The sequence below is a fragment of the Campylobacter sp. 1569 genome (genome assembly GCF_024723675.1).
Taxonomy (GTDB): domain Bacteria; phylum Campylobacterota; class Campylobacteria; order Campylobacterales; family Campylobacteraceae; genus Campylobacter_D; species Campylobacter_D jejuni_C.
The window spans coordinates 1-115,343 of the sequence record NZ_JANQDB010000001.1 but is presented as its reverse complement, the minus strand read 5'-3'; the positions used below and the strand labels follow the sequence as shown (position 1 = coordinate 115,343).

Genomic DNA, 115,343 nt, shown 5'->3' with positions numbered 1-115,343 from the left:
AAGATATTATTGCCGAGCTTAGTAAGCTAAGTGGAAAAGCTTTAAATGATAAATTTGCTCAACTTGCAAAAGAAAAATCAATTGATAAAGGCTCTTCAGCTCAAGGTGGTGATCTTGGTTGGTTTGCTGAATCAACTATGGTAAAACCATTTGCTGATGCAGCTTTTTCTATGAAAAAAGGTACTATTTCTAAAACACCAGTAAAAAGTGATTTTGGATATCATATTATCCTAAAAGAAGATGCTAGAGCAAAAAGTACTATGAGCTATAATGAAGTAAAAGCAGGTATTGAAAGCAATATCAAAATGGAAGAATTTAAAGAACTTATGAATAAAAAAGCTCAAGAACTTCTTCAAAAAGCAAAAGTGGAATACAAATAATGGGTGTATTAGATCTTGTTAAGCCAGGTGTTTTAAGTGGTGATGATCTAAATATCGTATATAATCATGCAAAAAAAGAAGGATTTGCCATCCCTGCGGTAAATGTCGTGGGGACAAATTCTATCAATGCGGTTTTAGAAAGTGCTAAAAAAGTTAATTCACCTGTGATTATTCAATTTTCAAATGGTGGAGCTAAATTTGTAGCAGGAAAAACTTGTCCAAAAGCTGATGTGCTTGGTGCTATAAGTGGTGCAAGACATGTGCATTTAATGGCAAAAGCTTATGGAGTTCCGGTAATTTTACACACAGATCATGCTGCCAGAAAACTACTTCCTTGGATTGATGCTTTGATTGAAGCAAATATTGAGTTTAAAAAAGAAACAGGCAAACCTTTGTTTAGCTCTCATATGATTGATTTAAGTGAAGAGGATTTAGAAAGCAATCTAAGTACTTGTGAAAATTATTTAAAACAAATGTCTGAACTTGGAATTTCTTTAGAGCTTGAGTTAGGATGTACGGGTGGTGAAGAAGATGGAGTAGATAATACTAATATCGATAATGCAAAATTATACACTCAGCCTGAGGATGTAGCACTAGCTTATGAGAGACTTTCTAAAATTAGTGATAGATTTTCAATCGCAGCTAGCTTTGGTAATGTACATGGAGTATATAAACCAGGAAATGTAATTTTAAGACCTGAAATTCTTAAAAACTCTCAAAATTATGTAAAAGAAAAATTCAATCTTGGCGAAGAAAAACCAATCAATTTTGTTTTCCATGGTGGTAGTGGTAGTGATATAGAAGATATCAAAGCAGCACTTAGCTATGGTGTGATAAAAATGAATATTGATACAGATACACAATGGGCTTTTTGGGATGGTGTTAGAGAGTATGAACTTAAAAATAAAGCTTATTTGCAAGGACAAATTGGTAATCCAGATGGAGAAGATAAGCCAAATAAAAAATATTATGATCCAAGAGTATGGCTTAGAGCGGGCGAAGAGAGTATGATCAAACGCTTAGAGTGCGCTTTTAGCGATTTAAATTGTATCGATAGAAACTAAGAGTTTTATAACTCTTAGTTGATTTTCCTGTGAAGATTTTAAATTTTTAGAGTAAAATTAACAAAGGTTTATAAAATGGAAGTTAAAACAACTGATGATTTTTCTGATCTTGTATTACCTGAGGGAAAAGGTAGTACAGGGATTGTTGCTTATTTAAAGATTATTTTTATCCCTGCTATATTGTATATTTTAGTGCTTTTAGGATATTTTGGAAAAATTGATTTTAAAGTAGAATTACATAGTGTTGTAATGATAGGGATTATCTTTTTGGTGGCTTTGATCTTTGCTAGACACAGTGCTGATTATGCTTCAAGTATTTTTGAGCAACAAAAAGATGAATTTAAGCTTATATTAAAACGCTATATTATGAAGCATTTTTTAGTTATAGGTAAAGAAACAAAGTCAAATGCTAGTTTTGATGATTTTGCTTATACTTATGTAAAAGATTTGAGAAATGAAAATTTTGCTTCTGTGGGTGCAGCTATTTTTCCTATGCTTGGTATTTTAGGAACTTTTATAAGTATAGCCATGTCTATGCCAAATTTTAATTCAAGCGACACAGCAGGTTTAGAACAAGAAATTTCAGTTTTATTAAATGGAGTAGGAACAGCTTTTTATGTATCAATTTATGGAATTTTCTTAGCGCTTTGGTGGATATTTTTTGAAAAATACGGCAGTAGTAAGTTCCAAAAACTTCTAAATCGTCAAAAAAATGCAACAAGCGATTTTTTCTGGTCTAAAGAAGAAATTGATAGAAAATATCTTCAAGAAAGTTTGCAACATTTTGAAAAAATAGGCACGATTTTTGAGCATGTGAGTAATGAGGAATTTTTTAAAGAATTAGATAATACAATAGATAGAAAATTCAAAGTTTTTCAAGAGCTTGTAAATGCTGAGGAAAAAGCTGTAAGATTAAGCAGTGAGCATGTAAAACAAACTATGAGCGATTTATCTAAAACCCAAAGAGAGCAAAAAGATATAGTTAAAACTTACAGTGAGATTGCAAATGCGGTAAATATGCTAAATTCAAACATAAAAGATTTAACTTTAAGAATTTCAGAGCAATATAACAGACTTTTGGATGTGAGTTCGGATAAAATTATGCATTTAGATAAAAGTGTGAGTGCTTTAGATGAAAAGGTGAATAATTTTTCAAATAATATTGAAAAATATCAAAATCTTATGCTTGATAATCAAACTAAACTTTTTGAAGGCTTTAGGGCAAGTATTATAGAGGGTATGCATACTTTTAAAGAAGCTTATGAAGATGAAAAAAATATCGATGAAAAAATTTCACTAATGCAAGAATTTAAAGAAGAAAGCAAAGAATTAGATGAGCAAACCACACAAGTTATTGCAAAGCTTGAAAATCAAAAAGAAGATGAAAAAATAGATGATAAAAAATAATTCTAACAATGAAGAAAATAACTTTTGGATAGCTTATGCAGATTTAATGGCAGGTTTGCTTTTTATATTTATTTTGCTTATTGGAGCTATAGTTGTTAAGTATGTTTTAACTCAAAGTGATTTGCAAATCATAAAAGAAAATCTACAAAAGCAAGAAGAGCGTTTAAGAGAAAACAAAGAGGAATTAAACCAAAAAGAAGATATTTTAAAAAATCTTAGTCAAAAATTAAACAATACTTCAAGTACGCTTGATGATGTTAATAAGCAAAAACAGGCTTTAGAGGCTAATATTACTAAACTTAATCAAGATTTAAATTCTAGTTTAGATGAAAAAGATCAGCAAATTTTTGCTTTGCTTGAGAGATTAAACAAAAAAGATGAAGAAATCAAAGAATTAGAGCGTAATTTTGATGAGGCAAAAAGTAAAATCAAAGAACTAGGTTTAATCAAAGAAAATACCATTAAAAATCTTCAAGCTAAATTTGACACTAATATTACTTTAGATTCTAATACAGGGGCGATAGTTTTACCTTCTGAAGTGCTTTTTGATACAAATTCTTTTACGCTAAAAGCACATGCAAAAGAAAATTTGAAAGCGATTTTAACGCAGTATTTTGACAATATTTTAAAAGATGAAAATATCTTAAATAGCATAGAAAATATAGTTATAGAAGGCCATACAGATAGTGCAGGTTCTTATATATATAATCTTGATTTATCACAAAAAAGAGCTTATGCTGTGATGAGTTTTATACATTCATTTTACAAAGATCCAAGATTGCAAAAACTTTTAATGGCAAGTGGTAGGTCTTATTCTGATGTGATTATGAAAGATGGTAAAGAAGATAAAGAAGCAAGCCGTAGAATAGAGATTAAGTTTAATATCAATACAAATAATGCTTTAGAAAAGGTTGAAAAATACCTTGAAAGCAAGTAGAATTGATGTTTTAAAATACAAAGATTTTGAATTTTTACTCAAAAGAGATGATTTATTAGGTTATATCAATGGAAATAAGGCTAGAAAACTAGCCTTTTTTGAAAAAAACAAACATTTATTTAAAAAAGGACAAAGATTTATTTCTTTTGGTTCTTCTCAAAGTAATGCTTTAGTTGCTTTAGCTAAGTTTTGTTACGAAAATGATTTTTCACTTATTTTTGTTTGTGAAAAAATGAGTTCTTTTTTAAAAGAAAATCCCCATGGAAATTTAGATTTTGCATTAAAACATAATGTGGAGTTGATAGAAAATACAAATTATCCTACAAGAAGATTACAAGCTTTAGCCTTAAAAAAAGATGATGATGTTTTTATAGAAGAGGGTGTGGCTATAAAAGAAGCTGAATTTGGATACCAACAACTAGCCTTAGAGCTTAGTGGGCAGTTGAATGAAAATGTAAGTATTTTTTTACCCTCAGGTACAGGAACTTCTGCGGCTTTTTTGGCTAAATATAGTAAATTTAAAGTTTTTACATGTGCTTGTGTAGGTGATAGTGCGTATTTAAAAGAGCAAATTTTAAGCTTAGAGTCAAATTATGATTTTGATAATTTAACCATATTAAACCCACCTAAAAAATATCATTTTGCTAAGCCTTATTTGGAATTTTATGAGCTTTATCAAGATTTAAAAAAAGAATGTGGGGTGGAGTTTGATCTGCTTTATGATATGGTGGGTTTTAAAACTTTATTAGCTCATAAAGAGCAACTTGGTGGAAAAATCTTATATATCCATCAAGGAGGCCTTGAAGGAAATATAAGCATGTTAAAGCGTTATGAATATAAACTAAAAAATACCAAAATAAAAAATCACTAAGATAATCAAAGGTATAATAAATTTAACATAATAATACCATAGTTTAAAAATACTTCCTTTTAGTGTATTTTGATTAGAAAGTTCATAAATAGCATCTTTTTTAAGCACCCAACCTACATATAGACAACAAAAGAATGCGGTTAAAACAAAGAATATATTTCCACTAATAAAATCAAAGCTATCAAAAATATTTTTTTCTTTGATGATAGTAATATCTTTTAAAGGACCATAAGTAAGTATACATGGTAAATTTCCCAAGACAAAAATACTTCCAAGTGTTAGATTGATAGCGGTATTTTTAGCTAGTTTAAATTTTTCTTCTAAAACACTGATGATTACTTGATAAATTGGTAAGCTTGTGGTAAGTGCAGCGATGATTAAAAGTAAAAAGAAAAACACGCAAATTATACTTCCAAAAGGTATATGTGAAAATGCAACAGGTAAGGTTTTAAAAACCAAAGATGGCCCACTATCAGGGGTTAATCCTACGCTAAATAAAGCCGGGAAAATCATAAAACCAGCAAGTACTGCTATGAGGGTATTTAAAATTCCTGTATAAACAGAAGTTTTGATTAAATTCTCATTTTTTTTAAGGTGAGATGATAAGGTTATCATTACCCCAAAGCCTAAAGATAGGGCAAAAAATACTTGTCCTAAAACATCTATAAACAATTTGGGAGTGATTTTAGAAAGATCAGGAGTAAGGTAAAATTTCACACCCTCGCTTGCTCCTTCAAGAGTTAAATTGCGTGCAACAACAACCAAAAGGCAGATAAACAAAAATGGCATAAGGTATTTTACTGATTTTTCTATGCCATCAATCACACCTTTTTTTAAGATAATCCAATTAATTATCACAAATATAGTAGTAAAAATTCCTATTAATAAAGGATTATTTTCTATAGTAGAGCTATAAAATTCGCTTGTATATTGAGCGTTAATGGGACTTGAAAGATTAAAATCGCCTATGATAATTTTAAAAATATAAGCTAAAACCCATCCGCCTATTACCATATAATAAGCCATGATTCCAAAACTTCCCAAAAGTCCCATATAGCCAACACCTTGCCAAGAATTAGATATTTTAACTCCATCACTTGTTTTTCCGCCAAAAGCATCAACTGAATTTAGCATTCTACGTCTTCCTATGACATTTTCGACCAAAATCACAGGAATTCCTATAAAAATCATAGCTATACAAAAGGCCAAAACATAAGCACCGCCTCCATTTTCACCTACTAAATATGGAAAACGCCAAGTGGCTCCAAAACCAATAGTCGCTCCTGCTACTGTAAGGATATAAGTTAGCGTATTGCTCCAAGTTTGTCTTTGCATGCTTTTTCCTTGCTAAATTTAAATAAAAAATATTTTAAGATAAAAAATAATACCATTATGCCAAATTTTTATTTATTTTTTTATCAAATTAAAGGAAAATCCATGCAAAAAAAGAAAATTTTGTTTTTAGGTGCAGGATATGCTACTTTATCGGCTATAAAAGCCTTACCTGATGAGTTTTTTGAAAAAGCACAAGTGAGTTTGATTAATAACAATTCTTATCATTATCATACTATTTTACTACACAAAGTAGCTTCCAATGAAGATATTTATAGTTCAAAATATGATCTTTTGCCTTTATTAAATCCAAAAATCAACTTTATCCAAGATGAAGTTTTAAAAATTTCTAAAGACAAAGTTTTTACTAAAAATAATGAATTTGACTTTGATATTTTAGTATGTGGGCTTGGTTTTGCTAAAGAAACTTTTGGCATTAAAGGTATGCAAGAATATGCTTTGAGTATAGACAATTATGAAAATGCTTTAAAAATTAATGAAATAATATATGAGAAAATAAAAAATTATAAAACCACCCAAAATGAAGATGATTTAAAAATCACAGTTTGTGGCGGGGGCTTAAGCGGGGTTGAATTTGTAGCTTCTTTAGCTAAAGAGCTTAAATTCTTTTGCCAAAAAGAGCAAATTGCTTATGAGAAATTAGAACTTTCTATTATTGAGGCTATGGATCAAATTTTACCTATGTTTGATAAAAGTTTGGCTTTAAAAGCAAAGCAAAGACTAGAAGCGCTTGGTGTGAAAGTATATGAAAAATCTAAAATCATAGAATGTGAAAAAAATGGTATAAGACTTGATGGGGGAGAATTTGTTAAAGCTAATACTATCATTTGGACTGCAGGGGTTAGAGGTAATAGCGTTATAGAAAATAGCTCTGATTTTCCAAGTGCAAGATCGCGTATAGAAGTAGATGCTTTCATGCATCCTTTAAATGTTGAAAATCCATCAAAATACTTTTTTATAGGTGATAATAGTTTATTTAAAAATCCTAAAACCAACACTCCTTATCCTCCAACAGCCCAGCTTGCATTAAGAGAAGGAGCTTATGTAGCCAAAGCTTTAATGGCTATGATTGATGAGAAAGAATTTAAGCAAGAATTTTCTTTTATAAGTGGAAATACCGTTTGTTCAATCGGAAAGGATTATGCAGTTGGAACGGTTTTACATAAACCAATTAGTGGTCTTTTGGCAATAAAACTTAAAATTTTTATAGAAAAACTATGGCAATATCAGCTTATAGGGATAAAAGGATTTTTTAAATAAACATATAAGAATCATCATAAGTATGATTTAATCTAGCCTGAATACTCTCTTTCCATCCTTTTGCTAGGGTGGAAATTTTTTCTAATTTTTCTAAAGAATTTGAATTTTTAAAAGGATTAAAAAATAATTGATTTAACTCCATAATGCTTAAATTAGTTTCATCTTTTTGTAAGATTTTGATTTTGTCATTTTTGTTCATTACACCTTCTTTTAAGACTCTATAATACCATCCAGTTCTTCCACTTTTGAAAATTTCTTGAGTGAAATTTAAGTGATTGTGTATGCTAGAAATTTTAAAACAAGGCTTGCGCGGTTGACTTACTTGCAAAATACAAGTACCTATCTCATGCATATCTCCACAACAAACATTATATTCGTTTAAACCATCAATACTTAAATTCTCTCCCATTTCTCCAAAATTTAAGTATTTATTTAAATAATTATTCCATAAAGTATAGTTTTGCACACTATTTGCAAAAACAACTTTTTCTAAATTTCCATGATGAATTTTATCAGCTATTTCATTATCAAGAATATAATCTGTATAAATTTGCAAAGAATTTAAATAAATATCCTTGATAAATGCTGAGTGAAATTTATTATAGTTTTTGATTTTGCCAATTTGTAAAGATTTAATAGAGCTCATTAAGGAACTTTACTTAAAAACTCATTTGCATCTACATAGCCTATAATGCGTCCTTTTTCCTCGCCTTTGTTAAAAAATATCATCACAGGAGGCCCAAAAACTCCAAATTCTTTCATAAGAGCTAAATCTTCTTGGCTATTGTGTGTTACATCTGCTTTTAAAAGTGTGTAATTAGCAAGCAAATTTTGTACTTTTGTATCTGTAAAAGTATATTCTTCTAAAAGTTTGCAGTTTTCACACCAAGTAGCTGTAAATTCAAGCATGACTGGTTTGGTAGAATTTTGTAATTCTTGCTCAAGCTCTTTTAAATTTTTAATGGTTTTAAAACTTAAACTAGAGCTATTTTCTTTTGAAGCAAGGTTAAACTCAAGAGGTTTTAGCAAGCTTTTTGAGCCCATTGAGCCACCTAAAATTAGACTTAAGCTATAAGCTAAAATTAAAATCATACTTGCTTTTTTAAATTTATCAAAATTAGTTTTTGCTTCATCAAATAACCCCATAAAGCTAGCAAAAAATACCCCTATAACCCCATAAAGCATTAAAATGATGTTTGCACTAAGTATTCTTTCTAGCATCCAAACTGCCATGATGAGCATGATAAAGCCAAAGAAAATCTTTATCTTAAGCATCCAAGCTCCACTTTTTAAAAAACTTCCTCCAAGTCCTATTAAAAGTAAAGGCATACCCATACCAAAACTCATCACAAATAAAGAAAGTCCTCCTAAAAATACATCGCCACTATTAGTAATATAAAGCAAAGCCCCTGCTAAAGGTGCAGCCACGCAAGGTCCTACAATAAGAGCCGATAAAAAGCCCATAATAGCTATACCAAAAACTCCGTTTTTGCCTTCTATTTTTTTATTGATAAAATTTTGAAATTTAAGTGGCAGTTGTAATTCATAAAGACCAAACATAGAAAGTGAGAGCAATACAAAAATACTTGCAAAAGTAATGATAATCCAAGGTTGTTGTAATAAACCTTGCACATTAGCTCCTGCAAGGCCTACTAAAGCACCTGCTATAGCATAAGCTAAAGACATAAAAAAGACATAGATAAAAGATAAATAAAAGCTATGTTTTTTAGATGGTTTGTCTTTGAGTTTCATTGCGATTAATGAAGAAAGAATAGGTATCATTGGTAAAATACAAGGAGTAAGTGCTAATAATAAGCCATAACCAAAAAAAGTTAAAAGTGTGATAAATATATTTTGCGTGCTTAAATCATTAGCAATTTGCTCATCTTCATTTTGCTTTTTAAATTGATCTTTGGTTGATTTTATAGTATAAATTCCATTTTGTTTATTAAGTTCATAATTTACATATACAGGACGATAACATAAACCATCTTCTGAGCAACCCTGATAAGCTAGGGAAAGTTTTGCTTTGTTGTTTTTAATAAAATCATCTAATAATAATTGAGGTATGAAAAGTTCAAGTTGGCTAAAAATTACTTCTTTGTTTTCTCTAGTTTGAGTTTGTGGGAAATTTAATAAAGAAGTAATGTCGTTAGAGTCTAATTCTACTTTGATTTGATCTTTGTAAAGATAAATTCTATCTGCGAGATTGATTTTTAAAAAAATTCCTTGATTGTTGCTGTGAGTATTGAGTTTAAAAGCTTCATTGAGTGATAATACTCCATTATTAGCAAAAGCTAAATTCAAAAAAATAAAAAATACCGCTAAAAAACGCATTTTTCTCCTTGAAACTAAAAATTAAATTTATTTTATTTTACTTATTTGTGGTAAATTTAAGTTAATAATTATCCTAAATTAAGGAGCCTGTTATGGACAAGGACAAATTTACTCTCATTAAGGTAAAAAAATCAACACTTGAATATGAAAGCGAGCTTAAAAGGCTACAAATTGAGCTTTTGAAATTTCAAAATCATGTTAAAGATAAGGGTTTAAAGGTTTTGATTTTAATCGAAGGACGCGATGCGGCGGGAAAGGGTGGTGCTATTAAAAGATTAATTGAGCATTTAAACCCTAGAGGTTGTCGTGTGGTAGCGCTTGAAAAACCAAGTGATGTAGAGAAAACTCAGTGGTATTTTCAACGTTATGTAACACATTTACCTGCAGCAGGAGAGATAGTGATTTTTGATCGATCATGGTATAATAGAGCAGGTGTTGAACCTGTGATGGGCTTTTGTACTCCAAATGAGCATAAAAAATTCTTGCGCGAGGTGGCTTCTTTTGAAGAGATGTTGCTTGATAGTGGAATTTTATTTTTTAAATTTTATTTTTCAGTTTCCAAACAAGAACAAAAAAGACGTTTTGAACAAAGAAGAACAGATCCGCTAAAACAATATAAATTATCTCCAGTCGATGAAAAATCCCAAGAATTGTGGGATAAATACACTCTAGCAAAATATTCTATGCTTTTAGCTTCTAATACACCAAAATGTCCTTGGGTGATTATTAATTCAGATAGTAAAAAGAAAGCAAGGATTAATTTATTTAAGTATTTACTTAGTGTTTTGGAATATCCAAATAAAATTAAAAATAAGTATTTTAAATACGATAAAAAATTAGTGCGTAGTGGTGAAGAAGAAATTCGCAAAATGGAGCTTAGCTTAAATGATGAAAAACTTAAAAAATTTGATAAAAAATAAGGGATAGAATTGAGTCATCTTTTTATAGTACGTAGTAAATTTAATGAACATAAAAAAATTAATCTAAAAGTATTTTTATTCAATGCTTTTTTGTTGGTTTTTTTATTGTTTTTATTTTTTTATTTGTCTTTTTTAAGCGCTAGTTATAATTTTGATTTTGGGGCAATTTATGAATATAAAGATAAAATGATACAAGGCTTTTTTACGAGTTTTTTTATTAGTGTTTTATCTTTGATTGTAGGTATGATTTTTGCTTTGATTTTATGCTATATGAGTCTTTGTAAAATCGTGCTTTTTAATATGTTTGCAAGAGTTTTTATAGAACTTGTTAGAGGCACGCCTTTGTTAGTGCAAATTTTATTGATTTATTATATTTTTGCAGATAATTTGGGGCTTGATAATCGCTATGTTTGTGGAGTTTTGATTTTAGCTTTATTTGCTAGTGCTTATATTTGTGAAATATTTAGAGCAGGGATTTTAAGTGTTGATAAAATGCAATACGAAAGTGCTAAGGCTTTGGGTTTGAATGAGTTTGAAATTTATAAAAGCGTAATTTTTCCTCAAGCTTTAAAAAATATCTTAGCGCCACTAAGTGGACAACTTAGTAATTTGATCAAAGATAGCTCTCTTTTAAGTGTTATAGCTATTTCAGAATTAACACAAAATGCTCAAGAAATCAATGCTTTTACTTTTTCAACTTTAGAAATTTATATTCCCTTAGCGCTTTGCTATTTGGTTTTAACTTTGCCTATTTCTATGTTTTCAAGAAAGCTTGAAAAGAGTTTTTCTTAAAAGAAAAACTCAAGCTTTTGTTCTTTGAAAACTTCTTGCATATCTTTGAGATATTTTTGACTTAGTTTATCAAAAAAACCATTTTCTTTAGATTTTAAAATAAACTCATTGAGTTCTTCTTTTAATTTGGTATTGTTTTTATTTAAAGCTATGGCCCATTGCTCAGGTGTTTTTTCAAAAGGGGTAAAAATAGCTTTTGTTTGCTCAGGATGTTTTTTCCATGCTTTATAAATGCTCATTTGATCATAAATAAAAGCATCAGCTTTTGCTTGAATGACTTCTAAAATAGCTGCATTTTCTTTATCAAATACTAAGATTTTTGCGTTTTTAAGATTTTTTTGAGCATATAAATGCGCACTTGAACCTCTTTTTAAAGCAAGGATTTTTCCTTTTTGATTTAAATCTTCTATGGAATTAATATTTGATTTTTTAGCGCTTAATATCGCTAAATTTGCCTTAGCATAAGGCAAGGTGAAATCTATTACTTTTTTTCTTTGCTCACTTATACTCATAGAAGACATGATGAGATCTATTTTTTGAGTTCTTAAAGCAGGTATGAGTCCATCCCAAGCTATGTTTTGAATTTTTAAATCATAGTTTTTTTCCTTAGCAAAGGCTTGTAAAAACTCTACACTAATGCCACTTGGATTGCCTTTAGTATCACTCATTTCAAAAGGAGGATAAGCTAATTCCATACCTACAATTAATTCTTTTGCATTGAGTGTAAAAAACAATGCAAGTAGTAAAATAATTTTTTTCATTTTTTTCCTTAATTTAGTTTTTTTATAAAACAAATAATTTTATTAACTTCTTTGAAGCCACATTGCATATGGAAATTAAAACTATCAATATTTTGTAATTCGCAATCACTAGCAAATTCACTAATTTTTTGATTTAAAATCCATTGTTCGCAATATGTTAGTAGTTTTTTCGCATAATATTTTTTTCTGAAATTTTCTCTAATGTAAATTCCTTCTAGATATCCTATTGGAGCACTAGAACTACCTTCTACATAATCATACCTTATACTAACATATGCTAAGCCTATACACAATTGCTGTATTTTAAGTAAAAATACAGCATATTTTTGATCTTTTAATATATTTTCAAATTCATGCTTTAATTTTACAATGGGTTTGTTAAACAATAAACTTGCTAATATTAATACATCTTCTAAATCATGAATGTTTGCTTGGTAAATTTTAAAATGATCCAAATTTAGCTAAAGCCCTTTCATAATCTTCTTTTGTATCTATACCTATGCTTTGGCTTTGTATTTTTAACATTTTGATTTTTTTACCATTTTCTAAGGCTCTTAATTGTTCTAATTTTTCACATTCTTCTAAAGCTGAGTTTTTCAAAGTGCAAAATTCTTGTAAATTTTTAACCCTATATGCATAAATTCCAAGGTGGGCTTTAAAATTTTGTTTATAGTTTGCCCTTTCATAAGGAATTTTAGATCTTGAAAAATATAAAGCATAATCATTACTATCAGTAACTACTTTAACCAAATTTGGATCATCGCAAGCTTTTGCATCTATTTCTTTATAACAACTACTCATAAAACAAAGCTCATCTTCAAAAGCTTTTTGACTAAATTCCTTAAAATTTTTAATATTTTGTGTTTCTATAAAAGGCTCATCAGCTTGGACATTAATGATTAACTCATTTTCATTTAGTTTTAAAATTTGACAAGCTTCGTTGATCCTATCAGTGCCACTTTCGTGATTTTTACTTGTTAAAACTGCTTTTACATTATGTTTTTGTGCTATTTTTAAAACCTCTTCATCATCAAGTGCCACGCATACTTCATCAACTTCTTGCATTTTTTTAGCTGTATAAATAAACATAGGTAAATTATCAATTTTACATAAAATTTTATTTTCAAAACGACTTGATTTTAATCTTGCTGGTATGATTATCATTGTTTTATCCATTCTATAATAGTTTGTTTTAGATTTTCAAGTTTGCAAACTTGATTTTGCTTTTGTGTGCTTGTAAATAAGCTTGCAATATTTGGATGAATTTTTTGCTTAAATTCTTTTGCAAGTTCTTGCATGCAAGCTTGTTCATCTTGACATTCTTTGTTATAAATTGCTTGATACATACTTGGGGTAAATTTACTCCATTGTGCTGTAGAAGTGATAAGCGTAGTAGTGTTAGAATCAAGCATTTTAAAGCAAGTGCAAGTGTGAGGGTCTAAAAGTCCTAAGTGGCTGTATTGTTTGATATATTGCATACACTCATCATCATTGCAAAAATCAGCTTCAAAGTCTTCTTGCAAAAGCTCTAGCTCTTTTTGGCTAAGCTCATAATATTTTTCATTTTTTAAAGCTTGCATAAGTTCTTTGGTGCGCTCATCTTTAAATTTATCAAAAAGCAAGCGTTCTATATTTGATGATATAAGTATATCCATAGCAGGAGAAATAGTCTTTTGCAAGCTTTTATTTTTTAAATCATATTTGCCTGTATTAAAAAACTCACTTAAGATATTGTTTGAATTGGAAGCAATTTTAATTTTACCTATATTTGCTCCCATTTTTTTAGCATAATAAGCTCCCAAAGCATCGCCAAAATTTCCACTTGGAATAATAATGTCTATTGTTTTATCAATTTTTAAGCTAGCATAATAATGATAGATGATTTGAAAAAGTATTCTTCCAAAATTAACTGAATTTGCAGCACTTAGACTTAATTTTTCTTCTTTTAAAGTATTTTTAAAATCCTCATCATTTAAAAGTGTTTTTAGAGTATTTTGCGCATCATCAAAATTACCTTCAATGGCTATGGATTTTAAATTGCTTGCATTTGAGTGTGTCATTTGTAAAGCTTGAGTTTTACTTGTGCCTTCATTTGGGTAAATACAAACTACTTTTATACCTTTTTTATTTTCAAAGCTTTTTAGTGTAGCAGGTCCTGTATCACCACTTGTAGCGCACATGATTAAAAAATCATCATCTTTTTTTAAGTATTCTAAAAGCACGCCAAAAGGTTGCAAAGCCATATCTTTAAAAGCTCTTGTTGGCCCATGGAATAATTCATTAATATAAAGCTTATCATTAATTTTTCTTAAATTAATAGGGCAGGTTTTATCATCAAAACTCTCGTAAGTTTTCAAAGCTTTTTCAAAAACTTCAGGCTCTAAATCAAATTCAAATGCAGCAATAATTTTTAAAGCTAATTCTTTGTAGTTTAAATTTTTTAATGCTTTATTATCAAGCTTTGGTAGATTAAGTGGCGCATACAAAGCATTATTAGGTGCACTAGGGCTAAGTAAGGCTTTTGAAAAGCTTACTTGATGGTTTTTATCTTGGGTTGAGTGTAGTAGCATTTTCTTCCTTTTTGTTAAATTGATGAATATAATCTTGTAAAACTTGTTTAAAGCTATCTTTTAAAATAATATCAAGATGAATTAATTCTGTTTTAAAGCCAAAATCTTTTACCTTGACATAGTCTTTAAAGGTTAGCATTAAGGTATCACAATTGTGTTTTTTTAAAAGTTTTTCTAATTCTTCTTTTTTGAAAGTATAATGATCGGCAAAAAAATAACAAGCTCTAGCTTTGATAAAATGTTCATATAACCTAAAAGGCTTTGCAATGGAGCTTATTAAAATGGCTTTTTGATTTTCTTTTACATGAGAATAACGCACAAAGTCTTCATTTTCTTTAGCTATAAAATCAGCCCTTTTAGCAAAAGATTTTGGCAAGCGATAAGCCCCACTAGGTAGGGTAAAATCAAAAAAAGGCTCATCTTTACTTTGCAGTAAAATATTAAGCTTTTTAATGTGAAATTTAGAAAAAGCATCGTCTAAAAGTATGATCTTTGCTCCAAGCTCGATAGCTTTTTGTATGCCTTTAACCCTATCTTCACTTACTATTACTCCACTAATGTGCTTTGTAAGTGCATATTCCATAGCTTCATCGCCACTTTCTTTAATATTGCATAAAATTTCATCTTTATGCTTAACGATGATTAAACCTTTACTTTGTCTTTTATAGCCTCTTAAGATGATAAAACAATTTTCAAACTCAGCTGCTATGGCTTTACAAATGGGAGTTTTTCCATTGCCTCCTAGGGTTAGATTACCTATGCTTATAATGGGTAAATTAAAATCAAGTTCTTTTTTAAATTTAGTATTTAAAATTGCTATAATCATATATAAAAAGCTAAAAGGCAAAAGCAAAAAGGCTAGAGTTTTTTGCAAAAAATTAGGTTTAAAAAAATACCGATCAAGCCAAGTCATATGTATTCTTTAATGTTGTTGGAAGTTTTCTTTTAAAAGCATTATTTTGCACACGCTCTAAGACTAAATTTTTTAAATTTTCATCAAATTTTTCCAAGCTTTGATTATTTTCTAAAGCTTTTAAAACTTCATCTAAAACTTCATATTTATAGCCAAGATCTTTTTCGTCGCTTTGATTTGGCCAAAGATCAGCACTTGGAGCTTTTTGTATGAAATTTTCATGCACACCCATAAATTTAGCAAGCTCAAAAACTTCACTTTTATAAAGTGTAGCCAAAGGATTAAAAGCACAAGCTAAATCCCCATAAATAGTTCCATAACCAAGCATAAGTTCGCTTTTATTAGAAGTACCTACCACTAAAGCATTATGTAAGGCTGAATAATCATAAAGCAAACTCATACGCACTCTTGCAGCTAAATTTCCAAAGCGTAAATGGTTTAAGTCTTGACAAATTTTTTCATAAGCACAAAGTACTTCATCAATATAAATGATCTTATGATGAATTTGCAAATCTTTACAAAGCATTAATGCATCATCTAAATTTTCTTTTTTAGAATGTTTTGTAGGCATTAAGAGCACAAAAAGTTTTTCACCCACTGCTTTTTTGCAAAGATGAGCTACTAAAGCTGAATCTATCCCACCGCTTAAACCTAAGATGAGATTTTTATCTCTTGCTTGTTCTTTTATAAAATTGATCAATAATTCTTGTAATTTTGTATAATTCATAAAAAATCTTTAAATATTAATTTTTTAAAATTATATTTGATTTAGTTAAAAGGAAGTTTATATGCGTATTTTAAAACAACCATGCGGAATGTATGAAACAAATTGTTATATTATAGACCATAATAATAAGCAAATTATTATCGATCCAGGAGAAAATGCTTATAAGTTTATCAAAGAAAACACAAGCAAACCTTTAGCTATTTTAAATACTCATGGTCATTATGATCATGTTTATGATAATGCTAAAGTTAAAATGGCTTATGAAATTCCACTTTTTATCCATAAAGATGATGCTTTTATGTTAAAAGATCCTTTTAATTATGGTTTTGAGCATTCAAATGCTGATGTGTTAATAGAAAATGAAAATGAATTTAGTATAGATGAGTTTAAGTTTAAATTTCATCATTTCCCAGGGCATACTCCAGGGTGTTGTATGATAGAACTTGTGGGTGAAGATGTGCTTTTTAGTGGAGATTTTTTATTTTACCGTAGTATTGGTAGATGGGACTTTCCTTACTCAGATGCAACTAAGATGAAAGAGAGTTTATTGAAAGTTTTAGCTTATGAAAAAGATTTTAGATTGCTTCCAGGGCATGGAGAAGAAAGCACTTTAAAAGAAGAGCAAAGTGCAATTCCTGCTTGGTTAAGGTATTTTCACTAATGGATAAGGTTTTATATTTTTTAAGTTTTTTGCTGATTTTAAGTGCGGTTTTGAGTTTTTTTAAACCCAAAGAAGCAAAAAAGAAATTTTTTCACAAATGCCCATGTTTTAGAGCGGTGGAAAATGGTTTAATGAGTAGAATTTGCATTTATGCAGGAAGTTTTGGTTTTATGTATTCTGTGCTTTATATAGGATTTGGAGTGTATGATAAAAAGCTTTTTATGATTTTGCTTTTATCTTTTGCGATATGGTATTTTGCTTGGGTTTTAAAAAAAGAGTAAAAAACTATCATTAAAAATGTTAAAATACTTTTTTAATTATCAAAAAGGGTATCAAAATGAGAAAAAGCATAGCAGAATGGCAAAAACAAGAGCTACTTTTACTTTCCTTGCCTCATGAAAATAGCGATTGGAAGCCTTATTTAGAAGAGATTTTGCAAAGCTATGAAGAATTTGTTAAAGCTGTGGCAAATTTTCAAAAAGTTTTACTTATAGCACCAAGTGAAAAAGACTTTCAAAGATTTAAGCATATAAAAAACGTTGATTTTTTTAAGTGTGATACTAATGATACTTGGATTAGAGATTTTGGTGCAATTGATGTGCGTGAAGATGAAAAAATTATAGGGCTTGATTTTACTTTTAATGCTTGGGGAGATAAATTTCAAAGTACTTTAGATAATGCGGTAAATTCAAAACTTTTTGCACAAAAATTATCTGGAAAATTAGAAAAAATTGATCTTATCTTAGAAGGTGGGAGTATTGATTTTAATGGGCAAGGAGTAATGCTTACAACGAGTGCTTGTTTGTTAAATGAAAATAGAAATTCACATTTAAATAAAGAGCAAATTGAAGCTAAGTTAAAAGAAATTTTTGGCTTAAATCAAATTATATGGTTAAATCATGGTTATATAAAAGGCGATGATACTGACCATCACATAGATACTCTAGCAAGATTTATCAATGAAAACACCATTGCTTATTGTGTGTGTAAAGATGAAAATGATGAGCATTATAAACCCTTAAAAGCTATGGAAGAGGAGCTTAAAAAAACAGGATTTGATTTATTAGAGCTTCCTTTACCTAAGCCTTTGTATTTTGAAGGTAAAAGACTTGGTGCCACTTATGCAAATTTTGTTTTTGTTAATGGTGGATTGATAGTGCCAACTTATAATGATGAAAACGATGCTTTGGTATTAGAAAATTTACAAAAAGCATGTAAAGATAGAAAAGTAGTAGGGGTTGATGCAAGAGTGTTTTTAAGACAAAATGGTTCTTTGCATTGTTCTTGTCAAAACCGCTATGAAGGTCAAAGATGAATTTGCAAAAAAGCGCAACCATCATCGCAAGTGTATGTGCTGTTTTTTTAGCTATTGTTAAATTTATAGTAGGTTTAGCTTCGGGTTCTGTTGCGGTGCTTTCTAGTGCGATTGATTCTTTACTTGATTGTGTGATTTCGGGTTTAAATTTTTTAGCTTTGAAAAAAAGCTCTCAAGGATCTAGTAAAGAATATAATTTTGGCCTTAGTAAAATTGAAGCCTTAATGGGGCTTTTTGAAGGTCTTGTGATTAGCGGGATTGGGGTTTATATTTTTTATGAGAGTGTTTTAAAAATTCACAATCAAGAAAGTGTAGAAAAACTTGATCTTGGAATTTATGTCATGGCTTTTGCTATGGCTGTGACTTTGTGTTTGGTAGTTTTTTTAAATTATGTTGCCAAAAAAACAAAAAGCTTGATTATAAAAGCTGATAGCTTACACTATAAAATAGACTTTTTAACTAATGCTCTAACGCTTTTAGCACTTGTGATTATAGCTTTTACAAATTATCATTTTATTGATGGTTTGTTTGGTATAGCTATAAGTTTATATACGATTTTTTCAGCTTTTAAAATTATAAAAGAAAGTTCTAAAATTTTATTAGATGTGGCAATTGATAAAGAGCAAGTTGAAGTGATTAAGCAAATTATAAGTGCAAATAAAGAGGTCAAAAGCTTTCATCATTTAAAAACTAGAAAAAGCCCTGATATACTTTATGTTAGTGTGCATTTAGTTTTTGAACCTACAATATCACTTTTAAAAGCTCATAAAATCGGTGATGAGATTGAAGATAGTATAAGGGAGTATTTTAAAGATGATTTTTGGAATATCCATATACACTTAGACCCTTATGATGATTCAGAAGAAGAAAGGAGTAAAAATGAAATTAGCACTCATACAGCAAGAATTTAAACAAAATAAAGAAAAAACTATAGAAAAAACATGCGAACTTATCAAACAAGCAGCAAAGGAAAAGGCTGAGCTTGTATGCTTGCAAGAACTTCATCAAACGCAGTATTTTTGTCAAAGTGAAAATACAAACTTTTTTGATTTGGCAAATGATTATGAAGAAGATGTTAAATTTTGGTCTAATGTGGCTAGGGAAAATAAAGTTGTTTTGGTAACTTCTTTATTTGAAAAAAGAAGTGCAGGACTTTATCATAATACTAGTGTGGTATTTGAAAAAGATGGTTCCATAGCAGGTAAATACCGTAAAATGCACATTCCTGATGATCCTTGTTTTTATGAAAAATTCTATTTTACTCCAGGTGATTTGGGTTTTGAACCTATACAAACAAGTGTTGGAAAACTTGGGGTTTTAATATGTTGGGATCAATGGTATCCTGAAGCTGCTAGGTTAATGGCTTTAAAAGGGGCTCAAATTTTGATTTATCCTACTGCTATAGGTTGGTTTGATAAGGATGAAAAAGAAGAAAAACAAAGACAGCTTGAAGCTTGGATAGGTGTGCAAAGAGGCCATGCTATAGCTAATGGCTTACCTGTAGTAGCTATTAATAGAGTGGGTTTTGAAAAAGATGAAAGCGGTGTGGAAGAAGGCATAAGATTTTGGGGGAATTCTTTTGTTTTTGGGGCTCAAGGTGAAGAGCTTTTTAGAGCTGATGATAAACAAGAGCTTTGTAAAATCGTTGAAATTGATATGCAAAAATGTGAAAATGTGCGTAGATGGTGGCCATTTTTACGCGATAGACGCATAGAGTATTTTCATGAATTAAATAAAAGATTTATCGATTAAAAGGAGGAAAAATGAAAAAAGTTTTAGTGCCTTTGGCAAAAGGTTTTGAAGAAGCTGAATTTATAGGTATAGCTGATGTTTTAAAAAGAGCAGGGGAGGCTAGTGGAAATTTAGAAGTAATTATTGCTTCGCTAGATGATGAGCTTTTAGTGCAAGGAGCTAATGGAATTTGTATAAGGGCTGATGTGAGTTTATCTAGTGTTGATCAAGAAAATTTAGACGCAATTGCTTTGGCAGGTGGCTTTGAAGGTATGATGAATCTAAAAAACAATTCAATTATCATAAAAATCATACAAGATTTACATGCTAAGAAAAAAATCGTAGCAGCTATTTGTGCTTCACCTATGGTATTGGCAAAAGCAGGGGTGATCAATGGAGAGTTTTCTTGCTATCCTGGTTGTGAAGTGGGTATTGAAGGAACTAGAGCAAATAAAGCAGTTGTGGTAAATGAAAATGTCATCACAGCAGCTGGGCCTGCTACGGCTATTTTGTTTGGTTTAGAGCTTGCTAAACATTTATGCTCAGAAGAAATTTATCAAAAACTTTATGAAGGTATGCTTGTTCCTTTAACAAAATAAACCCTCGCTAGTGAGGGTTTAGCTTACATTTGTTTCATAAGCTTGGTGATTTCACCCTCATGAGGAAATCTGTCTACTTCGCAGTTAAACAAGTCTTTTTTAGAGTAAATGATTTTACCATCTACTTCTACTATAAAATGACCACCACCTTTTTCTATGGTAGAAATTTGTGCATCTTTGAATTCATTTTGTATTTCTTCTGCAACCCTTGCAGCTTGTGGTTTGTAATTTCAAAGATTACAATAATAAATTTTTACTTCCATTTTTTACTCCTTTTTTGAAAGTAAGCTATTATACATTTTTTATGCTTGTAAGTTTTAAATTTAAGGTTTTTTTTTATAATAATAAAAAAATACAAGGGAAAATATGAGCCAATTTACACATTTACATTTACACACAGAATATTCTTTACTTGATGGAGCAAATAAACTCAAAGAGCTTGCTAAAACGCTAAAAGCTCAAGGTGCAACAAGTGTTGCTATGACTGATCATGGAAATATGTTTGGGGCTATTGATTTTTATAAAACAATGAGAGCTGAGGGGATTAAACCTATCATAGGGCTTGAAGCGTATTTGCATAATCACGATGATTTAAGTGATAAAAGCTCAAGACAACGCTTTCATATTTGTTTATTTGCTAAAAACGAAATTGGCTATAAAAATTTGATGTATTTGAGCTCGCAAAGCTATATACATGGTTTGTATTATTACCCAAGGATTAACAAAAAGCTTTTAGAAGCACATAGCGAGGGTTTGATTTGCTCGTCTGCGTGTTTGCAAGGTGAGGTTAATTGGCATTTAAATACCAAAAATGAAAGAAATTTAAAATTTGGTGCAAAAGGTTATGAAGGTGCAAAAGAAGCTGCGCTTTGGTATAAAAAGGTTTTTGGAGATGATTTTTACCTTGAGATTATGCGTCATGGTATTGATGATCAAAAATTCATCGATGATTCTATCATTAAACTTGCTAAAGAGCTTGATATAAAAATCATCGCAACGAATGATACGCACTATACTTTTAAAGAAAGAGCGGCTGCACATGAAGTGTTTATGTGTATAGCTATGGGGGTTAAGCTTGATGATCCAGGGCGTTTAAGACATGAAGTGCATGAGTTTTATGTAAAAACACCAGAGCAAATGAGTGAACTTTTTGCTGATATTCCTGAAGCCATTGAAAACACTCAAGAAATAGCTAATAAATGTAATTTAGAATTAAAACTAGGCGATCCTACCCCACCAAATTTTAAATTTACCCGTGAATATGCGAAAAAATATGGCTTAAGTTTAAGTCAAGAAGATCAAGAATTTAGCTTTGATAATGATGATATAGTTTTTGAGTATCTTTGTAAAAAGGGTTTGGAAGAAAGACTTCAATTTATCGATGAGAGCAAACATCAAGAGTATAAAGATAGGCTTGATTTGGAAATTAGTATTATTAAAAATATGAAATTTTCAGGTTATATGCTAATCGTTCATGATTTTATCGCCGCAGCCAAGGAAAAAGATATACCAGTTGGCCCAGGGCGTGGGAGTGCTGCGGGGAGTTTGGTTTCGTATTGTTTGAAAATTACAGATTTAGATCCTATACCTTATAATCTTCTTTTTGAGAGATTTTTAAATCCTGAGCGTGTATCAATGCCCGATATTGACGTGGATTTTTGTCAAGATAGAAGAGGGGAAGTGATTGATTATGTTATTGATAAATACGGAGCTGAAAAGGTTGCGCAAGTTATTACCTTTGGTAAGCTTTTAGCAAAGGGAGTAATCCGTGATGTAGCTAGGGTTTGTGATATGAGCATACCTGATGCGGATGCTTTGGCAAAATTAGTTCCTGAAGAGCTAAAAATCACTTTAGAAAAAGCTTACGAGCAAGAACCAAAAATCGCTGAATTTGTAAATTCTCATCCAAAAGGGCGTCAAGTTTGGGATTTTGCTAAGGCATTAGAGGGTTTAAATAGAAATGCAGGTATGCACGCAGCTGGAGTTGTGATATCTAATGAAGCTTTGTGGAATAAAGCTCCACTGTTTAGACAAAGCAAAAATGATGAGCGTCATTTGGTAACGCAGTATTCTAAAGAATATCTTGAAGATGTAGATTTAATCAAATTTGACTTTTTGGGTTTAAAAACTCTTACGGTGATTGATAATGCGATTAAGCTAGTGAAAAAGCGTTATGGTAAAGATGTAATTTGGGAAAAGATTGATATGAATGATCCTAAGGTTTATAAAACCATACAAAGTGGCAATACTTTAGGAATTTTCCAAATAGAATCAGGCGGTATGCAAAGTTTAAATGCTAGGTTAAAGCCTGAAAGATTTGAAGATTTAATCGCGGTTTTAGCTTTATATAGACCAGGCCCACTTGATAGTGGGATGGTGGATGATTTTATCGATATTAAGCATGGTAGAAAGGCTGCTACTTATGCATTTGAAGATTTAAAACCTATACTTGAAAACACTTATGGGGTTATAGTTTATCAAGAACAAGTTATGCAAATAGTGCAAAAAATCGGTGGTTTTTCTTTGGGCGGGGCTGATAATGTGCGCCGTGCTATGGGTAAGAAAAAAAGAGAAATTTTGGATAATCTTAAAGCAGAGTATTTAGAAGGAGCTAAAAAGCAAGGTTATGATGAGAAAAAAGCTGATGATTTGTTTGAACTTATTTTGAAATTTGCTGAATATGGTTTTAATAAATCTCACTCAGCTGCTTATGCACTTATAACCTTTCAAACAGCGTATTTAAAGACTTATTATCCTAGTGAGTTTATGGCTGCACTTTTAACAAGTGAAGAAAGTAATGTAGACAAGGTTGCAAAATACATTGAAGAGATGAAAAGAATGAATATTAAGCTTTTGCCGCCAAATATCAATAAAGCTCAAAGAGAATTTAGTGCAACTAAGCTTGAAGATGGTTCTGAGGCTATTATTTATGGACTTGGAGCGATTAAGAGTGTGGGAATTCCTGCAATAGAAAATATCATGGCAATTCGTAAGGAAGAAGGTTTTAGTGATTTTGATGATTTTATAAGTTCGATTGATCCTACTAAGATTAATAAAAAAACTATAGAAAATTTAGCTAAATCAGGTGCTTTTGATGAGTTTGGTTACACTAGAAAATGCTTGGTGGATAATCTTGAGCTTATTTCAGAAACAAGTAGAAAAATCGCTGAAGTTAAAAGAAACTCTACTGCTTCGCTTTTTGGAGAAGAAGAAATAGCTGCAGATATCAAAGTAGGACTTCATGATAGTAAAATAGAATTTGAACTAATGGAAAAACTAGGCTATGAAAAAGAAATCTTAGGAATTTATGTATCAGGTCATCCTTTAGATAAATTTGCAAGTCAAATAGAAGGTATAGAGTATTTTAAAAGCATGGACTTTGAAACACTCAAAGGAGAGGGAGAGCTTTTGGTTGTAGGAAAGATTGAAGATTTTAAATCAATGATGAGTAAAAGTGGTAAAAGATATGCTAAGGCTGTGGTTTTAGACTTTTATTCTACTTTTGATATGATTATCTTTGAAGCTCAAGTAGAAAAAGTTGAAGCGCTTTTTAAAGAAAGCAAGGATGAAGCCTTTGCCTTTTTGCTAAGATATAAAAACAACGACAATGACTTAAGTTTTAGTTTAAATGAAATTTATACCCTAGAAGAAGCAAAGGAAAATGAGCTAAAATCTTTTAGTAAGAAAAAAAGCTTTGCAAAAAAAGAAAACAAAGAAGAATTTACCCAAGATCCTATGAAATTTGAAGAAAATATCATAGAACTTGACATTAATAAGCTTAGTAAAGATATGGTGTATGAAATTTATGATCTAGCTAATACAAGACATAATCCAAAAGATGCTAATAACAAAAAACTTGTGCTAAAAGTACTTGATATGGGCAGTTGCTTGCTTTATCACACAAATTTTGTGCTCTCGCAAGAAGCTATGGATGTGATAGCTCAAAAATGTAAAACTTAAGTATTTGAATAAAAATAGGTTTGAATTTTTTTATATATGCAAATTTAAATTGATAAAATTCAATGCCATTTTAAAAAATCACAAGGTTGTCCTATAAAATGTCTCAAAAAAGGTTTTTATATATTTTTTAGTTAAAAATTTAATTATTTTTTAGCAAGACAGAATTTTTAAGATAACTAAAATATATATATATAAACCATTTTTGTTTGTCAAATATAATATATTTATTTTTAAAAATTTTCAATATTTCTTGTTTATATTCGCTTAATTTTAAAATTTCATAAAAATCTTTATCATAAAAAGCTCCAAGCTTTTGTACATCTACATTATGATTTGCAAATTCTATTAAAATGTCTTTTATTGGATATTCTTTACCATCAAGGTCCAATCTATCCTTAAAATTATCTAAAAAAAATAAGCAACGCAGGGGCTTTTACTCCAGTATAATATTCTATAATAGAATCTGCACGCAATAAATTATGTTTTAAAAGATGTAAAAATCTTGATATTCTTCCCTTTACTTCATAAGCAAGCATTTTCTGAATCGGTACTAAGTAATACCTTCCTACTATATTTAGATCATATGGTATATTTTTTAAATCTATTTTTAATCCATGTTTAAAAAGTAAATAAATAAGATCACTATGCACAAACATAACTAGTAGTTTTTCATCAAGCATCTCTTTAGGGTAACGCTTTATTAATTCTTGAAAGAAAAAATCAAGTGTTTCATCATCTGCATCGCAAAATCTTCTATTAGGCGTTTGATTAAGTCCAATATTTTCAAAAAATGTAGTATTAATTTTACTATCAAGATTATCCAAGATAAACTCTAAAATATTTTTGTTTTCTGTGCTAAATTTTTTTTAATGCAACGAATAAACCAAAATTATTTTCTTTGGTAATTACTACTTTATAGCCTAATGTTCTAAGAAATTTAGCATATTCTAGTTTATCAAAACGCAAACAAGTATGCATCACTTTATCATTAATTAGGAATATGAAAGCCTTGAGATTTTGCATTTTTTACAATAGTACTAAAAAAATCCTCACTTGGCATTACATTGCTTACTGTCCCTTTTGGTACATAAAAACAAAGCTGAGTGATATGTTCGTATTGTTCATTTTGCAAAAGAATTATTTTTTCTAAAATAATCTTAGCTTGCTTATAATCACGCGCCTTAACAAGCTTACATAATAATTCATAGCTTGGATTATCTATATCAAATACTGCTTTATATCATGAAGGTGGATTATTTTGCAAAGAGCAGTTGCTAAATATATTGTTTGATTGTTCTACTAATAATTATTGATAATTAGTGATAACTAAAATCTTTCCAAAGTGCTTATTTATCGGATTTATTTTGATAATTTGTGATAATTTATGAGAGTTTATGATAAAAGTAATGGTGCCCGAGGTCGGACTCGAACCGACACAAGGTTGCCCTTACCAGATTTTGAGTCTGGCGCGTCTACCAGTTTCACCACCCGGGCTTTTTAAGATTTTAAATTAAAAATATAGAATGTGAAATTATACTAAAAAAAAATTAAAACAATATAAAAATATTTATATAGAAAATTAAAATATCTTTAAAGTTGGAACTTTTTTTGCTTGTAAATAATTAAAAAATTTTATTTGTGGAGCAAAATAATGAGAATTAGCAATCAGTATAATTACTACACTTCTATACAAAATTACACGGATGGACAGTCTTTACTTAATAAATATAATTTGCAATTGCAAACAGGTCAGCTTATTCAACACTCTTGGGAAAATGCAAATATTTATATTAATGGCTCACGATTAGAATATGAAATGGCAAATATAGGTCAGATTATTCAAGGAACGCAAGCAGCACAAGAAATGGCAAAAAATACAGATACAGCTTTAAAAAACATTACCGAGCTTTTGGAAAAATTTAAAACACTTTTAGTAAAAGCTTCTAGTGATGGAAATTCTCAAACTTCAAGAGAGGCTATTGCAAAAGAGCTTGAGCTTATAAGAGATTCTATTGTAAATATTGCAAATACTAGTATTAACGGTCAATATTTATTTGCAGGATCTAATACAGCTACAAAACCTTTTGATAAATATGGAAATTATACTGGTAACAAAGATAATATTTTCGTAGTAAGTGGTGCTGGAACTCAAATTCCTTATAACATACCTGGTTGGGATTTATTTTTTAAACCTGATTCAAATATTAGCAAGATTATCTCTACAAATGTATCTATGATAGATGGTAGATATGATGTTAATTCTAATCCTGAGCAAAAAAAATATTTAGATGAAGAATCTAAATTTTCTTATCTTATAGGTCAAAATTATGTGAAAAATGGTGGACTTGACCCTGATAAAGATTTTGATTATGCAGATAGTAAACTACCTTTTCCAAGCTCATCAATGTATATTCAAGGTGTTAGACCTGATGGAACAAGCTTTAAGGCAACTATTAATATAGGACCTGAAGATAAAATAGGTGATGTTTTAGAAAATATTGGTAAATTGTATGGCAACACGGATGCAAACAAAGTTGTTGAAGTGACTATGAATGATAGTGGTCAAATAGAAATTAAAAATTTACAAGAGGGTAATAGCTCTTTAGATTTTCATGCAGTTGCTATGACACCGCAGCTTGAGGATGCAGATCAAATAAAAGCTTTAAGTGAAGCTGCTGCCGCTGAGGGCATCAGTATGGATGAAGTGACTAATCGTATTATGGAAGCTTCTCATAATGGAGATTTAAATAATGCTAAGAGTCCAGTTACTATTGAGGTAAATGGCGAGCAATTTACTGTAGATATACATAAAACAGATTTTATTAAAAGTAATATTAATGGTAATAAAACCAATGGGGCTGATTTTGATGTGCCTTTTGAAAAAGATGGCAATACTGTTTTTGGTAATGTTTCTCAAGTGATTAAAGGTACTAGTGAATATGCTACTGATAGCACCAAATTAAGTGAAGTTTTAGCGAATGCTAACGGTGATATGAGAGGTCAGCAACTTCAAATGGAAATCACTTCTAAAAGTGGTCAAAAATACAATGTAACTATTGATTTAGAAAATTCAACGGTAAGTTATCCTGATCCAAATGATCCTACTCAAACTATAAGTTTCCCTATTACTCATTCTCAATATAACGAAGCAACTGGTACTTCAGTAGGTATGCAAACAAAACCTGAAGATATTACTTATGGTCAGTTAAATGATATTATAAGCATGTTTGCAAGTGATAATGTACCAACTACCACAATTAATGCAAATCCAAATGGAACGATCAATAATGGCGATTTTCAAACTATTCAACAAAATATAAATAATTCTAAAGATTTTGTAGAAGTTAGTATGGATTATAAGGGTCGTATAAGTATTACTGATAAATTTTCAACTAATACAAATATAGGTCTTACTTTAAAAGATTCAAATTCAAACAGTGGTTTTCCGCCAGCAGGAGAAGTAAGTAATGGTTCTGGATTTGTGTTTAGTGCAAATAATTCTTTAACAATCGATGATCCAAATATTGATTTGATTAAAGACTTAGACGAGATGATAGATGCTGTTTTAAATGGCAATATGAGAGCTGATTCAGAAGGAAGTGATCCTAGAAATACAGGTTTGCAAGGTGCCTTAGAAAGAATTGATCATTTACAAGATCATGTTAGAAAAATGCAAACAACTATAGGAGCTTACACTAATAATATAGAAGAGACAAATAAAAGAATGACTTTTTTAAATATCAATGTGGCTTCTATTAAAAGCGGTGTAACTGATGCTGATTATGGGCAAACTTATATGCAGTTTATGCAAACTATGGTATCTTATCAAGCTATGCTTTCTGCTACTTCTAAAATTTCTCAAATGAGTTTATTAAACTACTTATAATTTTTTGATATAATAGCTTTTTTCTTTATAAAGGATATATTATAAAAAAAGAAGCTATTTTTGTTATTTCTAGTATTTTTATTTTTTATTTTTGTTTAAGTGCTTTGATACCCGATCAAGCTTTAGTAAGTATTATAGGGTATTCTTTAGCAAAACTTAGTTATTTTTTATTTGGATCATTGACTAAATTTTACCCTTTTGTTTTTTTTTGGTTTAATTATCTTTTATATAAAAATGATTATAACTTTGAACTTATTGAGCGTAGATTTAGCGTGGCTATTTTTGCTTGTATTTTTGCTTCACTTATTTTTGCCTCAGCATTTTTACAAGATAAAGGTTATATAGCTTCTGCTATGTTTGTGATTTTAGATGGACTTTTTGGAAAAATAGGAAGTTTAATCTTAGTGATTTTGCTTTTAGCTTTTGCTTTTAGTATTTCTTTTCCACAAATTATCAAAGAAGTATTTAAAATAGAGCTTAATTTTGATTTTTATTTAAAACTTGAAACTTTGATTAAAAATAAAATTTTTGGATTTTTTGGTGGCGATAAATATGAAAATGAAACCAAAGAAGAACAAGAAAAGCTTAAACAAGAACTTTTAATTAAAGATGAAAAAGAAGAACTTGTTGAAGAAGAATTACCAAAACAAGAAATTCAAGAAAGTAAAAAATTCAATCTTGAAGATTTAAAAAACCAAGAATTAGAAGATGTTGTGATTAGCGAAGAGGATAAAAAGTTAGGTTCAAGTTATATTCATGAACTTTCAGAACCTATTGCAAGTTTTGCTCAAAAAGCTAGTCAAATAAATATAAAGGAAGATGAAATGACCCCTGAAGAGTATTTATCAAAATACAAAAATAAAAGCGAAGATATATATACTCAAACTTTAAAAAGTAAAAATTTAGATGAGCCAAGCTATAAAAGACGCAATATGGATTTAAACGAAAACAAAGAAGAGGTGATAGAGGAAAATTCTTTGTTTGCCAAAGAGCTTAAAGAGCGTGAGCAAATGCTACAAAAAGCTAAATTGCTAGAAGAGTATAAAGCTTTACAAAAAGAAAAAATCTTAGAAGAGCTTAATGAGGATTTTAAAAAAATTGAAGAATTAAACGCTATAGAAGCACAAAAAGAAGCTGAATTTAAAAAAATTCAAAATAAAACTAGCTTTTTAGGGGTAAAAGAATTTAAAGATGAGGATTTTATTCCACAAAATGAAGTAAAAGAACTTGATTTTAGTGAAGATGATTTTACTAAGCCTATTAGTATAGAAGAGCTAAGAAGTAAAAGAAACTATGAAAGTCCTTTTGTAGTAGAAGAAGCACAAAATGAAGTCAAAGAAGAAAAATTTCCATCTGGGATTACCCAAGAGCCTATAATAGAAGTAATAGAAAATAAAACACACCATTCTATTGCTAATGAAGTGAGTGAAAATAAAGCTTTATTAAAAGATCTTGACTTTGGAAATTTTGAAAAACCAAAAGATTTTTCTTTACCACCTTTAGATTTTTTAACTATGCCAAAAGAAGGTAAAAGTGAAATCAATGAAGAAGAAATCGATAGAAAAATTTATGATTTACTTGAAAAATTAAGACGCTTTAAAATAGGTGGAGATGTAGTTAGAACTTACACAGGTCCTGTTGTAACTACTTTTGAATTTCGTCCAGCAGCAGATGTTAAAGTGAGTAAAATTTTATCTTTACAAGATGATTTGGCTATGGCTTTAAAAGCTCAAACTATAAGAATTCAAGCTCCAATCCCAGGTAAAGATGTAGTAGGGATTGAAGTTCCAAATGAAAAAATCGATACGATTTACTTAAGAGAAATTTTAGAAAGTGAGGTATTTAAAAATTCTAGCTCACCTTTAACCATAGCTTTGGGTAAAGATATAGTAGGCGATCCTTTCATCACAGATCTTAAAAAACTTCCTCATCTTTTAATAGCAGGAACTACAGGAAGTGGTAAAAGTGTGGGAATTAACTCTATGCTTTTATCTTTGCTTTATAGAAATTCACCAAAAACCTTAAGACTTATGATGATAGATCCTAAAATGCTTGAATTTAGTATTTATAATGATATACCACATTTACTTACACCGGTAATTACTGATCCTAAAAAGGCGGTAAATGCTTTATCAAATATGGTAGCTGAAATGGAACGCAGGTATCGTTTGATGGCTGAAGCAAAAACTAAAAATATAGAAAATTACAATGAAAAAATCAAAGAGCAAGGTGGCAAAATCTTACCATTTATCGTAGTGATTATTGATGAGTTGGCTGATTTAATGATGACAGCAGGTAAGGATGTAGAGTTTTATATAGGTCGTTTAGCGCAAATGGCAAGAGCAAGTGGAATTCACTTAATCGTAGCTACGCAACGCCCTTCAGTAGATGTTGTTACCGGGGTTGTAAAAGCAAATTTACCAAGTAGAATTTCTTATAAAGTAGGGCAAAAGATAGATTCTAAGGTTATTTTAGATTCTATGGGGGCTGAAAGCTTACTAGGGCGTGGGGATTGTTTATTTACTCCTCCTGGTATGAGTGGTTTAGTGCGTTTGCACGCACCTTTTGCGAGCGAAAATGAAATTGAAAATATAGTAGAGTTTTTAAAAGCTCAACAAGTAGTAGAATATGATGAGAGTTTTTTAAAAGATGATAGTCAAGATGGGGTTTATAAAAGAAGTGAATTTGATGATGGGGATTTAGATGAACTTTATGAAGAAGCAAAGGCTGTGATCTTAGAGGATAGAAAAACTAGTATTTCATATTTACAAAGACGCTTAAAAATAGGCTACAACCGCGCAGCAAATATCATAGAACAGCTTTCGCAAACAGGTGTTTTAAGTGAACCTGATGCAAAAGGGCAAAGAGAAATTTTATAATTAATTTCTTATTGCCTTATTATGATCTTTTAAAGTAGAGGTAAAAATATGCTTATTGGTTTTTTTATCTCTTACAAAATATAAATATTCTGTTTTAGCAGGAAAAATAGCTGCCTTAATAGCTTCAAATGAAACATTACACACAGCTTCTTTTGGTATGCCATTAAATTTATAAGTATTATAAGAACTATTATCTGATCTTATTCTTTGCGGGGTGATTTTTTCATGAGAGTATTTTCCATAATTTAATGTTCCATCCATTTGAAGCTTCATACCTTTTCTTAAGCGATTTTTAATCACAGATGAAACTATAGGCATTTCTTCATTACTCGCTGCTTCTTTTTGTATAATGGACGCTATAATGATATATTCATGCCATTTTTTTTCATTATATTCTCTAAAAATTTTATAAGAAAGTTTTTTAAATTCATTTGTAGAATAAGCCAAAAGATATTTTACTAAAAGCTCTTCTGTGATACCTTTTGGAATTTTATAAGTTTCAGGAAAAAGCATACCTTCTTTAAAAGGACTTTGTTTGTAAAATTCTTGCATTAAGGTTTTAGCTTTTAAATTTAATTTTGGTGCTAATTCTTCAAAGAAAATTTCAGTCGTTTCTCCGGGAATTAAAGTAATGGTTTCAAGCGCTGCCTTAGCGACGGTAAGCTTATGTAAAAATTCAACTCTATTTAACTCTTTTGTACCTACATTTATCCAGCCAGATTGCGGATGGCCCAAAAAATATAAAGTATATTTATCAATGCTGCTCATTTTATAGTTATTTTTATCTAATTGCGTTATAATCTTGCTAACAGAACCTTGTGGTATAAAAACTACAGAGTTTGTTTTTATGGGTAAAAGTAGATAGTAAAAAATGGATAAAAGAAAAATTAAAATCAAATCACAACATATTAAAAAAATTCTTAAATTTTTAGCATTACCTATGATACTTTTCATTGCTTTGTTTATTTACCTCAAAAATGGAATTTATATAGAAAAATTAGAATTTTCTTCTATTAATTTGGAGAAATTATATATTAAATTAGATAAAAAACTCATTTTAAATGCTAAAAAAGTCGTAGTAAATTCTCAAAGTCAAAACACTCAAAATGAAACTAGCGCAAGTAAAGCTGTGCAGCTTATTAAAGATGTAAAATATATTTATTGGTTTTTTCAAGAAATCAATATTGATGAAATGCTTGTTAATAACTATCCTGTGGAGTTAATTTATAAAAATAATCTATTTTTTGTAAATAGCAAAAATCTTTTGGTAAAAGTAAATTTAAAAATTAGTGATAAAAATATACAAGCTAATATTGATAATTTTCTTTTAAAAGATCATAATCTTAGCGTAATTGGTTCCTTGCTTATCAATCCTAAGACAAAATTTTATACTTTTAAAGGTAAAATTGATAGTGATTTTTTAAAAAGTGATGTTAAATTCTCACTCAAAAGAGAAGAGGTCGCTTATGAATTAGAAAATATCAGCTCAAATAATATTTCGCAAATTTTTGATATTTTAGTAGAAAATGGAGTGCATTTGCCTTCTAATCTTGCTCTTTGGGTGGGTGGTAAGGTAAAGGCTGATTTTTATTTTATAGAAAAATTAACTGGTTTTGCAGACTTTGGAAAACATAGATATTATTTGAATGATATTAGTGCTAAAGGTTATGTAAATAATTTAAAAGTAGTTTTAGATAAAGGCATAGATCCTATTGTAAGTCCTTTTGTAAGACTTGAATTTGCTAAACAAAGACTTGATTTTATTTATGATGAATTGCGTTTTAATAGTTATGATTTAACTCAAAGTCAAATTTATATAGACAATATGTTAAATGAGAAAGCAGGAATTTATATACGTATTAAAAGTGATAATGCTAGAGCTGATTATAGGGTTAATAAAATTTTACTTTTATATGATATAAAATTACCATTTTTGCAAAATAATGGTGTTGCAAAGACTGATTTAGTATTAAAAATTCCTTTTGAGTATCCTGAGAAAATTACTTATAATGGTAGTTTTAATATTATTAACTCAAATATAAATATAAGTGATTTTAAGATAGCTCAAGCAAATGTTACATTGAAAAAAGATAAGCTAGGTATACAAAATGCAAGTGTGCAAAGTAGCATGATTAATGGTGATTTTAATGCAAGTGTTGATTTGAAGCAGAAAAAAGGTGATTTTAAAACCTTTATAACAAACTTAGAGTTACCGCAAGAGAGCTTAAAAATGGAAAATAAATTTCTTGATTTAAACCTTGATTTTGATAAAAATATTAGTTTATACAATAAAGAACTTACCACAACTTTAAATTTTGATCAAGGCATGTCTGTTTATGTTGAAAAACTTGCAAAATATAAAAATTATTCTAAATTAATGCAAAAGAATAATGTGCATGATGGAGAATTGCTATTAAATACTTTGGATTTTAAAGATTTTGATGTAGATATAAACAATACTACTTTTGAATCATTTTTACTTTCTAAAGATAATAATCCTTATGAGTATGATAGTTTTAGTATAAAAATAAAAGGAGATGATTTTAATTTAACTAGTGTAAGTGGTAGTGTTTTTGCGCAAAAAGAGAATGATGATATTAATATTACTTTAAACAATGTTAATTTATTGATTTCACAAAAAGACACAGAAAATACTCTAGATACTCTTGAAAATATAACTTATAACATTGGTGGTAAAAATATAGATTTAATTTTAAATGATTTTAATAAAACTTTAGACTTTGATCAATTTAATGCTAAAATCAAAAAAAACTATATAAAAGCTTGGGCAAATAGGGATGAATCTAAATTTGATTTTTTACTCAAAGAAAATCAAATGCAAGTTAGAGCTTTAAAAATGGATGATGATTTTTTAAATACTTTTATGCATCAAAATATTTTTGAAAAAGGTGAATTTAATCTTTATATAGATGGCAATAGCACTGATTTTTTCAAAGGTAAGTTTTTATTTAAAAATACATATTTAAAAGATTTAAAATTTCATCAGCAACTTTTAAGTTTCATCGATACCATACCTAGTTTAATTTTGTTTAAAGCCCCAACTTTTAATGAAAAAGGTTTTAGTGTAGAAAATGCTGGTATAAGTTTTAACCGTAAAAAAGATCTTTTTGAGATAGATGCACTTAATTTTAATGGCGATAGTGCAGATGTGCTAGGTCAAGTTAAAATCAACTTAAGAAATAATCAAGTGGATGGTTTATTAGAGCTTAGAACGCTAAAATCAGCCAGTTCAGTCATTTCAAAAGTTCCTATTATCAATCAAATCATACTAGGCAAAGATAGGCAAATTAGCACGCAAATTAAATTAAGCGGAACAGTGGAAAATCCTGAGTTTAAAACTCAACTTATTGCACAAAGCTTACAACTTCCTTATCATTTAATTAAAAATATTTTTGAATTACCAGCTAATTTAGTGAAATAAACACAAAAAGGAGTAAAAATGAAAATTACTATCATAGGTGCAGGAAATGTTGGTGTAAGTACTGCTTATGCTTTGATTTTAAGGGAGTTAGTTGATGAGCTTGTATTGATTGATATTAATAAAGACTTGCTTTTTGCTAGAGAATTAGAACTAAGTCAAAGCATAGTTGCTTTTAATTTTGATATTAAAATAACTTGCACAGATGATTATGCGCACTCAAAAAATTCTCAAGTGGTTATTTTTAGTGCGGGAGTAGCTAGAAAAGAAGGTCAAAGCAGAGATGAGCTTTTTGCTATTAATTCTAAAATAATGCTTGAGTGCGCAAAAAATATTAAAAAATTTAACAATGATCCTTTGTTTATCATAGTAAGTAATCCTGTAGATTTTTTACTCAATGCTCTTTATGAAAGTAAAATATTTTCATCAAAAAAAATCATTGCTATGGCGGGTGTTTTAGATAATGCTAGATTTAAATATGAAGTGAGTAAAAAACTAAACATAAAAACTTCTTGTATAGATACTAAACTTATAGGTTTTCACAATGATAGTATGGTTTTAGTAAAATCTCAAAGCAAAGTTCAAAACAAAGCCTTAAGTGAAGTCTTAAATAAGCAAGATATTATTCAAATAGAACAAGAGGTTAAAACAGGTGGTGCTAAAATTATAAAATATTTAAAAACTTCAGCCTATCTAGCTCCTGCTAGTTCTTGTGTGAGGATGATAGAGGCTTTAAGAAGTGGAGAATTTTTACCAATATGTGTGATTTTAGATGGAGAATATGGTATAAAAGAAAAAGCTTTTGGCGTTATGGCAAGGATTAGTCTTGATGGAGTGCTTGAAACTTTAGAGTTAAAATTAGACAATCAAGAACAAATTGCATTAGAAAATTCTCTCATTCAGTATAATTATAAATAATTTTTAGGAGTTTTTTACTCCTAATGTTACTTTGCGTTATATATACCTATTTGTTTTACTTTATATATTAAATAATATTAATTCATGCTATAAATTCGCTATAATAAAAAGTTTGTTTTAAAAATAATTTTTGATAAAAAATCATTAAAAATAATAAATTTTGAAAGGAATATTAATGATAACCCCAGAAAATACACCAGTTTGGGTTGATGAAGCAAGATGTAAAGCTTGTAATATTTGTGTTAGTTATTGCCCGGCTGGAGTTTTAGCAATGAGAGATGAAATCAGTGCAGTTTTAGGGCAGATGATAGAAGTGGTTCATTCTGATTCTTGTATAGGCTGTAGTGAATGTGAAAGTCATTGTCCTGATTTTGCAATTTTTGTTGCTAAAAGAGATGAATTTAAATTTGCAAAGCTTACTCCTGAAGCTAAAGAAAGAGCACAAGCTATTAAAGAAAATAAATATAAAAAATTAAACGCATAGGAAAAACAATGAGAGAAGTGATATCAACAGGTAATGTTTTAGTAGCAAAAGCTGCGATTGATTGTGGCTGTAAATTTTTTGGTGGTTATCCAATTACCCCAAGTTCTGAAATAGCGCATGAACTAAGCCATATGCTACCAAAAAATGATGGTACTTTTATACAGATGGAGGATGAAATTTCAGGTATTAGCGTGGCTTTGGGTGCTTCTATGAGTGGAGTAAAATCTATGACAGCAAGTAGTGGGCCCGGAATTTCTTTAAAAGCTGAGCAAATTGGTTTGGGTTTTATAGCTGAAATTCCACTAGTAATTGTAAATGTTATGAGAGGTGGTCCTTCAACTGGCCTTCCGACAAGGGTTGCACAGGGTGATTTATTTCAAGCAAAAGCTCCAACACACGGAGATTATGCAAGTATAGCTTTAGCTCCTGCTTCATTAGAAGAAGCTTACACTGAAACTATTAGAGCTTTTAATCTAGCTGAAAAATATATGACTCCAGTATTTTTACTTTTAGATGAAACCATAGGACATATGAATGGTAAGGCAAAATTACCTGATTTAGAAGAATTAAAAATCATCAACCGCAAAAAATTCACAGGCGATAAAAAAGATTATAAACCTTATGCAGCAGGTGAAAATGAAGCTGCTACGCTAAATCCTTTCTTTGAAGGTTATCGTTATCATATCACAGGACTTCATCATGGAGATATAGGTTTTCCAACTGAAGATGGAGCGATAGTAGATAAAAATATGAAAAGATTATTTGGTAAAATCAAAAATAATACCGATGAAATTTGTACTTATGAAGAGTTTATGTGTGATGATGCACAGTTTTTAATCATTGCTTATGGTAGTGTTGCAAGATCTGCTAAAGAAGCTATCTTAAGACTTAGAGAAGAGGGTTTAAAAGTAGGGCTTTTTAGACCTATTACCCTTTATCCGGTAGCTGAGAAAAAAATAGCTCAAGTGGTATCTAAATTTGAAAAAGTTATGGTAAGTGAGCTTAATATGGGGCAATATTTAGAAGAAATTCAAAGAGTAAGTAAAAGAGATGATTTTATTAGCTTACACCGTGCAAATGGTCGCCCTATAACCCCAAGTGAAATTATTGCTAAAGTAAAGGAGAATATTTAAAATGGCTTTTAATTACGATGAATATTTAAGAGTAGATAAACTTCCAACACAATGGTGCTGGGGTTGTGGGGATGGTGTTGTTTTAAAAGCTATTATTAGAGCTATTCAAAAACTTGGCTGGAATATGGATGATGTTTGCTTGGTTTCTGGTATAGGTTGTAGTGGTAGAATGAGTTCTTATGTAAATTGCAATACAGTGCATACTACCCATGGTAGAGCTATTGCTTATGCAACAGGGATTAAACTAGCAAACCCTAAAAAACATGTAATCGTAGTAAGCGGGGATGGCGATACTTTAGCAATTGGTGGAAATCATACCATCCATGGATGTAGAAGAAATATAGATTTAACTCATATTTTAATCAATAATTTTATTTATGGTCTTACAAATTCACAAACTTCACCAACTACCCCACAAGGATTTTACACTGTTACAGCTCAAGCGGGTAATATAGACCCAAATTTTGACGCTTGTGAACTTACTAAAGCTGCTGGGGCTTCTTTTGTAGCAAGAACAAATGTTATAGAGGCAAATAAGCTTGAAAATATCATTTTTAAAGCTTTATCTCACAAAGGTTATAGTTTTGTAGATGTATTTTCAAACTGCCATATTAATCTTGGTAGAAAAAACAAAATGGGTGAAGCTGTAAGCATGCTTGATTGGATTAAAAATCGTTGCGTTGAAAAGTCTAAATTTGAACAATTAGATTATGAGCAAAGAGCAGATAAATTCCCTACAGGAATTTTGCATCAAGATGAAAACAAGGCAGAATATTGCGAAGCTTATGAGGAAGTTAGAAGAGCCTTGAAAGAAAAAAGAATGGTTGATTTAGGAGCATTAAAATGAAATATCAATTAAGATTTTGCGGTGAAGGTGGACAAGGGGTTATCACTGCAGGTGAAATTTTAGCTAAAGCTGCCATTAAAGAAGGACGCAATGCTTTTAAAGCTTCTACTTATACTTCTCAAGTTAGAGGTGGGCCAACTAAGGTTGATATTATCATTGATGAAAATGAAATCTTTTTTCCTTATGCAGTAGAAGGTGAAGTTAGTTTTATGCTTTCAACTGCTGATAAAGGTTATCATAGTTTCAAAGATGGTGTTTGTGATGGTGGTGTTATAGTTATAGAACCAAATTTAGTTCATCCAAGTAAAGAAGATTATGCTAGATGGAAAATTTTTGAAATTCCTATCATTACTATAGCTAAAGAAGAAGTAGGGAATGTAGCTACTCAATCAGTTGTTGCTCTAGCTATAGCTGCTTATATGAGCAAATGCATTGATATTGATGCATTAAAACAAACTATGCTTGATATGGTACCTGCAAAAACTAAAGAAGCAAATGCCAAAGCTTTTGATTTAGGTATAGAATACGCTAAAAAAGCACAAGCAGTTTCTTGATTTTTCAAGAAACTCTTCTTATAAAATAATATTTATTAAATTATCGTTATAATATTTTCCATTTTAAGCAAAAAGGTAAAATAATGAAAGAGCTAAATGGCTCGCAAATGATTTGTGAAGCATTAAAAGAAGAAAATGTTAAAGTAGTTTTTGGTTACCCTGGTGGTGCGGCTTTAAATATTTATGATGAAATTTATAGACAAACTCATTTTAAACACATCCTAGTTAGACATGAACAAGCAGCCTTGCATAGTGCTGATGCTTATGCTAGAATGAGTGGTGAGGTTGGTGTGGCAGTAGTTACAAGTGGACCTGGTTTTACTAATACAGTTACAGGTTTAGCCACTGCTTATAGTGATTCTATACCTTTAGTTTTAATTTCAGCTCAAGTTGCAAATTCTTTAATAGGAACAGATGCTTTTCAAGAAATCGATGCTATAGGTATTTCAAGACCTTGTGTAAAGCATAATTATTTAGTAAAAAATATCGAAGAATTACCTAAAATTTTAAAAGAAGCTTTTTATATTGCTACAACAGGTAGAAAAGGGCCTGTGCATATTGATATACCTAAAGATGTTACTGCTGCTATAGGTAAATGGTATTATCCTAAAGAAATTTCTATGAAAACTTACAAACCAACCTATAAAGGAAATATCAAGCAAATTAAAAAATTAGTAAGTTTGATTAAAAATGCTCAAAAACCTTTATTTTACCTAGGTGGAGGTTGTATAGCTTCTAATGCTAGTGATGAATTAAGAGAATTGATTCATTTTTGTCAAATTCCTGCAGTTGAAACTTTGATGGCTTTAGGGACTTTAAGAAGTGATGATGAGCTTAATTTAAAAATGGCAGGTATGCATGGGAGTTATTGTGCAAATATTGCTTTAAGTGAGTGTGATTTGCTCATTGCTGTGGGTGCTAGATTTGATGATAGGATTACTGGTAAAACAAGTGAGTTTGCTAAGGGTGCAAAAATCGTTCATATTGATATAGATCCAAGTTCTATTTCTAAAATTATCGAAGCGCATTTTCCTATAGTTGGAGATATTAAAAGTGTTATTTTAGATACCTTAGAAGAATTAAAAAAAGAAAGTTTTGACAATACAAAATACCAAGAATGGTTTAAAACTTTACAAAGATACCAGCAATTATATCCTTTAATCTATGAAGATAGTGATGAAGTTTTAAAACCTCAATGGGTTATAGAAGAATGTGCTAGATTGGCTCCGGATGCAAGGATAATTACTGATGTAGGACAACATCAAATGTGGGTAGCGCAATTTTATCCTTTTAATTATGCAAGACAACTTGCAACAAGCGGTGGACAAGGAACTATGGGGTATTCTTTACCGGCTGCACTTGGAGCTAAATTAGCTGTGGGTGAAGAAGTGGTAATAAATTTTGTAGGCGATGGTTCTTTTTTAATGAATATCCAAGAACTAATGACAGCAAGTGCCTATGGAATCAAAGTGATTAATATCATTTTAAATAATTCTTTTTTAGGTATGGTAAGACAATGGCAAAGTATGTTTTATAAAGAAAGATTTTCTAATACAGATTTAACAAGTCAACCTGATTTTGTTACTATTGCTAAAGGTTTTCATTGTGAGGGTTATAATGTCTTTAATAAAGAAGAATTTCAAAAAGCTTTTAAAGCAGCCTTAGAATCTAAAAAAACTTGTGTTTTAAATGTAGCTATAGATCGTTATGAAGATGTATTACCTATGGTGCCTGCAGGTGGGGCAATCTATAATATGATTTTACCTAGCTATAAAAACAAGGATAAAAAATGAAAAGAAGAGTAATTTCTGTCATTGTATTAAATGAGCATGGGGTATTATCACGCGTTGTTGGGCTTTTTTCAGGACGTGGTTATAATATAGAATCTCTTACAGTTGCACCACTTGATGATAAAGAATTCTCAAGGATCAATATCGTTACTCTAGGCGATGAAAAAGTTTTTGAGCAAATTATTAAACAACTACATAAACTCATACCTACTTATAAGGTGATTGATTCTAGTGATTTTATAGAAAAAGAAACAGCTTTGGTAAAGATTGCTTTAAATGAAAATTTTGCGGGCTTAGATGCTATATTAAAAGCTTATAATGGCAGTGTAACTTATAGTGATGATGAGTTTATTATAGTAATGGCAAGTGATAATGCAAAAAATATCGATAACTTTTTAAAAACCATGAAAAAGTATAATCCTATTAGTGTAGTTAGAAGTGGTTCTATTTTAATGGAGGTAAAATGAAAATTAGTGAAATTGCTAAATTTTTAGGCATAGAATATTGTGGAGATGATATAGAAATTACAGCTTTAAATTCATTAAATAATGCAAGTTTTACTGAACTTAGTTATTGTGATGGAGAAAAAAACTCTAAAAAAATTGCAAGTAGTGGAGCTGGGGCTATATTAGTCTCAAAAGAATTTGAAAATTTAGTTTCAAAAGATTGCATTAAGCTAGTCGTTGATAATCCACATTTATCTTTTGCGCTTTTAAGTAAACTTTTTGCCAAACCTTTAATCTCTAGTGAAAAGAAAAATTCTAAAATTGCTAAAAGTGCCAAGATTATGCCAAATGTTTATATAGGCGAAAATGTCCAAATAGCTGATCATGTGGTGATAATGGCAGGTGCTTATATAGGTGATAATGTAAGTATAGGTGAATATACTATAATCCATCCAAATGTTGTGATTTATAATGATACTAAAATAGGTAAAAAATGTCATTTACTGGCAAATTGTGTTATAGGTAGTGATGGTTTTGGTTATGCGCATACAAAAAATGGCGAGCATTATAAGATTTATCATAATGGGAATGTTATTTTAGAAGATTTTGTGGAAGTTGGAGCTTGCACGACTATCGATAGAGCGGTTTTTGAAAGCACTATCATAAAGCAAGGTACAAAGATTGACAATCTCGTTCAAGTAGGGCATAATTGTGAAGTAGGGGAGAATTGTCTTATAGTGGCTCAAAGTGGAATTTCAGGCTCAAGTATTTTAGGTAAAAATGTTACTATGGGTGGACAAAGTGCTACAAGCGGGCATTTAGAAATAGGAGATTTTGCTACCATAGCCGCAAGAGGTGGGGTCACTAAAAATTTAGAAGGTGCTAGGGTTTATGGTGGTTTTCCTATTATGCTTCAAAAAGATTGGTTGAAATTTCAAGCAAAAATTATCACAGCTTTTAGGGATAAACATGAGTAAAAAAATATTTAAAACTATAGAATTACATGGCAGTAAAAGCGGAGAAATAAGTCTTTGTAATCTTTCTAATCCTTATGGTATAGGAAGTAATGATATCTTAAGTATAGGTGTGGCTTTAAAAAAAGAAAATGGAATAGATTGGAAAATTCATGTTCCTTATGAAAATTTAAAAGATCTTATTCTAGCACTTCAAGAAATAGAAAAAAGTAAAGCCTAGTTTAAAAACTAGGCGTATTTAAATCCCGTTTTCTTCCTGCACTTATAATTAAAACAAAATTAAGTACAATCAAAATATACACAAAAGTCGGTATAGGAAAAGCATCACCATTTGCATAAGAATGAAGTCCAGAAAGGTAAAAATTTACTCCAAAATAAGTCATTAATATGGTATAAAAGGCTAAAACACTAGCACTTGCAAAAACAAAAATAAAATAAGTTTTAAAAATAAATCTTAAGTGCAATACCATAGTATAAACTACAATGGAAATCAAAGCCCAAGTTTCTTTTGGATCCCAACCCCAATATCTTCCCCAACTTTCATTAGCCCAAACTCCACCTAAAAAATTTCCTATCGTAAGCATTGCAAGTCCTATTATCATAGACATTTCATTAACGCAGTGTAGTTTGGTGATGTTTAAATCTATATTTTTATTTTTACCTCTTAAGGTAAAAAGAATTAAACTTAAAATCCCTATAATAAAACAAAGTGCTAAAAATCCATAGCTTGCTGTTATAATTGAAACATGAATGTTAAGCCAATATGATTTTAAAACAGGTACTAAATTCCCAATTTGAGGATCCATAAAGCCAAGATGAGCTACAAAAAGCGAAATGCCTGCTAAAAAACTCGCACCACATAAAGCCAAGAGTGATTTTCTAAAAAATATCACAGCACTTATCGCACAAGCAAAAGCTATGTAAATCATGCTTTCATAAGCATTGCTCCAAGGAGCATGCCCACCTACATACCAACGAATGATTAAAGCTAGTGCATGTATGATTACACATATGCTTAAAATGATGTAAAAAAATCTATATACAAAGGCAGATAAAGCAATATTTTTTAATATAGTATAAAAACTTAAAAAGAAAAACACTAACGCAAAGCTAATATAAACAAAAGTTAGATTATCAAAGATATTATAATGATTAAGTAGTATTTCAAGATTTAATCTTTCTTTTGGTGGTAAAACATTGCTTCCATAATGATTTTGAAAGTCTTTTAAAGATTGTAAAATTTCATTTGCATCTTGCCATTGATTATTTTCAATACCATTGCGAACTTGTAAAAAATAGCTAACTAAAAGCATTTGCAAACGCTCAACATCTTCTTTTGCAAAAGGTAAAATTTGCACTGGAGAATACCACTTTAAACTTTGCTCATTAATATCAGGAAAAATAGTTAAAGCTTGACCACTATAAATATAATATGCATGATTTATTTTTTCATCTAAAGCTAGCAAATCTTTATCAAAGCTAGTTCTTAATGAAGGCTTTTTGCGGTTAGCTTCTTCAATATAATTGCTAAGCTTATATACTCCATTATCAAACACATCATCAAATGCTATGTATTTTTCATTTATATCTGCGCCTATTAATTCTCTTAGTTTACTTGTTTTTGTAGCTATCATTTTGATTTTTCTAAATTCTTTAGGATAAATCATCATTGCTAGAAAAATTTGATCATAGTGAAGATTTAAAAATTTTTCTTTTTGAGTGATTTTATAAACAAATTCCATTGCTAAAGTATCTAAAGGTTTGATTCTACCATTATGATCTTGCACAAGTAATTTTGCAAAATTTAAAGAATGCTCATAAGAATTCTTTTGTAAATTTGAGAGTAAATTTAAAATTTCATTTTTATTTTCTTGTGCAAAAAGCGGAGTTTGTAAATTTGCAAAAAGCAAAATAAGCAATATAAAACTTTGGCCTTTTTTTAAATAAACACTTAAACGATGAAATCTTGAGTTTTTATCAAATAAAACCCATAAAAATCCTAAAATCAACAAAGTATAACCTATATAAGTAGGGATTTTACCAGGATCTTTATTAACTGAAAGTATAGTGCCTTGCTCATCTTGATCATAAGAGCTTTGAAAAAATCTATATCCACCATAATCAAGAACATTATTCATAAAAATATCATAATCTAAGTTAATATTATTTTGCTCATCTATGATTTGAATTTTTGAAGTGTAAGAAGATGGACTCATAGAGCCTAAATAACGCTCTAGTATAAAATCTTTTAAGTGTAATGCAAAAGGAAGCTTAATTTCTCTTGGCCCCCAATTGATAGTAAAATCTTTTCCCTGTAAGTTAAAATGCACTGCTTGTTTGTTTGTAAAATTTGGATTTAAGGTTATTTGCGTATTTGCTTTTTGATAATTAATATTTAATTTTAAGCTAGCAGGTGTGATAGAATCTTTTTGTGGAATATATTTGATAGAACTTATGATTAATTTTTCACCATTTAAGTCTATAGTTTTTTCAAAATGCTTTTGAGTTAGCGCGGTAAAGCTAATAGGAAATTCAAAACTAGCATTAGTATCAAAATCAGTAATTTTTATAAATTCTTCTCTAGTAACTATGGTGCTAGAGCTTTGATTTTCTCTTATATGCATTCCACCTTCTAAGCCAAAATATCTAGTAAGTCCAGCACCGATTAAAATCACTATAAAAGATAAGTGTAAAAGCAAGATAGAGTATTTTTTCTTTTGAAAAAGCTTATTATAAAATATCACTCCGATTAAATTTAAACCTAGTAATAAATGCAACATATCAAACCAAGCATTATTATAAATTAAAGCTTTAGCTGTGCTAATACCAAAATCATTTTCTATGAAAGTTGCTACAGCACAGGCTATAGCATATATACTCATTAGTAAAAAACTCATTGCAAAAGAAAAAAAATACTGCATTTTTAACCTTTAAATATTATTTTCTTTATAAAAATGTATAAGTTTTTGTGCTATGGTTGCTTCGTCTAAATTTTGATTTTCTTTTTGGTTTAAAAACTCCATTGTAGCGCTTAATCTTTTTGCGCTAATAAAACCAGGATAATTTAGCAAAGTTTGGCTGTTTTTGTTTAAAATTACAATAGTAGGGGTGGCTACTATATCATAAATACTAGAAAGTTCGGCTGTACTTAAGTCGCTTTTGTGGTTTTTATAAAATGTATGAATTTTTTTATAGCTTATATTTATATAATAAGAGCTGTATTTTTCTTTTATAAGTTCTTGTATTTTTTTATCGTTTTTAATTTCTTCTTTTAATTTATCACAATAAAGGCAATGATTTGCGCTGAAAATGATTAAAATGTTTTTATCATCACTTTTTATATTTGCATTATCTTTAAATAAATGAGCTATTTCTTCATAAGATTTTTTATCTAAATCATTTGCTTTTTGCAAATTTTCTTTAGAAAATTGTGTGCCACTTGAGATTAAATTAGAATCAAGTTTTTCTTCATTAGAGCAAGCTATAAAAAAAATACTTAAAAAACTAAGTGTGAGTATTGTTTTAAACATTTAAAATCCTTGAAAAAGTTAGGAAAAGTCCTTATTCGCTATTATAGCGAATAAGGTTATAAGATAGTGTTAAAGAAAGTATAAAGCATTAAAAATAAAAATACCAAACCAGTGATTAGCATTGCAAATCCTGCAAGTTTAGCTAGCCATTGATATGCTTTGAAGTTACTTTTATTTTCATATAAAGTGCTTAATTTTCCACTTTCTTTTAAGCGTTTATACCATACGCTTCTTTCTTGTTTAATCTCTTCTTCACTAATACTTCCTGAGAAAATCACCATATCCATAGGGAAGCGATCTGCTCTAAAATGTGTATTAAAGAAGTGAATTGCAAAAATAAATCCTGTAGCAAGTAAAGCTTCATCAGAGTGAAGTAGGGTTGCTAAGTTGATTGCTTCACCTGGTAAAAATTTACCAAAGAAAGCAGGAAACCATAAAATAAGCCCTGAAATACCAATGATAAACATACCCCAAAATACTGCTAAATAATCAAATTTTTCCCAATAAGTCCAGCGGTCAAATTGCGGTCTTGGTCCAAAACCAAAAAACCATTTAAAATGATCTTTCATATCTTTAAAATCTTGCCAATTTGGCATTAAAGAATCAGGACCAAAAGTAGCTTTTAAAACTTTCATAAAGCTTATTTTACCAGTGATTGGATCTCTTGCTACATCACGGCGTTTCCAATTTACAATGATGATTTCTCCAATGTGAGAGAAAAATACTGCAAACATTACTATAGCTGAAATATGATGTATGGTTGCTGCATTAATGATATCTCCACCCATTAAATCAATCATAGGTTTAGCCCACGCTGAATCATAGAATTTTTGTGGTAAGCCTGAGAAAGCAAGACCCAAAAAGCTAGCTGCCATAAAGAAATGTTGAATTCTATGGAAAGTACTAAATCTTCTTACTCTTACTTTATCTTCATGTGCTGCTTTTCTTGCTTCTTTCCATTCTTTAGGATATTTTATACGCATAGCAATTAAACGCAAGCACCAAAGTATAGTATGGGCTCCAAAGAAAACAAATACAGAAATCACCAAAATAGTCATGAATATATAAGCACCATGTAACCCAGGATATTTTTCACCATCACTATGATCAGCATGTGCCATCCAATTTACGAAATTTTCATTTGCATTTGGATGGCATGATTTACAAGTTTGAACACGGTTTATTGGCGAGAGGGTTGAGTTTCTTTCGCTTGATTTTAATATATTGTGTTTACCATGACAATCAGAACAAGTAGCAACACTTGGAGTTTCACCTGGTGTGCTTAATACCATACCTTTACCATGGAAAGTCATATGAAAAGTTGTGCTTTTTTGTTTATGGCATTGTGCGCACTTTTGATCGACTAATTGTTTTTGTGAATAAATTCCTGAATGTTTTGGGGTAACATGAATAGAGTGACAAGTCGCACAAGATGGTTTTTCTTTTTTCTTTTGTGCATCTTGAGCAGGTAAGAACTCTTGTACCCCATGAGCACTTTTTGCTAAAGCATTACTTGCTTTTTCATGACAAGTTGCACATTTTTGATTGATTAAGTTTTTACTTGCTGCAATATCAGCTCTAATGCCTTTACCTTTTTGAGCATGACAATCACGACAAGATGGGGTATTGCTAAATTTAAATCTTGAGTGGATAGTATCTTTAAACTCGATAACTTCCTTAGCTTTTTCCCATTTAACTGTGTCTATTTTTTCAACTTTTCTACCTGAGGTTACCCATGATTCAATGCCATCAAGCATTACAACAGAGTTCTTATAACCAAGTTCTATAGCAACTGCAGCAGCTTGAGAAGCTTCAAATCTAAAACGATTTAAACCATAAAACACTAAATTTGCATTTTTATCATTAGGTAATAAATTTTGCCAATTTTCCACATAGGTTGATATGGAATTAGGTATATAGCCATTAGTTTGTCTATCTTGCTCTGAATTGACATCAAAAAAATAAGTATTATTTTGATCTAGCATTTCTTGGGCTTGTGCTAAACTAATGCTTTTTATACCTTCTATTGATCCTATTTCTCCATTAGCTTCAGCAAAAATAAATCCTGATGGCGTAAAAAGAGTAAAAAGGACAATAAAAAGTCGAGTGATTAAATTTTTCAAGACTAGCTCCTTATTTTAAGGAAGAATTCTTCATTCTTCCTTTGTTTTATTTACCATTTAGGATATTTTGTGCTTCTTGGATATAAATTAAAGCTTCTTCTATGATTTTCTTAGAATAAGCAGGTCCATGAACACCCCAAGAACCATCTTTTTCTAGTCTATCAGCTATGGCTTGAGCTTGATTAGTTAGGCTTAGTACTTTTGATTTTTGCTCTACTGAAAGTTTTGTTTTTTCAGCAAAAGTTTTATCAATATTTGCTATACCTTTTCTAATTTTCTCATAACCTTCTTTAACAGGATTTTGCCACTCCATTACTTTATCATAAATCATTTCTTGATTGCTAAAGTGAAGTTTTTCAGGCAAGGTTGATTGCACAGGACTATGACAACCACTTGCACCAGGACCCATTAGATTAATATCACTAAAACTAGTTCTACCGCAACTCCACATTAAATCAAGGAAAAATCTACCTTCATCATCTCTGGCTATAGTCCAACCACCAACTTTAGGCGATCTTTCTTTGCCTTCTGGTGGATTAAGTGTTTTTGCTGTTTTATCTACTTTGATATTCCAAATATGCGAAGCTCTAACATTATCAAATCCACCTTTATCAGGGTTTTGAACCGCTCCAAAGTTTTCACAACTCATCATATTTGGCATGTGACAAGCTGTACAACTATCTTTTGCATGAATTCCACCTTTTTTGAAAAAGCTTGCTTGGGTTTCATGGCAATCTTTACAAGTTTTTTTAAGTTTTGTTTTAGTATAACCACTTTTCCAATCATTAAAAGTTACTTCATGCGGATCATGACAAGTATTACATCTCATACCTTTATCATAGTGTGCTGAAGAATACATTTGAGCACCTTCTGTTCCACACGCAGGACAACTTGATTTAAAATATGCGTTGAAAGGTTTTCTAGGATTGATTTTAGCATCGGTTTCATTGTATGAAAATCTTTGATGACATCTTTCACAATTTGATGGCATACCCGCACCTCTTGCTCCATAAAGATGCGCTCCAGCCCCATGGCATTCCTCACAAGTAATACCTTTTGAGATGGTATGTTTTTGAAGTTCTTTTGGGTTACCTAGTGCTTTATAAAATTCTTCTTTGCTTTTAAAATCAAATTTAAAAGTATGACAGGTTTCACAATATGCAGTAGCAGGTTGGAAAACCGCTTTTTCTTTATAAGTTGCAGCATAAGAGTTTGTTCCCCATACCTGAGAGCCATTTCCTCCAAAATCTTCCATTTTAGTAGGAAAACCAGGTGCAAAAGTAGCTATTTTTTGTGCCATTTCAGGGGTTAAAAATTCACTCCAAAGTCTTGAGAATTGATTACCTCCAGCAGTTAATTTACCACTTAAATCACTCAAATTTCCATCTTCAACATGGTAAGTTCCACGCACAAGCCATCTATCTATAAAACCATATTTTGTTCTTGGTGTTCCAATGAGAGCATAAACATCATTTGGATAAATTCCATCAGGTAAAATAGTAGCTTGAGAATTATACATAGGTTTTTTCAAACCTTCAGCTCCACCAACTTCTTCCATTTCATGCGGAAAACGCACGGTTTTTGCATGGCGAGAGCGTTCCCAAGAAGCATATTGAGCAGGGTGACATTCGCCACATTTTTTTGGACCTACAAATTTATTTGGAAAATCCAAGAAAGATTCATAAGGCAAACGATAGGTAATAGAGGCTTGTTTTAAATCGTGCTCAGCAGCAAATTTAGCTCCATTTTGATTTAAAACCCAGTTTTCCGTTCTATCACTATGGGTAAATTTACCTACCAAACGCCCTTCTTTTTCGTATTTAAAAATAGGGTGGTGTTTGTAAAGATAGTCAAAAAATGCATCTTCTTGAGCTACATATCCATCAAGGGTTCTAGGCTCTGAAGAAGCAAAAGCTTGTGAACTCAAACTTATGCCTAAAGCTAGGCAGGCATAGGTGACAACCTTAGCTAATTTGTGTTTCATAACTTCCCTTTCATGTAGTTTGTTAAAAGATAAAAAAACTCTTATTTATTATCTATTAACTATTAAAGTATAATTGTGACTATTTTTTAATAAAAAATAACTTAAATTTGTATTTAAATTAATATTTTATTAATATAAAGAATAAAAATTATTAACTACAAAAAAGAAGTATTTAGTATATTAAATTCTGCTAATAGTTCCCACCACCTTACCCACGATTAAAAAATCGCCATTTTGATAATGTACGTCTGCATAGCTTAAATTAAAAGAATGCAGATAAACTCCACCTTTATTGCTTTTAAAAATTTGTTTGATAAACAAACCATCTCGAGTATTTACCGCAAAAACTCCACCTTCTTTAAAGCTTTTGCTTTTATCTACTAAGCATAAAGAATCATCTTTAATTTCAGGCTCCATGCTATCGCCTATACATGGGATGATATCACAATCTTTTGAGCCAAAAAAATCACTTAGTTTTTCATCTATAATCACTTCTGAAAAACTTACATTATCATTTAAAGCCCCACCTCCCATAGAAGCGTTAACATCGTAATATTTTAAAACATTATAGTTTAAATCAAGTGTTAAAGTATTACTCTCAAAAGAGTCTTCGTAAAAAAATGCATTGATGTTGATATTTCTTTCATTTAAAAAATGAAGTATTTGTTTATAAGGTATGGAATTTCTAAATTTCATACTATAAAAGGTGTCAGGATTAATATTTAACATCTTAGCTACGTCAGAATCTTTGGCGTTTTTTATACCTTCTTTTTGGAGTATAAATTTAAGTTTATCAGTAATTTCGTTCATTTGCATGAAAATCCTTTTAAATAAAAAGTATTTTAGCAAATTTACTTTTATTTTGCAAGAATTCTTTTAAATTAAAAGATATTTAGCTTCCATAAATTTGGAAGCTAAAAAATTATTTACTAATTAAGCTTTTAATGTATTGATCTACCATGTATAAGCCATTTCCATTATCGCTTATGAGTTTGATTTTATCTACTATACCTCTAAAAAGTGCTTCTTCTTCGTGTTGTTCGCTTACATACCATTGCAAGAAATTAAAAGTAGAATAATCTTTACTTGAAAGCATAAAATCCACAAGATTATTAATAGAAGCAGTAATGCTTTGCTCATGCTCGAAAGTTTTTTCAAATACATCAAGCAATGATTTAAAATCACTATCAGGTTTTTTAACTTCTTTTAATTCTACTTTAGAATCAGTTTCATTTAAATAAGTGATGAGTTTTCTTGCATGATCACTTTCTTCTCTTGCATGTTCAAACAAAAATGCCCCCGCGCCATCAAAACTATGCTCATAACACCATGAACTCATGCTCAAATACAAATTTGCTGCATACATTTCTTTATTGATTTGCTCATTTAATAAAGCCACTACTTCTTTTGAAAGCATTGTTTCTCCTTATGAATTATTTTTGTTATATTAGTTAGAACTACATTAAAAATACATTAATAAGTATATTCATAAAAATTATAAATTAATATCAAAAGAAAAAACACTACCTTTTTGTGGGCTAGATTGAATTTTTAAAGAACTTTTGTGTAAAGTGAGTATTTTTTTAACTAAAAACAATCCTAATCCAAAAGAGTTGTTGTGTGTTGAGTTTGCTTTGTAGAATTTTTTTGTTATAAATTTAAGATGCTTTTCTTCTATGCCTATACCTTGATCTATGATAGTAAAATTTTGATTTTTGATGATGATTAACACCTCTTTTTTGCTGTATTTTAAGGCATTGTCTATTAGATTAATGATAACTTGTTCTATGAGAAATTTATCCGCTTTAATAAAGCTTGTTTGGCCTTGAATTTTCAACCTATCATCTCTAAAACTTTCTAATAAATTTTTACTTAAAACATATAGGTCAAATTTTTCTAAATTTAAAGAATCAAAATTAAGATTAAAAACAAAATTGAGTTTGTGTGTTAGTTGGTTGATTTTTACGCTTTGTTTGTGAATTTTTTCAAGTAAAAATAATTTCATATTTTCATCATTAGTTTCTTTTAAAGATTGTAAGCTCAAATCTATAACGCTTATAGGGTTTTTAAGTTCATGCGATATAGCGCTGATTACATTACTAAGTTGAGTATTTTTGGTTTGAATTTTCTTAGCTTGCTTTTTGTTTTTTAATTCTTGTTTGATGAGTAATTTTTTAATTTTCAATAAGCGTAAATTTAAATTTTTTAATTCATAAACGAAATTATATTTTAAAATGAAATTAGTATTTGATTTGATACTTTTAACAAACAATAATAATTCTTGAAAATAATTTTTGAAAAAATTAAACACAACAAAATAAAACACAACAAGTACAAGTAAAAAGAAAGAAAAAATAATAATATTTTTAATCCAAAAATTTTGTACCAAAGAGTGTATTTTAGGGTATACAATGATGATATATTGATAGTTTTTGCAAGTATAAGCTTTAAAATAAATTTCTTTTTGCTTATAAAAATCATGGGTAAAATTAGACTCAAAATGATTTAAAAAATAAGAATAATCTTTTAATGATGAAAAAATAACTTCATCTTGTTTGATGATAAAATCTGCCCTGGTATTTTGAGCAAATTGCTTGATATTATTGGAATTTAATATATCTAATAACTGAAATTGTAAAACATCATTAAGTGTTTTTAGTTTTTGCTCGTAAGTGCTTTTTACCGTAGTGTTAATATAACTTTCATTGAAAAAATAAAACAATATAAAAAAAGCAATACAAAAAAATCCAAGTGTAAAAAGGAAAAATGTTTTTATTTTTAGCACAATTTATAACCCACCGAACGCACTGAAATGATATTTTCCTTAATTTGTGGAATTTTTTGTTTTAATCTTAAAATAGCTGTATTGATTGTCTTATCACTTGTTGTGTCATTTTTCCATACTTGCTCACTTAAAAATTGACGGCTTAGAAGTTGATTTTTGTGATTAAAAAAACACTTGAGTAATTCTACATCTAGGGTTGATAAATTTTCAAATGTATTTGTTTTATAGGTTAATTTTCTCTCTTCTATGTATAAAGTAAAATCTTGATAAGAAATTTGTTCTTTTGGAGTTTTATTTCTTTTAGTTACGGCTTTGATTCTAAATAAAAGCTCATTAAAATCAAAAGGTTTACATATATAATCATCACAGCCTTGCTCAAAACCTTCTAAAATATCTTTTTGTAAAGTCTTTGCACTAAGAAAAATCACAGGCTCCATATAACCTTTTTTTCTTAATTGTTTTATCATCTCTACACTATCACCACTTGGTAAATTTCTATCCATGATGATTAAGTCTATTTCATTTGTATCTAGAAAATTTTCTAAGTCAAAAAAATCAAAATAGCTATAAATTTTTATATTTTCTTGACTAAGTCTTAGTGTGATTAATTCGTTTAAGTCTTTATCATCTTCTATCAAAATAACATTTAACATATAAAAATTATATCAAAAAATACATGTATCCAAAATGTTTCCAAGTTTTTTTAAATTTTCATTACTTTTTAACTAAGGAGAAAAAATGAAAAAACTTTTGGCTTTAAGTGTAGCTACTTTTGTTAGTCTAAACGCAGCAGAATTAAAAATAGCGGGTTCATCTACTGTCTATCCTTTTACTTCTTTTGTTGCTGAAGAGTATGCTGTTATAAAAAATACAAAAACACCTATAGTTGAAAGTCTTGGCACAGGTGGTGGTTTTAAAGTGTTTTGTGAAGGAATTACTGATATTTCTAATGCTTCAAGAGCAATCAAGCCAAGTGAATTTGAAACTTGTAAAAAATCAGGCGTGAGTGATATAGTCGGGATTATGATAGGTTATGATGGCATAGTTTTAGCTCAGAATAAAATCAATGCTCCATTAAATATAAGCTTACATGAGTTATTTTTAGCTTTGGCCAAAGAAATTCCACAAGATGGAAAATTAATCCCAAATCCTTACACAAATTGGCAACAAATCAATAAAAATCTACCAAATAGAAAAATTACAATCTATGGTCCTCCATCAAGTTCAGGAACAAGAGATAGTATAGAAGAACTTGTAATGGTAGATATTTCTAAAAAAATTCCTGAATATAAAGGTACATATAAAACTATACGCCAAGATGGAGCATTTATACCAAGCGGCGAAAACGATAATTTAATTGTTTCAAAACTTTCTGTTGATAAAGAAGCTTTTGGACTTTTTGGATACGGATTTTTAGCTAGTAATGATGATAAGATTAATGCTGCTTACATTGATGGTGTAAAAGCTGATGAGAAAAATATATCTGAGGGAAAATATAAATTAGCGCGTTCTTTGTTTATATATATGAATGCTAAGAAAAATCCGGAAGTATTTGAATTTGCAAAAATTTATATGAGTGATGATTTAGCTAAAAGCGGAGCAGAATTAGAAAAAATAGGATTAGTTCCTATGGATGAAAAAACTTTAAAACAAACCCAAAAACATATAGAAGAAAAAGGTTTATTAACTGATGAGCTTGTTAAAGCAGGGAAAGTTTTTTGATTTTTAGGATGAAAAATTGATAAAAGAAAAAATAATAAAATTAACGCTTTTTCTTTGTGCTTTTGTTAGCGTAGTAGTAAGCTTTGCTATTATGCTAACTATTTTAATTGAAGCATTAAAATTTTTTCAAAAAGAAAGTGTATTTACTTTTTTATTTTCAAGCCAGTGGGCAGCAGATGCTGCATTTGTAAGTGCTGATGGAAGTAGTAAACATGGAGTTTTTGGTGCTTTGAGTTTATTTTGGGGAACTTTTTATATTTCATTAATAGCAATGCTAACAGCCCTGCCTTTAGGTATAATGTGTGCCATTTATCTTGGAGTATTTGCGGGTAAAAAATCTAAAAACTATTTAAAGCCTATTTTAGAAATCATAGCAGGAATTCCTACCGTGGTTTTTGGATTTTTTGCAGCTATAGTTGTAGCTCCATTTATAGTATGGTTTTTCTCTCTCTTTGGCATAGAAGCTAGTTTTCAAAGTGCTTTAGGTGCAGGTTTTATCATGGGTATTATGATAGTCCCTATAGTAGCTTCACTCTCACAAGATTGCATTGAAGCTGTAAGTTTAAAAAGAATCAATGGAGCTTATGCTTTAGGTATGACTAAAAAAGAAGTCGTTTTTGCAGTAATTTTACCAGAAGCAATGCCAGGTATAGTTGCAGCTTGTCTTTTAGGGCTTTCAAGGGCTTTAGGTGAAACGATGATTGTTGTTATGGCTGCTTCACTGCGTCCAAATTTAACAATGAATTTTTTAGAAGATATGACAACAGTTACTGTAAAAATAGTAGAAGCATTAAGTGGTGATCAAGCTTTTGATAGTTCTTTGGCTTTAAGTGCATTTTCTTTAGGACTTGTGCTTTTTATTATTACATTAATCATTAATATATTTAGCGTTTATCTGATAAATCGCTTCCATAAAAGGAAAAATTTATGAAAAAACTTTTCAAACAAAGAAAAAAAGCTTCAAAAAATTTTAAAATATTTTGTAAAATGGGGCTTTATATAAACCTTATTTTTCTTTGTATTTTTTTATCAAGTGTAGGGTATCTTGGAGTAGGAGCTTTTAAGCAAACTTATATTTATGTAGAATCTGATAGAAATAATCCTTCTTATGAACTTTTATCACGTGCTGAACAAAGAAAAATAAGAACAGGTCAAATCAAAGAAAAATCTTGGCTTTTAGCAAATTCTGAAGTTGATCAATATATGAAAAAAAACTACAATAAATTAAGTGATGAACAAAAGGCTTTAGTTGATGAATTAGTTCAAAAACAAGAAATTAAGCTAAGTTTTAATACGAATTTTTTCCTTAATGGAGACTCTAAATCACCTGAAAATTCAGGAATATTTGCCTCTGTGGTTGGAACTTTGCTTGTGATGTTAGTATGCATGGTTGTAAGCATTCCAATAGGAGTTGGAGCGGCTATTTATTTAGAAGAATTTGCTCCGCAAAATGTATTTACGCATTTTATAGAAGTATGTATAAATAATTTAGCTAGTATTCCTAGTATTTTATTTGGACTTTTAGGACTTGGAGTATTTATTAATCTTTTTGGGATGCCGCGTTCGAGTGCTTTAGTTGGGGGATTAACTTTAGCTATTATGAGTTTACCTATTATTATTGTATCAACTAAAGCTGCCTTAAAAAGTGTGGATATTAATATGAAAAATGCAGCATATGCTTTAGGTATGACTAAAATTCAAATGATAAAAGGTATTATGTTACCTTTGGCAATGCCTATGATTTTAACAGGTTCTATTTTAACTTTAGCAGGGGCTATTGGCGAAACTGCACCTTTGATGATTATAGGTATGATAGCTTTTATACCTGATGTAGCAAACTCAATTTTTGCGCCAACCAGTGTTTTACCTGCTCAAATTTTTTCATGGTCGGCTATGCCAGAGCGTGCATTTTTAGAAAGAACAGCAGCAGGGATTATAGTGCTTTTATCTCTTTTGGTGATTTTAAATTTAGCAGCAATACTTTTAAGAAGATATTTTCAAGGAAAATTAAAATGATAGCAAAAACAACAAATTTAAATTTATTTTATGGCAAAAAACAAGCTTTGTTTGATATTAGTATGGAAATTCAAAAAAATAAAATCACAGCTTTAATAGGTGCTTCAGGCTGTGGAAAATCCACATTTTTGCGTTGCTTTAACAGAATGAATGATAAAATAGCAAAAATCGATGGTCTTGTTGAGATTGATGGAAAAGATGTTAAAAATCAAGATTTAGTTGTGCTTAGAAAAAAAGTTGGAATGGTATTTCAACAGCCTAATGTTTTTGTAAAAAGCATTTATGATAATATTTCTTATGCTCCAAAACTCCATGGGATGATCAAAAACAAAGATGAAGAAGATGCTTTGGTGGAAGATTGTCTTAAAAAAGTAGGGCTTTTTGAGGAGGTAAAGGATAAGCTAAAGCAAAATGCTCTAGCGCTTTCAGGTGGTCAGCAACAACGCCTTTGTATAGCAAGAGCTTTAGCTATAAAGCCAAAATTATTACTTTTAGATGAACCAACTTCTGCACTTGATCCTATATCTTCAAGTATTATAGAAGAGCTTATTAAAGAATTAAGTCATAATCTTTCCATGATCATGGTAACACATAATATGCAACAAGCTAAGCGCGTGGCTGATTATACTGCGTTTTTTCATTTAGGAGAACTTGTAGAATTTGGAGAGAGTAAGGAATTTTTTGAAAATCCAAAAGAAGAAAAAACAAAAGCTTATTTAAACGGAGCTTTTGGGTAATTTTTATTTATTTAGAAATTTTGATGATGTAATTAATCAAAATTTCTAAAATACATTTGTTTATTCTTAAAATCAGTATAATTAAAAATATATTTATCTTTAAAAAAGCAATTTTTAAGTAAAATTACTTTTACTTTCAAAAATTATTATCAAAAAGAGTATTTATGGCCAGCAAACAACTTTCACTCAAGCATCTTAGTATGCCTATACTACTTGAAATGTTTTTAAGATATTTTTCATTGATTATCAACACCGTTATGGTTTCGCAGTATTCTAATTTTTTAGTTGGGGCTATGGGTGCGGGTAATCAAGTAGCAGATTTATTTATTATTATTTTTAGCTTTTTAAGTGTGGGTTGTAGTGTGGTAATTGCTCAAGCTTTAGGAGCTAAAAATTATACTTTAGCTAGAAAAGTAATCCATCAAAGTTTATTTTTAAATGGCTTAATCGGACTTGTATGTGGAAGTTTGATTTTATGGCATGGAGAGTTTTTACTTTATCTTTTACAAATTCCAAATGAACTTTTAAAAGACAGTGAAATTTACTTACATATGCTTGGAATTTGTTTATTTTTTGATGCCATGGGTATAGTTTTGGCTGCTATTATTAGGGTGTATAATATGGCTTATTGGGTTATGTTTACAACCTTATTGATGAATGTTGTGATATTTATAGGAAATTTTTATGTATTACATTTTACCAAATTAGAGCTTTTTGGAGTAGGGCTTAGCAATATATTAGGACGTTTAGTAGCTTTTGGTATGCTAGTGGTAATACTTAGTTTTAAACTTAAAATTTATCTTAAAATTAAAGAGATGATAAGCCTTGAAAAAGCTGTACTTAAAAAGATTTTAAATATCGGTGGATTTGCTGCTGGTGAAAATTTAATATGGTTTATACAATACACCATAGCTTTTGCTTTTGTAGCAAGTTTGGGTAAAGAAAATTTAAGCGTTCAAACGATTTATTTTCAAATTTCTTTGCTTATCATGCTAGTAGGACAAGCTATAAGCGTGGCAAATGAAATTATCATAGGTAAGTTAGTCGGTGCAAAATACTTAAATGTAGCCTATAAACATACTTGGATAGCTTTGTATTTTAGCGTGGTTGCAAGTGCTTTTGTAGCTTTGCTTAATTTTGTTTTGCAAGATTTTACCATGGGTGTAGTAAAGCTTGAAGAAAGCTTAAAAGAACTTATGATACCACTTTTTACTCTTTCTATTTTCTTAGAAATCTCAAGAACTTTCAATATAGTCATGGTAAATTCACTAAGAGCAAGTGGTGATGCGAGATTTCCGTTTTTAAGTGGAGTGGTGTTTATGCTTGGGGTTTCTTTACCAGTTGGCTATGTGCTTTGTTTTTATGCTGGACTTGGAATTTTAGGAGTTTGGATAGGTTTTTGTGCAGATGAGTTTTTGCGTGGCATAGTAAATTCATATAGATGGAAAAGTAAAAAATGGCAAGGCAAAGCACTAGTATAAAAGGAATTTTAGATTTTAAAGAATTTCGTTTTGCTTTTGAAAAGAAAAGACTTAAATACTTAAGACTTAGGATAGATAGGGATTTAAATTTCAAGCTTAGCATACCGCTATATTATGAGCAAAGAGATGTTTTAAGATTTTTAGAAAAAAATGAAAGTTGGATTAGAGCCAAAGAAAAAGAACTTTCTTTAAAAAGAGTAGTTTTAGCAAGTGATGAGTTGTATTTTTTAGGTAAAAAATACAAGCTAGTTTTTAACGAAAATCATAAAAAAGTTCTCATAAAAAAAGATAAAATTTTTGCAAAAAATGAAAAAGATTTAGATCTTTTCTTAAGACGTAGTGCTAGAGTGATTTTTGAGTATTTTATAAAAAAATGGCAATTTGCCTGCAGGAGAAAAGTGCAAAGAATTTGTATTAAAGAAATGATCTCAAGATGGGGTTCTTGCAATCATCAAAAAGCATATATAAACTTAAATTTAAAACTCATACAAAAACCTATAAAAGCTATAGAATATGTGATTTTACATGAACTTACACATTTAATCTACCCACATCATCAAAAAGAATTTTATGATTTTTTATATAAATTAATGCCTGATTACAAGGCAAGAGAAGTTTTTCTAAAAAGTCTTATTTTTTAACAAAAATTTATTTTAATTTAAAAAATTATTTATTAAAATAAATAGTTTTTAAATATCTTTTAAAGGAAAAATAATGAAAAGAAGAAATTTGTTAAAAGTAGGTGCTCTTGGTTTAGCTGCTATGCTTTTTAGTGGAGTGGCTTTAAATGCTAATGATGTGGTTAATTTTCCAAAAGATAAGCAAAAAGCTTTATTGCTCTCAAGTTCAGGTTATAAAGACACTGGATATTTAAACCATGCTTTACCTTGGCTTAAAGAATTTGTTGAAAAAAATAACTTAAAAGGCAAAAAAGTAGCATTCATACCTTATGCGGGTGTTAGAAAAACTTATGAGCAATATGAAGCACAAGTTGCTAAAGCCTTAGAAAGCTTAGGACTTCAAATAATTAGTGTGCATAGAGGCAATGCTGTTGATATTGTTAAAAGTGCTGATGCGATTTTTGTAGGGGGTGGAAATACTTTTGAACTTGTAAATCAACTTTATAATAATAACCTAGTAGAACTCATTGCAAAAAGAGTAAGCGAGGGTGTGCCTTATGTTGGTTGGTCAGCAGGCTCAAATGTAGCGGGTGCAACTATGATGACAACTAATGATATGCCTATAGTTGAACCAAAATCATTCAATACTTTCAATATTTTCCCTCATCAAATCAACCCGCATTTTATCTCAGGCAAGCCAGTAGGACATAATGGTGAAAGCCGTGAAGAAAGACTTGAAGAGTTTTTGATTGTTAATCCTAAAGTAGTTGTTTATGCTTTACCAGAAGGTGTTGCATTATTACTTGATGGCAAAAAAGCAAAAGTTTTAGGTGTAGATAAAAATGCGCCACTTTTAAAACTTGAAAATAAAAAAGAAATTCAAAAAATCGCTATCGGTTCTGAATTTAACTACTAAAATAACAAGCTATCTAAATTTTAGATAGCTTGTTTAAGCTTTCCTTAGAATTAAAATTGTTATATTTATACTTTACAAATTTTAATTTTAAGGTTTTAAACTTGCTTTTAGAAATTACTTTTTATTATAAATCTAAAAATGATATTTTTGAGTATTTGTTAGCTTATTATGCTAAAGATTATGCGTATGATTATGAGCAAAAAGATGAAAAAATCATCATTAAAGTTAAGGGTGAAAAAGATGAGATTCAAGCCTTTTGTTCTAATTTAGAAAATATCAGCCACAGTGTTTTTTTAAACAAATTTGACTTAAAAGTTATAGAAGAAGATTTTACACCTATAAAAAAAGAAAAAACTTTCACTAAAAGAAATTTTTTAACAAGACTCAATGCAAATACTTATACTCAAGGTAAACTTTTAGAAAATGAATGGGGTGTTTTTGTAGAAGAAGAGTTTAAGATAGAAGAAGATTTTATAAAAATCACTAAAGAAAATTTCTGCGATAATTTAAAAAAAGCCTTAGAAAAATTAAAAAATAAAGAAAAAATGTATTTTAAAAGTCCAAAAGGAGTATATGCTTTTGAAATTTTTAATGAAGCATTGGATGATTTTTTAATACCTTGTGACCCAAAGCATATCAATGCATTTTTTTCCTGTAATAACGAGCAATTTAAAATCTTAGCAGGGGTTGAAAAGCCTCTAGTGAAGCTTAAATTTAATGCTATTTTTAGACAAAATCATCAATTAAATCATGAGTATTTTAAAATAAAAATATATGATAATCTTTTCTTGTTTGCCTTGTGTTTTGAGCTTGAAAAAGAAGGAATTAAGTTTTTAAATTTTAAAAAGTTAGAACATTTTGAAGATGATTTTGAAGTGGCTTTAATAGAAAATGAACTAGTAGTTTGTAGGGGTTATGATTATATTTTACCTGAGTTTAAAAATTTGATTTTTCAAAAAGAAGATAAAAATTTTGCAAGAATTTCTTGCATATTGTCTGATTTTAAAGACAAAAAGCCTTTGCTTTTAGAACTTAGTAAAAAATATGATGATATTATCTTACTTGATAAAGAGCTAAATCTTTTAAAACTTTGCTTACCAAAAAGCTTTGATGAGTTTTATGAAACTATAAGTCAAGATGATGTTGCTAAGAGATTATTAGCTAATTATGAAAAAGAATTTACCCTAGTGCGAAAAGAACTTAATATGGCTAATAATTTTTTTAATCTTTTTGGCATGATAGGGATGATTTTAGAACTTGATGAAGATATACAAAGTGCTGCATTAGCGCTTTTGGCCTTAGCAGATGAGAGTAAAATGGCAAAAGGCGTTAGGATAGATTTTAAGCTTAATGAGCAAAAAGAATTTGATTATACTAAGACCTTAAGAAGCGTGATGAGTTTTAAGCTTGCTGGAGTAGAAAATCAAATCATAGCCTTAGGTGTTGTTGAGAGCTTGGCGTATTTTTTAAGAGATTTATTTGATGATTTAAAAGCTAAAGAACAAGTTGATTGTGCCGTGCTTAGTGGGAGCTTGTTTGAACACAAAAGCCTTAGTAAAAATGTATTTAAACACATACCATTTTTTAAGTTAAGTGATGTCCCACTTTGGATATGAAATTCATATTAAAGGGCTAGTGCAAGGCGTTGGCTTTCGTCCTTTTGTTTTTAATATAGCTAAAGAGCTTAATTTAAAAGGTGAAGTTTATAATAATAGCTTAGGAGTTGTTATAATCCTTGAGTGTAGTAATGATGAATTAGAAATTTTTAAAGAAAAACTTTTTGCTAATTTACCGCCTTTAGCTAGGATAGATGATTTTAATTTTTCTTATAAAAAACTTCAAAAAACTTATAATGATTTTAGCATAAGTACTTCACAAGATAGTGAAAAATTTAGCCCGATTTTGAGTGATTTTGCTCTTTGTGAGGATTGCTATAATGAATTTTATGATGAGAAAAATCCGCGTTTTAAATACCCTTTCATCACTTGCACAAATTGCGGGCCAAGATTTTCTATTATAAAAAAACTTCCATATGATAGAGTTAATACCACTATGGATGAGTTTAAAATGTGTTCTTTTTGTCAAAGCGAGTATGAAGATCCTACCAATCGTCGCTTTCATGCCCAACCACTCTCATGTCCAAAATGTAAAATTACTATCTTTTTAAAGGATAAAAATCAAAATATTTTAGCCAAAGATGAAAAAGCTTTTATCTTGCTTGCAAAGCTTTTAGAAGAAGGTCAAATCATAGCTTTTAAAGGTATGGGTGGGTTTCATTTAATTTGTGATAGCACAAATGAAAATGCTATAAATGAACTTAGAATACGTAAAAATCGCCCTAAAAAGCCTTTTGCTATTATGGTAAAAGATCTTAAAATGGCTCAAGAATTAGCTTTTATTAATGAAGCTGAGGCAAAACTTTTAACTTCAAATTTAAAACCCATAGTTATTTTAAATAGCAAAAATATCCATAAAAGCTTAGCACCAGATACTAATAAAATAGGCATTATGTTAGCTTATATGGGAACACATTTAATGCTTTTTGAACATTTTAAAAAGCCAATTATTGCAACTAGTGCTAATTTAAGTTCACTAAGCATTATTTATGAAGAAACAAAACTTTTAGAGCAACTTAGTGATGTGTTTGATTTTTATCTTGATTATGATAGAGCAATACATAATTCAAGTGATGATAGCATTGCTCAAGTTATTGGTAAAGAGGTAATGTTTTTAAGGACTTCAAGGGGGCTTAACCCACTTTATATTAACACAGTAGATATTTTTAATGTAAAAGAAAATATTCTCGCTCTAGGAAGTGAGTTAAAAAATGAATTTGCATGTTTTTTTAAAAATCAAATTTTTATTTCTCCTTATATAGGTGATATGAAAAGTTTAGACATACAAGAGAGATTTTTTAAAATTTTAACTTTCTTTCAAAACTCTTATAGGTTAAATTTTGATCATATTTTAAGCGATAAACACCCACAATTTAACTATGTAAAAGAATTTAGAGATTATAAAAATTTTCGCGTGCAACATCACTATGCGCATTTGTGCGCTTGTTTATTTGAACACAAAATTTACAAAAATGATGTTTTAGCCTTTATTTTTGATGGAACAGGTTATGGAGATGATGGAAAAATTTGGGGTGGGGAGATTTTTAGAGCGAATTTAAAAAGCTATGAAAGGCTAAATCATTTTAAAAATTTCAAACTCATTAATGCAGATATTAAAAATATCGCAAATTTAGCTTTGGCTTTGATTTTTGATTTTAATTTAGAAAGTAAAGCTAGCGAGTTTTTAGCTAAATTTTCTCAAGTAAAATTAAATAATCTTAAAAAAATTCATACTCAAAGCTCTTTATATACAAGTTCTCTTGGTAGGATTATCGATGCTTTTGGCGCTTTTGCTTTTGATATACAAAAGCTTGATTATGAAGCACAAATTGGACTTTTGATGGAAAAATATTATGATAAAAATCTTGATTATAGTTACAAATTTGACATCAAAGAAAAAGAAATTTGCTTTAAAAATGCTTTTTTGCAAGCCTTAGAAGATAAAGATAAAGTTAAAATTAGCACAGGTTTGCTTAATGGCATTACAGATTTAATTATAGAATATTCAAAAGATTTTAAAGAAGAAGTGCTTTTATGTGGCGGAGTATTTCAAAATAAAACCTTACTTGAAATTTTAGATCAAAAAAATTTTGCTTATAAAACTTCTTTGCAATTTCCTTGTAATGATAGTTCTATTGCACTTGGACAACTTGTGCATTATTTATCTTTAAAAACTTAATAAAACTCATATTTTTTTAATACTTTTTTATATACAATAAAATAAAAAGATAAAGGAAAGATTATGTGTAAAGATTGCGGCTGTTCTATTAATGGACATGAACATCATCATGATCACCATCATGAAAATCCGGCTTTAAAAGATGAAAAAACTATTAATGTTATTAGTAAAATTTTATCAAAAAATGATCATCAAGCAGCTCATAATAGAGAGCATTTTAATGAGTATAATACTCTTTGTATTAATCTAATGAGTTCCCCAGGAAGTGGTAAAACAACGCTTTTGGAAGAAACTATAAAAACTTTAAAAGATGATTTAAAAATAGCCGTGGTTGAAGGAGATTTAGAAACTAACAATGATGCAAATCGCATTATCAAAGCAGGAGGCTTAGCTCATCAAATCACCACAGGACAAACTTGCCATTTAGATGCTTTTATGGTGCATGAAGCTTTACATCATTTTAAACTTAGCGAACTTGATATAGTTTTTGTTGAAAATGTGGGAAATTTAGTATGTCCTGCAAGTTATGATTTGGGCGAGCATTTAAATGTAGTTTTACTTTCAGTAACAGAAGGTAGTGATAAGGTAGAAAAATATCCAGTGATGTTTAGAAAGGCTGATTTATTAGTCATTACTAAAGCTGATTTAGCTCAGCATTTTGACTTTGATTTTAAAGCGGCTTCTATGGCTGCTAAAAGGCTGAATCCTAAAATAGATATTATGATTTTAGATAGCAAAACAAAAACAGGATTTGATCTTTGGATAAATTATCTAAAAATGAAAAAGGAGCTTAACTAATGTGTCTTTCTATACCTTCTAAAATTTTAGAAATTGATGAGCTAAATTCAGCCATAGTAGAAACTTTAGGGGTTAAAAGAAGAGTGAGTTTAGATTTAATAAGCGAGCCTTTAAAAGTAGGCGATTATGTGCTTATACATGTAGGTTTTGCTATGGAAAAAATCGACACTCAAGCTGCACAAGAGAGTTTAAAAATTTATACAGATATAGCAGAGAAAATGCAAAATGGACAAATTGATGAAAATGAAGGTGATATGGGGCTAAAAAATGGATTTAATTAATGATTTTAGAGATAAAGAAAGAATTTTAGCCCTAAAAGAACTTATTGCTTCTAAAATTACTAAGCCTATTAATATCATGGAAATTTGTGGTGGACATACGCATAGTATTATGAAATTTGGTTTGCCTGATTTATTACCCAAAGAAATTAATTTTGTGCATGGTCCAGGTTGTCCTGTATGTGTTATGCCTAGAGAGCGTATTGATACAGCTTTAAAGCTTGCAAGTATGCCAAATACTATCTTTTGTGTATTAGGTGATATGCTTAAAGTGCCAGGAAGTTATGAAAGCTTAATTGATCTTAGAGCTAAAGGAGCTGATATTAAAGCACTTTATACACCTTTGGATGTGATAGATATAGCTTTAAAAAACCCTGAAAAAAATATAATCTTTTTTGCTATAGGTTTTGAGACAACTACACCTATGAGTGGGGTGATTATAGAAAAAAGCATGGCCTTAAATTTAAAAAATTTATTTTTTCATATCAATCATGTATTAGTTCCACCTGCAGTAGAAGCTATCATGCAAGATAAAAATGTAAAAATTGACGCCTTTTTAGCACCTTCTCACGTAAGCGTTATCACAGGATCAAACATTTATCAACCTATTGCAAAAAAATATAAAACCCCTATAGCAGTGAGTGGTTTTGAGCCAGTTGATATAATGCTTAGTGTGTTAAATATAGTAGAGCAAATGAATGCAAATACTTTTGAGGTTTATAATGAATATCATAGAGTAGTTAGCAAAGAGGGAAATTTAAAAGCCAAAGCTTTAGTAGAAAAATACTTTAAACCTTGTGATTTTGAATTTAGAGGTCTTGGAGTGATTGTAAATGGTGGGCTTTGTTTAAAAGATGAATTTGCACACTTAGATGCTAGCAAAGTGTTTGATTGTAAAGTACAAAGTAAAGATGAAAGCAAGGCTTGCATTTGTGGTCAAATTTTAAGAGGCTTAGCTAAGCCTTATGATTGCAAGGTATTTTCAAAAGCTTGCACTCCAAAAAATCCCATAGGTAGCTGTATGGTTTCTAGTGAAGGAGCTTGTGCGGCTTATTATAAATACTATCAAGATAAGGCATAAAATGAAACAAATTACTCTAGCTCATGGTGGCGGTGGCGAAGAAATGAATGCTTTGATAAGTGAAATTTTTTCTATTTTTGAAAACGATATTTTAAAAGAAGCAAATGATGCTGCTATTTTAGATGATTTGGCTTTTAGCACTGATTCTTTTGTGCTAAATCCTATCTTTTTAAAAGATATAAATATAGGAAAATTAGCAGTTTGTGGTAGCGTAAATGATGTATTAATGGTGGGAGCAAAACCGCTATATTTATCGTTAGCTTTGATTTTAGAAGAGGGTTTTGAGATAGAAAAGTTAAAAATTATACTAAAATCTATAAAAGAAGAATGCGATAAAGCGGGAGTAAAACTAGTTTGCGGGGATACTAAAGTTGTTCCTAAAAATAAAGGCGATGAGATATATATTAACACTTCATGTATAGGTAAAAATATACAAAAAATCAATACCAAAGACTTAAAAAGTGGTTGTAGTATCTTAGTTTCAAGGGATATTGGAGCTCATGGTTGTGCGGTTTTGGTTGAAAGAAATAATTTAGAGGCAAATATCCAAAGTGATTGCAAAAGCTTAAAAGATGAAGTTTTAACACTTTTAAATGCAGATATTTCTATAAAAGCAATGCGCGATGCTACGCGTGGTGGGCTTAGTGCGGTTTTAAATGAATGGGCTAAATTAAGTAATTTAGAGCTTTTAATATATGAAGAAAAAATCCCAGTTTGCGATGAAGTTTTAGGGGTTTGTGAGCTTTTTGGGTATGAGCCTTATGAGCTTGCAAATGAAGGAACTTTTATTATTTGTGTAGATAAAAAAGATGAGCAAAAAGCATTAGAAATTTTAAAACAATTTAATGCTAATGCAGCCATTATAGGTGAAATCACAGCTAATGAAAAAACAAGAGTGGTTTTAGAAAATGCTTATGGAGCAAAACGTATTTTAGAAGCTCCAAAAGGCGAACTTTTACCAAGAATTTGCTAATGCATGAGTTAAGTATTACAGAATCTTTGCTAGAGCTTTGCGAAGAATATGCTCAAGGAAAAGTTATTGAAGAAGTGCATGTTAAAATAGGGCGCTTAAGTGGGGTTGAGCCTCCACTTTTGCAAAGAAGCTTTGAAACTTTTAAAGAAAATAGTCCTTTGTGTAAGAATGCTAAATTTATTATGCATATTCAAGAAGTAGTAGTTGAGTGTCAAAAATGCCATTTTAGTGGAGTGCTTGAAAATAATATCTTTTGGTGCCCAAAATGCGAAGATAAAGATTTAAAAATCATAGATGGAGAAGAACTTTATCTTATGCAACTTGTTTTAAAAGTTTAGAAAACAATGACAAATAAAGAAATCATTTTAGGTGCGGGTTGTTTTTGGTGTACTCAAGCTGTGTTTGATGAAATTAAAGGCGTAGTTTATACAGAAGTAGGTTATAGTGGTGGTAAGCCAAATCCAAGTTATGAAAGCATGATAAATGGCGATGGAAATATAGAAGTAGCTAAGATAATTTATGATGAAAAACAAATTTCATTAGAAAAAATTTTAGAAATTTTTCTCAAAATGCATGATCCAACAAGCCTAGATAAACAAGGTGCTGATGAGGGGATACAATATAGATCAGTTATTTTTTATCAAACTAATGAGGAGTTAAAAATCATTAGTGATTTTTTACAAAAAGCACAAAAATATTACGCTAAAGCTATAGTTACGCAAGTTTTAAAATTAGAAAAATTTTATAAAGCTGAGGATTATCATCAAAAATATTTTAAAAATAATCCCAGCCAAGCTTATTGTAGATTTATCATCGCACCAAAGCTAGAAAAACTAGTAAATCATTCCTAATTTTTCTTTTTAGAAATAGGGCAAACCCCAAGTGGACAAGCTTGTTTTCCACTAAGCACTCTTATAGGACAAACAGCAAAAATACCTGTTAATAAAGGAATTAAACCCAATAATCCCCACCAAGTTGAAAAATAAACTCCTAAAGAAAATGCCACTATGGCTAAAGCTATTCTTAGCACTCTTTCTAATTTACTCATAATTTCTCCTTTTTGTTGATATTATAAATAAATTTTAAAAGTATTTCTGTGATAAAGTTACAAAGAAATTAGTATTATTTTAGATCTTTCAAGTTTGATTTTACCTTCATTTTCTAACTCTTTTAAAATTCTTGAAACAGCTTCTCTAGCGCTTCCTAAGTGATTAGCTAAAGCTTCATGAGTAATTTTTAAAGTATTATTACTAGCATTTTCTTTTAAAAAATCACAAATTCTAGAAGATAAAGGCATAAATAAAGCTTGTTCTAAAACTCTGATTAAGGTATTAAAACGCTTGGTGATTAAACTTAAAACATAATTATTAATTTTTGGGTATTTATCTTTTAAAATTTGAAAAATCGATGAGGGGATGATGGCTATACTTGTATTTTGAGTACTTTGTATAAAAACATCATAAGATATGCCATCCATATTACACTCAGAGCAAATAACGCATTCATCATTTTCTTTAAGGTGAAAAAGTGTTATTTCTTTTGCATTTGGAGTTAGAATAAAAGCTCTGAGTTCACCTTTTAAAATTTTTATAAATCCTAAACATTTATCATTAACCTTAAAATCTTTTTCAATGTTTATTATTTGTAAGTGTTCTTGTATGAGTATGAGATCTTGTTTTTCTATTTCAAAACGAGAAAGAAAATTTTCCATATTTTTAAGTTTTAAAAGCCTATAAAAGGCTTTTAAATTTTAGTGGCAACCACAACCACCACATCCACAACTTTGACCAAAGAAGCTTTCTAGAGCTTGCATATTTGGAAGTTCTGTTACTTCATTTACTAATTCTTTATAAGCAACCATACCATCTTTAACTACAAACACCGCTCTAGCTAAAATTCCCTCAAGTGGACCATCAGCCATTAAAACACCATATTTTTCACCAAATTCTTTAGAAACAAAATCACTTGCAACAGTTAAATTATCTATACCCTCAGTTGAGCAAAAACGACCCATAGCAAATGGTAAGTCCATACTAACTACGATTACTTCCACACCGCTTGCTGCTGCCTTTTTATTAAATTCTCTAGCTTCGGTTGCACATACTGGAGTATCAAGACTTGGCACGCTAATAATAATTTGAGTTTTACCTTTTGGAGCAATTTCAACACCTGAAAGATCTTTAGCTTTTAAAGTGATATTTGGAGCCATATCGCCAACTTGAATATTATTTCCTTTTAAATTTACTTTATTTCCTTTGAATAATACACTATTCATTTTTTCTCCTTGAATGATTTTTATTAATCATAATATAAAAAGATTAATAAAGTCTTATTTTTATTCTTCTTTACACATACCTGCTTCGATTAGAAAACACGAAGGTTGATAATTGCTTTTTTTAATCTTATCATATTTTGCATAGCTTAAGTATAAAGTATCCTTAGCTCTAGTTACTGCTACATAAAAAAGCCTTCTTTCTTCTTCTAAACTCCCACCCATACTCATGAGTTTTTGATTAGGAAATCTTCCTTGTGCAAGATCAATTACAAATACAAGTTCAAACTCAAGCCCCTTACTAGCGTGTATACTTAAAAGATTAACCCCACTACCACTACTCATTTCACTAGCACCAAGAGTAAGAAAATTATAGTATTTGTAATTATCACTATAATTTTTAGCAAGTTCTTTTAATACAAACATTTTTGCATTGATTTTTTCTAAAATTTCATTTTTTTTATTTAAATCAACATTAGAGTTTTTATTAGTCGCTCTTTTGGTTGCTAAAATATCACAAATTTCTTTAAAATAATCATTTTCTAAGATCAAATTTACAAGTTGAGTTGAAACCTTACACTCGCTTGCTTTTTTAATAAAAAGATAAATTTTTTCAAGATTTTTAGCACAAAACTCGTTAATTTTAGGAAGGCTTAAAATAGGATGGGTGTTAAACTCACTTTCTAGATTAAACCTTGAAGGCGAGGCTAGCTCCTCAATATCATCAAAAAGTCCTAGTTGATAACTTTGTTTTTTGTATTTTTTTAAACTCACACTACTATCAGGATTTAAAAAGCCTTTAATCAAACTAGAATGCCCTAATTTCAACAAAGCGTCAAAAATATCTTTTGCTAAAACCCCACCAACTCCTTTGGTGTATTCAAGTAAATGTATAAAAGCCATGATATCTTTTGGATTAAGCACGATTGCAAGCATAGAGCAAAAGTTTTTAACTTCCAAGCTTTCAAAAAAGCTTCCCCCACCTTTTCTTTTGCTTGCTATACCAAGTTCTCTTAAGGCAACTTCTACTCCATCTGCACTAGAATTGTTTCTAAAAATAACAGCAATTTCATCAAGATTAACACCGCTTTGTAGGATTATTTTTGCTATGGTAGAGTATTGATCAAATAATTCATTAAAAGTTAGCAAACTTGGAGCTTTAAAATCTCCTTCCCTAGTTACAATTAATTCTTTAGGATATAATCTTTCATTGTTTAAAATAACCTTATTAGCTAGCGCAAGTATATTTTTACTAGAACGATAATTTTTATTTAAAGTAAAAATATTTGCATCGATAAATCTATCTTTAAAACTTCCTATAATAGAAATATCAGCCCCATTAAAAGCATAGATACTTTGATCATAATCCCCCACACAAAATAAACTTTTACTTTTAAAAGCATCAATTAATGAGCCTTGTAAAGTATTAGTATCTTGATACTCATCTACTAAAATCTCATCAAATTCAAAATGATGTGAAGCTAAAACATGTTTTAATTTGATTAATAAATCATTAAAATCCACATAGTTAAAACGTGCTTTTTCTTCTTCATATTCTTTTAAAATATCTTCATAAATTTCAGCATAAACAGCTTGTTCATCATAGTTTTGACAAAACCAATTATAAAATTCATCTAAATTTGCATTAGTATTTTGAAATAAAGAATATACATCATACAAATAACTTGGCATATAAGGTTTAGTATCACTTAGATGATGAAAAGTGCGTTTTTCAAAAATGGAACGCAAAAGAATTTTAAGCTCACTTGCAGGCTTTAAAATAATATCATGATTTAACTCTTTAAGTAGAGAATAAGCAGTGCTATGGAATGTTCCTGCTGTAATTTTTGAAGTAATGCTTTTATCAAAATATTTACCAAGTCTTTCTATCATTTCCTTACTAGCTTTGTTTGTAAAGGTTAAAAGCATAATTTTTTCAGGCTTTATACCATTTTGAAGTAAAAAGGCTATTCTTGCAACTATAGTTGAAGTTTTACCTGTACCTGCACTTGCTATGATAAGATTGTGTCCAAAAGGAGCACTAGCGGCTTTGTATTGTTCTTCATTTAAACGTGATAAGGGCATGAGCTTCCTAGTTTAAAATTATATTTTGTATATCATTAAAATAAAAATGATTGATACCGTCTTTATATTCATAATAAAGCGTAAGTTTATGAGAGTCTAAAATAGTCTTAACAATGTATAATCCAAGTCCAAAACTATCTTTGTTTTTCTTTCCTTGCGTAAAGGCTTGAGTGTAGTATTTTAAGTCTTTATCTAAGGCTTTTCCTTTGTTTTTAAAGCAAAGATAATCTTTAGTTATTTCTATGGTAACGCAATTTTCATCAGAGTATTTTGTCGCATTATCTATCATATTTTTCATCGCAGTAGTAAAGAGTTTAAAATCCACATTGACACTAAAACTTTCTTTGATGCTAATTTTTACCTTTTCATCATCACTCATAGCTATATCTTTAGCTTCATCTAAAAGATCTAAGATATTGTATTTTTTTAAATTAATCAAACCAGCACCTGAGGTAATTTGTTCAATCGCTGCAAATTCATTAATCAAAATTTCCAAACGATTAAAAGCGCCTACTAATCTTTCTTTATATTTGCTATCTTCAAGCATTTCTAAAGTAATTAAACCTTTAGTGATAGGAGTTTTTAACTCATGCATAATATTTCTTAAGAAAAACTGCCTTGAAGTGTTTAGTTTTTGAATTCTTAAAATAGATTCATAAAAGGCTGTTGCTACTTGAGAAATTTCATCATTACCTTTACTGACATTTTGAATTTCATTGAGTTTATTTTCGCCAAATTTATCTATTTGTCTTTTTAAAGCTCTAAGTGGTTTTAATTTTCTAATGATAAAAATATATAAAATCAATAAAACCATTACTACTATGCTAGCAATAAGCTTAATCACAAAATAACGATAACCTTGATATTCTAAATCTTTGTACAAATAAAGTTTTCCATCAAAGATGATTTTTAAGTACACATTATCTTCTAAAGTAATAATTTCAACTACACCCGTGCTAGTTTGAGCACGTGCTATAGTTTCAGCCTTGTAGATAATTTTTCTTATAGAAGATGGCGCGGTTAGTTCTATCATTTTGTAATTTTTTGTTTGCTCATAAAATTCTTTTTCACTAATTACACGATTAAAATACAACAATCTTGCATTAGCTATAAAAGAATATTTCGCATTAAGCTCATTAGTGTAATTTTGTTGATCATATTTTATAAGCCATAAAAATGCCAAAATCACACTAACACTAGCAAGTAAGAAAACAAAGGTTATAGTATAAAAAATCGATGATTTGTTCATTGAGTTAATTTATATCCTATGCCTCTGATTGAGTGAATATATTTTGGAGTTTTAGGATCATCTCCGATTTTTTGTCTGATTCTACTAATGATTACATCTATGCTTTTATTGCTAGAGTCTTCACTAATAGAGCTACAATTATACACAAGTTCTTCACGGCTTACCACTCCACCTTCTTTTTTAATCAAATAACTTAAAATATCAAATTCAGCATTAGTAAAGCTAATTTCTTGATCTTTCATGGTAATAGTGTGTTTATATTTATCATATACAAGATCTTTTTTAACTTGAGTTTGAGCGGTTTTGGTGTTTGAAATTCTTCTTAAATGACTTTTAATTCTTGCTTGAAGTTCTTGAGGATTATATGGTTTTGGTAAATAATCATCAGCACCCAAATCAAGCGCAGCAACCTTATCGCTAATATCATGTCTTGCACTTGAAATGATAATAGGTGTATCATATTTTTTACGAATTTCCTCGCATACTTCAAGTCCATCAAGTCCAGGCAAGCTTAAATCCAAAATGATTAAATCATAAGGATTTAAAGCAAGTCTTGAAAGACCTATATAAGGCTCATGAGCAATATCTACTTTCATATCAAATTGCTCTAAATATTCAGCTATAATCTCTGCTAATTCTAAATCATCTTCTATCATTAAAATATTTGTCATTTTTTTCCTTTCTTAAAAAAGTAAAGCTCTAACCATACCGCCTCTATTAATCCAAATTTTAACATATTCTTTGTCTTTATTTAATTCTAAAGCCTTAGATAATTCTTTAAAATTTGAAACTTCGTATTGATTAATACCTATGATAATATCACCTTGCTCAAAACCTATTTTTTCTGCTTTTGATTTTGGAGTAACTTCGGTAATTAAAATACCGCTAATATTTTCAGGTATGCGGTATTGTTGTTTATTTTTAGAATCAAGTTCTACTAATTTTAAACCATCAATATAACCTTTTTCATATTGTAGCGATTTTTCATCTGTTTTTAGCATAAATTTAGCTGTTTTGACTTTATTATCTCTTTCATAAGTTACTTCTATAGCTTGTTTTGGATCAATACTTCCTATATAATTTTTTAAATCCATAGGGCTTTTAATCACAGTTTTATCTACTTTTATAATCAAATCACCTCTTTTTAATCCTGCATTATAAGCTGCTGAGTCTTTTTGAACTTCTGTTATTAAAGCTCCTTCTTGATTAGTATAAGCTTTTTTAATATCTTGAGTTAAAGCTCCTATGACTACGCCTAAATATCCTCTTTCAATTTTTCCATGTTCAATGAGTTTTTGTGCAATAGATTTTGCCATATTAGAAGGGATTGCAAAGCCTATGCCATTATTTCCACCACTTCTTGAAAGTATGGCTGAATTTATCCCAACTAAAGCCCCTCTACTATCTACCAAAGCCCCGCCTGAATTTCCAGGATTAATTGAAGCATCAGTTTGAATAAAATTTTCATACTGATTTAAACCTATATTATTTTTATTTAAAGCTGATATAATCCCGCTTGTAACACTACTTCCAACGCCAAAAGGATTACCTAGAGCAAATACTACATCACCTTCTAATAATTTATCTGAATCAGCAAAAACCACAGCAGGTAAATTTTTTGCTTCTATTTTTATCACTGCCAAATCTGTTTTAGGATCAGCGCCAATTAATTTGGCTTTATATTCAGTGCTTGAATCAGGTAAATTTACAGTGATTTTTTCTGCACCTTCTATAACGTGATTATTTGTTATAATATAACCATCGCTTGAGATAATCACGCCTGAACCAAGTGAACTTACTACTTCTTTTTTATTCTTTTTACTTTTTGGAGCTTGTGGGAAATCAAAACCAAAAAATTGTTTAAAATAAGGATCATTGAAAAAATCATCAATCCCAAAGGAATTGCTTTGAACGGTTTTAGAAGTTGAAATATTAACTACTGAATTTTTAACTTTTTGTATAGAATTATGATAAGAAAGTATAGTGTTTTGGTTATCGGTTGGTAAAGATCTTTTTACATTATCATCTGTTTGTTTAAAATCAATACTAGCACTAAAAATAGTAGTTGCTAATGCCAAAGAAAGAATCATAGTTTTTTTCATGTATTATCCTTTGTAAAATCATTTTATACAAGTATAAAATTTTATTTTTACACAATTGTAAACAAAACCTTTAGTATTAAAACTTATAAAAGTTGATTGACTAAGACTAAAGTTTATGGTATAATCTTATAAAAAATTAAGGAATAATAAAATGAATAATAGTTTATATGAAACACTAGGTGTTTCGCAAAATGCTAGCGCAGATGAGATAAAAAAAGCTTATAGAAAATTAGCAAGACAATATCACCCAGATATCAATAAAGAAGCAGGTGCTGAAGAAAAATTTAAAGAAATCAACGCAGCTTATGAGATTTTAAGTGATGAGAAAAAAAGAGCTCAATATGATAGATATGGTGATTCTATGTTTGGTGGGCAAAGTTTTCATGATTTTTCAAGAAATGCAGGTGGAGCTGATATCAATGATATTTTAAATAATATTTTTGGCGGAGGTTTTGGAGGATTTGGTAGAGGTTTTAGCTCTAGTAATAATTTTAGAAGTGGTTTTGGCGGCTTTGGCGGCTTTGAAGAGGATTTAGACTTACAAGCAAATGTTAAAATTCCTTTTGAAAAAGGAATTTTAGGTGGTGAGCATACCATAAATATCAATAATGAACAAGTTAAAATCAAAATTCCACATGGTATAAAAGATGGTGAAAAGCTACGTATAAGAGGCAAAGGAAAAAGCTTTCAAGGACAAAAAGGAGATTTGATTTTAAAAGTAGAGCTTGAAAAAAGTGATGAATACGAAAGAGAGGATGATGATTTATACAAAAAAGTTGAAATTAGCTTAAAAACAGCACTCTTTGGAGATAAAATCAGCGTACATACCCCAAGAAAAGAAGTTAAAATCACTATACCGCCAAATTCTAAAAACAATCAAAAAATCAGACTTAAAGGCTATGGAGTACAAAATAGAAAAACAGACCTTTATGGGGATATGTATTTAATTTTAAATGTAAAAATACCTGATATTAATAGCCTTGATCCTGAATTTGTAAAAATTTTAGAAGAAAAATTACCTTAAAAGGAGTAAACAATGGAGCATAGTTATGATGAACCGGTGTATCTTATAAGTGTTGTTGCAAAGGTTTTAAGCATACACCCACAAACTCTAAGACAATACGAAAAAGAAGGTTTAGTTGAACCAAGTAGAACTGATGGTAAAATGAGACTTTATTCTCAAAAAGATATAGATAGAATCAAAATGATTTTACGCTTAACAAGAGATCTTGGGGTTAATTTAGCCGGTGTTGATGTGATTTTAAAGCTAAAAACAAAAATTGATGAGTTTGAAAATACTATTGAAGAATTAAGATTAGAACTTGATAGAAGAGACAATCCTTCAAAATCAAGAGCAGTAGTCAAACACAGAAGCAATTTTGACTTAATTTTTTTAGAAAAAATAAAATAATAAAATAAAAAAGGCTAATTAGTGGAAGAGTTTTTAAATGTCTTTTTAGTTGCAGTTGCTTTTGCTGTAATTTTAAATGTAATTTTAAAAAAATTTGGTATTCCAACTATTATAGGCTATATAGCTACAGGTTTATTTGTGCGTGAATTTTATGGTTTTAGTACTAATGAAATCATTATCCATGTGGCTGAGTTTGGTATAGTTTTTTTAATGTTTACCATAGGGCTTGAATTTTCATTTAAACATCTTTTAGCAATGAAAAAAGAAGTGTTTTTAAATGGAAGTTTGCAAATGCTAACTTGTGGCTTGGTTTGTACTTTACTTGTAACTTATATTTTAGGTATAGCAAATCATATAGCAATGATAGCAGGTTTTGCTCTAGCCTTATCCTCCACCGCTATAGTTTTAAAAATACTTAATGATAGTGGCGATATCAACGAAGAATATGGCAGAAAAGCTTTAGGAATTTTGCTTTTTCAAGATATTGCTGTAATACCACTGCTACTAATGATTGATATATTTAGTTCTCAAAATACTGATATTTCAAAGCTTTTACTTACAACCTTAGTCAGTGCTGTGATTTTGCTTGTTTTGCTTTATTTTATAGGTAAATACCTTTTTACTTATGTTTTAAAATTTATCATTAAGACTAATGCAAATGAAATTTTCATTGCTACTATACTTTTTACTGTAATAGGAGCAAGCTTTTTAGCTCATTCTTTTGGTTTTTCATATTCACTCGGAGCTTTTATAGCTGGAGCTTTGATAGCTGAAACTAAGTATAAACATAAAATAGAAGCAGACTTGGTTCCCTTTAGGGATTTGCTTTTAGGATTTTTCTTTATTAGTGTTGGCTTACAAATTGATTTTCATATAGTTTTTGAAAATTGGTTTTTGATTTTTGTTTTTGTAAGCTTGGTATTGTTAATAAAATTTGTAGTAATTTATGGTCTTTTAATCCTTTATACAAGAAAAAGAGTAGCGTTAAAAACTGCTTTGAGTATTTCTCAAATTGGAGAATTTGCGCTAGCAGTATTTTCGCTAATGCAAGTAAATTCACTTATAGATGAAAAAACAGCACAAATTTTCATTATAGTTTCCATCATCACTATGGTTGCAACACCTTTTATTTTAAATAATCTTAGAAAAATAGCCAACGCAGCCGAAGGTGAGCAAAACGATATGGCTAAATTTTATCTATGTGATCAAAAAATGAAAGATCATTTTATCATTTTTGGCTATGCAAGATTAGGTCAAGAAGTGGTGCAAAAGATTAAAAAAACAGGTATTCCATATCTAGTTTTAGAAAGTGATTTAAATTTGGTTGAGCTTGGGCGTAGCAGAAATGAGAATGTTTTTTTTGCTAGTGTAGCGCAAGTAGAAACATTAAAAGTAGCTAATATAGAAGAATGCTCAGTTGCTATTATAACTATAAGCAATGAAGCTAAACTTGATATGCTCTATCAAGTGCTTTCTAGTTTTAACAAACCTATACAAACGGTTTTAAAAACAAGTGGTACAGGTGCTAAAATCATTTTCCCACACACTGATAAACATTTACACATTGTAGATGCTGAAGCTTCAATAGCTAGAAATTTAGTACAAGAAGCATTACAATGTAGAATTAATACAAGTGCAGCAGAATGAAAAATGATGAAAAAGCTTTGAGAGTTAAATACGTAAGAGCTTTAGAAAAATTTACCAACTCTGCTGTAAGTGCTTTAAAAAGGGAAGATTTTGATTTAACTCTTTTTAGGGAAAGAATGCAAAAAAATGCTAAAATCTTTGAAAAAGTTCAAGCGGTATTTTTGGATTCTACTTATACTAAGGCTTTGGAGATTTTTGTAAATGAGTGTTTAGATGAAAGTTTAGACCAAAAAACTTTAGCTTCAAAAGCCAATGCCTTATATAAGCTAAAAAATAATCAAAGTTATAAAAAAGACAAACATAAAATAAATTTAAGGATGAATATTGATAAATGTAATTTTTGATATGGATGGCACGCTTATAGATAGTGCTAATGCTATAGTATGTGCAGTAAATGAGATAAGAGCGGATTTAAATTTAGAACCTTTAAAAAGAGAGTTTATTTTAGATACTATCAACACTCCTGGGCAAAATTATGCTAAGATTTTTTATGGGGTTGATACTTACTCACATACTAGCTTTAAAGAAGGTTATGAGAAGTATTTTATCAAGCATTATGATCAAAGCGTGGTGCTTTTTGATGGTGTGCTTGAGGTTTTGGAATTTTGTAAAAAAAATGATTGTTATCTGGCTATAGCTACTAATGCACCTCAAGAAAGCTTAGTACCTATTTTAAAAAAACAAAACATTCTTTCATATTTTGATAAAATATTAGGTGTTAGTTATGGTATAGAAGCTAAGCCTGATCCTATGATGTTAAGATTAATCACAGATGAAGCAAAATATGAAAAAAGTATTTTCATAGGCGATAGCTTAAAAGACAGACTTTGTGCTAAAAATGCTAAGATGGATTATATACATATTTCTTGGCAAAAAGAAATTAAAGACTTGGATGAAGCTAACGATAAAACTACTTTAATAGAAAAAATTCAAACTTACATAAAAGGTTAAAAATGGATATATTTGATGAAATGTTTGCAAAAAGTCCTAAAGAAAAATTTATCGAAACAATAAAATATGCAAATTTAGGTGCATTAGAAAATGTTTTAGAAAAATTACTAGCCGATCATATCACTATGATAGAGCTTTTAGAAAAAAATAATTTAAATGAAAGCGATGTAGCGCAATTTCAAATGGAAAATTCACTCTTAATAGATGAGAGAAAAAATGATTTTTATATAGGCTTAAGCGCTGAAATTTTAGGGCATGAGGGTTGATTTTGCGTTTATTTTTATCTTTATTTTTGATACTTAATTTTTTAAAGGCTGAAGTATTTTTTGATTATACTTATAAATTTACCTTAAGTAAAGATGAAAAAGCAAGTGTAAAAATAAAAGAAATTGATTATCCTAATGAGATTTATTATTTTGACTTTTCATGGACTTTATTTGATCAAACTAATATTATTGTTCATTCAAGATATAAAAAATACCCTAGACAATTTGTGATGTCTTTAAGAAGAAATTTAAACTGGGTAGATCAAACCTTAGTACCTGATTATAAAAATCCTCATATAGATAGAGCAAGATTAATACTTGAATTTAGTGATTTTAAAAAAGGCGAAGCTATTTTTACTGTGTATATTGAAGATAGAGATAAAAGATTAGAAGTAGAATTTTTAGACCCTAGAAAAGCTAGTCTTAACCAAAACTAAAGTAAAATTTAATAAAATACAATTATAAGAAAATTAAGGAAAGCATAGTGCAAAAGATCGATCAATATATGCATGAATTTTTATCTGAATTAAATTATAAGCCTATTTTAACCATGAGTTCAAAACTTCAAGGTGGTAAAAAATTACGCTCAAAACTACTTTTAAAAATAGCTGGGGAAAGCGATATTAGCTATAAAATCTGTGCCATTATAGAGTTAATTCATGCTGCAAGTTTATTGCACGATGATGTGATTGATGAGGCAAAATTAAGAAGAGGTGTAAAGTCTATCAATGCACAATTTGGAGCTAAAAATGCTATCATGCTTGGAGATATTTTATACTCAAAAGCCTTTTATGAACTTTCTTTGATTGATTTAAAATTAGCAAAAATCATTTCTAATGCTGTTGTTATGCTTTCTGTTGGTGAATTAATGGATGTAAATTTAAGTGAAACTTTCAATAGTGATAAAAACGCTTATTTACAAATGATATACAATAAAACAGCCGTTTTAATCGAAGCTAGTGCAAGGTGTGGGGCTATACTTGCTGATTTAAATGAAGATGATTTTGCAGAATATGGTAAAAATTTAGGTTTAGCTTTTCAAATTGTAGATGATATTTTAGATATCAAAGGTGATGAACAAACCTTAGGCAAACCCGCTATGAATGATTTTAAAGAAGGTAAAACTACTCTTGCTTATATGTATTTATATGAAAAATTAAATCCACAAGATCAAGAAATGCTTAAGTCTTATTACAAGAAAGATTTAAGTATAGATGAGATTGCTTGGATTAAAAATAAAATGCAAGAATATGGAATTTTTAATCAAGTTGGCCAAGAATTAAACACTTATGCAAATAATGCTTTAAAAACCATAGAAAAATATAATATAAAAGATTTAGAAGATATTATTAAAAGTATGATAGAAAGGGAATTTTAATGCATTATTATTGCATCAGTTTTACACACAAAAATACAGATATTGCTACTAGAGAAAAACTTTCCTTTTCTAATGAAGAAAAAAAAAGAGAATTACTAAAGCTAATCCATGCTAATAATAAAATTTTAGAAAGCTTAGTACTTAGTACTTGTAATAGGGTTGAAATTTTTCTTTTTGTTGGGGATGTTGAAAGCATTAATGAGCATATTTTAAAAACACTTAGTTTACTTTGTGGGGTTGATAGGGAAAATTTAAGCACTAAGGCTGATTTTTACGAAGATAGCGGAGCTATTCATCATTTATTTTCTGTAGCAAGTTCGCTTGATAGTTTAGTTATTGGTGAAACACAAATTGCTGGACAATTAAAAGATGCTTATAAATTTGCCCTGCAAGAACAAAGATGTGGTGTGCATTTAACTAGAGCAGTACATTATGCTTTTAAATGTGCGGCAAATGTTAGAAATCAAACTGAAATTTCTAAAAATCCTATTTCAGTTGCTTCAGTAGCAGTAGCAAAAGCCAAAGAACTCCTAAATTTAGAAAATAAAACTGCAGTTGTAGTAGGTGCAGGGGAAATGAGCGAGCTAGCCTGTAAGCATTTATTAAATGCTAAGGCTAAAGTATTGATATTAAATAGAGATATACAAAATGCCCAAAAGCTTTGTGAGGATTTGGGTGAAAATGCAAGTTGTGAAAGTATTGCAAATTTAAAAGAAGCATTAAATCAATATGAGATATTTTTTAGTGCCACAAATGCTCCACATGCTATTATAACTAATGATTTATTAGAAGAAAAAGATTATAAAAGATATTTTTTTGATATAGCAGTACCTAGGGATATTGATATAAAAGCAAATGAAAAAAATATAGTCTACGCTGTTGATGATTTAGAAGAAGTCGTAAGAAAAAATTTAACTCTAAGAGAACACCAAGCTCAAGTTGCTTATTCTATAGTAGGCACTATGACAAATGAGTTTTTCCAACATCTAAGCAAACTAGCAACCTTGCCTTTAGTGAAACAACTACGCTTGCAAGCTGATGAAATCGCTAAAGAACAACTACAAAAGGCTATAGATAAAGGATATTTAAAACACTCAAACCATGAAGAAGCAAGAAAGCTTATAAGACAAGTAATGAATGCATTTTTACATCATCCTAGTGTAAATTTAAAAAAACTAAGTGGAACTATGCAAAATGACTCTGTTGTAAATGCCATGCGTTATGTGTTTGATTTAAAAAATGAAAACATGGAAGGTTTAAACCTTTATAAATGTGAATTTAATTTGGAGAATAATCATGAAATTTAGTAAATTTTATGCCATAAGTACAAAAGAAAATCCAAAAGACGCTACTTTACCAAGTCATATATTTTTAGTTAAAGGTGCCTTTGTAGAACAAATTGGAAGTGGTCTGTATAATTTTTTACCTTTAGGAAAAAGAGTTTTAGATAAGATTAAAAATATCATCAAAGAAGAAATGGATAAAGCAGGGGCTTTAGAAGTAAATTTAAGTTTTAATACCCCAGCAGAACTTTGGAAGGAAAGTGGGAGATTTAATGTTTTTGGTAAAGAGCTTTTACGCTTTAAAGATAGAAAAGAAAATGATTTTGTCTTAGGGCCAACTCATGAAGAAGCTATGGTGGCTTTAGTAAGAAATAAAATAAACTCTTACAAGCAACTTCCATTGCATTTATATCAAATAGGACTTAAATTTAGAGATGAGGCTAGACCTAGATTTGGACTTTTAAGATGTAGAGAATTTTTAATGAAAGATGGTTATAGTTTTCATGCTAATGAAGCTGATTTAGACAAAGAATTTAATCTTATGCATGAAACTTATAGTAAAATTCTTACAAGATTAGGGCTTGAATTTAGATCTGTTGAAGCTGATAGTGGGGCTATTGGTGGAAGCGGTTCAAAAGAATTTATGGTTTTGGCTAAAAATGGTGAGGATGATATATTATTATGTGAGCATTGTGATTATGCTGCAAATACTGAAGCAGCAAAAAGAGCTAAAAAAAGTTGTGAAGATGAAAGACCAGAGGCTGATTTTGCCACACAATTTCACACTCCAAATGTAAAAACTATAGAAGAATTAGCGGAATTTTTTAAAATTAACCCTTACTATACCATCAAAGCTATTGCTAAAAAAGCTATTTATGAAAATGAAGAAAAAATTGTAGTATTTTTTATACGCGGTGATGATGAACTGCAAGAAGTTAAAGCGCTAAATGCAGCAAATGCACTAGAATTAGTTGATGTAAGTGAAGAAGAATTAGAAAAAGCAGATTTAGTTCCAGGATTTATCGGCTTTATAGGATTAAATGGAGTTGATTTTTATATTGATCATGAGCTTGAAAATGAAACAAATATGATTATTGGAGCAAATAAAAAAGATTATCATTTAGTTGGAATTAATGTTGTAAATTTAAATAAAGAACGCTTTAAAGATCTTGCGGCAGTTAAAGAGCATGATCTTTGTCCAAAATGCCAACACAAGCTTAAGCAAAGCAAAGGTATTGAAGTAGGGCATATTTTTAAACTTGGAAATAAATACTCAAAAGCAATGAATGCAAGCTATTTAGATGAAAATGGTAAAGCTCAATTTTTCACTATGGGTTGTTATGGTATGGGAGTGAGCCGTTTGGTTGCAGTTGCCATAGAAGCAAGCCATGATGAAAAAGGTTGTATTTGGAATAAAACTTTAGCTCCTTTTGTTTTAGATATCATCGTTTCTAATATAAAAGATACAAAAGCCATGGAATTTGCTGAGCAAATTTATACTCATTTTAAAGATAAAGAAATTTTATTTGATGATAGAAATGAGCGTTTTGGTGTAAAGATTAATGATTTTGAATTAATGGGCTTTCCTTATGCTTTAGTCATAGGCAAAGGCTTAGAAAATGATGAAGTAGAATTAATCCATAGAAATACCTTAGAAAAACAAGTTTTAAAAACCCAAGAAGTAATTTCATACTTAGAGAAAATTCTATGATAGCAAGAATAAATATAAGCGCATTTTTGATTTTAGAATTAATCGCTAGTATTTTATTTATAACCTTTTTTGGTTTTTTAAATTTTTTTATGATAGTTTTTGCAAGTATGTTTTTAGGGGCAATGTTTTTAGCAAAGACTTGGACAAATCTCATCACTATGCAAAATACCAACACGAATTTATTTGGTATGATTAAATTATTTTCCTTAACTATAGTAGGAATTTTACTTTTAATACCAGGAATTTTAAGTACATTTTTAGGAATTTTGCTTTTATTTTTTATGATGGTGCTAAAACTTTTTACAAAACAAAAAAGAAAATACCATCATCAAACAAATAATGAAGAAGAAATCATCGATGTAGAAATCATACAGGAGCATAAAAAATGCAATTAATCATCGCAACAAGAAAAAGCCAACTTGCATTATGGCAAAGTGAGTATATAAAAAATAAATTATCGCAAACGCATTCTGAATTAGAAATTTCTTTAGAGGGTTTTAAAACAAAAGGTGATGTTTTACTTGATTCGCCTTTGGCTAAAATAGGTGGAAAAGGACTTTTCACAAAAGAACTTGAAGAAAGTATGTTAAGAGGCGATTCGCATTTAGCTGTGCATAGCTTAAAAGATGTGCCTAGTTTTTTCCCAAAAGGTTTAGTTTTAGCTGCTATTTCAAAAAGAGAAGTGGTAAATGATGCTTTTTTAAGTGAGTATTATGAGAGCTTAAATGCTCTCCCAAAAGGTGCAAAAGTAGGTACAACAAGTCTTAGAAGAAGAATGCAACTTTTAGCGTTAAGGCCTGATTTAAACATCATTTCTCTAAGAGGTAATATCAACTCACGTTTAGAAAAACTTAAAGCCAAGGAATTTGACGCCATTATTTTAGCTCTAGCTGGTATTAAACGCTTAGGTTTGGATAAAGAAATTAAATACATTAGGGCTTTTGAGCTTGATGAAATGATACCTGCAGCTTCTCAAGGAGCCTTAGGCATAGAAAGTATTGATAATAAACAAATTTTAAAATACCTTGAATGTTTAAACGATGAAAATGCCTTTATAGAAACTCATATAGAAAGAGATTTTATAAAAACTCTAGAAGGTGGTTGCCAAGTACCTATAGGAATTAATGCAAAAATCATTGATGAAAAAATAGAAATTCGCGCCATAGTAGGCTTACCTGATGCAAGTAAAATTCTCAAAGAAAAAAGAGTGATTGATAAACAAAATTACACTAATGCAGGCGAGCTTTTAGCTAAAGAAATGATAGCAAAAGGTGCAAAAGAAATTTTAAAAGAAGCAGAGAGTATGATATAAATGCAAAAATTCATAGAGCTTTTAGAAAAAAATAATTTATTAAAAACCATTCATGAGCCTGTTGATGTTGATCTTGAAATGGCACATTTAGCTTATATAGAAGTTAAAAAAGAAGATTCTAAAGCCTTACTTTTTACTAATGCAGTAAAAAATGGTAAAAAATACGATTATCCTGTCCTTTTAAATACTTTTTGTAATGAAAAAGCTTTAAAGTTAGCATTTGAAAAAGATTATGAAGATGTGGCTAAAGAAATTAGTTCTTTACTTAAAATGCATATACCACAAAGCTTTGGTGCAAAATTAAATTTTTTCAAAACCTTACTTGATTTAAAAAATATCCCACCAAAACGCATTAAAAAAGATGGAGAATTTAATTACAAAAGCTTAAATTCTTTATATGATATGCCTATTTTAAAAACTTGGGAAAAAGACGCTGCGCCTTTTATTACCATGGGGCAAGTTTATACTCAAAGCATAGATGGAAAACAAAATAATCTTGGAATGTATCGTTTGCAAGTAGTTAATGAAAAAACCTTACTTATGCATTGGCAAATTCATAAAGATGCAAGCCATTTTTTCCATGAGTATAAAAAAGCAAATCAAAAAATGCCAGTAAGTATAGCCATAGGTGGAGATCCTTTATATATTTGGTGTGCTCAAGCACCTTTACCAAAAGGAATTTTCGAACTTTTACTTTATGGTTTTATCAAGAAAAAACCTGCCATTTTGGCAAAATGCAAAAGCAATCATCTTTATGTGCCTTATGATAGTGATTTTGTAATTGAGGGTTTTGTAGATCCAAATGAATTTGCACCTGAGGGTCCTTTTGGAGATCATACAGGTTTTTATACCCCTGTTGAACTTTGTCCTATTTTAAAAGTAGAAAAAATCTTTGCTAAAAAAAATGCGATTTATCAAGCTACTGTTGTAGGAAAACCACCTTTAGAAGATAAATACATGGGGCTTGGCACAGAAAGAGTTTTTTTACCTTTACTTCAAACAAATGCTCCTGATTTGATAGATTATAACATGCCTGAAAATGGAGTTTTTCATAATTTAATCTTAGCCAAAATAGAAGCAAAATATCCAGCTCATGCAAAACAAGTCATGCATACTTTTTGGGGTGTAGGACAAATGAGTTTTGTAAAACATGCTATTTTTGTTGATGAAAATGCACCTTGCTTGCAAGATTATGACAAACTCATACCTTATATACTTAATCGTTTTGATGAAGAAAAATTGCTTATTAGTGAAGGAATTTGCGATCAGCTTGATCATGCTTCAAGCACTTATTGCTATGGTGGTAAAGCAGGACTTGATGCGTGTGGTGATGAGAAAAAAGTTGAACTTGAAATTTTAAGCGATAAAGCTTTACTTTCACTTTTTAAAGAAAAAGATCAAAGTATTTTAAAATTAAAGCAATTTTACACCCAAACCTTTGCTCCAATTTGTGTGATTTTGATTGATAAAAAAGAAAAAATTGCTCAAATTTTTGAAAAACTACAAACTTATAAAAAGCATTTTAGAATTTTAGTTTTCTTAGATACAGATGTTATTTTGGAAAATCCTTATATGCTAGTTTGGCGCGTGGTAAATAATATAGATGCAAAAAGAGATATATTTATCAAAAAAGATTGTGTTGCGATTGATGCGACAAATAAAGGATCATTAGAAGATTATCATAAAGAATGGCCTTTAATGACAAATTGTTCTAAAGAAGTTATAGAGAGACTTATTGCAAGAAATTTACTTCCAAATGATGAAAAATTATTCAAAAAGTTTGAAATTTTTTAATTTTAAATTTTTTGAGAACACTTTTTGCTTGTAAGAAAATATAGATTTTTAATCTAAATATTAAGTTTTTTAAAATTATGTCGATAGAGTATTTTAAAGTCTTTTAAAAAGGAGTTTAAAATGGACATTAGTAACAATATTCAAAGAGATGCAAATGTAGCTCATTTTAACACAAAAAGCATTGAAAAGGCACCTCAAGAGAATAAGCAACAACAAGTTAATTTAAACGATCAAGATGAGAATTTAAATGAAAAACTAAGAAACGCGACAGAAAAGCTTAATAGTCAAATGGAAACACTAGGAACAAATGTGCGTTTTGCATTTAATGACAAAATCAATGAAATGTATATAAATGTAACCGAAAAAGATACAGGAAAACTTATACGTAAAATTCCTAGTGAAGAAGCAATGAAATTAATAGAACATTTTAAAGGTGTTATTGGTACTATTTTTGATAAGGAGAGCTAATTATGGCAGTAGGTAGTTTAGGAAGTTTAGGGATAGGTTCTGGTGTTTTAACAAGCGATACACTCAATAAACTTAAAGAAGCAGAAATGAATGCGAATTTGAAATTTTATAATTCGCAACTTGAATTAAATGCTGCTAGGCAAAAGGACTTAGCGGAACTTGAAGCTAAGCTACTTGCGTTTCAAACAGCTGTAAATAGCTTAGGCGATGCAACACAATTTAATAAGAAAAAAGTATCTCCTAGTGTAAGTGGAGATAGTGCTGCTGCTAGTTTAACCGTAGGATCTTTATCCAGTCTTACAAACATGAAAGTTATTGTGGATCAACTTGCGCAAAAAGATGTTTATCAAAGCGATGGTTTTAAAGATAAAACTTCATCAGTACTTCAAAATTTAGGTCTAAGTGGTACTAAGTCTTTTACAATTACACAAGATGGAAAAGAATACAAAATTGAAATAGATCAAAGCACTACTATAACCCAACTTGCAGAAAAAATTAATGCAGCAACAGATGGAAAAGTAGAAGCTAAAATAGTTAATACTGGAGATAAAGAAAATCCATATCGCTTGGTAGTACAAAGCAAAGATACTGGAACGCAAAACAATATCTCTTTTTCAGGAGATGAAGATCTCTTAAAAGGTATGGGATGGGAACTTGATAAAAATAGTATTAGCGCTGGTGGTTTGTTTGGTTTTAGAGAAAATGGAAATAATGATAAAACTCAAATTAACGGAACGCTTTCTTCTAAACCAAATGGAAGCGATAAATTATTAAATCCTGGAGATGGCAAAACCTCTTTAACTTTTGTAGTTAAAAATGGTGATACTTATGATAGATATACTATAGATATTGATGAAAATACTACATATGATAGCTTAGCTGAACAAATTAGTAAAAAAACTAATGGTAAGGTTAATTTAGAACTAACAGATACAGGAGCAACTTTCAAAACAACTAATGGAGCTGAACTTGGTATTTTTGATGGAGGTTATGCTGTAGATGAAGATGGTAACATCGATAAAGCAAATTACGCTAGAGATAACAAAGCTACAAATTTATTAAGTGAAAAATTTGGAATCACTTTAGATACTAGTACACCACAAGGTTATAATGTAAAAGCAGATAATGAAAATCACATCCAAAAAGGCATGGATGCTATTTTTAGTGTAGATGGTGTTCAAATGACTAGACCAACTAATACTATTACAGATATAAGTCCAGATACCACTTTAGAGCTTAAACAAAAAGGTGAAATAAGCTTTAATGTGACTCAAGATACAGAATCTATATCACAATCATTAGAAAATTTAGCAACTGCTTATAATGATTTAATGCTAAATCTTACAGCAGCTACAAAATACGATCCTGATGCAGGAACAAAAGGAAATTTTGTAGGTGTAAGTTCTATTTATAATATAAAATCTCAAATTAATAATATTTTACTTCAAACTATTACAGTTGATGGAACAATTACAGTTGGAGATAGTGAAACTTCAGAAGGAACAAAAATATCATCTAAAGTTAGTTTATCTTTAGCTGATTATGGACTTACCATATCTAATGGAACCATGACTTTTGATTCTTCTAAATTTAATACCAAATTTAATGAAGATCCGGAAATGGCTGAAAGATTTTTCGTAGGAAGTAATGGTTTTGAAGATATCAATTTAAGTGGAGAAAAAGTTGGAGGTTTTGCAAAAGACAATCCAGATGGCATTGATTTTACTGATTCAGAATTTAAAATTATTTATAACGAAGAAACCATAGATTTATCTAAAACTAAAAATGGTGATCCTTTTATACTAACAGGGAGTACAGATGAGGAAATGGCTCAAAATTTGGTAGATCATATTAATAGTTTTGGCTTAGAAGGTTTGGAAGTTAGTTTTGAAATTATCAATCAAGGAAGTTCTGATCAAAAAATTCAATTTAAATTCAAGGGTACTTCAGGGAGTGATTTAGAAATTCAAGGCAAAGAGGACTTTTTAAAACAATTTGGTTTAAAACCTAAGACTATGTATTCAAATTGGAAAGAAGAAACAGGAACTTTTGGCGTGCTTAAAAACACTATGAGGGAAATGATGAGTTCAGAAGGTTCTTTTGGAGGCTATAAATCTTCTTTAAGTAAAGAGTCTAAAAACCTAAATGAAACTATTAGTGATACAAAATCATCTATTGATGCAAAATATGACACAATGTGGTCAACATGGGCGGCATATGATAGTATTATTTCTAAATTAAATAATCAAGCAAGCGTTATTGCTAATATGATTAATGCAGCAAATAATCAAAATTCTTAAAATAAGAAAGGATTTAAATGGTAAATAGTGCAGTTTATAATGCATATTCACAAAGTCAAGCAGGCGTAGAATCTCAAGAAAAACTTATAGAGATGTTATACGGAGGGATTCTACGCTTTGCTAGTAGAATAAAAATAGCCATACAAAATGAAAATATAGAAGAAAGAGTGTATTATGTAAAAAGAGCTAGTGCTATTTTTGTTGAGCTTATTAATTGTCTTGACTATGAAAAAGGTGGAGATGTGGCACATTATCTAAGTGGTTTATACACTAGAGAATTACAACTTCTTTCTTTAGCTAATATAGAAAACAATGAAGCTAGAGTAGATGAAGTAATAAATGTAGTAAAAGGCTTATTAGAAGCTTGGAGGGAAGTACATCAAAAATGAGTGAAAAAAAATGGATAGATGAGTTTAAACTAGCTGTATATACTGAAAATATTGAAAAAATAATTAAACTCATCGAAAAACCTGATTTTAAAGATTGTCCTAATGAGGCTTTAGCACTTACTAATGAAGCAATAGCTTTTATGAAAAAAAAACAAGATGAAATAGCTATTAACTTGCAAAAACTCAAAAAAGCTTCTGCTTATATTAAGTAAAACATGGCGATAAGCCGAGTTCTGTCAAGAGCGATCATTTATCTAGACTTGTTTTTGCAAACAAGTTCAAGCGAAGGGTTATATTATAAGACTAAAACCACCCCTTCTTGCTGCAGATTGGGTTTACATAGCTAGCTTTGTTACCAAAGCTACTGGTAGGCTCTTACTCTACCGTTTCACCTTTTCCATATAAAATATGGTAGTTTTCTTTCTGTTGCACTTTCCCTTAGGTTGCCCTAGCCATCCATTAGATGGAATCCTTGTCTTATTGCAGCTCGGACTTTCCTCTTCAAAAGAAGCGATCGCTTGCCATGTTTAGATAAATTTTATCAAAAAAATCATTTTTATACTAGAGTAAAGATAAGATTTAATGTAATTTTTAATTCATTTTCATATTTTGTAAGCTCTAAATTTTTAACTTTTATATAAGGATCTAGTTCTTGTAAAAATTGCATTAAGAAATAAAAATCACTAATAAAACTCAATTTTAATTCATAATAAGCAAAATATTCATCTTGACTTTTATAACTTTGAATTTGCAAAGACCTTACTTTAGTAAGATTTTTTTCAATATCTTTTAAAATGCTTTGATAATCTTTATCTAAACTCAAGAATGACGGCTCATTATAAGATATATTTTCATCTTTTTTTAAATCAGAAATCATTTCTTGTTTTTGCTTGTATTTTACTTGTAAAATATATAACTCATCTTTTGACAACCTCATTTGCTTTTCAAAATAATCAAAAACACTCATATAAATCATGAAAAAACCAAAAACAAAAGCAACCATCAAAGCTAATGCAAATTCACGCTCAGATAACTTAGCAAAGATATTTTCTAAATTTTTATAAAGATTTTTCAAAAACAAGAGTGATTTTTCCATGATTAATTTCTTTATTTTTTAAAACAAAATGATGTTTTTTAAAATCTTCATAAAATTCATAGTCATTTTTAAGCTCTATAATAAAATCATTATTTTTAACATGTAGAGCCTCTATATAAGCTTGATGAGAATTTAAAACTCTTAAAAAATCATAAAAATCTTTATAACAAAGTGCATTCGCATAAAATTTTTGCAACAAATCAACCTTTAACTCATTTTCTTCTTGTAGTTTTTTAAACTCTTGATTTTGCTTTTGATTTATTTTTACCTGTTCTAAAATATCATCTTGCTTTTTTATTAAATTTTCATATTTTGTTTTCTCATTTTCATAAAATGATCTTTGTGTATATAAATACAAGGGATAAACTAAAGCTAATAAAACTCCACAAATAAAAGCCAATAAAATCTTAAAACTAAAAGATTTTAAATGATTTATTTTTTCTTTATTGGTAAAATTAATCTTAATTTGATCACAATTTTTTAACAATTTTTGATAAAAAATATTACTATGAAATTTAACAAAACTACTAAAATTTTGAGTATCATCTATACTTATAATGTTTTTATATGTATTTTTTAATTTTTCATCATATATTTTATTATAACTATTTAATGGCATAACTTTGCAATTTTGAAAATTACATCCCAAATACTCCACTAAAACTATGTATTTTTTCTTAAATAATAATGCAAGATTTTTGCTATTTGTATCATTCTTAAAATACACTTCAAAGAGCAGGGGTTCAGGGATTACATAATCAATATCTAAAATATCTTCATATTTACACAAAAATACATGAGCAAAAGATTTATCTTGAAAATACTTTAGCTTATAAGAAAAATCATCTTTAAGACCAAGCTCTTCAAAACTCTTTTTTAAAATTTCATCTTCGCTAATAGGATTTGTAAGTTTTACATATAAAAGCTTTTCATAGGCTAGAAAATCTTTTTTGATGACTTTTTTACTCATCATAAAGGATTTTTTTGAGATTTTGTTCGTTTTTATGCCAATTTTTCTCAAGTTGAACGAACAATTTTAGCATTACTTTTTTTTGTGCTAATTTTTCTATTTTAACTCTAGCTTCTTTACCTATACGCTTAATTGTAGCTCCATCTTTGCCTAATATCATTCCTTTATGAGAATTACTATCTGTAATGATAATAGCATTGATATAATAAATTTGCTCTAGTTCTTTGATTTTTTCTATTTTTACTTCAGTGCTATAAGGAATTTCATCACTTAAATTTTCATATATAGCTTCTAAGATAAAATCTCTATAAATATCCTTTTCATTTGTAGTAGTAATAAACTCAGGATTAAAATAATACGGATGTTCAGGCAAATACTTAATCATCTCATCTAAAAGAATTTTTTTATAAAATTTTTGCTTAGCAGAATAGGGGATAATAGCACTAAAATGCGAGCTAAACTGAGAATACTCACTTAATTTTTCAAGCAAAACTTCTTTTTTTACCAAATCAACCTTATTGATTAATACAATATGTGGCACTTTAGGGCTTAAACTTAAAAAATTTTCATAATCTTTAATATCATCATAAATACTAGCTACAAATAAAATCACATCACAATCAGCAATGCTTTTAATCGCAAGATCAATCATAAGCTGATTCATGGCTTTAGAGCTTGCATGCAAACCTGGTGTATCTATAAAAACAAGCTGATGATTTTCATGCATTATAATCGCATTAATCTTTCTTCTTGTGGCATTTTGCTTATGAGAAACCATAGCAACTTTTTCTTCTAATAAAGAATTTAGGATAGAACTTTTTCCTGCATTAGTTCTACCCACTATGCTTATAAAGCCACTTTTCACAAGATATACCTAGCTAAATCTTTATTTTCTATGATATCTCCAAGTTTAACTTGCACTTTAAAATCATCTATTTTATATACTTTACCTGCATATTCATCTGCTTCAAAACTAATATCTTCCAAAAGTTTTTCCACCACCGTGTGCAAGCGTCTTGCACCAATATCTTGCATTTCTTCATTAGCCTTGCTTGCTATTTTTGCTATTTCTCTAATAGCCTCATCTTCAAAAACAAGCTCTACATTTTCAGTTTTTAAAAGCTCAATGTATTGTGTTAGTAATGAATTTTTAGGTCTTGTTAAAATAGCATATAAAGCATCCTCATCTAGTGAATCAAGCTCAACTCTTAAAGGAAAGCGCCCTTGAAGTTCAGGGATTAAATCACTTGGCTTACTTAGATGAAAAGCACCTGCTGCGATAAATAAAATATGATCGGTTTTTAAAGGTCCAAATTTAGTTTGTATAGTACTACCTTCAACTATAGGAAGCAAATCTCTTTGCACCCCTTCTTTGCTTGGATCTTGGCGGTTTGAATTTGAGCTTGAAACTGCTACTTTATCTATCTCATCGATAAAAATAATCCCTTCATTTTCTGCTCTTCTTAAAGCCTCGCCTTTAATACTTTCCATATCAAGAATTTTCTCACTTGCTTCTTGAGCTAGAGCTATTCTTGCATCTTTTACTTTCATTTCTTTTTTAACTTTTTTATTACCCACACCAATAACTTTTACTATATCTTGCATAGCACCCATTTCAGGTGGTAAATTTGGATTAGTATCAAATACACTTTGTGAAATTTCAACTTCTATTGTGCTATCATCTAAATCACCAGCTTTTAATTTCACGCGCATTTTTTCTAAAGAATTTTGATATTCTTCTTGTTTTTCTTCGCTAACACCCTTTGGTAAAGGCGGTAAAAGTTTTTCTAAAATCTTATTTTCTATAAATTCATTAATTTTGTCTTTATTTTTTTCTTTTTCTTCATTTTTTACTAAATTTAAAGCAGCATTAGCTAAATCTCTAACCATACTTTCTACATCACGCCCAACAAAACCAACTTCAGTATATTTACTTGCTTCAACTTTTACAAAAGGAAGTCCCATCATCTTAGCAAGGCGTCTTGCAATCTCTGTTTTACCAACCCCAGTTGATCCTATCATTAAAATATTTTTTGGCATGATATCATCTTGAAGTTCAGGGCTAAGCTGCATTCTTCTATAACGATTTCTTAAAGCAATTGCTATGATTTTTTTGGCGTTTTTTTGTCCAATTACATAATCATCTAAAAATTTTACAATCTCTTTTGGAGTTAAATTCATTTATCATCCTCAATTATATAAGTTTTAATATTTGTATTTGTATAAATGCAAATTTCACCAGCTATTTGCAAGCTTTCTTTGACTAATTCTTCTTCATCTAAATTTGAATGTTTGGCCAAAGCTCTTGCTGCAGAAAGTGCATAATTACCCCCACTACCAATAGCAGCTATAGCACCATCTTCAGGCTCAACTACATCTCCAGTTCCTGAAAGTAAAAATATATGATCTCTATCTAATACTAGCATCATTGCTTCAAGTTTTCTTAGGTATTTATCCTTACGCCATTCTTTTGAAAAATCTATCGCAGCTTTTAACAAATCACCCTTAGAACTAGAAAGTAATTTCTCAAACATATCAAAAAGATTAAAAGCATCAGCAGTGCTTCCTGCAAAACCTGCTAATACTTTTCCATTGTTTAATTTTCTAATTTTAACTGCATTATTTTTTAAAACAGTATTTCCAAAACTTACTTGTCCATCTCCACCAATTACAGACTTATTTTTGCCTTTATAAGCTAAAATTGTAGTTGCGTGAAACATTATTCTCCTTTAACTTCTAGCTTAAATACAGCATGAATTGCATGGCCTAATTTTGCTGAAATTTCATGCACGCCAAGTTCTTTTATGGTATCACATTCTAAGCTTTTTTTATCAAGCTCTATACCTTTTTGATCCTTTAACGCATGAGCGATTTCATCTTTAGTAACCCCGCCAAACAAGCTTCCATTAGCTCCTACAGGCTTAGCTATGCAAATAGTGATTTTAGATAATTCTTCTTTCAATTTTTCCAAATTTGCAAGCTCAAATCTTAAATTTTCTGCCTTTTTCTTTTGTTCTGCTTCATACTGTTTTAAAACCTCATGCGTAGCAGCTTTAGCAAAGCCTTTAGCAATTAAAAAATTTTGTCCATATCCATCTTTTACTTCTTTTACTTCTCCTGCTTTTCCCAAGCTTTTTACATCTTTAATCAATAATACTTTCATTGTTTTCCTTTTTTAAAATTTTCTTCCATTTTTACCTGCGATGATAAATCTCAAAGCATTTAATCTTATAAATCCTGCTGCATCTTTTTGATCATACACAGCATCTTCTTCAAAAGTGCAATAAGCCTCGCTAAACAAGCTATCATTTGCACTTTCTCTGCCTATTACCATTACATTGCCTTTATATAATTCAAGTTTAACTTTACCATTTACATATTTTTGTGACTCATCAATTAAGGCTTGAAGCATTAATCTTTCAGGTGAGAACCAATAGCCATTATAAATTAAACTTGCATATTTTGGCATTAATTCATCTTTTAAATGTGCTGCTTCTCTATCAAGAGTGATACTTTCTATAGCACGGTGTGCTTTTAAAAGTATACTTCCACCCGGAGTTTCATAACAACCTCTACTTTTCATACCCACATAGCGATTTTCGACAATATCAAGACGACCTATACCATGTTTTGCACCAAGCTCATTAAGTTTTGCCAAAAGTTGCGCAGGAGACATTTTTTCTCCATTAATAGCACATAAATCGCCTTTGCTAAACTCAAGCTCTATTACTTCGCTTTCATTTGGAGTTTCTTTTAAATCTTTCACCCAACGCCACATATCTGCCTCAGGTTTAGCCGCAGGATCTTCAAGCACCAAACCCTCATAAGAAATATGCAATAAATTTGCATCCATAGAATAAGGTGATTTACCTGGCTTTTTAGCTATATCAATACCATGTTTTTGTGCATAAGCTAAGAGTTTTTCACGGCTATTTAAATCCCATTCTCTCCAAGGAGCAATGATGGCTAAATTTGGATTTAGCGCCAAAGCGCCTAATTCAAAACGTACCTGATCATTTCCCTTACCAGTTGCTCCGTGACTAATAGCATCTGCATTAGTTTTATTTGCTATTTCTACCAAAGCTTTTGTTATTAAAGGTCTTGCTATACTTGTACCTAGTAAATATTCTCCCTCATAAATAGCATTTGCTCTAAACATAGGAAATACATAATCTTTTACAAATTCATCTTTTAGATCTTGAATAAAAATATTTTCTTCTTTTACACCCAAAGAAAGCGCTTTTTTTCTAGCAGGCTCAAGCTCTTCACCTTGTCCAATATCTGCTGTGAAAGTTACTACTTCACATTTATACTCATCTTGTAGCCATTTTAAAATTATACTTGTATCAAGTCCACCAGAATATGCTAAAACTACTTTTTTAATATCTTTTTTCATTGTCTTTCCTCTTTGTAAAAAAATGATTGTAAAATTTAACGAATTTAGCTTAATATAATGTAAAATATTCAGACATTTTATAACATTTTCTTGTATTTTTTGATAAAATATTTTTATGAGAATAGATAAGTTTTTAAATGTAGTTAATATCACTAAGCGCCGTGCTATTTCAGAAGATATGTGTAAAAGTGGCGTAGTAAGTATAAACAATCAAGTAGTTAAAGCTAGTAAAGAAGTAAAAATTGGCGATGAAATAAGCATTAAATTTATAGAATATACTAATATCTATAAAGTCTTAGATATACCAACGACCAAAAGCATACCAAAAGCTATGCAAGAAAAATATGTGGTAAAAATCCAATGAAAGAAATAATTTTAAGCCAAAATGAGCTTTATAAGCTTTGTGAAATTTTACCTAAAAATGGAGTTATTTTACTTCAAGGGGATTTAGCAAGTGGTAAAACTACTTTAGTGCAAAATTATGCTCAATTTCTTGGAGTAGAAAAAACGCTTAATTCTCCTACATTTTCTATCATGCAAGAGTATGATTTTCAACAAGGTAAAATGTATCATTATGATATTTATCAAGAAGGTTTTGACGGACTTTTAAAAAATGGCTTGATTGAAAATTTTTTTGAAGAGGGTTTGCATTTGGTAGAGTGGGGTGATGAAAAATTAAAAAAATACTTAGATAAATATCAAATTTTTAATATAATTTTACAAATCATTCCTTATGAAAATAAAAGAAAGTATATAATACATGAGTAAGCTAGAAGCTAGAAATTTAGAAAAAATCATTAAAAAAACTAAAATCATACACGATGTTTCACTAGAAGTGCAAAGTGGAGAAGTTGTAGGACTTTTAGGGCCTAATGGAGCAGGAAAAACTACGAGTTTTTATATGATATGTGGGCTTATTTTACCAACAAGTGGACAGGTGTTTTTAGACTCACAAGATATCACAAAAGAACCGCTTAATAAAAGAGCAAAGCTTGGCATTGGGTATTTACCTCAAGAAAGTAGTGTTTTTAAAGACTTAAGCGTAGAAGAAAATTTACTTTTAGCCGCCCAAGTAATATATAAGGATAAAAATTTATTAGAACAAAAGATAGAACAAATGCTAGAATTACTTAGCATAGAGCCTATTAGGCACAGAAAAGGTATGAGCTTAAGCGGGGGCGAAAGAAGGCGTTGTGAAATCGCAAGATCACTTATGTGTGATCCTAAATTTTTACTTTTAGATGAACCATTTGCTGGGGTTGATCCTATCGCAGTGAGTGAAATTCAAAGTTTGATTAATGATTTAAAAGCTATGAATATAGGTGTTTTAATCACTGATCATAATGTAAGAGAAACTTTAGCAATTTGCGATAGAGCTTATGTGATTAGAAGCGGAAGGTTGCTAGCTAGTGGTAATGCTAATGAAATTGCGCATAATGAAGATGTTAAAAAATATTATCTTGGAAGTGAGTTTAGACTTGAATAATGCTTAAACAAAAAACCTCTATAACACAAAAAGCAAAACTATCACAAACCTTAAGATCTTGGCTTCCTATATTGCAAGCTAATATTGAAGATCTAAAAGAAAGCTTAGATGAGTTTGCTAAAGAAAATCCTTTTATAGAGATCAAAGAAAACTCAAGTATTACAAACAATCAAAACAAGTATTATCAAGAATATTTTAGTAAAAATACCACCACGCAAATGATTGATACAAAAAGCTTAGAAGTAAAAAATGTGTATGAACTTTTAAGCGAGCAAATCATACCACCATTTTTTCCTACTAAAAAATCCCAAACCATTGCTGAAAAAATCATAGAATGTTTAAATCATGAAGGTTATTTTGAATATGATGAGGAAATTTTAGGTGAATTTGATCCTTTAGAAGTGGAAAAAATCAGGCAAAGATTTAAATACCTTGATCCCGTTGGAGTAGGGGCAAAAGACAATCAAGAAGCTTTTGTTTTTGCATTAGAGCATTTTGACTTAGATGATGAGCTTTATGAGTTTTGCAAAATGTTGATTTTAAATTTAGAAAATGCAAAAGATTTTATCAAAGATCCTTTGTATAAAAAGGCTATAGCTATAATTAAAAAAATCTCCATTCCACCTTTTTTGGAGTATTTTGAAGAGAGTATGGAAATCATTCCTGATATATTTATTTATCAAGAAAATGGCGAAATTAAAATTAAAATTAATGATGATTATTACCCTGAAATTGCTTTTGAAGCAGATGGTTTAGATCATGAGTTTTTAAGTGCTTATTTAAAAGATGCTAAAAATTTAATTGACGCGCTAGCCATGCGTAAAGCTACCCTTTATAAACTAGGGCTTATGATTATAGAATATCAATATGATTTTTTCATGGGCGGGGATATTAAACCTATGCAGCTTAAAGACTTAGCGCAAGATCTTGAAAGAAATGCTTCTACTATTTCAAGGGCAATTGCAAATAAATACTTAAGTTGTGACAGAGGCTTAATACCCTTAAAGTCTTTCTTTACCACTGCAGTGGATGATGGTGAAACTTCTAATGCAACTATTAAAGATTTTCTTAGTAATTTAATAAAAAAAGAAAATCCTAAAAAACCTTTGAGTGATTTGAAAATTCTTGAACTCACTCAAAAAGAATTCCCAAGTGTACAACTAGGGCGTAGAACTATCACTAAATATCGTATGCAACTTGGCATAGGAAGCTCAAGTGAGCGTAAAAAATTATATGAATTGATGTAGGAAAAGATGAATTTAGAAAGTATTTTTGAAAAAACCATAAAACAAAATGTGCGTTTAGTAGCAGCTAGCAAGTATGTTCAAGATGAACAAATTCGAGAGCTTTTTAAGCAAGGTGTTGTAGAGTTTGGAGAAAATCAAGTCCAAGCTTTAGCTTTAAAAAAAGAAAAACTTCAAGGTTTAGAAATCAAATGGCATTTTATAGGCAATCTTCAAAGTAACAAAATCAATCTTTTAATCAAACAAAACCCATTACTTTGGCAATCTTGCAATGGCTTAAAAAGTGCCAAAGCTGTAGATAAAAGACTTGATTATAAATTAGATACTTTATTAGAAATTAACACTGCTAATGAAAGTTCTAAAAGTGGCATAGAGCAAAATAAGGCCATAGAAGAGTATTTGCAAATACAAGAAGAGTGTAAAAATTTAAATCTAGTAGGCATTATGTGTATAGGCTCTATGGATGAGGAAAAAGTTCAAGAAAGTTTTGAGCATACTTTTAAAATCTATGAAAATTTACAAAAACACGGGGCAAAAATTTGTTCCATGGGCATGAGTGGGGATTTTGAGCTAGCTATAAAATGTGGCTCAAATATGGTGCGTTTGGGAAGTATTTTATTTAAATAAACCCCATTTGTTTTGCTTTTTCTATCATAAAATCTGCGCCATTTTCACTTTTTAATTCTTGCAAGGCTATAGATTTTGCTTCTAGTGAGAAATTTTCCACTAAGTTTAAAAATTTATGTTTTTCTTCTTGATTTAAAATTTCACATAAATTACGCTCTTTTAAATACAAAGCATTAAAATACTGATGATTTTTAGCTGCATATGGATAAGGAATGAAAATACAAGGAAGTAAATTTGCACTAAGCTCAAAAAGACTACTTGCACCTGATCTTGATATAGCTAAATCTGCTTTAGAAATTTTATCTATAATGTTTTTATCAAAGTCAAAAAGCTCTACGTTGACATTTAAATCCTCATAAGCTTTTTTACATCTTTCATAATCATTCTTACCACATTGGTGAATGATATTTATGCCTTTTTCTTTAAAGTATAAAGCATTTTCTAAAGCAAGATCGTTAATAAATTTAGCCCCTTGAGAGCCACCAAGAAAAATAATATTTTTTAATTCTTTTCTCACTCTTGCTTTTTGAGAAAAAGTCTCGCTAATAGGGTAAGGACAAAAGAAAGTATTTGCTTTATTAATTTGATCATCAAAAGCAGTAAAAAAAGCTTTAGAAAAAGGTTTTAAAAGTGAATTTAAACTTCCCATTTTTGAATTTTGCTCATGGATTAAAAGTGGGATATTTGCCATTAAAGCACCAAAAGCACCTGGGGCACTGCTATATCCACCCACACTAAAAACTGCTTTAATATTATGTTCTTTTAAAATTTGTTTTGTTTTTCTTGCAAGTTTTATAATATGCAAAAACGATTGAACTTTAGCTAAGCCTTTTTTATTAACAACACCTTGAGAGCTTAGAAAGTATTTTTTATAAAAGCCATTTTCATTTTCAAACCAAAGTCTATCTTGGCCATTTTCACTTCCTATGTAAATACATTCTATGCCTTGTTTTCTTGCACTATGCAATAAACATCTAGCTATAGCCAAATGTCCTCCTGTGCCTCCACCTGTAATTGCTATCATTTATCCTCTTTATTTAGCTTTTCTTCCAAAATAGCAAGTCTTGCTTCTAATTTAGCGATTTTTTCTTCATAATCAATCTTGCCATGTTCTTTAATATAAGCAGGTATGCCAATAGCTGTTAAATTTGGTCCAACATCTTTTAATACAACTGCGTTTGAGCCTATTTTGGCGTTTTTACCTATGGTAATATTGCCTAAAATTTTAGCACCAGAACCTATTACTACGCCATCTTCTATAGTGGGGTGTCTTTTGGTATTTTTATCTAAACTCGTTCCACCCAAAGTAACACCTTGATAAATCAAAACATCATTACCTATAATAGAAGTCTCACCAATCACAACCCCACTTGCATGATCTATAAATATCCTTCTACCTAGCGTAGCTCCAGGGTGTAAATCAACTCCAGTAAAAAACTGCGAAATTCCACTAATAATCCTTGCTATTTTTTTAAAACCTTTTTGGTAAAAAAAATGCGCAAAACGATAATTCACCACAGCCCAAACACCAGGATAGTTAAAAACTAATTCCACCCAAGATCTATATGCAGGATCTTTTTGTTTTGGCATAGAAAAATCTTCTTTGATTAGTTTAAAAATACTCATTTAGAACCTATGCTTTTTAAATATCCATTATCATTTAAGAATAAATAAATTTCACCCAAAATATGCTTTTTTTGATTTTCATTAACAAGTTTTGAAGCATAAATTTTTTCATTAATATTATCCATAATTGCATGAATATCATAGTCAAGATCTTCTAAAGTATCTAAAATAGATTGAGCCTCTAGTACGCTTTCTACTTCAAAACCCTTTTCATTAATACTTATACAAGCTTCGGTTGGATGTGTAAAAAGATTGTGCTTCATACCAAGGACTTCTTGATAAGCTCCCACTAGGAAAAATCCTAAAAAATAATCTTCAGCTTCTACATCAATATCATGTAAAAACAAAGGATTATCTTTAGAATAAGAAATTTCCCCATCGCTATCACAAGTTATATCCCATATACTTGCGCTTCTTGTAGGTTTTTTATTGAGTCTATCAAGTGGCATGATAGGGAAATTTTGCTCCAAACCCCAAAAATCAGGTAAAGACTGAAATACTGAAAAATTCACTAAATATTTTTCTTGTACTTCATTTTGTAAACTCGATAAATCAGCTTGATCGCCCACTAAAGAAATTGCTTTTCTCATAATCAAATGCAATAAAATTTCACTATTAGAGCGATCTTGTAAATCTACATAACCCAAATCAAACAAGGTTAAAATACTCTCCATATGATCAATGCTATCATGTAAATACTCAAGCGCATTAGAAGCTTTAATGTTTTTATACAAATCATAAAGTTCATCAATAAGTTTTGGGTTTTTATCTTTCAATAAAAGTTTGCTTTCTGTGTATTCTTGAGAAAAAAGCTCTAAAACAGGCGCTACTAAAACAGCATGATTAGCCGCTACAAAACGCCCACTTTCTATAAAAATATCAGGCTCTAAATCTTTTTTTTGTTCTGCTATGCTTTTTAAAATAAACACAACATCGTTTGCATACTCACTTAAGGTGTAATTTCTACTTGTTTCATTTTTAAACTGAGAGTATTCTACTGCTAAACCCCCGCCAAGATTAATGGCTTTTAAATTTTTTGCCCCCATTTTTCTAAGCTCAGTGTAGATATTACCCGCTTCATTTAAGGCTTTTTTTAAAGGATGAATTTCAGTAATTTGTGAGCCTAAATGAAAATGTATCATAGTAAATTGATCTAAAAGTTTATTAGCTTTTAAAAGATTTACCGCTTCAATAAGCTCAGTAGAAGTTAAACCAAATTTTGAATTTATACCACCACTTTTTGCCCAAATTCCTACCCCAGCTGAATGCAAACGCACCCTTAAGCCTATATTTGGCTTTGGCTTAAAACGATTTTTAGCAATTTCAATCATCGCTTCAAGCTCATTAAGTCCTTCCATAGTTAAAGTGATATTATGACCCATTTCACACGCTATAAAGCCCATATTTATAAGTTCTTTGTCTTTAAAGCCATTAACCGTTATAGGAGCGCCTTCATTGTTATAAGCCATAGCTAGTAAAAGCTCGGCCTTACTTCCTGCCTCTAAGCCATAGTTGTATTCTTTACCTAGATTAACTAAATTTTTTACAAAACCTGGATATTGATTAACTTTTAAAGGATATACAGCGTTAAAAGAACCTTTATAGTTAAATTCTTTTTTTGCTTTAGCAAATTTATTATAAATTTGCTCAATTTGTTTATGGATTAAATGAGGAAAACGAAGTAACAATGGCCCCTTATAACCATCATCGCGCAAAGTATTTACTATATCTATAATGGCAGGTTTTTTACCATGATTTACACATACTTTGCCATTTTCGATGATAAAATTATTTGCACCCCAAATATTAATACCATAATCAATCATAACTCATTCTCCAAATTTACTAATTTTATATTTTTAGTATCTTTATTTTCTAAATTTTTATAAAAAATCTCTTCTTTTTGCATTTCATCTTCGCCTATACACAAAAAGATTTCAGCATTAGCATTATCTGCTTGGTTTAAATGCTTTGCAAGTTTTTTTGCTTCATAGCTTAAATATACTTTATGTTTTTTTCTTAAAGTATTTGCTAATTTAAAAATAGTATCTATATAAGCTTCATCCATGGCACAAAGATAAATTCCTTCTCTTGATTTTACGCTTTGTTTTTGTTCTAAAATAGCCATAATCCTTTCTATACCCATAGCAAAACCCACGCCATAGCCACTTTTACCATCTAAGTATTCAATTAATCTATCATACCTTCCACCACCTGCTACAGCAGCTTTTGCACCGATTTCATCACTAACAAACTCAAATGCACTTTTAGAATAATAATCAAGCCCACGCACTAATTTTTCATCACATTCAAATTCAACATCATTTTCTTTTAAAAGTTTTTGCAATTTTTCATAATCTTTCTTACAACATGAGCATAAATTTTCACTTAGTTTTGGTGCATTTTCGATTAAACTTTGACAATGATCATTTTTGCAATCAAGCACTCTAATAGGATTTAAGTCTTTTCTTCTTAAGCAATCTTCGCAAAAACCTTCTTTAGAATTTAAAAAAGCTATGAGTTTTTCTTTATATACACCCATACATTCTTTACAGCCTAAAGAATTAATCTTCAAACTTGTGTGAATTTCTAAGCGTCTAAAAATTTCATTTAGCATTAAAATAATACTCGCATCCTCATACACACTTGCTATGCCAAAGCTTTCTACTCCAAATTGATGAAATTCACGCAATCTTCCTTTTTGTGGCCTTTCATAGCGAAACATAGAGCCATGATAAAACCATCTTTTAATACTTTGAGCCTTATCCATTTTAGCTTCTATGTATGATCTTACCACCCCAGCTGTCCCTTCAGGCCTTAAACACACTTCATTGCCTGCTTTATCAACAAATTCATACATTTCTTTACCAACTATATCAGAGCTTTCCCCAACACTTCTTTTAAAAAGCTTAGTAAGTTCTAAATGCGGACAATTAATAAAAGTAAAACCATAGTTTTTAGCCACTTCTTCACAAGTTTTTACTACTTTTTCATAAAGAACAGCTTGATCATCTTGTAAATCTTTCATTCCTTTTAAAGCATTAATCATCTATAAATTCCTTAATCTTTTCATGTAAATTTTCAATACTCAAAGAAGCATCTAATTTTAAAATTTTTATATCTATCTTAGTTTTTAAAAACTCTAAAGTTTCTTCTAAAGCTTTTTGTATATTTAAAAAATACTCAATCCCTCTTTTTTCAATACTATCTAGATCTTTTTTAGAAAGTCTTTGCTCAATAAGCTCTTTAGAACCATGCAAAAACACAACCTTTTGTGGAAAAAGTCCACCTGTGGCAAAAGAATTTAACTCAAATAAAATATTTTGATCAAAATCACATCTTGCATAAGCCATATTAGAAATAAAACTACGATCTGAAATGATAAGTTTGTTTTTATTATGCGCTAAATGCATGTCGATTAAATTTGCTCTATCTGCTAAAAAAAGCAAAAGCTCAGCCTTTTTAGAAAATTGCATTTTACTTTCTAATAAAATTTTTCTCAAATGCACTCCAAGCTCACTTCCACCTGGTTCTTTGGTAAAAAATGCATTATGAAAATATTTTTTTAAAAGCTCTATTTGCGTGCTTTTACCTACACAATCAACCCCTTCAAAAGCTATATACAATCTCTCTCCTTTAATAAAGGTATAATTTCTTTTGGCACAAGCTTACTCACATCGCCATTATGCATACAAATTGATCTTACTATGGAGCTTGAAATAAAAGAATTTTTTAAATTTGGCATAAGATATATAGTTTCAAAATCTTCCCAAAGCATGTGATTTGCATAACCAAGTTGTAATTCATACTCAAAATCACTCACCGCTCTTAAGCCTCTTATAATGATATTTATTTGCAAATTTTTAGCAAGATCTACTAGTAAGTTATCAAAAGTTGTAATTTTAACATTTTTTAAGTCTTTTGTAGCAATTTTTACCATTTTTTCTCTATGCTCTAAGCTAAACATAGGCTTTTTACTCTCACTTTTAGCTATGGCAACAACTACTTCTTCAAACATCTTGCTAGCTCGAACGATCACATCTAAATGTCCATTAGTGATAGGATCAAATGTCCCTGGGTATATACAACTAGCCATTATTGCCACCTTTGATATAAATTATGCTCAATATTTGCTAGATCAAGCCATTTTCCTATGATAAATTCATATAATTTTTCCAAATTATCAACCTTAGCATAACTTGCTATTACAGGAGGAGCGATGATAACTCCATAGCTAGAAAGTTTAGCCATTTGTTCTAAATTTAAAGTAGAATAGGGCATTTCCCTTACCCCAAGTATGAGTTTTTTGCGTTCTTTTAAAGCCACTCCTGCAGCCCTTGTAAGTAAAGTATCATTTATACCACAAGCAATTTTTGCTAAAGTGTTAATAGAGCAAGGTGTGATAAAAGTCGTTTCTATGCCAAAAGATCCACTTGCAACGCATTGACTAATGTCTTCATTATCTAAAAAATTTACATGTTCAAGCTCAAATTTATCTTTTATGTGTTGCAAAAAGTCTATATTTTCTAAAAGAGAATTCTCTTTTGTAAAGCTTATTTTTGCATTTTTACTTATAATGGCATAAATTTGCCCTTTTTCTTTTAAATGTTTTAATAATAAAAAGCCAAGCTCACAAGAACTAGCCCCACTAATACCTACTAAAATTTTTCTCATTTTAGCTCCACATAATTTTTACTAATGACTTTACCATGCACGACTTTTCCATCTTTATTTTTAAGGCGAATTCTTTGGTTTAAATTTCCACTTTGCAAGGCTTTTAACTCTATTATCATGCTTAAATCCCCATCTTTGATAACCCCATAAACAGAATCATTTCTTTGTATAAGGGTTTTGGTTTTAAACATATTATATTTTAAAATCATATTTTCTCTTATATTGCTTTTGGCTATTAAATTTGCGATTTCATCTTTTTTTAATACACCTTGAGGAGCTTTATCAAAAGGAATTTTTAAAATTTTAAAACTAGCAGGACTTAAATTTTCATTGCGCGCAATAGGACGCGTGGTTTGTAAAACTTCTAATTTTGCCTTTAAAAAATACTTAAAAAATATATTTTTTTTAAACTGCTCTGGAGTTTTAAATTCAGCCTTTATAAAACCATCTGCTCTATCAAAATTATGATTACCTAATTTTAAAAAAACGTATTGATTAAAATCAGCAGGCAAGCTTGATTGAGTGTTAAGATCTAAAGAAATGATTTCTAGTTGTGGATAATTTGTCTTAAATTCTTTAATCAAAGCTAATTTTACTTCATCAAAATTCGAAGCAAAACTAAAAGTATAGAAAAATAAAAATAATATAATATTTCTCACAAACAATACAACCTTTGCAATAAATTCAAAAACTAACGTATCATACATAAAAAAAGTTTGAATTTAGTTGAAAATTGCTAAAATAAGCGGAATAAAATTTGCTTGTAAAAATGCAAGATTGAAGATTGAGGGCAAAATCTAAATCTAAGGAATTGCATAATGAGTATATTTAGTATAAATGATAATTCCTCTTATGGTTCTATCATTTCACAAACAAAAGCAAATAAAGAAAATAAAACAAGTTCAAAAACAAATTTTGCAAATACTTTTGTTAAACAAAATGCTAGTAAATTAATTGAAATTCAAAGTAATAATACTCAAACATTAGCACTCAATGAAGCAATATTAAATCAAAATAGTATTAAAAGCGATTCTCCTAATTATCATATATCAAGCGATTTTAAAAATTCTATTTATGCTTTAAAATATAGACAAGCTAATAATCCTGCTTCTATGGCTTATGGTTATAGTGTTGATTCTAGTGGCTATATGGGTAGTGATTTTAACAAAGCAGCGGGATTGCCTGAAGATTTTAAGATACATAAATCTACTTTAGATGAGTTGTATAGATTTAATACAAGTTTTAAAGAAGACACTGCAAATCATTTAGGCATTTCAAATTACTATACAAATATAGATATGGCTGATACTATAAGACAATATTATTCTAAATTTGATCAAATCATAAATCATAGTTTTGAAAATTCTAATAAAACTAGTTTTAGTGTAGAAGATTTAAATTCTTTACCAAAAGGTTATAGTATTTATAATACAGATTTTAAGTTTATGTTTCAAAATTTAGATAGTCAAATTATAACAAATTTTTATGATACACAAGAGCAATACAATACTATAGATAGCATAGGAATGCAAAATTCTATCAATACAGGATTGAAAAAATTAGATTTTTCCCCTGAAAGTATGGAAACTCAAATTTTAGATAGCGATATAGCAAAAGATACTTTTAATCCTGATATGTCTGTTTATCCAAAAAATGAAGATGGGAGCTATACTAAAGAAGCTTTATTTATGAGTTTTTTAAAATCTAGCGGTGGAGAGGCTTTAGAAGGTGGCAATACAACATTAAACCCATTAGCTAAAGCACATATTGAAGCTATGGCAAAAGAAAGTTTTGATGGTTCTTTAGCCTCTTTAAATGATATTATGACAGGTAAAGTCGATTTTGCACAAATTTTAAAAGCACACGCTCAAGATGGCTGGCTTGATTCTAAAATTTATGCCAAAGAAAATAATATTGCTTGGCAAAATTCAAGCATAGGTTATGGTGGGGCTTGGTTTGATAATCAATTTAATCAAGCTAAAGCTAGTGGCTACTCTCCTAGCAATGAAAGTATAAATTCTTATGTAAATTCTGTAATGGATAAATTAAATAATATTTTAAATCAAACTAGGGTGTAAAAAATGGAGCGGGAAACGAGATTCGAACTCGCGACCCCAACCTTGGCAAGGTTGTGCTCTACCCCTGAGCTATTCCCGCATTTTGAAAGTAGAGTGTGATTTTATCAAAACTTTATTTTATTGTCAAGTTTTTAAAATTAAGGAATGTTTTTTGCTTGTGATTATTAAATTTTAAAAGGAGCAACTCATGCAAGTAAATGATAAAAATAGTCCACTAGCCCTAAACAATATGACAAAAATCAAAGAAAAAAACACATCTTCAGATGAATTTCAAGCTACACTTAATGCACTTAAAGACAAAGAGGAAAAAGAGTATAAAAAAGATAGCAACAATGCTTTTAGTAATACAGATTTAAATATAGGTTCAATTTCTAAAGATTATAGCGTATATGCTTGGGAGAAATTACGCCAAAGCAAATACCAAAAAAATGAAGAAAAAATTCTAAACAGTCTTTTAAAAATTTAAATTGAGAAAAAAATGAATATTTCTAATAATTTTCAACAATTATTTTCACATAATCACAAAAGTCAAGACAAAAAAACATCTCTTTATGATTTACCTTTTGATTATCTAATAAAGCAAAATAAAAAACTTGCCGAAGATAAAATGAAAAAATACAAAGAAGAATTAGTTTTTAATGAAGAAACAAAACAATATGAAAAGAAAATGGTTTTAGATGAGCAAAGCTATAAAGAACAAATTAAAATCAAACTCGAAGAACAAACCAAAGAAAAAGTTAATCAACAATTAAATAACAAAATAACATCAAAAACAGAAAATTTAAACACTGTACAAGGCTCAGGTTATGATAACTTAAAACACAGCACAAGCTTTTGGCAGTTTAAAGAAAAACAAAATCAAAAAGAAGAAAAAGCTTTTAATGTGTTTTCAGCTCCAATACATAATGCTTAAATTTTTAAAACTTTAACTTCTTGATCTTTTACTAATTTTGTATCATCAATTTGCGTGATTAAAATATGTGTGTTTTCACATAAAGGTTTTAGCATACCTGAGCCAAATTTAGCTTCACTTGGTTTAAAATACCCATCGACTAATTTTCCAAAAGCAAAATCATTTCTTTGACCTTTGAAATTTAAATCTTTAGTCAATCTTGCTTTATCAAATTCCAAAAGTTCTTTACCATAAAGTAAATTAAGTATATTTTTTGCAAAAATATGCGTTGAAACTAAAGAGGCTAAAGGATTTCCTGGTAGGGCTAGAAAAAGCATATTGCTTTTGCTAAAAAGTTTTACATGCTTACAAAGTTTAGCATTGACTTTTTCAAAAATAGGGCTAAAATCACACTCAAGCAAAGCTTGTTTGATAAAATCAGCCTCACCCACGCTAGCTCCACCACTGCTTATAAGCATATCAAATTCTTTATTTTTTAAAAGCTTTTTATATGCATTTAAATCATCTTTTATAAGTCCTAAATATTCAACATCAGCATAATCTTGCAAAATAGCATAAATTCCAAAAGCATTTGCATTATATATGCTATATTCATCAGCATTTTCCCAAGGTTCTACAAGCTCATCTCCACTTGAAAAAATTCCAATACGCATTTTCTTAACTACTTTTAACTCATAAATTCCTTGAGCAGCAAGCATAGCTACCATACCTGAGGTGATTTTTTGCCCCTTTTTAAACAAAAGCTCTCCAAGCTTTGCTTCCTCGCCTTTAAAACGGATGGCATTGTTTTCTTTAGCGTTTTTAGCGTTGAGCTTTTCATCTTCAAGTAAAGCTTCTTCAAACATTAAAATGGTATTTGCATTTTGAGGAATTTTAGCTCCTGTCATGATTTTATAGCATTCATTTTTTTCTATAATATAATCATTTTTATCGCCTGCTAAAATACTTCCTTTTATTTTTAGCAATTCATTCTTATGTGTATAATTTAATGCATAACCATCTAGGGCAGAATTATCAAAAGCGGGTAGGTTTTTTTTCACAAAAACATCTTCATGCAAAATATACCCCAAAGCCTGTGTCAAATTTACTCTTTGAAATTCATTTTTTGCCTTGATTTGTTCTTTTAAAAAATCTAAAGTTGCAAAAATATCTCTCATTCTTCAAGCCTTCTTATATTTGCACCTAGTTTTTTAAATTTTTCTTCTAAATTTTCATATCCTCTATCAAGATGATAAATTCTATGAATTTTACTTGTGCCTTTAGCTGCTAAAGCTGCTAAAATCAAAGCAGAAGACGCACGCAAATCAGTAGCCATAACATCGGCCCCCAAAAGCTCTTTAGTGCCATTTATAGTAGCAATATGCCCATTTAATCTTATATCAGCTCCCATTCTTAAAAGCTCACTTACATGCATAAAACGATTTTCAAATAATCTCTCATCAATAATACTTGTGCCATTTGCTTTTAAAGCTAAAGCCATAAATTGTGCTTGCATATCCGTTGGAAAACCTGGATATTCGCTAGTTAAAATTTCAACTGGTTTGATTTCTTTAGCAGGATTTATACTAATACTATCTTCATTAATATCAAAACTAAAGCCCATTTGCTCTAGCTTTGCTAAAACTGCGCTAAGATGGCTTACATTGACTTTTTTTAGAGTAATTTTTGAGTTAGTGATAGCACCTGCACACAGATAAGTTCCTGCTTCAATACGATCAGGAATAATTTCAAAAGGTTTAAATTCTAAAAGTTCTCCACTTGTGCCATAAATTTCAAGTTCAGAAGATCCTATGCCTTGTATATCAAGCCCGGCTCTAGCTAAAACCTCACAAAGTTGCACTACTTCAGGCTCTTTAGCAACATTTAAAAGTCTAGTTTTACCATGAGCTAGGGCTGCTGCCATGATGATATTTTCACTACCTGTAACAGTGATTTTATCAAACATCACATCAGCACCTTTAAGCCCTCCGCTAGCTACCACATAACCTTGCTTGATCTCAATATTAACTCCCATTTTTTCTAAAGCTAAAAGGTGTAAATCAATAGGGCGTTGGCCTATAGCACAACCTCCTGGTAAAGAAACTTCGCAATTTCCAAATCTAGCTAGTAAAGGCCCTAAGGTAAGTATAGAAGCACGCATTTTACGCACAATGTCGTATTTTGCTATGGTTTTATTTAGATGTTTTGTATTTATTTTTGCAAAACTGTCTTTAAAAGTATAGTTTGCTCCTAAATTTTCAAGCAAAGAAAGTAGGGTACAAATATCTGCTACATTTGGTAAATTTGAAATTTGAACTTCATTTTTAGCTAAAATACTTGAAGCTATCAAAGGGAGTGCAGCATTTTTTGCACCGCTTATTATCACTTCTCCATTTAATTTTTCAACACCATCAATCTCTAAATAAGTCATTAATTTTCCTTAAAATATATACATAATGATATAATAATATTTTACTACAAATATTATATAAATTAATAAGATTAAAGGTGTTTTTTGGGAGTTTTTCTAGTCATACTTGGTGGAATATTTTGGGCTATAAGTGGGGTTTTGGCTGAGTATTTGTTTAAAAATCATTATTCTGCTGAATGGGTAAGTTTTTATCGTTTGCTTTTTACCGGCGTTATTTTAATAATTTTGGGTGTAAAAAATTTCAAATTAAAATTACTAAAGCAAAAACAAGAACTTAGCTCTCTTTCAATTTTTTCTATCTTTGGTTTATTGATAACTCAATATGGTTATTTTAAAGCTATTTATTATACCGATGCAGGAACTGCCACGATGATACAATACAACGCACCATTAATCATAATGCTTTTTATGTGTTTTAAAAATAAAATTTTTCCTAAAAAAGTAGAACTAATCGCTTTATTTTTAATACTTTTTGCTTTATTTTTACTTATAACAAATGGGGATATTAACAACTTAAAACTTGATATAAGAGGTGTTATTTGGGCTTTTTTTGGAGCTCTTGGAGTAGCGTTTTATTCTTTGAGCGCTAGGCTTATTATAGCAAAATATGGCTTATTTTTAATCATGGGCTTGGCTAGTTTATTTGCTTCTTTTTTACTTTTTGTATTATTACAAGGAAATATCCCAAAACATGATTTTTCTTTAAATTCCTTTTTGGCTATGAGTGGAATTATACTTATAGGCACAATAGGGGCTTTTTGTTTATATTTAAAAGGGGTGGAATTAATAGGAGCTTTTAAAGCTAGTATGATAGCTTGTATAGAACCTGTGGCCGCTGCTTTTATGAGTTTTTTATTTTTAGGGACTATTTATAGCGTAATTGATCTTTTTGCTTTTACTTTAATCATTCTTAGTGTGTTTTTAAATGCTAAAAAGCATTAAAGTCATTGCATAGCTTGCATGGCTTGAGATAACATTTGCATTATTCTTGCATAAATACTTTGCATTTGCGAATTTAAACTTTGAATTTGAGAATTGATCATTTGAGCTTTTTGTGGATCTTGGCTTGACTGTAATTTTGCATTTAATTCTGTTATTTTAGCTTGTATTTTAGAAAGTTCTTTATACAGTTTACTTAACTCATCTTCTGATTTTTCTCCATTTTGACTTTCTTTAACACTTTTTTCAAGCTCTTTTATACCTTGAGTAAATTTAAACTCTATAAAATTCTTGCTCTCTTTACTTTCTTTTTCTTCTTTTTGAGTGTTTAAAACATAAGGATTGATTTTACTAGCATAATTATTTATTTGCATGATATATCCTTTCTTTTAAAGGATATATCGGATTTTTTTATAAAAAATTAATTTCTATCGTGAAGTTTTTTTGCTACTTCTGCGGCCAATTTTAGCTTTTCATTATCAAAGTGTGTATAAATTCTTGAAGTATTTAAGCTTGCATGGCCTAGTGCTTCTTGGACTAAAACTAAATCTTTTTGCTTTTTATAAAGTAGGGTAGCAAAAGTATGTCTTAGCATATGGGCTCCATTTTTTTGCTTGCGAATTCCTGCTTTAAATAAAATTTGTTCTACTATGCGCGAAACATAAGCTTGGGTTAGGGCCTTGCCATTGCGATTGACAAATAAAAGTCCATCACAAGAAAGATAATTTACTCTTACATCTTTTAAAAGATGTTCTATAAGCTCTTTTTTAATCATCACAACGCGGTATTTATTGCCTTTAGCTCTAATGCGTATAATATAAAGATCATTTTCTTCGCTAATATCTTTTAATTTTATATTAATAGCCTCACTAACCCTAATTCCTGTAAAAATGATGATTTTAATAATCAAACGATTGCGTATAGTGTTGTTTTTAAAATCTGTATTATCAATAGCATCTAAAAATTTACTCACTTCATCTTCGCTCATATATTCAGGTAATTTAACTCCTTTAGAGCCACTTATACCTGCCCAATTTTTAAGGTTGATATCAAAAATATGTGCTTTTTGATCTTCTTCGTTTTGTTTATCTAAAAATGCAAAAAAATTAATCACAGCTATACGATAATTTTTCTTACTCGCATCAGATAAAGAAGCGCTAATACTTGCTAAAATTTCCACTAAAAGCTCTTCATCAATTTGTTTTAGCGAATAAAGCTTGTAAAATAACAAATATTCATAAAGTTTTTTCAAAGGATTAAAATACGTATTTACACCGCTAAGCCCTGCATTTCTTGCTTTTTTTACATAAGCATCAAGCTCTTGTATATTTTTAACACCCTTACTTAGAGCTAAATTTACTACAGCCAAGGCTTGGGGGTCTTTTAATTCTTTATTTGATAAAGAATTTAGTTTAAATTTCACATATCTACAAAGCCAAAACAAAAATGACTTTTCAAAATTTTCTTCACAATCTAGAGGATATTTCATCGCTCATTCTCCAAGGCTTTCAAAGTAGCCATTTTAGCATGAATATATGCACTATCAAATAGCTTTTTAGAGCTTTCTTTTACAATCAACCCAAGTTCAGTACAACCCAATATAACTCCTTGAACTTGTGGAAATTGAGCAATCACATCATACAAATATCTTTTCGATTCTTTATTTATAATACCCTTACAAAGCTCATTAAAAATGATATCATTAAGTTTTAAAATATCATCATTTTTGGGAATAAAAACTTCAATCTTTGAGTTAATTAAAAGTTGTTTATAAAAATCTTCTTGCATAGTGTATTTTGTCCCTAATAACAATACTTTATCGATGTTTTGCTCTTGAAGTTCTAAAAGCATAGCTTTAGCTATATGTAAGATAGGAATTTGAATGTTTTTTTGTATATTTTCATAACATTTATGCATAGTATTAGTACAAATTAATATAAAATCAACTCCACATTTTTGCAAAAGTAGGGCATGTTGGGTTAAAATTTCACTTGCTTTTTGCCAATCATTCTTACGTTGACATTCTTCTATCTCTTCAAAATCAACACTAGTTAAAACTATCTTGGCACTATGTAATTTTCCTAATTTTTCATTTGTTAATTTATTGATAATTTCATAATAACTAAGTGTGCTTTCATAACTCATTCCACCTATTAAACCTATGGTTTTCAAACTTTTTTTCCTTTTAAAACTAATATAAAAATTATAAAAAAATCTTACTTAAAAAATATCAAGCTATAATTATAAAAACAAAATAGGACAATGATATGTTTTTTAAGAAAAAAATCGTGCAAAAGCAAGTAAAACAAAACAATACCTCAAAACAAGATAATACTTCAAATGACTTTACACAAGAAAAAAGACTTTATGAATTTAGAGAAAATATGAAAAAACTTAGTAAAGATGAAAATAGTGCTAAATTTTTAGCAAGACAACTTTCAAGACTAATCCAAAAATCCAAATAAAACCAAAAATTTCATACAAGCTAAACTTTTATATTTATTTTCCTTTTTACTCATCATTTCAGCTTTTTTAGTCTATAAAAATATTTTAATTTAAACTTAATATATATGTAAAATTATATGATAAATAGTAAAATCTTGAAATTATATATATTTTGTATTGAAAACTATAATTTTCAAACTTTTATATTTATCTGTTCTTTCATAGATGGAATGTATTTTTAAATACCTATAATATAGTAATTTAAAGCATTTTAATTTTTGAATTAAAATAATTTATCCATAAAAAAATAAGTATAATTTTTTGAAAAATATTATAAGTTATTTTATGCAGTTATGAAAGACTAAAGATGTATATTTTTTATTTCAGATAAATTTTAGTTTATATTTTTGCTTAAATAAAATTGAAGTTAAAAATGTAGATTAGCTATTTTCTTGACTTTTAGGATAATCAAAAAACACAACTTCCCCGCTGTATTCTTTTATATCTTTAAATTCTTTTATATCAAATTGCATACATAAAATAGCAGAAGTTGGAAAGTTTTCTAAATCTATATGAGCTAAATACTCACAAAGTTCTTGTAATAAAGGATTGTGCATAATTAGCACTACCCTACTCTCTTTTAATTCTTTTATAAAATTTAATACATCCTCTAAATTACCATCATAAAAGCTTTTTTCTATCTTAATATCTTTTTCTTTTAAAGAAAAGCTTTTGCAAAGTTTTTGCGCTGTTTTTATACAACGCCTAGCAGGACTTGAGATAATGCTTTGAGCTTTAAATTCTAAATCTTTAATCCTATAAATCATAGTTTTTAGATCATCTTTTCCACTAGAACTAAGCTCTCGTTGCAAATCTTGATCATAATTTTCTTTTTGAGCCTTGGCATGACGGATAAAATAGATATATTTCATTTTATAACCTTAAATTTACCCAAAACATATCCGCATATAAAGCCAAAAATATGCGCATACCAAGCTATATTTACACCCATAAAAATAGGTACAAAACTCATTAGTAATATAGCTACGATAAGTCCTTTAGTGGCGGTTTTAT

At 29.6% G+C, this 115,343-nt stretch carries 120 protein-coding genes, 2 tRNA genes, 1 other RNA gene and 1 pseudogene (1 of these 124 running past the window's edge); 69 read left to right on the top strand and 55 right to left on the bottom strand.

What is annotated here, in order from left to right; translation table 11 throughout:
* The 5 genes from CAMP5060_RS00620 to CAMP5060_RS00600 all read left to right on the top strand — a co-directional run.
* A protein-coding gene (locus CAMP5060_RS00620; protein ID WP_087699905.1) for a peptidylprolyl isomerase crosses the window boundary here: on the top strand, nucleotides 1–380 show its 3' portion. It extends 436 nt beyond the left edge of the window; 380 of the gene's 816 nt are visible here — the last part of the coding sequence; the start codon falls outside the window, past its left edge; its stop codon occupies nucleotides 378–380.
* Nucleotides 380–1,444 carry a class II fructose-bisphosphate aldolase gene (gene fbaA, locus CAMP5060_RS00615; RefSeq protein ID WP_337217710.1) on the top strand — a complete coding sequence of 355 codons (1,065 nt, stop codon included), beginning with the start codon at nucleotides 380–382 and terminating at the stop codon, nucleotides 1,442–1,444. Before CAMP5060_RS00620 ends, fbaA begins: the two co-directional genes overlap by 1 nt.
* 75 nt (nucleotides 1,445–1,519) lie before the next feature.
* Nucleotides 1,520–2,851, top strand: a complete 1,332-nt coding sequence (locus CAMP5060_RS00610; RefSeq protein WP_337217709.1) for a MotA/TolQ/ExbB proton channel family protein — start codon at nucleotides 1,520–1,522, stop codon at nucleotides 2,849–2,851.
* Nucleotides 2,838–3,788 (top strand): OmpA family protein, encoded by a 951-nt coding sequence (locus CAMP5060_RS00605; RefSeq protein ID WP_214100397.1) that lies wholly within the window; start codon nucleotides 2,838–2,840, stop codon nucleotides 3,786–3,788. The genes CAMP5060_RS00610 and CAMP5060_RS00605 overlap by 14 nt, the downstream gene beginning before the upstream one ends.
* Entirely contained in the window at nucleotides 3,775–4,659 is an 885-nt protein-coding gene (locus CAMP5060_RS00600; RefSeq protein WP_263667160.1) for a 1-aminocyclopropane-1-carboxylate deaminase/D-cysteine desulfhydrase, read from the top strand. The genes CAMP5060_RS00605 and CAMP5060_RS00600 overlap by 14 nt, the downstream gene beginning before the upstream one ends.
* Here the strand turns inward: CAMP5060_RS00600 and CAMP5060_RS00595 are convergent.
* On the bottom strand, nucleotides 4,630–5,994 hold the full coding sequence (locus CAMP5060_RS00595) for a sodium-dependent transporter (RefSeq protein ID WP_261529711.1): 1,365 nt from the start codon (nucleotides 5,992–5,994) through the stop codon (nucleotides 4,630–4,632). The two genes, CAMP5060_RS00600 and CAMP5060_RS00595, sit on opposite strands and share 30 nt — an antisense overlap.
* A 102-nt stretch (nucleotides 5,995–6,096) precedes the next feature.
* On the opposite strand from CAMP5060_RS00595, the gene CAMP5060_RS00590 reads away from it, so the two are divergent.
* Nucleotides 6,097–7,272, top strand: coding sequence for an NAD(P)/FAD-dependent oxidoreductase (locus tag CAMP5060_RS00590; protein ID WP_261529712.1), 1,176 nt, complete (start codon nucleotides 6,097–6,099; stop codon nucleotides 7,270–7,272).
* Here CAMP5060_RS00590 and CAMP5060_RS00585 read toward each other — a convergent pair.
* Both CAMP5060_RS00585 and dsbD read right to left on the bottom strand, forming a co-directional pair.
* Nucleotides 7,265–7,918: an MOSC domain-containing protein gene (locus CAMP5060_RS00585; protein ID WP_261529713.1), complete on the bottom strand. Its 654-nt coding sequence runs from the start codon at nucleotides 7,916–7,918 to the stop codon at nucleotides 7,265–7,267. The genes CAMP5060_RS00590 and CAMP5060_RS00585 overlap by 8 nt on opposite strands.
* Entirely contained in the window at nucleotides 7,918–9,609 is a 1,692-nt protein-coding gene (dsbD, locus tag CAMP5060_RS00580) for a protein-disulfide reductase DsbD (RefSeq protein WP_261544828.1), read from the bottom strand. The genes CAMP5060_RS00585 and dsbD overlap by 1 nt, the downstream gene beginning before the upstream one ends.
* 92 nt (nucleotides 9,610–9,701) lie before the next feature.
* Here dsbD and ppk2 point away from each other — a divergent pair, with 92 nt between their 5' ends.
* Nucleotides 9,702–10,529, top strand: a complete 828-nt coding sequence (ppk2, locus tag CAMP5060_RS00575) for a polyphosphate kinase 2 (RefSeq protein ID WP_087699924.1) — start codon at nucleotides 9,702–9,704, stop codon at nucleotides 10,527–10,529.
* A 9-nt stretch (nucleotides 10,530–10,538) separates the two neighbouring features.
* Nucleotides 10,539–11,321 carry an amino acid ABC transporter permease gene (locus CAMP5060_RS00570; protein WP_214126903.1) on the top strand — a complete coding sequence of 261 codons (783 nt, stop codon included), beginning with the start codon at nucleotides 10,539–10,541 and terminating at the stop codon, nucleotides 11,319–11,321.
* Here the strand turns inward: CAMP5060_RS00570 and CAMP5060_RS00565 are convergent.
* The 6 genes from CAMP5060_RS00565 to CAMP5060_RS00540 are packed head-to-tail and all read right to left on the bottom strand — an operon-like array spanning nucleotide 11,318 to nucleotide 16,292.
* Complete coding sequence (locus CAMP5060_RS00565) at nucleotides 11,318–12,082, bottom strand: transporter substrate-binding domain-containing protein (protein WP_114640375.1); 765 nt, start codon at nucleotides 12,080–12,082, stop codon at nucleotides 11,318–11,320. The genes CAMP5060_RS00570 and CAMP5060_RS00565 overlap by 4 nt on opposite strands.
* Before the next feature lie 8 nt (nucleotides 12,083–12,090).
* The gene (gene aac(6'), locus CAMP5060_RS00560) at nucleotides 12,091–12,537 is read right to left on the bottom strand and encodes an aminoglycoside 6'-N-acetyltransferase (protein ID WP_214126904.1); all 447 of its coding nucleotides are present in this window, start codon (nucleotides 12,535–12,537) and stop codon (nucleotides 12,091–12,093) included.
* Nucleotides 12,524–13,246 carry a 3-deoxy-manno-octulosonate cytidylyltransferase gene (gene kdsB / locus CAMP5060_RS00555; protein ID WP_087699932.1) on the bottom strand — a complete coding sequence of 241 codons (723 nt, stop codon included), beginning with the start codon at nucleotides 13,244–13,246 and terminating at the stop codon, nucleotides 12,524–12,526. Before kdsB ends, aac(6') begins: the two co-directional genes overlap by 14 nt.
* Nucleotides 13,243–14,652 carry a threonine synthase gene (gene thrC, locus CAMP5060_RS00550; protein ID WP_214126905.1) on the bottom strand — a complete coding sequence of 470 codons (1,410 nt, stop codon included), beginning with the start codon at nucleotides 14,650–14,652 and terminating at the stop codon, nucleotides 13,243–13,245. Before thrC ends, kdsB begins: the two co-directional genes overlap by 4 nt.
* Nucleotides 14,627–15,565, bottom strand: a complete 939-nt coding sequence (locus CAMP5060_RS00545; protein ID WP_214126906.1) for a tetraacyldisaccharide 4'-kinase — start codon at nucleotides 15,563–15,565, stop codon at nucleotides 14,627–14,629. The genes thrC and CAMP5060_RS00545 overlap by 26 nt, the downstream gene beginning before the upstream one ends.
* Complete coding sequence (locus tag CAMP5060_RS00540; protein ID WP_214126907.1) at nucleotides 15,552–16,292, bottom strand: NAD+ synthase; 741 nt, start codon at nucleotides 16,290–16,292, stop codon at nucleotides 15,552–15,554. The genes CAMP5060_RS00545 and CAMP5060_RS00540 overlap by 14 nt, the downstream gene beginning before the upstream one ends.
* A gap of 61 nt (nucleotides 16,293–16,353) precedes the next feature.
* Between CAMP5060_RS00540 and CAMP5060_RS00535 the strand changes: the two genes are divergently transcribed.
* Genes CAMP5060_RS00535 through CAMP5060_RS00510 form a run of 6 tightly spaced genes read left to right on the top strand, consistent with a single transcriptional unit; the run spans nucleotide 16,354 to nucleotide 20,598 of the window.
* Nucleotides 16,354–16,953, top strand: a complete 600-nt coding sequence (locus CAMP5060_RS00535) for an MBL fold metallo-hydrolase (protein WP_214126908.1) — start codon at nucleotides 16,354–16,356, stop codon at nucleotides 16,951–16,953.
* Nucleotides 16,953–17,234, top strand: coding sequence for a hypothetical protein (locus CAMP5060_RS00530; protein WP_012661606.1), 282 nt, complete (start codon nucleotides 16,953–16,955; stop codon nucleotides 17,232–17,234). The genes CAMP5060_RS00535 and CAMP5060_RS00530 overlap by 1 nt, the downstream gene beginning before the upstream one ends.
* 56 nt (nucleotides 17,235–17,290) lie before the next feature.
* Nucleotides 17,291–18,268, top strand: coding sequence for an agmatine deiminase family protein (locus CAMP5060_RS00525; RefSeq protein ID WP_214126909.1), 978 nt, complete (start codon nucleotides 17,291–17,293; stop codon nucleotides 18,266–18,268).
* On the top strand, nucleotides 18,265–19,179 hold the full coding sequence (locus tag CAMP5060_RS00520) for a cation diffusion facilitator family transporter (RefSeq protein ID WP_126340887.1): 915 nt from the start codon (nucleotides 18,265–18,267) through the stop codon (nucleotides 19,177–19,179). The genes CAMP5060_RS00525 and CAMP5060_RS00520 overlap by 4 nt, the downstream gene beginning before the upstream one ends.
* Entirely contained in the window at nucleotides 19,148–20,020 is an 873-nt protein-coding gene (locus CAMP5060_RS00515) for an N-carbamoylputrescine amidohydrolase (RefSeq protein WP_214126910.1), read from the top strand. Before CAMP5060_RS00520 ends, CAMP5060_RS00515 begins: the two co-directional genes overlap by 32 nt.
* A gap of 11 nt (nucleotides 20,021–20,031) precedes the next feature.
* The gene (locus tag CAMP5060_RS00510) at nucleotides 20,032–20,598 is read left to right on the top strand and encodes a DJ-1 family glyoxalase III (RefSeq protein ID WP_214125530.1); all 567 of its coding nucleotides are present in this window, start codon (nucleotides 20,032–20,034) and stop codon (nucleotides 20,596–20,598) included.
* Between the two features lie 23 nt (nucleotides 20,599–20,621).
* Here the strand turns inward: CAMP5060_RS00510 and CAMP5060_RS00505 are convergent, their stop codons facing one another.
* A complete protein-coding gene (locus tag CAMP5060_RS00505) occupies nucleotides 20,622–20,861 on the bottom strand; it encodes a SelT/SelW/SelH family (seleno)protein (RefSeq protein WP_257396702.1) in 240 nt (79 codons plus the stop codon).
* Nucleotides 20,862–20,964: 103 nt separating this feature from the next.
* On the opposite strand from CAMP5060_RS00505, the gene dnaE reads away from it, so the two are divergent.
* Nucleotides 20,965–24,558: a DNA polymerase III subunit alpha gene (gene dnaE / locus CAMP5060_RS00500; RefSeq protein WP_337217708.1), complete on the top strand. Its 3,594-nt coding sequence runs from the start codon at nucleotides 20,965–20,967 to the stop codon at nucleotides 24,556–24,558.
* A gap of 139 nt (nucleotides 24,559–24,697) precedes the next feature.
* Here dnaE and CAMP5060_RS00495 read toward each other — a convergent pair whose 3' ends face one another.
* From CAMP5060_RS00495 to CAMP5060_RS00475, 5 genes are all read right to left on the bottom strand, one after another.
* Nucleotides 24,698–24,946, bottom strand: a complete 249-nt coding sequence (locus tag CAMP5060_RS00495; RefSeq protein ID WP_337217707.1) for a hypothetical protein — start codon at nucleotides 24,944–24,946, stop codon at nucleotides 24,698–24,700.
* 13 nt (nucleotides 24,947–24,959) lie between these two features.
* Complete coding sequence (locus CAMP5060_RS00490; protein WP_337217706.1) at nucleotides 24,960–25,382, bottom strand: hypothetical protein; 423 nt, start codon at nucleotides 25,380–25,382, stop codon at nucleotides 24,960–24,962.
* Nucleotides 25,383–25,413: 31 nt separating this feature from the next.
* Nucleotides 25,414–25,536 (bottom strand): hypothetical protein, encoded by a 123-nt coding sequence (locus tag CAMP5060_RS00485; RefSeq protein WP_337217705.1) that lies wholly within the window; start codon nucleotides 25,534–25,536, stop codon nucleotides 25,414–25,416.
* A 10-nt stretch (nucleotides 25,537–25,546) separates the two neighbouring features.
* The gene (locus CAMP5060_RS00480; protein ID WP_337217704.1) at nucleotides 25,547–25,690 is read right to left on the bottom strand and encodes a hypothetical protein; all 144 of its coding nucleotides are present in this window, start codon (nucleotides 25,688–25,690) and stop codon (nucleotides 25,547–25,549) included.
* Between the two features lie 275 nt (nucleotides 25,691–25,965).
* A tRNA-Leu gene (locus tag CAMP5060_RS00475) sits at nucleotides 25,966–26,052 on the bottom strand.
* A 157-nt stretch (nucleotides 26,053–26,209) separates the two neighbouring features.
* On the opposite strand from CAMP5060_RS00475, the gene flgL reads away from it, so the two are divergent.
* Complete coding sequence (gene flgL / locus CAMP5060_RS00470; RefSeq protein WP_087700028.1) at nucleotides 26,210–28,444, top strand: flagellar hook-associated protein FlgL; 2,235 nt, start codon at nucleotides 26,210–26,212, stop codon at nucleotides 28,442–28,444.
* A 1,358-nt stretch (nucleotides 28,445–29,802) separates the two neighbouring features.
* Nucleotides 29,803–31,323, top strand: a pseudogene (locus tag CAMP5060_RS08265) (DNA translocase FtsK); the annotation flags it as partial.
* Here the strand turns inward: CAMP5060_RS08265 and mltG are convergent.
* Nucleotides 31,324–32,277 carry an endolytic transglycosylase MltG gene (gene mltG / locus CAMP5060_RS00460; protein WP_337217703.1) on the bottom strand — a complete coding sequence of 318 codons (954 nt, stop codon included), beginning with the start codon at nucleotides 32,275–32,277 and terminating at the stop codon, nucleotides 31,324–31,326.
* Here mltG and CAMP5060_RS00455 point away from each other — a divergent pair.
* The 10 genes from CAMP5060_RS00455 (at nucleotide 32,264) to CAMP5060_RS00410 (ending at nucleotide 42,128) form a co-directional block, all read left to right on the top strand.
* Nucleotides 32,264–34,765, top strand: a complete 2,502-nt coding sequence (locus tag CAMP5060_RS00455; protein WP_337217702.1) for a YhdP family protein — start codon at nucleotides 32,264–32,266, stop codon at nucleotides 34,763–34,765. The genes mltG and CAMP5060_RS00455 overlap by 14 nt on opposite strands.
* A gap of 18 nt (nucleotides 34,766–34,783) precedes the next feature.
* On the top strand, nucleotides 34,784–35,680 hold the full coding sequence (locus tag CAMP5060_RS00450) for a malate dehydrogenase (RefSeq protein WP_214100490.1): 897 nt from the start codon (nucleotides 34,784–34,786) through the stop codon (nucleotides 35,678–35,680).
* 175 nt (nucleotides 35,681–35,855) lie between these two features.
* Nucleotides 35,856–36,164, top strand: a complete 309-nt coding sequence (locus CAMP5060_RS00445; protein ID WP_442863341.1) for a 4Fe-4S binding protein — start codon at nucleotides 35,856–35,858, stop codon at nucleotides 36,162–36,164.
* Between the two features lie 8 nt (nucleotides 36,165–36,172).
* Entirely contained in the window at nucleotides 36,173–37,297 is a 1,125-nt protein-coding gene (locus CAMP5060_RS00440; RefSeq protein ID WP_337217701.1) for a 2-oxoglutarate synthase subunit alpha, read from the top strand.
* Between the two features lies 1 nt (nucleotide 37,298).
* Complete coding sequence (locus CAMP5060_RS00435) at nucleotides 37,299–38,144, top strand: 2-oxoglutarate ferredoxin oxidoreductase subunit beta (protein ID WP_039641524.1); 846 nt, start codon at nucleotides 37,299–37,301, stop codon at nucleotides 38,142–38,144.
* Nucleotides 38,141–38,698 (top strand): 2-oxoacid:acceptor oxidoreductase family protein, encoded by a 558-nt coding sequence (locus CAMP5060_RS00430; RefSeq protein ID WP_214136205.1) that lies wholly within the window; start codon nucleotides 38,141–38,143, stop codon nucleotides 38,696–38,698. Before CAMP5060_RS00435 ends, CAMP5060_RS00430 begins: the two co-directional genes overlap by 4 nt.
* Nucleotides 38,699–38,781: 83 nt before the next feature.
* A complete protein-coding gene (locus CAMP5060_RS00425) occupies nucleotides 38,782–40,491 on the top strand; it encodes an acetolactate synthase large subunit (RefSeq protein WP_214136206.1) in 1,710 nt (569 codons plus the stop codon).
* On the top strand, nucleotides 40,488–40,955 hold the full coding sequence (gene ilvN / locus CAMP5060_RS00420) for an acetolactate synthase small subunit (RefSeq protein WP_039628356.1): 468 nt from the start codon (nucleotides 40,488–40,490) through the stop codon (nucleotides 40,953–40,955). Before CAMP5060_RS00425 ends, ilvN begins: the two co-directional genes overlap by 4 nt.
* On the top strand, nucleotides 40,952–41,911 hold the full coding sequence (gene lpxD, locus CAMP5060_RS00415) for a UDP-3-O-(3-hydroxymyristoyl)glucosamine N-acyltransferase (protein ID WP_039628355.1): 960 nt from the start codon (nucleotides 40,952–40,954) through the stop codon (nucleotides 41,909–41,911). Before ilvN ends, lpxD begins: the two co-directional genes overlap by 4 nt.
* Nucleotides 41,904–42,128, top strand: a complete 225-nt coding sequence (locus CAMP5060_RS00410) for a hypothetical protein (RefSeq protein ID WP_337217700.1) — start codon at nucleotides 41,904–41,906, stop codon at nucleotides 42,126–42,128. Before lpxD ends, CAMP5060_RS00410 begins: the two co-directional genes overlap by 8 nt.
* Before the next feature lies 1 nt (nucleotide 42,129).
* Here CAMP5060_RS00410 and ccsA read toward each other — a convergent pair whose 3' ends face one another.
* From ccsA to CAMP5060_RS00370, 8 genes are all read right to left on the bottom strand, one after another.
* Complete coding sequence (ccsA, locus tag CAMP5060_RS00405; protein ID WP_337217699.1) at nucleotides 42,130–44,829, bottom strand: cytochrome c biogenesis protein; 2,700 nt, start codon at nucleotides 44,827–44,829, stop codon at nucleotides 42,130–42,132.
* A gap of 9 nt (nucleotides 44,830–44,838) precedes the next feature.
* Nucleotides 44,839–45,438, bottom strand: a complete 600-nt coding sequence (locus CAMP5060_RS00400) for a SoxW family protein (protein ID WP_039628353.1) — start codon at nucleotides 45,436–45,438, stop codon at nucleotides 44,839–44,841.
* Nucleotides 45,439–45,494: 56 nt separating this feature from the next.
* Nucleotides 45,495–47,561: a rhodanese-like domain-containing protein gene (locus tag CAMP5060_RS00395; RefSeq protein WP_337217698.1), complete on the bottom strand. Its 2,067-nt coding sequence runs from the start codon at nucleotides 47,559–47,561 to the stop codon at nucleotides 45,495–45,497.
* Nucleotides 47,562–47,607: 46 nt separating this feature from the next.
* Nucleotides 47,608–49,545, bottom strand: a complete 1,938-nt coding sequence (locus CAMP5060_RS00390) for a multiheme c-type cytochrome (RefSeq protein ID WP_337217697.1) — start codon at nucleotides 49,543–49,545, stop codon at nucleotides 47,608–47,610.
* Between the two features lie 180 nt (nucleotides 49,546–49,725).
* Nucleotides 49,726–50,361 (bottom strand): S24 family peptidase, encoded by a 636-nt coding sequence (locus CAMP5060_RS00385; RefSeq protein ID WP_337217518.1) that lies wholly within the window; start codon nucleotides 50,359–50,361, stop codon nucleotides 49,726–49,728.
* Between the two features lie 106 nt (nucleotides 50,362–50,467).
* Complete coding sequence (gene ftnA, locus CAMP5060_RS00380; RefSeq protein WP_337217519.1) at nucleotides 50,468–50,962, bottom strand: non-heme ferritin; 495 nt, start codon at nucleotides 50,960–50,962, stop codon at nucleotides 50,468–50,470.
* A gap of 78 nt (nucleotides 50,963–51,040) precedes the next feature.
* Nucleotides 51,041–52,267 carry a sensor histidine kinase gene (locus CAMP5060_RS00375; protein ID WP_337217696.1) on the bottom strand — a complete coding sequence of 409 codons (1,227 nt, stop codon included), beginning with the start codon at nucleotides 52,265–52,267 and terminating at the stop codon, nucleotides 51,041–51,043.
* Nucleotides 52,268–52,323: 56 nt separating this feature from the next.
* On the bottom strand, nucleotides 52,324–52,983 hold the full coding sequence (locus CAMP5060_RS00370) for a response regulator transcription factor (protein ID WP_337217695.1): 660 nt from the start codon (nucleotides 52,981–52,983) through the stop codon (nucleotides 52,324–52,326).
* An 85-nt stretch (nucleotides 52,984–53,068) separates the two neighbouring features.
* Between CAMP5060_RS00370 and CAMP5060_RS00365 the strand changes: the two genes are divergently transcribed.
* The 15 genes from CAMP5060_RS00365 (at nucleotide 53,069) to msrA (ending at nucleotide 67,598) form a co-directional block, all read left to right on the top strand.
* On the top strand, nucleotides 53,069–54,052 hold the full coding sequence (locus CAMP5060_RS00365; protein ID WP_337217694.1) for a substrate-binding domain-containing protein: 984 nt from the start codon (nucleotides 53,069–53,071) through the stop codon (nucleotides 54,050–54,052).
* 16 nt (nucleotides 54,053–54,068) lie between these two features.
* Nucleotides 54,069–54,983 carry a phosphate ABC transporter permease subunit PstC gene (pstC, locus tag CAMP5060_RS00360; RefSeq protein WP_337217693.1) on the top strand — a complete coding sequence of 305 codons (915 nt, stop codon included), beginning with the start codon at nucleotides 54,069–54,071 and terminating at the stop codon, nucleotides 54,981–54,983.
* A complete protein-coding gene (pstA, locus tag CAMP5060_RS00355; RefSeq protein ID WP_337217692.1) occupies nucleotides 54,980–56,068 on the top strand; it encodes a phosphate ABC transporter permease PstA in 1,089 nt (362 codons plus the stop codon). Before pstC ends, pstA begins: the two co-directional genes overlap by 4 nt.
* The gene (pstB, locus tag CAMP5060_RS00350; RefSeq protein WP_337217691.1) at nucleotides 56,065–56,805 is read left to right on the top strand and encodes a phosphate ABC transporter ATP-binding protein PstB; all 741 of its coding nucleotides are present in this window, start codon (nucleotides 56,065–56,067) and stop codon (nucleotides 56,803–56,805) included. Before pstA ends, pstB begins: the two co-directional genes overlap by 4 nt.
* A gap of 164 nt (nucleotides 56,806–56,969) precedes the next feature.
* Nucleotides 56,970–58,286: an MATE family efflux transporter gene (locus CAMP5060_RS00345; protein ID WP_087700567.1), complete on the top strand. Its 1,317-nt coding sequence runs from the start codon at nucleotides 56,970–56,972 to the stop codon at nucleotides 58,284–58,286.
* Complete coding sequence (locus CAMP5060_RS00340; protein ID WP_087700568.1) at nucleotides 58,262–58,927, top strand: M48 family metallopeptidase; 666 nt, start codon at nucleotides 58,262–58,264, stop codon at nucleotides 58,925–58,927. The genes CAMP5060_RS00345 and CAMP5060_RS00340 overlap by 25 nt, the downstream gene beginning before the upstream one ends.
* Nucleotides 58,928–59,000: 73 nt before the next feature.
* Nucleotides 59,001–59,822, top strand: coding sequence for a dipeptidase PepE (gene pepE / locus CAMP5060_RS00335; RefSeq protein ID WP_087700569.1), 822 nt, complete (start codon nucleotides 59,001–59,003; stop codon nucleotides 59,820–59,822).
* Nucleotides 59,823–59,923: 101 nt separating this feature from the next.
* On the top strand, nucleotides 59,924–61,438 hold the full coding sequence (locus CAMP5060_RS00330) for a hypothetical protein (protein WP_337217690.1): 1,515 nt from the start codon (nucleotides 59,924–59,926) through the stop codon (nucleotides 61,436–61,438).
* Nucleotides 61,419–63,617, top strand: a complete 2,199-nt coding sequence (gene hypF, locus CAMP5060_RS00325) for a carbamoyltransferase HypF (RefSeq protein ID WP_337217689.1) — start codon at nucleotides 61,419–61,421, stop codon at nucleotides 63,615–63,617. The genes CAMP5060_RS00330 and hypF overlap by 20 nt, the downstream gene beginning before the upstream one ends.
* 63 nt (nucleotides 63,618–63,680) lie before the next feature.
* The gene (hypB, locus tag CAMP5060_RS00320; RefSeq protein WP_039628341.1) at nucleotides 63,681–64,415 is read left to right on the top strand and encodes a hydrogenase nickel incorporation protein HypB; all 735 of its coding nucleotides are present in this window, start codon (nucleotides 63,681–63,683) and stop codon (nucleotides 64,413–64,415) included.
* On the top strand, nucleotides 64,415–64,696 hold the full coding sequence (locus tag CAMP5060_RS00315; protein WP_039618343.1) for a HypC/HybG/HupF family hydrogenase formation chaperone: 282 nt from the start codon (nucleotides 64,415–64,417) through the stop codon (nucleotides 64,694–64,696). Before hypB ends, CAMP5060_RS00315 begins: the two co-directional genes overlap by 1 nt.
* The gene (gene hypD, locus CAMP5060_RS00310) at nucleotides 64,683–65,774 is read left to right on the top strand and encodes a hydrogenase formation protein HypD (protein WP_337217688.1); all 1,092 of its coding nucleotides are present in this window, start codon (nucleotides 64,683–64,685) and stop codon (nucleotides 65,772–65,774) included. The genes CAMP5060_RS00315 and hypD overlap by 14 nt, the downstream gene beginning before the upstream one ends.
* Before the next feature lies 1 nt (nucleotide 65,775).
* Nucleotides 65,776–66,747: a hydrogenase expression/formation protein HypE gene (hypE, locus tag CAMP5060_RS00305; protein WP_087700574.1), complete on the top strand. Its 972-nt coding sequence runs from the start codon at nucleotides 65,776–65,778 to the stop codon at nucleotides 66,745–66,747.
* On the top strand, nucleotides 66,747–67,085 hold the full coding sequence (locus tag CAMP5060_RS00300; RefSeq protein WP_337217687.1) for a hydrogenase maturation nickel metallochaperone HypA/HybF: 339 nt from the start codon (nucleotides 66,747–66,749) through the stop codon (nucleotides 67,083–67,085). Before hypE ends, CAMP5060_RS00300 begins: the two co-directional genes overlap by 1 nt.
* A gap of 6 nt (nucleotides 67,086–67,091) precedes the next feature.
* Nucleotides 67,092–67,598 carry a peptide-methionine (S)-S-oxide reductase MsrA gene (gene msrA / locus CAMP5060_RS00295; RefSeq protein WP_214126319.1) on the top strand — a complete coding sequence of 169 codons (507 nt, stop codon included), beginning with the start codon at nucleotides 67,092–67,094 and terminating at the stop codon, nucleotides 67,596–67,598.
* Here msrA and CAMP5060_RS00290 read toward each other — a convergent pair.
* Genes CAMP5060_RS00290 through CAMP5060_RS00260 form a run of 7 tightly spaced genes read right to left on the bottom strand, consistent with a single transcriptional unit; the run spans nucleotide 67,595 to nucleotide 74,455 of the window.
* Nucleotides 67,595–67,795, bottom strand: a complete 201-nt coding sequence (locus CAMP5060_RS00290; RefSeq protein WP_012661495.1) for a YgaP family membrane protein — start codon at nucleotides 67,793–67,795, stop codon at nucleotides 67,595–67,597. The genes msrA and CAMP5060_RS00290 overlap by 4 nt on opposite strands.
* A gap of 57 nt (nucleotides 67,796–67,852) precedes the next feature.
* Complete coding sequence (locus CAMP5060_RS00285) at nucleotides 67,853–68,458, bottom strand: Crp/Fnr family transcriptional regulator (protein WP_337217686.1); 606 nt, start codon at nucleotides 68,456–68,458, stop codon at nucleotides 67,853–67,855.
* Nucleotides 68,459–68,497: 39 nt separating this feature from the next.
* Nucleotides 68,498–69,022, bottom strand: a complete 525-nt coding sequence (gene tpx, locus CAMP5060_RS00280) for a thiol peroxidase (RefSeq protein ID WP_263736810.1) — start codon at nucleotides 69,020–69,022, stop codon at nucleotides 68,498–68,500.
* Between the two features lie 60 nt (nucleotides 69,023–69,082).
* Nucleotides 69,083–71,104 carry an ATP-dependent helicase gene (locus CAMP5060_RS00275; protein ID WP_087700578.1) on the bottom strand — a complete coding sequence of 674 codons (2,022 nt, stop codon included), beginning with the start codon at nucleotides 71,102–71,104 and terminating at the stop codon, nucleotides 69,083–69,085.
* 7 nt (nucleotides 71,105–71,111) lie between these two features.
* A complete protein-coding gene (locus CAMP5060_RS00270; protein ID WP_039618326.1) occupies nucleotides 71,112–72,353 on the bottom strand; it encodes an ArsS family sensor histidine kinase in 1,242 nt (413 codons plus the stop codon).
* A complete protein-coding gene (locus tag CAMP5060_RS00265) occupies nucleotides 72,350–73,024 on the bottom strand; it encodes a response regulator transcription factor (protein WP_039618324.1) in 675 nt (224 codons plus the stop codon). The genes CAMP5060_RS00270 and CAMP5060_RS00265 overlap by 4 nt, the downstream gene beginning before the upstream one ends.
* Before the next feature lie 12 nt (nucleotides 73,025–73,036).
* Nucleotides 73,037–74,455 carry a DegQ family serine endoprotease gene (locus CAMP5060_RS00260; protein ID WP_214135967.1) on the bottom strand — a complete coding sequence of 473 codons (1,419 nt, stop codon included), beginning with the start codon at nucleotides 74,453–74,455 and terminating at the stop codon, nucleotides 73,037–73,039.
* A gap of 151 nt (nucleotides 74,456–74,606) precedes the next feature.
* Here CAMP5060_RS00260 and CAMP5060_RS00255 point away from each other — a divergent pair, with 151 nt between their 5' ends.
* The 17 genes from CAMP5060_RS00255 to CAMP5060_RS00175 all read left to right on the top strand — a co-directional run bounded on the left by CAMP5060_RS00255 (nucleotide 74,607) and on the right by CAMP5060_RS00175 (nucleotide 89,577).
* Nucleotides 74,607–75,479, top strand: a complete 873-nt coding sequence (locus CAMP5060_RS00255) for a J domain-containing protein (RefSeq protein ID WP_337217685.1) — start codon at nucleotides 74,607–74,609, stop codon at nucleotides 75,477–75,479.
* A gap of 12 nt (nucleotides 75,480–75,491) precedes the next feature.
* The gene (locus CAMP5060_RS00250; protein ID WP_039668403.1) at nucleotides 75,492–75,866 is read left to right on the top strand and encodes a heat shock protein transcriptional repressor HspR; all 375 of its coding nucleotides are present in this window, start codon (nucleotides 75,492–75,494) and stop codon (nucleotides 75,864–75,866) included.
* A 21-nt stretch (nucleotides 75,867–75,887) separates the two neighbouring features.
* The gene (locus CAMP5060_RS00245; protein ID WP_337217684.1) at nucleotides 75,888–77,513 is read left to right on the top strand and encodes a cation:proton antiporter; all 1,626 of its coding nucleotides are present in this window, start codon (nucleotides 75,888–75,890) and stop codon (nucleotides 77,511–77,513) included.
* The gene (locus tag CAMP5060_RS00240; RefSeq protein ID WP_337217683.1) at nucleotides 77,510–77,857 is read left to right on the top strand and encodes a hypothetical protein; all 348 of its coding nucleotides are present in this window, start codon (nucleotides 77,510–77,512) and stop codon (nucleotides 77,855–77,857) included. The genes CAMP5060_RS00245 and CAMP5060_RS00240 overlap by 4 nt, the downstream gene beginning before the upstream one ends.
* A complete protein-coding gene (locus CAMP5060_RS00235) occupies nucleotides 77,838–78,464 on the top strand; it encodes an HAD family hydrolase (protein ID WP_214100465.1) in 627 nt (208 codons plus the stop codon). Before CAMP5060_RS00240 ends, CAMP5060_RS00235 begins: the two co-directional genes overlap by 20 nt.
* A 2-nt stretch (nucleotides 78,465–78,466) precedes the next feature.
* A complete protein-coding gene (locus CAMP5060_RS00230; RefSeq protein ID WP_214100464.1) occupies nucleotides 78,467–78,730 on the top strand; it encodes a DUF2018 family protein in 264 nt (87 codons plus the stop codon).
* A 2-nt stretch (nucleotides 78,731–78,732) separates the two neighbouring features.
* On the top strand, nucleotides 78,733–79,167 hold the full coding sequence (locus CAMP5060_RS00225) for an exporting protein (RefSeq protein ID WP_442863340.1): 435 nt from the start codon (nucleotides 78,733–78,735) through the stop codon (nucleotides 79,165–79,167).
* Between the two features lie 47 nt (nucleotides 79,168–79,214).
* The gene (locus CAMP5060_RS00220) at nucleotides 79,215–80,108 is read left to right on the top strand and encodes a polyprenyl synthetase family protein (RefSeq protein WP_263667471.1); all 894 of its coding nucleotides are present in this window, start codon (nucleotides 79,215–79,217) and stop codon (nucleotides 80,106–80,108) included.
* Complete coding sequence (gene hemA, locus CAMP5060_RS00215; RefSeq protein WP_337217682.1) at nucleotides 80,108–81,415, top strand: glutamyl-tRNA reductase; 1,308 nt, start codon at nucleotides 80,108–80,110, stop codon at nucleotides 81,413–81,415. Before CAMP5060_RS00220 ends, hemA begins: the two co-directional genes overlap by 1 nt.
* Nucleotides 81,402–83,102 (top strand): proline--tRNA ligase, encoded by a 1,701-nt coding sequence (locus CAMP5060_RS00210; RefSeq protein ID WP_337217732.1) that lies wholly within the window; start codon nucleotides 81,402–81,404, stop codon nucleotides 83,100–83,102. Before hemA ends, CAMP5060_RS00210 begins: the two co-directional genes overlap by 14 nt.
* Nucleotides 83,099–83,497, top strand: coding sequence for an FxsA family protein (locus tag CAMP5060_RS00205; RefSeq protein WP_087700588.1), 399 nt, complete (start codon nucleotides 83,099–83,101; stop codon nucleotides 83,495–83,497). Before CAMP5060_RS00210 ends, CAMP5060_RS00205 begins: the two co-directional genes overlap by 4 nt.
* Nucleotides 83,488–84,414: a hydroxymethylbilane synthase gene (hemC, locus tag CAMP5060_RS00200; RefSeq protein ID WP_337217681.1), complete on the top strand. Its 927-nt coding sequence runs from the start codon at nucleotides 83,488–83,490 to the stop codon at nucleotides 84,412–84,414. The genes CAMP5060_RS00205 and hemC overlap by 10 nt, the downstream gene beginning before the upstream one ends.
* Nucleotides 84,415–86,208 (top strand): menaquinone biosynthesis decarboxylase, encoded by a 1,794-nt coding sequence (locus tag CAMP5060_RS00195; protein ID WP_337217680.1) that lies wholly within the window; start codon nucleotides 84,415–84,417, stop codon nucleotides 86,206–86,208. It begins immediately after the preceding gene.
* Nucleotides 86,209–86,328: 120 nt separating this feature from the next.
* A complete protein-coding gene (locus CAMP5060_RS00190) occupies nucleotides 86,329–86,676 on the top strand; it encodes a FlaG family protein (protein WP_337217291.1) in 348 nt (115 codons plus the stop codon).
* A 2-nt stretch (nucleotides 86,677–86,678) separates the two neighbouring features.
* Nucleotides 86,679–88,976: a flagellar filament capping protein FliD gene (gene fliD / locus CAMP5060_RS00185; protein WP_337217679.1), complete on the top strand. Its 2,298-nt coding sequence runs from the start codon at nucleotides 86,679–86,681 to the stop codon at nucleotides 88,974–88,976.
* A 17-nt stretch (nucleotides 88,977–88,993) separates the two neighbouring features.
* Complete coding sequence (fliS, locus tag CAMP5060_RS00180; RefSeq protein ID WP_039618295.1) at nucleotides 88,994–89,365, top strand: flagellar export chaperone FliS; 372 nt, start codon at nucleotides 88,994–88,996, stop codon at nucleotides 89,363–89,365.
* On the top strand, nucleotides 89,362–89,577 hold the full coding sequence (locus CAMP5060_RS00175; protein WP_337217678.1) for a hypothetical protein: 216 nt from the start codon (nucleotides 89,362–89,364) through the stop codon (nucleotides 89,575–89,577). Before fliS ends, CAMP5060_RS00175 begins: the two co-directional genes overlap by 4 nt.
* Here the strand turns inward: CAMP5060_RS00175 and rnpB are convergent.
* The 8 genes from rnpB to CAMP5060_RS00135 all read right to left on the bottom strand — a co-directional run bounded on the left by rnpB (nucleotide 89,572) and on the right by CAMP5060_RS00135 (nucleotide 95,827).
* An RNA gene (gene rnpB / locus CAMP5060_RS00170) (RNase P RNA component class A) lies at nucleotides 89,572–89,895 on the bottom strand. The genes CAMP5060_RS00175 and rnpB overlap by 6 nt on opposite strands.
* 26 nt (nucleotides 89,896–89,921) lie before the next feature.
* Nucleotides 89,922–90,461, bottom strand: a complete 540-nt coding sequence (locus CAMP5060_RS00165; protein ID WP_337217293.1) for a hypothetical protein — start codon at nucleotides 90,459–90,461, stop codon at nucleotides 89,922–89,924.
* On the bottom strand, nucleotides 90,424–91,434 hold the full coding sequence (locus tag CAMP5060_RS00160) for a hypothetical protein (RefSeq protein WP_337217677.1): 1,011 nt from the start codon (nucleotides 91,432–91,434) through the stop codon (nucleotides 90,424–90,426). Before CAMP5060_RS00160 ends, CAMP5060_RS00165 begins: the two co-directional genes overlap by 38 nt.
* Complete coding sequence (gene era / locus CAMP5060_RS00155) at nucleotides 91,424–92,296, bottom strand: GTPase Era (RefSeq protein ID WP_214126468.1); 873 nt, start codon at nucleotides 92,294–92,296, stop codon at nucleotides 91,424–91,426. The genes CAMP5060_RS00160 and era overlap by 11 nt, the downstream gene beginning before the upstream one ends.
* The gene (gene hslU / locus CAMP5060_RS00150; RefSeq protein WP_133318898.1) at nucleotides 92,293–93,612 is read right to left on the bottom strand and encodes an ATP-dependent protease ATPase subunit HslU; all 1,320 of its coding nucleotides are present in this window, start codon (nucleotides 93,610–93,612) and stop codon (nucleotides 92,293–92,295) included. Before hslU ends, era begins: the two co-directional genes overlap by 4 nt.
* Complete coding sequence (gene hslV / locus CAMP5060_RS00145) at nucleotides 93,609–94,151, bottom strand: ATP-dependent protease subunit HslV (RefSeq protein ID WP_337217296.1); 543 nt, start codon at nucleotides 94,149–94,151, stop codon at nucleotides 93,609–93,611. Before hslV ends, hslU begins: the two co-directional genes overlap by 4 nt.
* On the bottom strand, nucleotides 94,151–94,594 hold the full coding sequence (gene rplI, locus CAMP5060_RS00140; protein WP_039618280.1) for a 50S ribosomal protein L9: 444 nt from the start codon (nucleotides 94,592–94,594) through the stop codon (nucleotides 94,151–94,153). The genes hslV and rplI overlap by 1 nt, the downstream gene beginning before the upstream one ends.
* Before the next feature lie 12 nt (nucleotides 94,595–94,606).
* Entirely contained in the window at nucleotides 94,607–95,827 is a 1,221-nt protein-coding gene (locus CAMP5060_RS00135; RefSeq protein ID WP_214126469.1) for an argininosuccinate synthase, read from the bottom strand.
* 115 nt (nucleotides 95,828–95,942) lie between these two features.
* Here CAMP5060_RS00135 and CAMP5060_RS00130 point away from each other — a divergent pair, with 115 nt between their 5' ends.
* From CAMP5060_RS00130 to CAMP5060_RS00110, 5 genes are read left to right on the top strand one after another with little or no spacing between them, the layout of a single operon-like run.
* Entirely contained in the window at nucleotides 95,943–96,191 is a 249-nt protein-coding gene (locus CAMP5060_RS00130) for an RNA-binding S4 domain-containing protein (protein ID WP_039618276.1), read from the top strand.
* Nucleotides 96,188–96,595, top strand: coding sequence for a tRNA (adenosine(37)-N6)-threonylcarbamoyltransferase complex ATPase subunit type 1 TsaE (tsaE, locus tag CAMP5060_RS00125; RefSeq protein ID WP_214126471.1), 408 nt, complete (start codon nucleotides 96,188–96,190; stop codon nucleotides 96,593–96,595). The genes CAMP5060_RS00130 and tsaE overlap by 4 nt, the downstream gene beginning before the upstream one ends.
* Nucleotides 96,588–97,313 (top strand): LPS export ABC transporter ATP-binding protein, encoded by a 726-nt coding sequence (gene lptB, locus CAMP5060_RS00120; protein ID WP_039618272.1) that lies wholly within the window; start codon nucleotides 96,588–96,590, stop codon nucleotides 97,311–97,313. The genes tsaE and lptB overlap by 8 nt, the downstream gene beginning before the upstream one ends.
* Nucleotides 97,313–98,560, top strand: a complete 1,248-nt coding sequence (locus CAMP5060_RS00115; protein WP_261545206.1) for an RNA polymerase factor sigma-54 — start codon at nucleotides 97,313–97,315, stop codon at nucleotides 98,558–98,560. The genes lptB and CAMP5060_RS00115 overlap by 1 nt, the downstream gene beginning before the upstream one ends.
* Nucleotides 98,561–98,566: 6 nt before the next feature.
* Nucleotides 98,567–99,184 (top strand): YggS family pyridoxal phosphate-dependent enzyme, encoded by a 618-nt coding sequence (locus CAMP5060_RS00110; RefSeq protein ID WP_337217676.1) that lies wholly within the window; start codon nucleotides 98,567–98,569, stop codon nucleotides 99,182–99,184.
* On the opposite strand, the gene murG is transcribed toward CAMP5060_RS00110, so the two are convergent.
* Genes murG through flgA form a run of 8 tightly spaced genes read right to left on the bottom strand, consistent with a single transcriptional unit; the run spans nucleotide 99,177 to nucleotide 106,191 of the window.
* Entirely contained in the window at nucleotides 99,177–100,208 is a 1,032-nt protein-coding gene (murG, locus tag CAMP5060_RS00105) for an undecaprenyldiphospho-muramoylpentapeptide beta-N-acetylglucosaminyltransferase (RefSeq protein ID WP_337217299.1), read from the bottom strand. The genes CAMP5060_RS00110 and murG overlap by 8 nt on opposite strands.
* Nucleotides 100,205–100,810 (bottom strand): serine O-acetyltransferase, encoded by a 606-nt coding sequence (gene cysE / locus CAMP5060_RS00100; protein WP_214126475.1) that lies wholly within the window; start codon nucleotides 100,808–100,810, stop codon nucleotides 100,205–100,207. The genes murG and cysE overlap by 4 nt, the downstream gene beginning before the upstream one ends.
* On the bottom strand, nucleotides 100,807–102,636 hold the full coding sequence (speA, locus tag CAMP5060_RS00095) for a biosynthetic arginine decarboxylase (RefSeq protein WP_337217675.1): 1,830 nt from the start codon (nucleotides 102,634–102,636) through the stop codon (nucleotides 100,807–100,809). Before speA ends, cysE begins: the two co-directional genes overlap by 4 nt.
* Nucleotides 102,633–103,859, bottom strand: a complete 1,227-nt coding sequence (gene hisS / locus CAMP5060_RS00090; RefSeq protein WP_337217674.1) for a histidine--tRNA ligase — start codon at nucleotides 103,857–103,859, stop codon at nucleotides 102,633–102,635. The genes speA and hisS overlap by 4 nt, the downstream gene beginning before the upstream one ends.
* Entirely contained in the window at nucleotides 103,852–104,436 is a 585-nt protein-coding gene (gene tmk, locus CAMP5060_RS00085) for a dTMP kinase (RefSeq protein WP_261545201.1), read from the bottom strand. Before tmk ends, hisS begins: the two co-directional genes overlap by 8 nt.
* A complete protein-coding gene (gene coaD, locus CAMP5060_RS00080; protein WP_039628309.1) occupies nucleotides 104,427–104,906 on the bottom strand; it encodes a pantetheine-phosphate adenylyltransferase in 480 nt (159 codons plus the stop codon). Before coaD ends, tmk begins: the two co-directional genes overlap by 10 nt.
* Nucleotides 104,906–105,484, bottom strand: a complete 579-nt coding sequence (locus tag CAMP5060_RS00075) for a UbiX family flavin prenyltransferase (protein WP_337217673.1) — start codon at nucleotides 105,482–105,484, stop codon at nucleotides 104,906–104,908. The genes coaD and CAMP5060_RS00075 overlap by 1 nt, the downstream gene beginning before the upstream one ends.
* On the bottom strand, nucleotides 105,481–106,191 hold the full coding sequence (gene flgA, locus CAMP5060_RS00070; RefSeq protein WP_337217672.1) for a flagellar basal body P-ring formation chaperone FlgA: 711 nt from the start codon (nucleotides 106,189–106,191) through the stop codon (nucleotides 105,481–105,483). The genes CAMP5060_RS00075 and flgA overlap by 4 nt, the downstream gene beginning before the upstream one ends.
* A gap of 111 nt (nucleotides 106,192–106,302) precedes the next feature.
* Between flgA and CAMP5060_RS00065 the strand changes: the two genes are divergently transcribed.
* Entirely contained in the window at nucleotides 106,303–107,562 is a 1,260-nt protein-coding gene (locus tag CAMP5060_RS00065) for a Cj0814 family flagellar-dependent secreted protein (RefSeq protein ID WP_337217671.1), read from the top strand.
* A gap of 4 nt (nucleotides 107,563–107,566) precedes the next feature.
* Here the strand turns inward: CAMP5060_RS00065 and CAMP5060_RS00060 are convergent.
* Nucleotides 107,567–107,641, bottom strand: a tRNA-Gly gene (locus CAMP5060_RS00060).
* Nucleotides 107,642–107,749: 108 nt separating this feature from the next.
* Between CAMP5060_RS00060 and CAMP5060_RS00055 the strand changes: the two genes are divergently transcribed.
* Nucleotides 107,750–108,028 (top strand): hypothetical protein, encoded by a 279-nt coding sequence (locus tag CAMP5060_RS00055; protein WP_214135981.1) that lies wholly within the window; start codon nucleotides 107,750–107,752, stop codon nucleotides 108,026–108,028.
* A 12-nt stretch (nucleotides 108,029–108,040) separates the two neighbouring features.
* Complete coding sequence (locus tag CAMP5060_RS00050) at nucleotides 108,041–108,475, top strand: hypothetical protein (protein ID WP_214100641.1); 435 nt, start codon at nucleotides 108,041–108,043, stop codon at nucleotides 108,473–108,475.
* On the opposite strand, the gene CAMP5060_RS00045 is transcribed toward CAMP5060_RS00050, so the two are convergent.
* Nucleotides 108,472–109,632, bottom strand: coding sequence for a molybdopterin molybdotransferase MoeA (locus CAMP5060_RS00045; protein WP_337217670.1), 1,161 nt, complete (start codon nucleotides 109,630–109,632; stop codon nucleotides 108,472–108,474). The genes CAMP5060_RS00050 and CAMP5060_RS00045 overlap by 4 nt on opposite strands.
* A complete protein-coding gene (gene murA, locus CAMP5060_RS00040) occupies nucleotides 109,629–110,885 on the bottom strand; it encodes a UDP-N-acetylglucosamine 1-carboxyvinyltransferase (protein WP_337217669.1) in 1,257 nt (418 codons plus the stop codon). Before murA ends, CAMP5060_RS00045 begins: the two co-directional genes overlap by 4 nt.
* An 84-nt stretch (nucleotides 110,886–110,969) precedes the next feature.
* Here murA and CAMP5060_RS00035 point away from each other — a divergent pair, with 84 nt between their 5' ends.
* Nucleotides 110,970–111,827 (top strand): DMT family transporter, encoded by an 858-nt coding sequence (locus CAMP5060_RS00035; RefSeq protein ID WP_337217668.1) that lies wholly within the window; start codon nucleotides 110,970–110,972, stop codon nucleotides 111,825–111,827.
* A 2-nt stretch (nucleotides 111,828–111,829) separates the two neighbouring features.
* Here CAMP5060_RS00035 and CAMP5060_RS00030 read toward each other — a convergent pair whose 3' ends face one another.
* From CAMP5060_RS00030 to CAMP5060_RS00020, 3 genes are read right to left on the bottom strand one after another with little or no spacing between them, the layout of a single operon-like run.
* On the bottom strand, nucleotides 111,830–112,198 hold the full coding sequence (locus CAMP5060_RS00030; protein ID WP_337217667.1) for a hypothetical protein: 369 nt from the start codon (nucleotides 112,196–112,198) through the stop codon (nucleotides 111,830–111,832).
* Between the two features lie 47 nt (nucleotides 112,199–112,245).
* Nucleotides 112,246–113,313 carry a tyrosine-type recombinase/integrase gene (locus CAMP5060_RS00025; RefSeq protein ID WP_087699595.1) on the bottom strand — a complete coding sequence of 356 codons (1,068 nt, stop codon included), beginning with the start codon at nucleotides 113,311–113,313 and terminating at the stop codon, nucleotides 112,246–112,248.
* On the bottom strand, nucleotides 113,310–113,996 hold the full coding sequence (locus tag CAMP5060_RS00020) for an aspartate/glutamate racemase family protein (protein ID WP_337217666.1): 687 nt from the start codon (nucleotides 113,994–113,996) through the stop codon (nucleotides 113,310–113,312). The genes CAMP5060_RS00025 and CAMP5060_RS00020 overlap by 4 nt, the downstream gene beginning before the upstream one ends.
* A 95-nt stretch (nucleotides 113,997–114,091) precedes the next feature.
* Here CAMP5060_RS00020 and CAMP5060_RS00015 point away from each other — a divergent pair, with 95 nt between their 5' ends.
* Nucleotides 114,092–114,289 (top strand): molybdenum cofactor biosynthesis protein, encoded by a 198-nt coding sequence (locus CAMP5060_RS00015; RefSeq protein ID WP_337217665.1) that lies wholly within the window; start codon nucleotides 114,092–114,094, stop codon nucleotides 114,287–114,289.
* A gap of 420 nt (nucleotides 114,290–114,709) precedes the next feature.
* Here the strand turns inward: CAMP5060_RS00015 and CAMP5060_RS00010 are convergent, their stop codons facing one another.
* Nucleotides 114,710–115,201, bottom strand: coding sequence for a SixA phosphatase family protein (locus CAMP5060_RS00010; RefSeq protein WP_087699589.1), 492 nt, complete (start codon nucleotides 115,199–115,201; stop codon nucleotides 114,710–114,712).
* On the bottom strand, nucleotides 115,198–115,343 hold a 146-nt coding region (locus tag CAMP5060_RS00005; protein WP_337217731.1), incomplete at its 5' end, for a rhomboid family intramembrane serine protease. The genes CAMP5060_RS00005 and CAMP5060_RS00010, both read right to left, overlap by 4 nt.

Coding starts and splice junctions, on each gene's coding strand:
- fbaA (WP_337217710.1), top strand. CDS start 380: ATGGGTGTATTAGATCTTGTTAAGCCAGGTGTTTTAAGTGGTGATGAT.
- CAMP5060_RS00610 (WP_337217709.1), top strand. CDS start 1,520: ATGGAAGTTAAAACAACTGATGATTTTTCTGATCTTGTATTACCTGAG.
- CAMP5060_RS00605 (WP_214100397.1), top strand. CDS start 2,838: ATGATAAAAAATAATTCTAACAATGAAGAAAATAACTTTTGGATAGCT.
- CAMP5060_RS00595 (WP_261529711.1), bottom strand. CDS start 5,994: ATGCAAAGACAAACTTGGAGCAATACGCTAACTTATATCCTTACAGTA.
- CAMP5060_RS00590 (WP_261529712.1), top strand. CDS start 6,097: ATGCAAAAAAAGAAAATTTTGTTTTTAGGTGCAGGATATGCTACTTTA.
- CAMP5060_RS00585 (WP_261529713.1), bottom strand. CDS start 7,918: ATGAGCTCTATTAAATCTTTACAAATTGGCAAAATCAAAAACTATAAT.
- dsbD (WP_261544828.1), bottom strand. CDS start 9,609: ATGCGTTTTTTAGCGGTATTTTTTATTTTTTTGAATTTAGCTTTTGCT.
- ppk2 (WP_087699924.1), top strand. CDS start 9,702: ATGGACAAGGACAAATTTACTCTCATTAAGGTAAAAAAATCAACACTT.
- CAMP5060_RS00565 (WP_114640375.1), bottom strand. CDS start 12,082: ATGAAAAAAATTATTTTACTACTTGCATTGTTTTTTACACTCAATGCA.
- kdsB (WP_087699932.1), bottom strand. CDS start 13,246: ATGATAATCATACCAGCAAGATTAAAATCAAGTCGTTTTGAAAATAAA.
- thrC (WP_214126905.1), bottom strand. CDS start 14,652: ATGCTACTACACTCAACCCAAGATAAAAACCATCAAGTAAGCTTTTCA.
- CAMP5060_RS00545 (WP_214126906.1), bottom strand. CDS start 15,565: ATGACTTGGCTTGATCGGTATTTTTTTAAACCTAATTTTTTGCAAAAA.
- CAMP5060_RS00540 (WP_214126907.1), bottom strand. CDS start 16,292: ATGAATTATACAAAATTACAAGAATTATTGATCAATTTTATAAAAGAA.
- CAMP5060_RS00535 (WP_214126908.1), top strand. CDS start 16,354: ATGCGTATTTTAAAACAACCATGCGGAATGTATGAAACAAATTGTTAT.
- CAMP5060_RS00530 (WP_012661606.1), top strand. CDS start 16,953: ATGGATAAGGTTTTATATTTTTTAAGTTTTTTGCTGATTTTAAGTGCG.
- CAMP5060_RS00525 (WP_214126909.1), top strand. CDS start 17,291: ATGAGAAAAAGCATAGCAGAATGGCAAAAACAAGAGCTACTTTTACTT.
- CAMP5060_RS00520 (WP_126340887.1), top strand. CDS start 18,265: ATGAATTTGCAAAAAAGCGCAACCATCATCGCAAGTGTATGTGCTGTT.
- CAMP5060_RS00515 (WP_214126910.1), top strand. CDS start 19,148: ATGAAATTAGCACTCATACAGCAAGAATTTAAACAAAATAAAGAAAAA.
- CAMP5060_RS00510 (WP_214125530.1), top strand. CDS start 20,032: ATGAAAAAAGTTTTAGTGCCTTTGGCAAAAGGTTTTGAAGAAGCTGAA.
- dnaE (WP_337217708.1), top strand. CDS start 20,965: ATGAGCCAATTTACACATTTACATTTACACACAGAATATTCTTTACTT.
- CAMP5060_RS00485 (WP_337217705.1), bottom strand. CDS start 25,536: ATGCATACTTGTTTGCGTTTTGATAAACTAGAATATGCTAAATTTCTT.
- flgL (WP_087700028.1), top strand. CDS start 26,210: ATGAGAATTAGCAATCAGTATAATTACTACACTTCTATACAAAATTAC.
- CAMP5060_RS00455 (WP_337217702.1), top strand. CDS start 32,264: ATGATACTTTTCATTGCTTTGTTTATTTACCTCAAAAATGGAATTTAT.
- mltG (WP_337217703.1), bottom strand. CDS start 32,277: ATGAAAAGTATCATAGGTAATGCTAAAAATTTAAGAATTTTTTTAATA.
- CAMP5060_RS00450 (WP_214100490.1), top strand. CDS start 34,784: ATGAAAATTACTATCATAGGTGCAGGAAATGTTGGTGTAAGTACTGCT.
- CAMP5060_RS00445 (WP_442863341.1), top strand. CDS start 35,856: ATGATAACCCCAGAAAATACACCAGTTTGGGTTGATGAAGCAAGATGT.
- CAMP5060_RS00440 (WP_337217701.1), top strand. CDS start 36,173: ATGAGAGAAGTGATATCAACAGGTAATGTTTTAGTAGCAAAAGCTGCG.
- CAMP5060_RS00435 (WP_039641524.1), top strand. CDS start 37,299: ATGGCTTTTAATTACGATGAATATTTAAGAGTAGATAAACTTCCAACA.
- CAMP5060_RS00430 (WP_214136205.1), top strand. CDS start 38,141: ATGAAATATCAATTAAGATTTTGCGGTGAAGGTGGACAAGGGGTTATC.
- CAMP5060_RS00425 (WP_214136206.1), top strand. CDS start 38,782: ATGAAAGAGCTAAATGGCTCGCAAATGATTTGTGAAGCATTAAAAGAA.
- ilvN (WP_039628356.1), top strand. CDS start 40,488: ATGAAAAGAAGAGTAATTTCTGTCATTGTATTAAATGAGCATGGGGTA.
- lpxD (WP_039628355.1), top strand. CDS start 40,952: ATGAAAATTAGTGAAATTGCTAAATTTTTAGGCATAGAATATTGTGGA.
- CAMP5060_RS00410 (WP_337217700.1), top strand. CDS start 41,904: ATGAGTAAAAAAATATTTAAAACTATAGAATTACATGGCAGTAAAAGC.
- ccsA (WP_337217699.1), bottom strand. CDS start 44,829: ATGCAGTATTTTTTTTCTTTTGCAATGAGTTTTTTACTAATGAGTATA.
- CAMP5060_RS00400 (WP_039628353.1), bottom strand. CDS start 45,438: ATGTTTAAAACAATACTCACACTTAGTTTTTTAAGTATTTTTTTTATA.
- CAMP5060_RS00390 (WP_337217697.1), bottom strand. CDS start 49,545: ATGAAACACAAATTAGCTAAGGTTGTCACCTATGCCTGCCTAGCTTTA.
- CAMP5060_RS00385 (WP_337217518.1), bottom strand. CDS start 50,361: ATGCAAATGAACGAAATTACTGATAAACTTAAATTTATACTCCAAAAA.
- ftnA (WP_337217519.1), bottom strand. CDS start 50,962: ATGCTTTCAAAAGAAGTAGTGGCTTTATTAAATGAGCAAATCAATAAA.
- CAMP5060_RS00370 (WP_337217695.1), bottom strand. CDS start 52,983: ATGTTAAATGTTATTTTGATAGAAGATGATAAAGACTTAAACGAATTA.
- CAMP5060_RS00365 (WP_337217694.1), top strand. CDS start 53,069: ATGAAAAAACTTTTGGCTTTAAGTGTAGCTACTTTTGTTAGTCTAAAC.
- pstA (WP_337217692.1), top strand. CDS start 54,980: ATGAAAAAACTTTTCAAACAAAGAAAAAAAGCTTCAAAAAATTTTAAA.
- pstB (WP_337217691.1), top strand. CDS start 56,065: ATGATAGCAAAAACAACAAATTTAAATTTATTTTATGGCAAAAAACAA.
- CAMP5060_RS00345 (WP_087700567.1), top strand. CDS start 56,970: ATGGCCAGCAAACAACTTTCACTCAAGCATCTTAGTATGCCTATACTA.
- CAMP5060_RS00340 (WP_087700568.1), top strand. CDS start 58,262: ATGGCAAGGCAAAGCACTAGTATAAAAGGAATTTTAGATTTTAAAGAA.
- pepE (WP_087700569.1), top strand. CDS start 59,001: ATGAAAAGAAGAAATTTGTTAAAAGTAGGTGCTCTTGGTTTAGCTGCT.
- hypF (WP_337217689.1), top strand. CDS start 61,419: ATGTCCCACTTTGGATATGAAATTCATATTAAAGGGCTAGTGCAAGGC.
- hypB (WP_039628341.1), top strand. CDS start 63,681: ATGTGTAAAGATTGCGGCTGTTCTATTAATGGACATGAACATCATCAT.
- CAMP5060_RS00315 (WP_039618343.1), top strand. CDS start 64,415: ATGTGTCTTTCTATACCTTCTAAAATTTTAGAAATTGATGAGCTAAAT.
- hypD (WP_337217688.1), top strand. CDS start 64,683: ATGGATTTAATTAATGATTTTAGAGATAAAGAAAGAATTTTAGCCCTA.
- hypE (WP_087700574.1), top strand. CDS start 65,776: ATGAAACAAATTACTCTAGCTCATGGTGGCGGTGGCGAAGAAATGAAT.
- CAMP5060_RS00300 (WP_337217687.1), top strand. CDS start 66,747: ATGCATGAGTTAAGTATTACAGAATCTTTGCTAGAGCTTTGCGAAGAA.
- msrA (WP_214126319.1), top strand. CDS start 67,092: ATGACAAATAAAGAAATCATTTTAGGTGCGGGTTGTTTTTGGTGTACT.
- CAMP5060_RS00290 (WP_012661495.1), bottom strand. CDS start 67,795: ATGAGTAAATTAGAAAGAGTGCTAAGAATAGCTTTAGCCATAGTGGCA.
- CAMP5060_RS00285 (WP_337217686.1), bottom strand. CDS start 68,458: ATGGAAAATTTTCTTTCTCGTTTTGAAATAGAAAAACAAGATCTCATA.
- tpx (WP_263736810.1), bottom strand. CDS start 69,022: ATGAATAGTGTATTATTCAAAGGAAATAAAGTAAATTTAAAAGGAAAT.
- CAMP5060_RS00275 (WP_087700578.1), bottom strand. CDS start 71,104: ATGCCCTTATCACGTTTAAATGAAGAACAATACAAAGCCGCTAGTGCT.
- CAMP5060_RS00270 (WP_039618326.1), bottom strand. CDS start 72,353: ATGAACAAATCATCGATTTTTTATACTATAACCTTTGTTTTCTTACTT.
- CAMP5060_RS00265 (WP_039618324.1), bottom strand. CDS start 73,024: ATGACAAATATTTTAATGATAGAAGATGATTTAGAATTAGCAGAGATT.
- CAMP5060_RS00260 (WP_214135967.1), bottom strand. CDS start 74,455: ATGAAAAAAACTATGATTCTTTCTTTGGCATTAGCAACTACTATTTTT.
- CAMP5060_RS00255 (WP_337217685.1), top strand. CDS start 74,607: ATGAATAATAGTTTATATGAAACACTAGGTGTTTCGCAAAATGCTAGC.
- CAMP5060_RS00250 (WP_039668403.1), top strand. CDS start 75,492: ATGGAGCATAGTTATGATGAACCGGTGTATCTTATAAGTGTTGTTGCA.
- CAMP5060_RS00240 (WP_337217683.1), top strand. CDS start 77,510: ATGAAAAATGATGAAAAAGCTTTGAGAGTTAAATACGTAAGAGCTTTA.
- CAMP5060_RS00230 (WP_214100464.1), top strand. CDS start 78,467: ATGGATATATTTGATGAAATGTTTGCAAAAAGTCCTAAAGAAAAATTT.
- hemA (WP_337217682.1), top strand. CDS start 80,108: ATGCATTATTATTGCATCAGTTTTACACACAAAAATACAGATATTGCT.
- CAMP5060_RS00205 (WP_087700588.1), top strand. CDS start 83,099: ATGATAGCAAGAATAAATATAAGCGCATTTTTGATTTTAGAATTAATC.
- hemC (WP_337217681.1), top strand. CDS start 83,488: ATGCAATTAATCATCGCAACAAGAAAAAGCCAACTTGCATTATGGCAA.
- CAMP5060_RS00195 (WP_337217680.1), top strand. CDS start 84,415: ATGCAAAAATTCATAGAGCTTTTAGAAAAAAATAATTTATTAAAAACC.
- CAMP5060_RS00190 (WP_337217291.1), top strand. CDS start 86,329: ATGGACATTAGTAACAATATTCAAAGAGATGCAAATGTAGCTCATTTT.
- fliD (WP_337217679.1), top strand. CDS start 86,679: ATGGCAGTAGGTAGTTTAGGAAGTTTAGGGATAGGTTCTGGTGTTTTA.
- fliS (WP_039618295.1), top strand. CDS start 88,994: ATGGTAAATAGTGCAGTTTATAATGCATATTCACAAAGTCAAGCAGGC.
- CAMP5060_RS00175 (WP_337217678.1), top strand. CDS start 89,362: ATGAGTGAAAAAAAATGGATAGATGAGTTTAAACTAGCTGTATATACT.
- CAMP5060_RS00165 (WP_337217293.1), bottom strand. CDS start 90,461: ATGGAAAAATCACTCTTGTTTTTGAAAAATCTTTATAAAAATTTAGAA.
- CAMP5060_RS00160 (WP_337217677.1), bottom strand. CDS start 91,434: ATGATGAGTAAAAAAGTCATCAAAAAAGATTTTCTAGCCTATGAAAAG.
- hslU (WP_133318898.1), bottom strand. CDS start 93,612: ATGAATTTAACTCCAAAAGAGATTGTAAAATTTTTAGATGATTATGTA.
- hslV (WP_337217296.1), bottom strand. CDS start 94,151: ATGTTTCACGCAACTACAATTTTAGCTTATAAAGGCAAAAATAAGTCT.
- rplI (WP_039618280.1), bottom strand. CDS start 94,594: ATGAAAGTATTATTGATTAAAGATGTAAAAAGCTTGGGAAAAGCAGGA.
- CAMP5060_RS00135 (WP_214126469.1), bottom strand. CDS start 95,827: ATGAAAAAAGATATTAAAAAAGTAGTTTTAGCATATTCTGGTGGACTT.
- CAMP5060_RS00130 (WP_039618276.1), top strand. CDS start 95,943: ATGAGAATAGATAAGTTTTTAAATGTAGTTAATATCACTAAGCGCCGT.
- tsaE (WP_214126471.1), top strand. CDS start 96,188: ATGAAAGAAATAATTTTAAGCCAAAATGAGCTTTATAAGCTTTGTGAA.
- lptB (WP_039618272.1), top strand. CDS start 96,588: ATGAGTAAGCTAGAAGCTAGAAATTTAGAAAAAATCATTAAAAAAACT.
- CAMP5060_RS00115 (WP_261545206.1), top strand. CDS start 97,313: ATGCTTAAACAAAAAACCTCTATAACACAAAAAGCAAAACTATCACAA.
- CAMP5060_RS00110 (WP_337217676.1), top strand. CDS start 98,567: ATGAATTTAGAAAGTATTTTTGAAAAAACCATAAAACAAAATGTGCGT.
- murG (WP_337217299.1), bottom strand. CDS start 100,208: ATGATAGCAATTACAGGTGGAGGCACAGGAGGACATTTGGCTATAGCT.
- cysE (WP_214126475.1), bottom strand. CDS start 100,810: ATGAGTATTTTTAAACTAATCAAAGAAGATTTTTCTATGCCAAAACAA.
- speA (WP_337217675.1), bottom strand. CDS start 102,636: ATGATTGATTATGGTATTAATATTTGGGGTGCAAATAATTTTATCATC.
- hisS (WP_337217674.1), bottom strand. CDS start 103,859: ATGATTAATGCTTTAAAAGGAATGAAAGATTTACAAGATGATCAAGCT.
- coaD (WP_039628309.1), bottom strand. CDS start 104,906: ATGGCTAGTTGTATATACCCAGGGACATTTGATCCTATCACTAATGGA.
- CAMP5060_RS00075 (WP_337217673.1), bottom strand. CDS start 105,484: ATGAGAAAAATTTTAGTAGGTATTAGTGGGGCTAGTTCTTGTGAGCTT.
- flgA (WP_337217672.1), bottom strand. CDS start 106,191: ATGTATGATACGTTAGTTTTTGAATTTATTGCAAAGGTTGTATTGTTT.
- CAMP5060_RS00065 (WP_337217671.1), top strand. CDS start 106,303: ATGAGTATATTTAGTATAAATGATAATTCCTCTTATGGTTCTATCATT.
- CAMP5060_RS00055 (WP_214135981.1), top strand. CDS start 107,750: ATGCAAGTAAATGATAAAAATAGTCCACTAGCCCTAAACAATATGACA.
- CAMP5060_RS00050 (WP_214100641.1), top strand. CDS start 108,041: ATGAATATTTCTAATAATTTTCAACAATTATTTTCACATAATCACAAA.
- CAMP5060_RS00045 (WP_337217670.1), bottom strand. CDS start 109,632: ATGAGAGATATTTTTGCAACTTTAGATTTTTTAAAAGAACAAATCAAG.
- murA (WP_337217669.1), bottom strand. CDS start 110,885: ATGACTTATTTAGAGATTGATGGTGTTGAAAAATTAAATGGAGAAGTG.
- CAMP5060_RS00030 (WP_337217667.1), bottom strand. CDS start 112,198: ATGCAAATAAATAATTATGCTAGTAAAATCAATCCTTATGTTTTAAAC.
- CAMP5060_RS00025 (WP_087699595.1), bottom strand. CDS start 113,313: ATGAAATATCCTCTAGATTGTGAAGAAAATTTTGAAAAGTCATTTTTG.
- CAMP5060_RS00015 (WP_337217665.1), top strand. CDS start 114,092: ATGTTTTTTAAGAAAAAAATCGTGCAAAAGCAAGTAAAACAAAACAAT.
- CAMP5060_RS00010 (WP_087699589.1), bottom strand. CDS start 115,201: ATGAAATATATCTATTTTATCCGTCATGCCAAGGCTCAAAAAGAAAAT.